Source organism: Archaeoglobus sulfaticallidus PM70-1, from assembly GCF_000385565.1.
Lineage (GTDB): Archaea > Halobacteriota > Archaeoglobi > Archaeoglobales > Archaeoglobaceae > Archaeoglobus_A > Archaeoglobus_A sulfaticallidus.
The window spans coordinates 1,810,058-1,922,471 of record NC_021169.1 but is presented as its reverse complement, the minus strand read 5'-3'; the positions used below and the strand labels follow the sequence as shown (position 1 = coordinate 1,922,471).

Below are 112,414 nucleotides of genomic sequence, written 5' to 3'. Positions count from 1 at the left end.
TCTCCATATCTCAAAGCCCTCAGTCTGAATCCACCGCAGACATCTTTAAAATTACACATCCCGCATTTTCCTCTCAAATATTTCTCTTTATTCCTGAGCTTTATCAGCAATTCATTGGGATTCAGCCAGATCTCGCTGAATTTCCTCTCCTTGACATTCCCACAGCTGTAATCCCACCAGAATTGGTTCGGATGGACGTATCCATACATGTCGATGTTGGCTATTCTTTCACCACTGCCATCTCCACCCCTGTATCTCAGGAACTCCAGAATTTTTTCTGCATAGTCAGGGTTCTCGTCCCTCATTTTCAGGTAGGCGAAAACACCATCTACAGGGTTATCCACTGTAAGTATTTCGGTTTTGAAACCTTCATCTACAAGCTCAACAGATTTTCTCATGAGATATTCTATTATCTTCCTTCTCTCCTCTTTGCTTATATCATCTTTAAAATCAGCCCTGCCAGAGGGTACGAGATGATATAAACAGAACCTGGGAATGTCGTTTTCCGCAAGCAAGTTTATTATCGGATCTATGTCGTTCTGGTTGTATCTTGTGACTGTAAACCTTATCCCTGTCATTATCCCTGCATCTCTCGCATTGATCAGTCCCTGCAATGCCCTCTCGAAGCTCCCCTCCACACCTCTGAACCTGTCGTTTACATCCTTCAAACCATCGAGGCTGACCCCGACATAGATAAAACAGGATTTCAGCATGTCTGCGATCTCTTCAGTTATGAGTGTGCCGTTTGTTGAGAGGGAGCAGTTGATTCCCTTGTCATTTGCATACTCCGCAAGTTCGAAAATATCTTTCCTAATCAATGGCTCTCCACCGCTGAAAAGCAGGACAGGAATTTTCATCTCAGCCAGATCATCGATAACAGCTTTTATCTCTTCTGTTGTAAGCTCCTTGCTGGAATGGCTGCTAGCATCGGCATAGCAGTGAACACATCTGAGGTTGCACTTCCTCGTTAAATTCAGAACAACTACTGGAGAGATTTTCTTCCTTAAATTCTTCAGCCTTTCCGGTATGAAGCTTTTATCACCGCAGTAGGTAATTCTTTCAGAAACCGTAGCCTTTCCGGTGAGCATCTTTGTTAGGCTGATCATGGTTTCACATCACTCAAATGTTCTCAGCGTTTCATATACAGTGTTCCTCTGAACTGGGATTCTGCCACACATCCTTATGAGGGTCAGGATTTCCTCGACATCCATGAACTCTCCTGATGTTGATCCAGCAGATTTCGATATATTCTCCTCGATGAGAGTGCCACCAACATCGTTGGCTCCGGTAAATAAAGCAGCCTGAACGAGCTTCTTCCCGAGTTTGACCCATGATGCCTGTATGTTCTGAATCTCAGGATGGAGGATTATCCTTGATATGGCTATCACAAGCAGATCATCGAATCCTGAGGAGCCTTTGGAAACTGCTCCAAGAGGATTGTTCTTGGACATGAACGGCAGAGGTATGAACTCCGTAATCCCTCCCGTTTCCTGCTGAATCTTCTTTATTATGAGAAGATGCCTGATTCTATCATCCCAGCTGTCTATATGTCCATACATCATCGTTGCTGTGGTTGGAATCCCGTTTCTGTGGGCTGCTTTGATTATCTCTATCCACTCTTTCGTTTTCAGCTTTTCCGGGCAAATCTCATTTCTGATCCCATCGTCGAGTATCTCCGCTGCAGTTCCTGGCATCGAATCCAGACCGGCTTTTTTCAACTCTCTGAGGACATCTTCATAATGCATGTTGCTGTTCCTGGATGCATGCAGAACTTCCATCGGAGAGAACGCATGGATGTGAATCTTCTCCGAAACATCTCTAACCGCCTGAAGTATTCCTATATAGAAATCAATGTCTGCGCCCTCCAGCAACCCACCCTGGATGCAAACCTCGGTGCAACCGTATTCCACAGCCTCCTCAACCTTTCTTTTTATATCTTCTCTGCTCAGCAAAAACCTCTTTCTGTTTCTGAAAGAGCAGAATTTACAGCGGTTTACGCAAAGATCTGTAAAGTTTATGTTTCTGTTGACTACGAATGAGACATTATCTCCGTTAACTTCTTTTCTTATCTCATCTGCAATTTTAAAAGTCTCGAATGGATCGGACAGCAGGGAAAGATACTGTGCGAGCATTCAACTCCCCCTATAACCATCTTTTCTGTAGCCCTCATCATCTGACATTCTGGATATGAGTTCCGAAACCTCTTCCCCACCCCACTCCATCTTTATATACCTCGGATATATCGGTAACCTCTCTCTTAGGACATACGCTCCATTTAAACATCTTTCGATTTCTTCGATCGATGGCCAAGGCTCTTCCGGGTTTATATAATCTATTGTTGTATCTGAAATCCCACCAAGATCTCCTGCTCCAGCTTTTATGAATGGGAGTATATCTCTCACAAGATTTGGAGGGATCTGGATTGTTATATCATCGGGCAAAATCTCCCGCGCCTCCTTGACAATTTTCAGCATCCTGTCTGCAGATGGGCTTTCCATTCTCTCCATTGGAGTGCCTTTTTTGGGCTTGAAGTTCTGGATTATGCACTCCTGAATGTGTTCATAGTTTTTATGCAATTCAGCAATAACCTCCAGAGAGTAAAGGTCATCGTAAAAGCTTTCTCCAATTCCAACGAGTATTCCTGTTGTAAATGGAATCTTAAGCTTTCCTGCATCCTTTATCGTTTTTATTCTTACCTCGGGCTTTTTACCCGGACTTTCAGAATGGCAATCGAGTTCAACAGCCTGTTCGAGCATGAGGCCCATTGACGCGTTGTATGGTTTTAGCCTCTTTAACTCTGAATAGCTGAGTATACCAGCATTCGTGTGAGGAAGTTTGGATTTCGATATTGCGAGTCTATTCATCTCCACAACATAGTCAACAAAATCACTAAAGCCCATAGACTTTAGCCTCTCCCGGACCCCCTTAACTTCATCCGCCTTTTCACCAAAAGTAAAAAGTGCTTCACTGGCATTTTTGGCTTTGTTCAGCAATTCCTTAACCTCCGAAATCCCCATCAGTTCCGGATTATCACTCCTGAAGCCACAGTAATGACATCTGTTTCTGCAGGCTGTGGTGAGGGGGATGAAAACATTCCATGAGAATGTGACGATCATATCACTCAACAACATCCTTTGCTTTAGTTAAGGTTTTTGTTTTATTGCTCTCTTACATTACATTATTAAATATTCGATTTCAATTCCCGACTCAACTTTTTTGAGCTGATTGCTTCTAACCGAATTTGGTTTCATGTCATCTCCGCATAAAGAGTCTGTAAAAGCTTTATAAATAGCGTTAAGTATGCTCACATATTATGCCTAAATCCTATATTACCAACTCCTCTCCTGTCAGCTCACAATAAGCCTTGAGCATTCCAATGTTTCCTGTTATCATCGTGTCTCCAGCTGGGTTTGCTGTTCTGTACTTGCATAGATGGGAATTCGGGCCTGTGCAAACTCTATCCTTAACATCGACCACCTCATCCACATACGCTCCATGTCCACCCTCGTTGAAAACATCTTCATTGCTTATCTCTCCCCTAACAAATCTCTCAATGAATCTGTTGATACCCTCTAAGCCTTTTTGCTTCATAGCAAATGTGTGATGCTCGAAGAGTGAGTATATCGTACCATCTTCATCCACAACTGCCCCAATCGTGTGCGAGTTACCGAAGTTAACTATCAAAGCAGGAAATTCTTTGCAGTCAACCATAGCTCCAATCACAGCGGAGAATACCGTATCGATAATGAATACCTCGAACTCCCTTCCTACTGACCTGCCATAATCCTCAATCGATTCAACAACGCTCCTCATCCTGTTGAAGTATTCAGGGACATCCCTGTAAAAGAAAGAGTAAATACTACCTTTTCTGGCTGTTCTCTCAAACACCATAAACCTGAATTTCCTGTTGCTCATGTCTGGCGAGAATCCGTGATCCTGAACGGAAAAGAAGATTTTATCCGGAATGCTGACACTCAGGTTTTTGAAAAAAGCCTCGAATTCTGGCATGAATGCATCTCTCATTTCTATTCTCTCAGCATCCTCCATCTCTGACTCAACGATCTCGACACCCATCTCTCTTACCTTCTGTAAGTCATCATTGAATGTCAATGCAGGCTTTGGGAAGGCAAATATTCTAAGTCCCCTCTCAATATGTTTCCTGGCATAACGGGTGCATGGTCCACCCCCCATCGTGTAGCCGGTAAGCATGATGTTCTTTCCGGATTCCGTGCATACCCTTATTCTTTCTGCAACAACCTTTGTTGGAGAAGGAAGGATCATCTTCAGACAGTTTCTTATGTTTTTGCTACTGTCATATAAAAGAACATCTTGAGTCCCGGTGCCGACATCAACCGTCAGAGCTTCCATATTGTTATGCTATATATCCGATTTAAACATTTTGCGATAGGTATTTCGAAAAATTCGAAATGATAAAAGTAATTAATTAAACAGTACTTGTTTTTGTTGGCATTTTATCCATTCATGTGGCTATTAAAATGAATTAGCTATAGTTTAAAACCCCAAATAGCTTTTATTTTAGAGGTGCAGGTGTTATTGGGCTAATATATGATTAATCGTGTAGATATTATTCGAAAAACTTATATAGTTTAGATAATTTAGATTTTGTTGGAAAGGGGGGGTTTGATTAGATGGCGTTATTGAGAACACCACCACCTCATGGTGGCAACTTAGTTGATAGAGTCGTTAGGAATCCGGATCGTGCTAAAAAGATGGCTGATGGCTGCGTTACCTACGATATAAAACCAACCATGCTCGATGGCGTGCCGATAAGGAATGTTTACAGAGAGATAATGTCGATCTGCTATGGATTCTTCAGCCCTGTTGAGGGTTCAATGGTCAGAAACGAGGTAGAGAGAGTTCTTGAAGAGAGAAGGTTGCTGAACGAATGGGTATTTCCATACCCGCTCGTGTTCGATATAAGTGAAGAGGACTACAAGAATCTCGGTGTTGGTGAGGGAGATAGGCTTTTGCTCAGATTGAAAGGCCAGCCCTTTGCAGTTCTTGACATCGATGAGATTTACAAGATCGATCCAGTTGATATAGCAACCAGAACTTTTGGAACTCCCGAAAGGAATCCCGAGGTTGTTAAGGTTCCATTCGACAAAAAGCATCCAGGCTACATGATCTACAGGTCCATGAACCCTGTGGTTCTCGCTGGAAAGTACACGATAGTAAACGAGCCAAAGTTCAGAGATCCATACAACAAGTTCTGGTTCCCACCAGCTAAATGCAGAGAGGAATTCAAGAAGAAGGGCTGGAGAACAGCTATAGCCCACCAGACGAGAAATGTTCCGCATGTTGGTCACGAGGCTCTGATGAAGAACGCTGCATACACTGGAGATGTCGAGCCGTGCAGGGGTATCCTCGTAAACGCCATTATCGGTGCCAAGAGAAGAGGAGACTACCCAGATGAGGCGATTCTTGAGGGTCACGCTGCCGTTAACAGGTTTGGTTACATCAAACCCGAGAGGCATATGGTCACATTCACGCTCTGGGACATGAGATACGGTAACCCGATCGAGTCACTGCTGCACGGTATAATCAGGCAGAACATGGGATGCACGCATCACATGTTTGGTAGAGACCACGCAGCAGTTGGTGAGTACTACGACATGTATGCAACCCAGATCCTATGGACGAAGGGTATTCCAAGCTTTGGATTTGAAGCTCCACCAAATGAAGTTGATTATGGATTGAAAATCATCCCGCAAAACATGGCAGAGTTCTGGTACTGCCCCAAGTGTGGAGAGATGGCGTACAGTGAGACCTGTGGACATGTCGATCAGAAGCAGAAACTCAGTGGAAGCTTCATAAGAGGAATGGTCGCAGAGGGTATCTTCCCACCGAACATAATCATGAGGCCTGAGGTTTACAAGGCAATTGTCAAATGGTGGAAGGTCTATGGATATCCATTCGTGAATCCGAAGTATCTCGCAGAGAAGGACAAGACGCTTGAAGTGGATGTACCTCCAATGGAGGTTAGCAAGGGGTGATGAAAATGGTACACTATATAGGCATTCTGCTCGATGACCAGAGGCTTGAGGCGATCAAAGGCACGGGACTCGAGAATAAACTTGCATATCTCTTTGGTGGCCAGGTTAAGCAGCTGATCATAGAGGTTCCAGAGGAGGTTTCTCAGAAAATCCTTGCAGAGTTTCCAAATGCAAGAATAGATTCGAGAAGTTTCCTTGAAGATCTTCCTGTGGCATTCAGGAGAGCCCTGTTCCAGGAAGTTGTTAACAAGAAGAGTCTCGGTGCTGATGTTGTAGAGGCAGTATTCGAGAAAATCGATGAGATCAAGGAACTCGCAGCCAAAGAGTCCGAGTACATACCACCACCGGACATTGACACATCAGATATTTAATAAATTTTTTAGAATTTTATATAACTAATTTATGACGCTCCTAAAATCGGGAAAGTTGGAGTTCGGAATTTGGAGTTGGAGGTGAAAAAATGCCAAGTTATGTAAACCCGGAAAAGTGTGATGGATGTAAGGCATTGGATAAGACAGCTTGCCAGTACATCTGCCCAAACGACCTTATGGTATTGGATAAGGAGAAGGAGAAAGCATACAACAGAGAGCCAGAGATGTGCTGGGAGTGCTACAACTGTGTGAAGATCTGCCCACAGGGTGCTATTGAGGTAAGATGTTATGCAGACTTTGCTCCACTGGGTGCGAGAGTTACACCCCTAAGGGGTAGTGATTCAATCATGTGGACAGTCCAGTTCAGAAACGGCACAGTAAAGAGGTTCAAATTCCCAATCAGGACAACCCCAGAGGGTTCAATCAAAGCCCACGATGGATTCCCAGAGGCAAAGCCAGAGGATCTCGACAGCGAGTTGCTGTTCTCAGAGCCGGATACACTTGAAGTAGAGTTCCCAGTATTTAAGAAGTAAATTTATTTGGAGGTGTAATCATGCCATACGAGGCTGAAATAAAGGAAGTTGAAGCAGATGTTTTGATTCTTGGCGGTGGAATGTCTGGATGTGGTGCCGCAGTTGAAGCATGCTACTGGGCAAAACCACTCGGCATGAAAGTTGTCCTTGTAGATAAGGCTGCTATCGATAGAAGCGGTGCAGTTGCAATGGGTCTCTCAGCCATCAACACCTACCTCGGAATGAGTGGTAGGGCAAGCTACGGGCAGTGGACGCCCGAGGACTTTGTGAAGTATGTCAGAACTGACCTGATGGGTATTGTTAGAGAGGATCTCGTTTACGATGTTGCAAGACATGTTGACTCAAGTGTCCACCTCTTCGAGAAGTGGGGGCTCCCAATCTGGAAGGATAAGGACGGCAAGTATGTAAGAGAGGGCCCATGGCAGGTAATGATAAACGGTGAGAGCTATAAGGTAATCGTTGCTGAGGCGGCAAAGAGCGTTCTCGACCCAGAGAACATCTATGAGAGAGTTATGATCACACACCTGCTCACAGATGATAACGATCCGAACAGAGTTTGCGGTGCAGTTGGTTTCAGCGTTAGAGAGGACAAGTTCTATGTGTTCAAGGCAAAGGCAGTCATCTGTGCGATGGGTGGAGCAGTCCACGTTTTCAGACCGAGATCAACCGGTGAGGGTCTCGGTAGAGCTTGGTATCCACCTTGGAACGCTGGATCTACCTATGCATTAATGGCACAGGTTGGTGCTGAGCTGACTTGCATGGATGTCAGATTCGTTCCAGCAAGATACAAGGATGGTTATGGTCCAGTCGGTGCTTGGTTCCTGCTCTTTAAGTGCAAGGCGACAAACGCATTTGGCGAGGAGTACATGGTCACAAGAAAGGCTGAAGTTGAGAAGTTCCAGCCATACGGCTCAATGAAGCCAATGCCAACCTGCCTGAGAAACCATGCAATGCTCCTCGACATGAGAGAGGGCAAAGGACCGATCTACATGAGGACACCAGAGGCTATCCAGGCACTTGCTGAGGAGATCCCGGACGAGAAGGAGAGGAAGAAGAAATTCAAGGAACTCGAGGCTGAGGCTTGGGAGGACTTCCTCGACATGACAATCACCCAGGCTCTGCTCTGGGCATCAATGAACATCGACCCAGCAGTTGAGCCATCTGAGATCATGCCATCCGAGCCATACTTCATAGGCTCACATGCTGGTGCAAGCGGTGCTTGGGTCTGCGGTCCATCCGATGCAATGCCGGATGAGTACAAGGATGCGTTCCCGGCACTGTACAACAGAATGACCACAGTCATGGGTCTCTTCACCTGCGGTGATGGTGCTGGAGCAAGCGGTCACAAGTTCTCAAGCGGTTCATTCACAGAGGGAAGAATCGCCGGAAAGGCAGCAGTCAAATTCGCAAGAGACCACAAGGACTACACACCAGCAGTTAGTGAAGAGAGAATCAAGAAACTCAAGGAAATCGTTTACAGACCACTGAACCTCTACGAGCAGTACAAGGATGCCACAACAAGACCAGAGATCAATCCGAACTACATCAGACCAAAGATGTTCATGTTCAGACTGCAGAAGATCATGGATGAGTATGTTGGTGGTATCTCAACCTACTATACCACCAGCGAGAAGATGATCGAGCAGGGCCTCAAGCTCCTGCAGTTCCTGAAGGAGGATAGTGAGAAGCTTGCTGCTGAGGACCTCCACGAGTTGCAGAGAGTCTGGGAGAACATCCACAGAATGTGGGTTGCTGAGGCGCATGCAAGAACAATCCTTGCAAGGAAGGAGACAAGATATCCAGGATACTACTACAGAGCAGACTATCCAGAGCTCGACGACGCCAACTGGAGAAAGTTCGTTAATGTCAGATACAACCCACAGACTGACGAGTGGGAAGTCATCGAGAGACCATACATCCAGATTGTACCAGAATAAGGCGGTAGAATGTGTGATCGGGGGTTGAGGGTTACTCCCAATTTTTTTAAAACCTTTAAACCCCCGAGAACGAGATTTTTTTATTTTTCTTCAGTTCTGAAATGGATTGTCTATAAAATGGATACTAGTATAGTTAATCTTGAAAAACAAGATAAAACTTTTAAAATTATCGGGCGTGATGGTAGAAAAGGGGGGTAAAAATTAAGGAGGCATAGTATGAGAGAGAATATTCCTTCTGGTCAGCTAAGTGGGAACATTTTGGTTATAGGAGGGGGCATCGCAGGACTGAGTGCAGCGCTCGAAGCCTCTGAAGCTGGATATGATGTATATGTTGTGGAGAGAAATCCATATCTTGGAGGTAGGGTAGCACAGCTTTACAAGTATTTCCCGAAGCTCTGTCCACCATACTGCGGACTTGAAATCCTTTTCAGGAGGATAAGAACAAATCCGAAGATAAAGTTCCTGACGATGAGTGAGGTTGTTGATGTCAGCGGTAGCCCGGGAAACTTCGATGTGACTGTTAGGATAAAGCCAAGGTATGTGGATATATCTAAATGCACGGCATGTGGAGAGTGTGCCAAGGTCTGTCCGGTAGAGAGAGACAATGATTTCAACTACGGCATGGATAAAACGAAAGCAATCTATCTGCCACACGATCTAGCATTTCCGATGAAGTATGTGATTGATGACAGTGTTTGTAAGAAGGATGAGTGTGCGAAGTGCGTTTCTGCATGCAAGTATGATGCAATAGATTTCAGCATGGAAGAAAAGACGATCAACATAAAGGCTGAATCGATCATCGTCGCGACTGGCTGGAAGCCATACGATGCTACAAAGCTGACGAACCTTGGCTTTGGAAAGTATCCGAATGTCATAACGAATGTTATGATGGAGAGGCTGGCATCATACAATGGGCCGACAAAGGGCAAGATTGTCAGACCGAGCGATGGAAAGGAGCCAAATACCATAGCGTTTGTGCAGTGTGCTGGATCGAGAGATGAGAACCATCTGCCATACTGCTCTGCAATTTGCTGCCTAGCTTCGATGAAGCAGGCTACTTACATCAGAGAGCAGTATCCTGATGCAAAGGTTTACATCTTCTACATAGATATAAGGGCCCCTGGAAGGTTCGAGGATTTCTATGCAACCGTAAGCGAGGACGAGAACATAGTCTTTGTCAAGGGAAAGGTTGCGAAGATTGAAGAAGGAGAGAACGGAAATCTGATCGTTGTTGCAGAGAACACGCTCACTGGAGAGAAAACGAGGACTGAGGTTGAGATGGTAGTTCTCGCCACAGGAATGCAGCCGGAACTCTCTGGAGTCAATCTACCGATAAAAGAGCTTAAGCTCGACAGCTACGGATTTGCTCTGTCTTCTCCGGGTATATATGTTGCCGGAGTTGCCAAGAAGCCAAGTGATGTGGCAACTGCTGTTGAGGAGTCAACTGCAGCAGCTCTGAAAGGTATTCAGATTGCTAAGAGGTGATTGTATGGCTGAAGAGTTTGAGAAGAATTATATGCTCTATATCTGCACCGGCTGTGATATTGGCAATTCAATAGATGTTGAGAAGCTTAAAGAGGTTGCAGATGAGGAGTTCAGCGTTCCTGCAAAAACCCATGAATATCTCTGCGGTAAGGAGGGTGTAGAGCTTATCAAGAAAGATATTGAAGAGGGAGTAAACACGATCATAATAGCAGCCTGTTCACCAAGAGTGAACTACGACACCTTCGACTTCCCGAATGTTATTGTTGAGAGGGTTAACCTGAGAGAGCATGTCGCATGGAGCCACAAGCCAAACGATCCGAAAACCCAGATGCTTGCTGAAGATTACATCAGAATGGGCATAGTTAAAGCCCAGAAGATGGAGTTTCCGGAGCCATACAAGGAGGAGATCACAAAGACCGTTCTTGTCATCGGTGGTGGTGTAACTGGCCTGACATCTGCAATAGAGGCTGCGAATGCTGGTTACGATGTGGTTCTCGTTGAGAAGGAGGCGGAGCTTGGAGGATGGGTCAAGAAGTTCGCAAAGATAACACCAAACGAGCCACCATTCAGAGAGCCAAGAGAGCCAGACATTGATGAGAAGATAAAGCAGGTCATGGAGAATGACAGGATAAAAGTCTATACCTCAGCATATGTAGAGAAGATCTCCGGTCAGCCGGGTCTGTTCGATGTCGTGATAAACCAGAACGGAAATCAGGAAGAGGTAAGGGTTGGCTCGATAGTTGTGGCTGTTGGCTGGGAGCCATACGATGCAACAAAGCTCGAGAACCTTGGATTCGGAAAGTATCCTGATGTGATAACGAATGTCATGCTTGAAGAGATGGTCAAGGAGAACGGGAAGATAATTGTTCCCTCAACAGGAGAGCCGGCAAAGAGGGTTGCGTTCATCCAGTGTGCCGGGCAGAGAGATCCGGAGCATCTGCCCTACTGCTCAAGCATCTGCTGTATGGTCTCGCTGAAACAGGCTCTCTATGTCAGGGAGCTCAACGATGGTCAGGCTTTCATATTCTACAAGGACATGAGAACCCCCGGAGAGTACGAGGACTTCTACAAGAGGGTTCAGGAGGACCCTGGAGTATTCCTGACAAAGGGTGAAATAAAGAGCATAACCAAAACCGACAACGGCATGCTTGTGGAGGTTGCCAATACCCTGCTCGGAGAGGACATTGAGGTAGAGGTTGATCTGGTCGTGCTCGCGACCGGTATGGTGTCAAGGCTCAAGAAAATCGCGGATATGCTTGAAGCCAAGGAAGAGGGCGAAGCTAAAGAAGGAGAGGCTGGAGAGACTGAAGAGGCAGAGGAGAAGCTTGCAGAGGCTATTGAAGAGGTGGGAGGAATCCTCAACCTCACATACAGAAAGGGTCCAGAACTTCCGGCATTGAAGTACGGCTTCCCGGACTCTAACTTCATATGCTTCCCGTATGAGACCCAGAGGACAGCTATCTATGCTGCCGGACCATTCAGACAGCCAATGGGTGTTGCTGAGAGTGAGGAGGATGCTACAGGTGCAGCATTGAAGGCTGTACAGGCTCTGGAGCTTATAAGCAGAGGAGCAGCAACATTCCCAAGAGTTGGAGATCTCAGCTATCCGGAGTTCTTCCTGCAGAGGTGTACGCAGTGTAAGAGGTGTACTGAGGAGTGTCCATTCGGTGCACTCGATGAGGACGAGAAGGGGACTCCAAAGCCGAATCCGAACAGATGCAGGAGATGTGGAGTCTGTATGGGAGCCTGCCCGGAGAGAATCATCTCGTTCAAGAACTACAATGTTGACATGATCGGTTCCATGGTGAAGAGCATCTATGTGCCAGAGGATGAGGATGAGGGCCTGAGGTTCCTAGCTTTCGTTTGTGAGAATGACGCATATCCGGCCTTTGACATGGCAGCACTCAACAGAATGGAGTGGCACCCCGATGTCAGGATAATCCCGGTGAGGTGCTTGGGTTCATTCAATGTTGTCTGGGTGGCAGATGCACTGTCCAGAGGTATCGATGGAGTTATCCTCATAGGATGCAAGTATGGAGACGACTACCAGTGCCACTTCATTAAGGGCAGTGAGCTGGCCAACAGGAGAATGGAGAATGTTCAGGAGACACTGCAGAGATTGGCTCTCGAAGCAGAGAGAGTACAGGTTGTACAGCTTCCGATATCTGAGTACGACAAGATCCCGCAGATAATACAGGAGTTCGTTGAGAGAATTGAGGATGAATTTGGCCCGAACCCGTATAAAGGGTTCTAATTTACCAATTTTTTACGAGGGGTGGTGGCATGAAACTAAATCCTGATATTAACTTTGTTAAGGATTTAATGAAGATGGGAGGATCATCTCTCAAGAAGTGCTTCCAGTGTGCTACATGTTCTGTGGTCTGCCCTCTTTCTCCCGATGATAATCCATATCCCAGAAAGGAGATGATCTGGGCGCAGTGGGGGCTCAAGGATAAGCTGCTGAAGGATCCAGATATATGGCTTTGCCATCAGTGCAATGACTGCTCGATAAACTGCCCGAGAGGGGCAAAACCTGGAGAGGCTCTGAATGCGATAAGGAACTACATATTCTATGAGTACTCAACTCCCAAGTTCATGGGCAAGTTGTTTACATCACCCGTTTACCTGCCGATACTGATCGCAATTCCAATAATTCTGCTGTATGCTTTCCTGCAGATTCCGGGGGTTCTGCTCCAGCCAGAGGGCGAGGGTGTTGTGTATGGTAACTTCATAAATCACCTCGCCATAGAGGTAGCGGGAATGCTGCTGGGAGCCTATGTGATCGTGGTGGCTCTGATAAGTTTCTACAAGTATTGGAAAGCGATAGGTATGTCATCCGGCATGGTCTATGAGGTCGAGAGAGGTCTGGAAGGAAAAACCACGATGAAAGCTGGAGGGTTCTGGTATGAGTTCTGGAATGCTCTGAGGCTGATCCTCAAGCACTCGAGGTTTGCCGAGTGCTCTGAGAACAAGTACAGGTACTATGCCCACCTTGGAGCGTTTTATGGCTTCATCCTTCTTGGTATCTCCACGCTCGGTGCTGTGGCGTACATGTATCTTCTGGGTGTCAAGGAATTGGCCCTGCCAGTCTATGATCCCGTGAAGATAATCGGCAACATCGGTTTCCTGCTGATCTTCGGTGGAATGACCTGGATCGTTTATACGAGGTTAGCTAACTCTGACAGAGCTGGAAAGCCAAGCTATCAGGACTGGTTCTTCATAACCGACCTCTATCTGGTTATTATAACTGGAATACTCATGGAGATACTTAGATTTGCCAATGCTGCGGAGATAGCGTATCCGCTGTACATGGTGCACTTGGTACTGGTTTTTATGCTGCTCGCATATGCACCATACTCCAAGTTCGCACACCTGATGTATAGAGGCCTTGCTTACATGCATGCAAGAAAAACTGGGAGGCTTGTAGAAAAGTAATTTTTTATTTTTAAATTTTTGTTGGTTTTAATAGTTGAAAAAAGATCGAATATTAAAGCTTATCTCTTTTTTGCATGCATAACTCATTGGTTCAGCTCCATCCAGCTTCAACAATCGAAAAATGGTTATAGCATCGCCACAGATTTAATGTTGTGAAGAAAAGCCTTGAGATTGAACTCGAGAAAGTTTCCGGGTTTGAGAAACCCAAGATCCATCTGGAACAGTATGTTACTCCCCCCTCTCTGGCATCGTTTATAGCCATCAATGCCAGACTAATGGGGGATCTGGTGGATGTGCTCGATCTTGGCTGCGGTACTGGAATGATCTCCATTGCCTGCTCTCTGCTATCAGCGAGGGTAGTTGGTGTAGATATAGATATGTCCGCCCTGAAAATAGCAAAAAAGAATGCTGAGAAGTTTGGAGTTGACATTGATCTGATTCGAGCAGATATCAAAAGTCTGTGGCTGAAAAAAAGGGATTTTACCACGATAATGAACCCACCTTTCGGGATACAGAGAAGGCATGCAGACAGGTATTTCATTTTGAAGGCTTTTGAGCTATCGGAAGTTATATACTCAATACACTCGGCTGGAAGTGAGAGATTCATAAGGAAAGTTTCGGAAGAAAAGGGATTCAAGATAACACACCTGTGGAGATTCGAAATACCACTCAAAAGGACTTATGAGTTTCATGTGAAGGAATACAAACAGATCGCTGTTGAAGTGTACAGATTGGTTAAGATCTGAGTCGTGCAGCATGATGACCCTACTTACGAAAAGCAGAGTTGATCCAGTATAAACCAAAAATCGATAAATTTTTAAAATTTTTTAACCATTAATCGCTATGAAAAGGGAATTCAGGAACCTGGTTTATGAAGAGAAGGACAGAATAGGCATCATAACACTCAACAGGCCTGAAAAAAGGAATGCACTTTCATATGATCTGCTGGATGAACTTGAAAGCCTCGTGAACGATCTAGCTGCTGAAAGAAAAGTTAAGGTTGTTATTATAAAAGGAGCTGGGAAGATATTTTCTTCCGGACACGATCTTAATGAAATCCTGAATCATCCCATCGAAGTAGAGAAGCTATTCAGGAAGTGCTTCAGCGTTATGCTGGCCATAAGAAACGCTCCTCAGACATACATAGCACAGGTTCATGGGATGGCCGCTGCGGCTGGCTGTCAACTTGTCTCTGCATGCGATCTCGCTGTGGCTGAAGAAAATGCACTGTTCTCTCTCCCAGGAGTCAAGATAGGTCTGTTCTGCAGCACTCCTGTTGTGTTTGTGAGCAGAGCTGTTGGAAGGAAGAGGGCTTATGAAATGGCGATTACCGGAGAGTTCATAACCGCAAAGCAGGCTTATGAGTGGGGTCTGCTCAACAAAATCGTTCCGGTAGAAGAGCTGGAGAGTGCCACAATGGAGTTGGCCAGAAAGCTGTCTGGCTACAGCTTCACAGCCCTTGAATCTGGAAAGAGAATGTTCTACAGGCAGATACAGATGGAGGACTTCCTTGCCTTAGAATACGCGACAGAGGTCATATCTCTTCAGAGCTCCTCTGAGGATGCCGTGGAGGGGATAAAGGCCTTCCTTGAGAAGAGGGAGCCGAGATGGAAGTACTGAATGATGAGTTAATTTAGAAAAGTTTTTTATATACCCTCTTACAACATTAAACAAACATGGGAAAGCTTGAAAATCTTTACTGCACGAGATGTGGCTCAGAATTCGATCTGGTTGTTCGTAGGACAACGAGCTATTCGGGAACCCTTCACATACCCAACCTCTTTTGCCCGTTTTGTGGCGGTAGGAGGCTGACTAAAAAACAGGGAATGTTTTTTGAGAAGCTTTAGGGTTGGGAGGTTGGTTATGGCGAAATTCGAGGAGATTGCAGAAATAATAAAAAAGGAAGGTTCGATACCCTTCAGCAGGTACATGGAGCTATCGATGAGCAGGGAGTTTGCCTTTGAGCTGAAATTCTCATCCGAGTTCATGGACTACCTCGCGAAAACGATTGCCAACTGCCTGAACGAGATGGTGGAGATCTGTGGTGGTAGCATATACGATTTTGGGATGACGAGTTCGAGACTGCTTAAAAGACTCACAAAGCTTGTAAACGCAGAATACTATCTGGTTGAGAGTGCTTTTAACAAACCGGATAAAATCCCGCCAGGGGTCAGGGTGTGCAAGTTCGATGAAGTGGAGTCATGTGAGGGTGTAATCCTTATCAGCCGGATTTTGAGTGCGCTGCCATCACACATCCTGCTATCTAACAAGCAGGTTTTTGTTGATTTCAAGAACGGAAGGTTTGAGGAGAAAATAGAAGACATAGATAAATCCCTCTTTGACGAATTTTCGGATGTTCTGGAAAAGATAGATCCCTCTAAGAAGGTTTATCTCAGCATTGAGGCTTTAAAGCTCATTCAGCAGCTGTGTAAAAAACTCTCAACAGGATTTATGGTTATAACGGACTACATGAGCGAGGAGCTCTGTGATGCAATCACATGCTATGATGAGACAGTCCACACTCACGATCCATATGCCTCCCCAGGAAAGATGAGGATGAGGATTCCGCTTAACATACCTATTGTTGCCAATGTTGCTAGAAAAATGGGTCTGGAAGTGTTTGGCCTGACGAACTACATGCACATAATGAAGAGCACGCTTGGTCTTGTAGAAGAGTTCAGCGATGAGATAAAGAAGCTCACATCAGTCTACAAGGATCCAAAGCTTGGGTCTGTGAAGGTTATGATATTAAAGAAGAACATCGATGTCAAGGAGCTTAACTGTTTGAAGTGGATTCCAAACTTTGGATACTGGAAAAAGTATAACTACCCCCATCCAGAAGAGCTTGAAGTTCTACCTGAGGGTTGATTTTCTCTTTTTATCTTCCCGTTGCTTGCAAGACATGCTCACGGGCACTTCACTTTCAATCCATTCCTCATGCATTTTCCAGCCTCCAATCGATTTTATTCTACAACTCCCCTGCAAAGCTTTTCTTTTTGTGTGACTCTCGTCAGTCACCCCGAGGAAACCTCGTAACCTCTCAGTCGTCCGGAGAACGAGCCCGAGTTGTGAAAGGTTGAAATCTTCCGAAAATCAGTTTCATATTGCAAACTCCTTCAACGCCCCTAAAACCGTTTCTCTGTCGAATCTCCTTACGATAGACCTGGTTCTGCCCTTACCCCTCTTTAAGTATGATAAGTCTATCAGCCTCAGGTTCTCGAGCTTTGAGATAATATTGTAGAACTTCGTGTATCCAATTTTGTGATCTTTGCGGACCTTTTTGTACATTTCACCAGTAGAAATGTCGTCTTGCTGATATATCTGCTTTAAAATCTCCCTCTCTTCCTGGTTGAGCATTGAGATGCACTTCTTCAGCAAAACAACTTTGCTCTTGCTAAAGGCTTTTTCAACATCCTCTATGGATATCTTCCTTGAGCCTCTTTCTTCTGCGGATATTCCCGCCATTTTCAGGAGATACAAACCAACCCTCAGATCTCCGGTCTCGTATGTCAGCTCTGCAACCCTCTCTATGACCGCGTCGCTGATGACATTTCTGTAAAAGCCCACAAGACATCTGTTTTTCAAGATCTCGAATATTTCTTCCAAGCCGTATGGTGGGAAAAGAATTTCATCAGGGTGAAATATCGAGCCAACTCTCTCATCGAGCCTCGCATTTAGCTTTAAATCAGTTCCTATCGCTATAACTCCTGTTTTTACCCCATCAACCTCTTCATACGCCTTGAGTATCGCATACAGCACATCGTTTATCTGGGTATCATTCAGAAGGAGGTTTATATCGTCAAGCGCAACCACAAGCACCTTGTCGATCTCAAGGACTTTGTTCAAAATCGACGCATACAGCTTGGCAAAAGGGATGCCATATGATGGTGGCTTGTATCCGTAGAGAGCTTCGAATATCTTGCCGAATACTGCCTGCTTGGAGCCAAGAAGCTGACAGTTAGCATAAACGGGGATAACATCGAAATCCTCAAGTTCTCTGAAAATCAGTTTTATGGCAGAAGTTTTTCCAGTTCCGGGAGGGCCTAAGCAGAGCATGTTTACTGGCTGAGTTTTTCGGATAGCTGGCTTAAGATTCGCTGAAATCCTCCTGAGCTGTGAGTCTCTGAAGTATAGCTTCTCCGGAATGTAATCTGGATCGAAAACTTCAGGGTTCTTGAAAAGGGTTTCATCCCATGCAAGAAACCTCATCTTACTTCAACCCTTTCGCATGGGACAGAATGTGTGCTAAAGACTCTCTGATTATCCTCAAACCCAGCTCGACAGCATTTCTCGATCCAGGCAGGCAGAATACTGCTTTGGAGTTCACGATTCCCGCTGTGGCTCTTGAGAGAATTGCTGACGTGCCAACCTCTTTGTAGCTCAGATATCTGAAGATTTCTCCAAAACCATCTATCTTCTTTTCAAGCAGAGGCTCTATCGCTTCAATCGTTACATCCTTCGGGTTCAGGCCCGTTCCACCATTAACTATAACGGCATCACATTCTTTGAGCATCTCGGAGACGGTATTCTTTATCGCCTCAACATCATCTGCAACCAGTGCGTAATCCGTTGCTAGATCTTTGAACGCCTCAAATATCTCCCTGCCGGAACCATCGTCTTCTGGTATTTTGTCTATCCCTCTCAAATTCCCGTACTTCTCGAATCTGGATGTTGAGACTGTCACTATTCCAACCCTGAAGTCCAGTCTGGTTTCATGTTTATGCATATGCAACACCCCCATCCATGCAACACCTAAAACCATCTGCTCAGGTTCATCTGACTGGTTTTCAGCCCGGCAGTGAGTTTTTCCACTGCCTTTTCAACCCTATCCCTGCTGAAATCATGCTCCTCACACAAAAACTCAACTATTTTCTCAGCATCTGGCTTTGAGAATTTTATCTCATAGTCATCCGTCACGGGAGGGTTGAGATAGAATTCTCTGATCTCCTCTAAGTTCTCTATGCTCTTACCAATGGCTTTTAATACCTTATCTCCATCACCATACTTCTTTATTAGGTTGTAAGCTTTTTTTGGCCCCACACCCTTTATACCATCGTTGTAGTCTGTTCCAACGAGGATAGCTATGTCCACAAGCTGTTCTCTGGTTATCTCAAGCCTCCTCAGATTTTTGCTCAGGTTTATGATCTCTGGCTTTATATCTACATAGACATACTTTCCGGGAAGCTTCCTCTTGCCCGTGATGGTTAGATTCCTCGCAAGCTTTGGACTTCCAAACAGCAAGGAATCATAGTCCTGACTTCCTGTAAAGTCGCTATCTCCTTTCAGCGTTATGTATGCAGCCTGTGCCTCCCCTTCGGAGGGAGCATCGATACATGGAATACCCATCATGCCCAACAAAAGTTTTGAGGTTTCTACAATGTACTCGTCAACCCTTGCTGTAGCCTGAGCATACTTTTTCAGATCCTTCTCTCCCATCTCCCTTGCAATCTCAAGCTTCTCCTCCATTTCCATCTTTCTTTTCTTTCTCTCCTCGATCTCTTTCCTCTTGAACTCTGGTGGTTGTCCATCGAAGACATATATTGGTTTTAAGCCTACCTCAACCATGTTCGCAGTTCTGTAAAGGAGGCCTGAGAGGTGAGAGGTTATCCTTCCCTGAGAATCCTTCAAAGGTGTGCCGTCTGGCTGCCTTATGATCGAGAGAAACTGATAAATTGTGTTGAAAGCATCAATCGATATCTTATATCCTGAAAAATAGTCAAGCTCAACTTTCTCTTTTTCAAAGAGCTCTCCTATATCTGAACCCATGAATTGGGTTTGCTTTTTAAAAATAAATTTTTTCTGGTTTAGTGGCTTTTCAACTTTTTTCAGCTTCTTTTGGCTTTTTCAGCGATAAATTCTTCTTTCAATTCCTTCAAGCCTATCATCAATAACCTCAAGGTACTTCTGGAGAATCTCTTCGAAACTGTCCTCGAGGTTTCCTGTATTTACTGCTATGGCCCTCTTGGTGTTCTCGAACTCCTCCATGATCTTTTTCATCCTGAGTTCCATGCTTATGAACAGCGCTCCGAGAGATAGTGTCAACAGGAATGCAAAGAAGATCACCGAAGCATCTACCCTGTCGTATAACGAAAGCCATTTGTATGTCAGCATCACAGCGGAGAACACCATAACGGCTGAAATCGCAACATCCCTATTCTCCATCACCACCACCAACTTTTGATAATCTCAAATAATATATAATTTTTTCATTAGTTTTGCTAACCTGGCTCACTTTGACTCGGTTTGACTAAGTGAAGCATTTAGGATGATAAATGGAGACAATTGGGTGTATTAGAAAAAGTTTAAAACTCACGAACAAATCAGGGACATGGAAGTTGAATGTCAGCTACTTACATGGGATCACATTTACAGGGTTTGCTTTACGATCGCAAAAGATGTGAGAAAATCGGGGTTCAAACCGGATGCGATAGTTGCTGTAGGTAGAGGAGGATGGATTCCTGCGAGAATAATCAGCGATTTCCTGAATATCCGGGAGCTTTACAGCGTCAAAGCTGAGTACTGGGATGTTGCAGAATCCAGAGACGATGCAGTCATAACCCAGCCGATAAATGTTGACATGTCCGGAAAAAAGGTTCTGCTGGTGGATGATGTTGCCGACACTGGAAAAACACTCAATGTTGTTGTCTCACATCTGAGAAAAGCTGGAGCAAGGGAGATCAAGACCGCTGTTCTGCAGTACAAGAAGACTTCGGAGTTCATTCCAGACTTTTCCGGAGAGATTTTCAGCAGATGGGTGTGGATAGTGTATCCATGGGGTCTGACCGAGACGGCTATAGGCTTTTTGAAGAAAATTGACAACTACAAGGAGAAATCCACGGATGAGCTAATCGATGAAATTAAAAGGAGATTCAACCTTACATTGAGTAAGGAGATTATCGAGCTTGCAAAAGAGCTTATAGGGTGAGGAGTGTTGTCAGAGTATATCCTCGAAATGAGGAACATAACGAAGGTATTCCCAGGAGTTGTGGCGAACGACAGGGTTAACCTCAAGGTGAGGAAAGGGGAAATCCACGGATTGCTGGGAGAGAACGGTGCTGGAAAAACAACGCTGATGAGTATTCTCTATGGACTTTACAAACCAGATAGCGGTGAGATAATCTTTGACGGTAAGAAAAGGGTCTTTAACTCTCCAAAAGATGCAATAGAAGCTGGAATCGGAATGGTTCATCAGCACTTCAAGCTCGTCAACAAGATGACCGCTCTGGACAACATAATCCTTGGGTACAAAACTCCCAACGACCCGCTCGTGGATTACGGATGGGCTAGAGAGAGAATAAAGGAGATAATGGAGAAATCGAAGATAGATGTTGACCTTGATGAGATCGTTGTCAACATGAGTGTCGGAGAGGAACAGAGGGTTGAGATACTAAAATCCCTCATGAGAGATGTCAAGCTTTTGATCCTCGATGAACCAACCTCTGTGTTAACTCCCTCAGAGACTGAAAAGCTGTTTGTTGCCCTGAAGAGCATGAAAGAAAAGGGACTAACTGTTCTTTTTATAACCCACAAGCTAAGAGAGGCTCTTGAGCTAACCGACAGGATTACGGTGCTGAGAAAAGGAAGAAATGTGGGGACCATTGTCACATCAGAAACGAACGAGAAAGAGTTGGCCAAGATGATGGTCGGAAGAGAGATCAAAATGGAGTTCAGAAAGAGCGTCAGGAACTATGGCAGAGATGTTCTCGTGCTTAAAGATGTTTATGCTAGGGATGACAGGGGTCTGATGGCACTGAAAGGCATTAACCTCTCCGTTAGAGAGGGTGAGATCCTTGGAATCGCCGGAGTTTCGGGTAACGGGCAGAGGGAGCTTGAAGAGATCATCGTTGGGGTTAGGGACATAGAGAGAGGAGCGATATACTTCGATGGAAAGAGGATAGATTCTGCTGGCGTTTATGAAAGAATTCAGTTGGGGATCTCCTGCATTCCGGAGGATAGAATAAACTCGGGACTGGCATTATCTTTAACCATAGCCGACAACCTCGTTTTGAGAGATTACAGGAAGTTCTGCAGGAAGGGTATTATTGATTTCAGCAACATCGAAGCTCATGCTGAAAGGCTTGTTAAGGAGTACGACATCAAAACACCCTCGGTACACGCTCTGGCAAGTACGCTGTCTGGAGGGAACATGCAGAGGCTCATAATCGCGAGGGAGTTCTCCAGAAACCCGAGGCTTTTGATCGCATCTCAGCCAACGAGAGGTCTCGACATAGCTGGAATAGAGTATGTCAGAAAGAAGCTGATACAGTTCTCTGAAGAGGGTAAGGCTGTAATCCTGATTTCTGAAGATCTGGATGAGATAGTGGAGATGAGCGACAGAATTGCTGTTATCTACGAGGGGCAGATAAGAGGGATTTTCGAGGAGCCGGATATGGAGAAAATCGGGATTTTGATGTCTGGAGGGGAAATCAATGAGGATTGAGAGAAGGCTTGAAACTCCAAAGAGAATCTACCTGTACATAACTGCTGGATCGATTCTTGCATCGCTGTTCTTCGTTGGAGTTCTGCTTGCGATAATCGGTGTGAATCCTGTAGATGCTTATTCAACGATGATGTACAGGGCATTTGCAACCAAGTTTGGTGTTACCGAGCTTTTCGTGAAGACAGCACCAATCATACTCACAGGGCTTGCAGTGTCCATACCTCTGAGGGCTGGTTTGTGGAACATCGGTGCTGAGGGTCAGCTTTACATGGGGGCTTTTGCTGCAAGCGTGATAGCCCTATATCTGCCAATCCACACTTCTGCTGTCGTTATACCCCTGATGATTATCTTTGCAGCGTTTTTCGGGATGGTTTGGGCGTCAATTCCAGCCTTTTTAAAGGCCAAATTCGATTTGAACGAGATAATTTCAACGCTACTGCTGAACTATGTTGCCATATACTGGGTGGAATATCTTGTTTACGGGCCAATGAAGGGGAAGTATGTTTATAACTTCCCGTATTCAGATTTGTTTGGCGATTACGCAATACTTCCAAGATTTTTCGGAACGAGGTTTCATCTCGGCGTTATAATAGCATTTGTTGTGGCCATACTGATTTACTTACTGATGATGAAGACATCTTATGGCTTCTCTGTCAGAATATTTGGCTCAAATCCGAGATCTGCAGAGTACGCTGGTATCAAAAGGAGCTGGGTGGTAGTCTCCACAATGCTCCTCGCCGGAATGATTGCGGGACTTGCTGGAATGATCGAGGTTAGCGGACTGCACATGAGGTTGAGGGCTAATGTATCTCCGGGCTACGGATATACTGGGATTCCAGTAGCTTTGCTTGCAAGAGGCAATCCCCTTTTTGTGATCCTGTCAGCCTTCCTGTTCGGATGGCTGTATGTTGGTGGTTCTGCAATGCAGACGACCTTTGGTATTCCTGTGGCAATAGTTGATGTTTTTCAGGCTCTGGTTGTTCTGTTCATAATTGGCGGTGATTTCTTCACGAGATACAAGATAAAACTTGGAGGTAGATCATGATCGAGGTGGAATTCTTGGCATCGCTCATAGCAGCCTCGATGAGGGCTGGAACACCGTTGCTATTCGCAACTCTCGGAGAGATAATTACCGAAAGGAGCGGTGTGCTGAACTTGGGCCTTGAGGGGATAATGATCATGGGTGCGATGACTGGCTTTTATGTCAGCCTTGTGACCGGAAATCCATGGCTGGGCATTCTGATCGGTGGTCTGGCAGGGCTTCTGCTTGCCATAATACATGCTTTCTTCACCGTCACACTTAAAGTTGATCAGGCTGTGACGGGACTCATGCTGGTTCTCCTTGGTCTTGGCCTAACAGGCTTCCTCGGAAAGGACTTTGTCGGTACAGTGGCTGAATATATAACCCCGATGGAGATACCTTACCTCTCTGATATTCCGTATCTGGGAACTGCTCTCTTCAGCCACGATCCATTCGTGTATCTCGGCATTGCATTGGTTCCAGTGATATGGTTCATCATGAACAAAACGAGGTATGGCATGGAGCTTTTTGCCGTAGGTGAGAACCCGGAGGCTGCAGACACGATGGGAATTCCTGTTGACAGAGTGAGGTTTATTGCTGTGCTGATAGGCGGATTCTTGGTTGGGGTTGCTGGAGCATACCTGAGTCTCGCATACGCGAAGGTTTGGACTGAGGGATTGACTGCTGGAAGAGGCTGGATTTGTCTGGCTTTAGTGATATTCAGCGGATGGACACCACATAGGGCTATATTCGGAGCCTACCTCTTTGGAGGGCTTGATGTACTATCTTTCAAGCTTCAGGCTCTCGGGCTTGGAGTTTCATATCACTTCATGAGGATGGTGCCCTATGTTTTCACGATACTCGTTCTGCTGGTAGGGGTTATAAGGGAGAAAGAAAAGTTCGGTGCACCCTCTGCATTGGGCAAGCCATACATAAGGGAGCAGAAGTACTGATTTTTAATGATTTTTTAAACCCCCTTATTTCCATTGGAAGTGGAAAAATTTAATAGTGGTGGGTAGAGCTTAGTCTGACAGTCCAATCTGCTCGAATAAAGGTGGTGAAATGAGCGAAATCACAGAAATGCTGATACGAAGGGGATTTCTCTGGCAGTCATTTGAAATATATGGAGGTATGGCTGGTTTCTTTGATTACGGGCCTCTCGGGAACAACACGAGAAGGGCTATAGAGAACCTCTGGAGGAAGTATTTCGTCGTCAATGAGAGGGCGGTTGAGATAGATACACCAACGATAGGCATAGAAGAGGTATTCATCGCATCAGGACATGCGGAGTCGTTTACGGATGTGGCCATTGAGTGTGAGAACTGTGGGAAGATATTCAGGGCTGATCACTACATAAAGGAGAAGCTCGGAATAGAGGCTGATGAGACGATTGAGTCTGTTATGGAGATCCTTTCAGAATATGATCTCAAATGTGAATGTGGTGGAGATTTCAAGTCTCCTGAAAACTTCAATCTGATGTTCTCAACAACAATCGGTCCGGGAAGGGGCAAGAAGGGATATCTCCGCCCAGAGACCGCTCAGGGGATGTTTATAAACTTCAAGAGGCTGGCAGACTATTTCAGAAACAAACTCCCATTCGGTGTATGCCAGATTGGAAGAGCTTACAGGAATGAGATCAGTCCCAGACAGGGTGTGATCAGGCTTAGAGAGTTCAATCAGGCTGAGCTGGAGTATTTTGTTCATCCCAAGGAGAAGAAACATCCTGATTTTGATAAATACAGGAATTTCACGGTAACCCTTGTCGATAAATTCGATCAGGAGCATAACATAACCCTTGGCGAGGCTGTTGAGAGGGGGATAATAGCCCATGAACTCCTCGCCTACTTCATCGGCAAGACTGCCGATTTTCTCCTGAAAGCTGGGATAGATGAGAAGAGAATGAGGTTCAGGCAGCACAAGGATGACGAAAAAGCCCATTATGCAGTGGACTGCTGGGATGCAGAGGCATATACATCCTATGGCTGGATCGAGATAGTCGGTATAGCTGACAGAGGAGATTACGACCTCTCAAGGCACAGAAGGTACAGCAAGGAAGATCTCAGCGTTTTCGTATACTACGACGAGCCTGTGAAGGTTAAGGTCAGAAGGCTCATTCCGAATATGAAAAAGCTCGGCCCGGTTTTCAGGGAGAAGACGAAGAAGATTGCAGAGATGATCGAGAAATACGAGGGTGAGGTTGGTGACAGCATCGTACTGAATGTTGATGGTGAGGAAATGCGCATCGACAGCTCGTTCTTCGATTTCGAGGAGAAGGAAGAGTTAATCCATGGAGAGAGAGTGGTGCCAAATGTTATCGAACCGTCGTTTGGACTCGACAGGATAACCTATGCCATACTGGAGCATGCGTTCGATACGGATGTCGTTGATGGGGAGACAAGGAGAGTACTGAGACTGAAGAGGTGGATAGCTCCTGTCCAGGTTGCAGTTCTTCCCCTCCTCTCAAGGGAGCCTTTCACCAGCAAGGCTGAAGAGCTGACTGCAAAGTTGAAGGAGGCAGGGATTTTCACGGAGAAGGATGACTCTGGAAGCATCGGCAGGAGATACAGGAGGTATGACGAGATAGGTACACCTTTCTGCGTTACGATAGATCATCAAACCTTCGAGGACTCGACTATAACGATAAGGGACAGGGATACGACAAAGCAGATTAGAGTTGAAGTGGAGAAGCTTGTTGATGTGTTGAAGGAGCTTTTGAGTAGCGAGAGAGACATCTCGGAGTTTGGAGAGATTTTTAAGGAGTAATTTTAAGTACTTTTAATCATAATTTTATAAAATAAAATAGTAATTCAGTTGGTTAAGACAGTTAACCGTAAAAAATCTCAAACGGGCTCAAAAATTTTTAAGTTATTTTAGATTTATTCAGATTTAGATCTATTCAGACAAGATCCAGCACTAATTATCGGGCTCAAAGCTGGTTATGTTGGAAAAAATCAAAATTTAACAAGTAATAAGTGCTCCGGCCGGGATTTGAACCCGGGTCGCCGGCTCGAAAGGCCGGAATGATTGGCCGGGCTACACCACCGGAGCCTGTCATTGCATCTGACCGACTGGATTTAAAAATCTTGTGCAACCCTTGTGTAGTTTCTGCAACTGACAACACAACATTTTTTTAAATCCGAGATAGGGCTATTTCCATGCTCAGAGTTGCAACATTCAATGTGAACTCCATTCGATCGAGATTGCATATCGTTATCCCATGGATCAGGGAGCACAAACCCGACATTCTATGCCTGCAGGAAACAAAGGTAGCTGACAAGAACTTTCCCGAATCCGAGTTTCACAGAATCGGCTATCATGTTGTTTTTAGTGGCTCCAAGGGTAGAAATGGTGTGGCAATAGTCAGCAAAAAAGAGCCAGAGGAGTTCGACTCCGGGCTTGATGGTAATGACAGGGACAGGCTTTTGAGGGCTGTTATCGATGGAATAACAGTGATCAATATATATGCACCTCAGGGGCAGAGCTTGGATAGTCCAATGTTCAGGTACAAGCTCGACTGGTATAAAAGGTTTAAGAACTACCTTGAAAATCTCAATTTGAGCAATCACATCCTGATATGTGGAGATTTCAATGTCGCTCCAGAGGAGATAGATGTTCACAATCCAAAAAGGTTGAAGAATCATGTTTGCTTCCATGAAGATGTGAGAAAAGCCTTTAAAGAAATCCTGTCCCTCGGCTTTGTAGATATCTTCAGAAAACATCATCCGGATGACAGGCAGTACACTTTTTTCGACTACAGGGTGAGGAATGCTGTTGAAAAGGGACTAGGGTGGAGGGTTGATCACATCCTCGCAACAGAGTCCCTGGCTGAGAGGTCAGTGGATTGCTATATCGACATGAATTCGAGACTCAGGGAGAAACCATCCGATCACACAGTGCTTGTTGCGGACTTTGAGGTTTAGCATGCCATATGCGATATATTTATTAACTCACCCAGAATACAACTCTAATCAAGCTCATGAGGTGTTAGTTCATGAAGTCATGCTACGCATACATCAGAGAAGCGTGGAAAAATCCGAAAGGGAGTTATGTCGCTGAACTCATGTGGGTCAGGCTGCAGAAGTGGAGAAGGGATCCTGCGGTAGTGAGAGTTGAAAGACCAACCAGACTGGATAGAGCCAGAACGCTCGGATACAAGGCCAAGAGGGGAATAATCGTAGTCAGAGTTAGAGTGAGAAGGGGAGGAAGACATATAACGAGATTCAGAAAGGGCAGAAAAACCAAGAACATGCTCGTTAACAAGAGAACACCGAAGAAGAGTCTGCAGAGGATAGCGGAGGAGAGGGCAGCAAGAAAGTACAGAAACATGGAGGTTCTGAACTCCTACTGGGTTGGAGAGGATGGAAAGTACAAGTGGTTTGAGGTCATCCTTGTCGATAGGGACTCTCCAGATATAAAGGCTGACAAAGACCTTTCGTGGATATGCAGGCAGAAAGGAAGAGCATTTAGAGGGTTGACTTCTGCAGGAAAGAAGGGAAGAGGATTGAGAAACAGAGGAAGAGGGGCTGAAAAGGTAAGACCAAGCCTTAGGGCCAACTTCAGATCTTAATTTTTTGTTTTTTATGAGCAATGGTAGAATTGAGAGGATAGGTTTTTACGCTACTGTTCATTCAACCGAGGATCATGAAAAGGTAGCCTATGCAATATCCAATCTAATCCCTTTTGAGTTCGAGATTCAGGCATCTGATGCCGAAGGACACTTCGGAAACCCGATGATGTTTCTGGAAGTGGAGATTAAGAACAAAAGGAAGATAAAAGAGCTGTGGAACTACATAATGGACAGACTCGGAGATCAGAAAGAGTATCTCCTTGATGAGCTGGATCTCAGAATAGATGACGATGGAACACTGTACATGAGGTTTGATAAACAGGCAGCTTTTCTCGATGAGGTTAAGTTGATCCCGAGGGGTGATGGAATCATAATGAAAACAAAGCTGACAACCTTCCCTCTCAAGAGGGATAAGGTCATCGATTTTGCGAAAGAGTTGATAATCCATGGACTTTAAGATGGACTTTAAGAGCATAAAACCAGATTTGCTGAGATTTAAACCAAAAAGAGAGGAACTTGAGCTGATGGGATTTGACTCATGCCTGTTTCTTACAAAAGAGTTTGATGAAGATAGTGCTCTGGATTTTGCTTTTCCAGCCTATTTTATTGAGTGTGATGACACCAACTCTTTAAAAAAGGAGTTAAGAAAGGCCAGCAAGAGCTGGATAGTTGCAGTTAAGAGCAATAATGTTTCGGTTATAAGGGAAGCTATTTCGAGGAAGAAAGTTGATCTGATCGTTGATTCCTTTCACGTAATGGACTACATCTCGCTGAAGCTATGTGCTGAGAAGAATGTGGCGGTTGAGATACCGATGTACAGGTTTATCCACAGCAGAGGATACAGAAGGGCTAGGCTGATCGAGAGCATGATTAATGTCATTAAAATTGCAAAAAAACACTCGACAAACCTTGTTCTGAGTTCTGGAGCCGGTGAGTTTTGTGAGATGAGACATATTAAGCAGTTAAAAACTTTTTTTACCTATTTTGGAGCCGACTTTTCCAGAAGTCTGGAAAATTTGAGAGCGGTAATCAGAAGATACTACGACAGCGAGTATTTACTCGATGGTCTGGAGATCGTTAGTTGCTAACTCGAAATACTGTTAATGGGAAATCCGTTAAAGTTTATGCAAAATTTCAGGCGAGAAGGTGTATCAGTATCCCGGCAGCGGTGGCAGAGCCGATAACTCCGGCAACATTTGGCCCCATCGCATGCATGAGCAGGTGATTCTCCTTATCTTCTTCCAAGGCAAGTTTCTGAACGACTCTTGCCGACATTGGAACGGCTGAAACTCCAGCAGCACCTATCATCGGATTGACTTTTTCCTTTACAAACAGGTTCATTAGCTTGGCGAGAAGCACACCACCTGCTGTGGCTGTGGCAAATGCAAAAACACCAAGCAGCAAGATTAGAATGGTCTTTACTGTAAGAAAGCTCTCCGCCTTCATGGTGCTTCCAACCGTGAGTCCAAGAATTATTGTCATGATGTTCAGAAGTTCCTCACTCGCACCTTTTGCCAGCCTCTCAGTAACACCACTCTCCCTAAAGATGTTTCCTGCCATCAGCATGCCTATCAGCGGAAGGGCTGCAGGAACCAAAAGGCCTGTAATTATCATCGTCGCAATAGGGAAGATTATTTTCTCTGTCCTTGAAACTTTCCTCAAAGTCTTCATCCTGATTCTTCTTTCCTCTTTGGTCGTCAAGGCTTTGATTATCGGAGGCTGGATCAGTGGGACGAGAGACATGTAGCTGTAAGCCGCGATGGCCGTTGCTGCGAGCATGTGGGGTGCGAGGATGGTGGTAGTATAGATAGTTGTTGGTCCATCAGCCCCACCTATTATGCCGATGGATGCTGATTCCTGTGGTGTGAAATTGAGCAGCATCGCCATTATGAACGCACAGAAAATACCTATCTGAGCTGCAGCACCCAATAGAAATGTTTTGGGATTTGCTATCAACGGTCCGAAGTCGGTTAAGGCACCTATCCCGAGGAAGATCAGAAGAGGAACGATTTCCGTGCTTATAAGGTACTTCAAAAAGATTCCCAGTATTCCTCCATAACCCTCGATGTCCGCTATCCCGCCTTTCGGTATGTTGGCCAGTATGGCGCCAATACCGATCGGTACGAGGAGTAAAGGTTCCATCTCTTTCTTTATCCCAAGATAAATTAAGGCCAGGCCTATTAAGATCAAAACTGCATTTCCGGGAGTAAGTTCAGAGATCGCTGTGATGGAGAAAAAATCCATCAAGGCTCACCTACTCTATGACAACAAGCACATCTCCTGTATCGACTCTATCCCCGCTCTTGACTCTGATTTCCTTAACTATGCCATCAAACGGGCTCGTGATCTCGTTTTCCATCTTCATGGCTTCCAGTATCAGCACCGTATTTCCGGCGTTAACCTTATCGCCTTCTTTCACCAGAATTTTCATAACCGTCCCCGGTAGCATAGACTTGATCTCTCTTCTTCCAACATCTTTCTTTACTTCAACACTTCTCGCTTTTTCCTCTCTAACAACTATAGCTTCCGAATCCTTGAACTCAATTATATCATCCCTTATTGAGACAACAGCAGTTTTGTCGTTTATCTGAACCTTGTAAACATTATCATCAAGCTTTTCAACAAAAACATCGAACTCCTCATCATCTATGGCGATCTTAAAACCCTTCATAGCATCACCTGCTCAACTCTCGCGGTTTTCTTCCACTCTGATGGAGCCATAACATCAACAACCATCTCACGCCCACCCTCTTCCAGATGATATATTGCAGCTATGATGGCAAATTTCTCCTTTTCAGAGAACTTCTCTTGAGCTTTTTGATTTTCCTCAACTTTTTCTGTCTTTTCGAAGTTAAAAAAACCCATCAGCCATATGAATAGAGCCAGTAGCCCAAGTACTATAAAAACTCCGCTTATCCCCTCAGCTGAAATAGCCAACGCCTGAGTTAAGGACATTTGATTGTGAATGAACAAACATGTAATAAAATTTTTCTGTTTCGATTTTTGATTTGGTAGTGGATTGACCGAAGAAGAAATAAAATTAAAAGTGTGTTAGCCCTTTTTACTCCTGATCTCCTTCAGAATCTCCATCGCCCTGTCCATCCTGATCTTCCTTTCCCTAACCAGAACCTCAACAACCTTGTCTATCTCATCACCCTTTGCTCCAGCGGAGATGGCTATGTTCCTCGCATGGAGCGACATGTGTCCCCTCTGTATGCCCTCAGTTGCCAGAGCCCTCAAAGCAGCAAAGTTCTGGGCTAACCCAACTGCAGCAATTATTCTCGAAAGCTCGTCGGCACTCTTAACACCCAGTATCTTGAGGTTTATTTTGGCGAGAGGGTTGACAGAGGTTGAACCGCCTATAACTCCAACAGCCACAGGTACCTCAATAGTTCCAACAAGATCACCTTTGCTGTTCACCTCATAGGTTGTAAGGGGTTTGTATCCGTTCAACGAAGCATAGGCATGTGCTCCAGCCTCTATCGCTCTGAAGTCATTTCCCGTAGCGAGAACGACTGCAGAGATCCCGTTCATAATTCCCTTGTTGTGGGTCGCACACCTGAATGGATCTGCCAGGGCAAAGGCGTAGGCGTTCATGATGCCCTCCACAACCTCCTCTCCACCGATAGCATCCTTGTCAAAAATTGCATAGGCTCTAGCCAGTCTGTAAACTGCCAGATTTGATATGATTCTCAGATACACTCTCCCGCCAGTAATCTTCTCGATGAGGGGTGCAACAGCCTCAGCCATCGTGTTTACGGCATTCGCACCCATTGCATCCCTGACATCGACTATGAGGTGGATAATCAGCATCTTTCCTTTCATGGTGTCTATGACCCTTGCCTCGATGTCCTTGCAACCTCCTCCGAGGGATACAAGCATAGGATCCTGCTCGTTGGCTTTCTCTATTATTTCATCCTTGTGTGCCAGAACCTGAAGCCTCGCATAGTTAGGATTTGGGAGATTCGTGACTTGAACCTGCCCTATCATCAGCGGGCCGGTTGAAGATGTCCAGAATCCTCCCTTGACTCTCGCCATTTTCGCTGCATTGCTCGCTGCGGCAACAACACTAGGCTCTTCAATGACCATGGGGATGAGGTAATCCTTACCATCGATTAGAAAGTTTGTTGCAATACCTATTGGGAGTTCAAAGGTTCCGATAACATTCTCTATCATTCTGTCTGCAATATCTATCGATAAGCTTCCGGTTTTTTTCAGCAGTTCAGCTTCTTCATCGCTCAAACCGGAAAATTCTACAACTTTCTTCAACCGCTTCTCAATGGGTAATTTGTAAAAACCCTCAATTCTTGAAGATTTCTCGGATGCCATAATTCGAGATTCGAGATGTTTAATTTAAAGGTTTTTCTTGATTATGTTTCGGCCTCCTTTGGTTGAGCTAAAGGCAGTTAAAAATCGTTGGAGTTGATCAGTGCAAGCATGCATTGATGCAACAGTTGCCCTACCTGTCATCTCCCATGGGCTAATGGGTATTAGAAGAAAAACATCCCGTTTTTACCTGGGGTGAGAGGCTGAAGATAGACTGCAGGGTGGTTTAATGACGAGGAAACTTAGTTTCTTACGCTCCCGCCGGGATTCGAACCCGGGTCTGAGGTTCCGGAGACCTCGAGGATGTCCACCTACCCCACGGGAGCCAAGGCTACATAAAACTTCCTAGCTTAAAAGTATTTTTGTAATGGTATCCACGGAGATTAATCTCTTTTAATCTTTTTGACCTCTTCTCTAAGCAGGATTAAATCTCTTCTGATTTCAGCGTTTATCTTGAACACGACATCGGCAATAAATCCGAAGATGATAACCTGTATGCCTGCGATTATAAGTAAGGTCGTCAGTATGGCGAGCAGGCTGTGAGTTATCCTGTGAAACCATTCATAGACGACATAAATTCCGGTTATGAACCCCAAAAAAAGCATAATTAACCCAAAAGGGTACATGTGCCTGCCGGGACTGTATCTCGGGAGAAGATTGTATATTGTGGAAACTATCCTCCACCCATCTTTCAGCGGATTGAGCTTCGTTTTACCACCTCTCTTTCTGTACTCTATTGGTACCTCCACCATTCTGAAGCCCTTGGATATTGTTTCAACTGTCAGTTCGGTTTCAACCTCAAATCCTCTTTTCTGAAGCTCAACACTTTTGTATAACTCCTTTCTCAAAGCTCTATATCCAGAAAGGATATCGTACAGTTCAACTCCGTAAAAAAGTCTGAAAATAAAGTTTATGATCTTGTTTCCGAACAGATTCAGCCTGGTAAAAGCTCCTTTCTCATAGTTTTTTAGCCTATTGCCAACAACATGGTCGGCGACATCCTTAAAAATAGGATCTAAAAGTTTCTTTGCATCTTTTGCCGGATATGTGCCATCGCCATCAACAAGAATTATCACATCGCTATCCACCAGCTTGAAAGCCTCAGCTACAGCCTGTCCCTTTCCCTTTCCAGACTGCACCTCAACTTTTGCTCCCTTCTTTCTGGCGATCTCCCTTGTTCTGTCCGTGCTGTTGCCATCAATTACAAATATATTGTTAAAACCCTCTTTTTTGAACTCATCGATGGTATGTCCTATTGCCTCCTCCTCGTTGAGGGTTGGGATTATTACGCACACCCTGTCAAGATCCATCGGCTATACCTCAGATCCTCGTAACCTTCAGCATGCTCAGTACAGGAGCACCACCAATATCCTCAAGCCCCCTCTTATCGATAACAACACAGGCACATAACAGCTTGCCCTCTTTTTTGCTCACATACTCCGCAACCTCTCTGAGCGTGCTTCCCGTGGTGATGATATCATCAATTGCTATGCAGTTCTTTCTATCAACTTTAGCATAGTTCTCGCTCAGTGTTCCCGCAATCTCTCTCTCTTCATTTTCCCATTTCAGCTTTCTTGGATAGTATAAGGCCAGATCCGCGTTAAGCTCTTCGGCAATCATCGTTGCTATAGGTATTCCGCTGGTTGCGATACCTATCACGACCTCAATTTCATCCTCAATCACATCGAGAACCATATCTACAAGTGATTTCGCAATATTTCTCATTCTATATGGAGATTTTACGAAAGTTCTCCACTCGATATAGACATCTGATGGGGGGGAAATATCCTCAGTGGCTTTTGTGAGAAGCCAGAGTGCAGTCTCTCTTGAAACATTAAGCTCATCTGCTATCTCGCCTGTGGTTAGGCCTTTTTCCTTCAATCTCCTGGCCTTCTCAATCAGGCTTTCGATTCTCGTCATTCTCTTAACCTCCAAGTGATTTTTGTTGTCGAATATATTAAATCTTTATCTCGCATAGGCTGAATAAAAAATTGCTCAATCTAAAATTCGTATGCCTCCTCTTCCTCAAAGGTATACTTAATCGTCCTGAATCGGGATTTCAGTTCGATTACTCTCTCCCTCAGCTTTGCATCACTCTCATCTTTCATGAGCTTCAGGTAGAAGATATCGGCTATCTCTTCCATTTCATTTTCTTTCATACCAAGTCTGGTTAGCTCCTGAACCCCCAGCCTTATACCAGATGGGTTTGATGTTTTTTCCATGCTATCCCATGGGAGCAGGTTTTTGTTGAGCACTATGTTTATTCTCTCAAGCTCTCTCGCAACTTTTTCCCCACCACCAATCTTGCTCACATCAACAGCCACCTGATGTGATTCTGTAAATCCTCTGTTAGCTCCTACAACGTCAAATCCATAATTGTAGAGGGATTCCGCGAGCTTCTTTGCATTTCTCACAACATCTCTTGCATACTCTTTTCCGAACTCAAGCATCTCGATTACGGCAACAACATATCCTGCTAGTGTGTTCAGATGGTGGTTGCTCACAACACCCGGAAATACAGCCTTATCTACCTTATCTGCCAGTTCTTTTCTGGACAGGATTATCGCCCTCTGGGGGCCAAAGAATGTTTTATGGGTTGATCCCGTAACGATATCTGCACCCTCTCTCAGTGGATCCTGAAACTTCTTTCCCGCAATAAGACCAAGAACGTGGCTCGCATCGAACATAACCTTAGCAGAAATCTCACTCGCCAGTTCAGATATTTCCTTTACTGGCTGAGGGAAGAGAATAAGGCTTGAACCGAGAACAAAAAGCCTTGGTTTTTTCTCCATAGCAAGTTTTCTGGTTTCATCAACATCTATCTCCATCTCCTCGTTGTTGAACGGATAGTGGATAACATCAAGCCCTCTTATCCCAGCAGCAGAAATCGTATCATGGGATATGTGTCCACCACAGGGAACAGATAGCGACATTATCAGGTCTCCTGGATTTGTTAAAGCAAAAAATCCGGCTATGTTGGCTGTTACACCACTAATAGGCTGAACATTCGCATGTTCTGCATCGAACAACTTTTTTGTTAACTTTATTGCCATCTCCTCTATTTCATCGATATACGCACATCCCTGATAGAACCTCTCATTAACCTTTCCTTCTGCATATCTATGCCCCAAATCCGATGTATAGTACCTCCTGACAAAACTGCTCGTCAGGTTCTCACTTGCTATCATTGGCAATGAATTTCTGAAAAACTCGTGATGCTTCCTAACAATATCCTCAACTCTGCTCAAGAGCTTTTCAGATTCGAATTGTGAACCCATATTCATAGGGTATGATAGAGTTATTTAAGTATTTGGAATGATTAACAGGTTAGATGTATCGCGAGAATCGCATTCTTTCCCTCTGAAAGAGCTTTTTTAAATATTTCCACAGCAACTCTAGATTTTGCCACCTCTACTTCCGATCCCTTTTGTTTTATCAGGTTTATGACCTCTTCATCTATTTTCACAACCCCATGATAGCCTGTACCAAAAATCACAATATCCGAGTTTCTGTTAAGAATGTCATCTATATCTTCTTTCTGAACTCGGTGTCCTTCCTTTCTCCACCACCTCTTGTTGATTATACCTTCTCTGCCAAGAATTAAATCAGAGGTGTACAGCTTTTTGTCTATGTAGAGTTTGCCAAAATCGTATGCGAGCTCCATGAAAGTTTTTAGTTTGCTGAGCATATAAAATTGATTTTCCGATTTTGGTAGATCTAACTGGAAAAAAGTTAGAGTTAGGTTTTGATTGAGTTACACTAGAAGATCTTTTAGCTAACAACTTGGGATAGGTTCAGGATTCAATTTTTGATTTCAATCAAAAATTTAACAGATCGGACGATTGTAAATTTTTCCGCTAAATCCCCGAATTATATGGAACTGGCTGAAGTTGTTTCCAAAAACCCTGTACAACGCTCAATTGGCTATCTCTGAGTTTAAACTTACGCAAACTATATATAGTAATTCATACCCACTCATCTTGGTGATCCCCATGGCGAGTGAGATAAGGGAGATCGCCCAGAGGTTCGAGAGGGTTGGTGCTCATTCTCACATCAGAGGTCTGGGTCTTGATGATAATTTAAGGGCGAAGGATGTTGCAGAGGGTCTGGTTGGGCAGAAGAAGGCGAGAGAGGCTGCTGGAGTTATAGTCAGATTGATCAAGTCTGGCAAAATGGCTGGAAGGGGCATACTGATGGCAGGCCCACCGGGAACCGGAAAGACAGCCATTGCAGTTGCAATAAGCAAGGAACTCGGCAAGGACATCCCGTTTGTGCAGACAAGCGCATCGGAGTTCTACAGTGCTGAGATGAAAAAAACTGAAGCGTTAATTCAGTCGATGAGGAAGGCTATCGGTGTCAGGATAAGGGAGACGAGGACAGTTTTGGAGGGAGAGGTTACGGGCTTGGACTACAACATGGTTCCCAACCCGTACAACCCAACCCAGAAGATCCCGGAGTCTGCGACACTCACTCTGAGTACTAAAGATGAGACCAGAACATTCAGCGTTAGTGGCAGAATGGCCCTGCAGTTTCTGCAGTATGGTATTCAGGTTGGAGACGTTATAATGATAGACAAGGAGACCGGCAGAATCTCGATAATCGGCAGGAGTGAGAAGGCGAGCAAGAAATATGATCTTGGTGGAAGCGATGTGGTTGAGGTTCCGTCAGGGAAGGTGGAGAAAGAAAGGGAGTTCACCTATGTTGTTACCCTGCACGACCTAGATGAAGCGAATGCTAGAAGGACTTCGATATTCAGCCTGTTCACATCTCAGTCGAGAGAGATCGACAGCGAGGTCAGGGAGGCTGTGGATGAGCAGGTTAAGAAGTGGGTCGAGGAAGGAAGGGCTGAGCTGGTTCCGGGAGTGCTGTTTATAGATGAGACGCATCTGATGGACATAGAGCTTTTTGCATTCATGAACAGGGCCATGGAGTCTGAGATGGCGCCCATCATAATTCTGGCTTCGAACAGAGGGTTCTCCAAGATAAGAGGAACCGACCTTGTCGCTCCCCATGGTATCCCGCTTGATCTCCTTGACAGATTGCTGATCATAACCACCGAGCCATACAAGAGGGATGAGATCAAGACAATTCTCGAGATCAGGGCTGCAGAGTCTGGAATAATGCTCAGCGATGATGCCCTCGAGAAGCTGACGGATATTGGTGCTGAGAACAGCATGAGGTATGCTGTACAGCTACTGGCTCCCGCCCATGAGTTCGCGAAGCTGAGAGAAGCTAAGAAGGTTGAGGTTGAGGATGTAGAAAGAGCAGCAGAAATATTCGCGGATGTCACCCAGAGTTCAGCATATCTCAAGAAGTGGGAAGAGAGGCTGATCTCTGCCTGAGCTGTTTAACTCACAAAATTTTTTAAACCACCTGCCAACTCTTAAAGATGCAGCAGATCTCAAAGCTCAAGCTCTATCTAATGCTGAAGCTTGCTGGTTTCAGAGTTAGAAAGCTTTTCACACCTTACGGCGAGATTTTTATAGCAAAGAGAGCTGGAAATTCGATATGTGTGGCTACAGGCAATACAATTCCTCTTGCAGAAATAAAAATTGAGTTCCGTCCGCAGAAAAGGAATATTATTCTGACAAACTCTGAAGGTATGAGCAAATACGAGACGATGAATCTTGAGGAATTCATATCTTTTCTCACTGGTTTTAAAGAAAACATTGATGAGAGATGTAAAGAAATTGTGGATTTTGATGTTGTTGACGAGTTCATAGGTTCATACAGAGATCAGACCAAGGCCGTAGCTATCCTAAACTCCGCATTGCTGATGTACATCTACGGTGAATTCCCAGAAGTTTATGTACACACGAAAGAATTCCGGCAGAGGTTAGAGATAAAGCCGGACATTGCAATGCTTGAAGAGTTGAAGAACTTAGGCATGGCCTATTCCCATCCAAAAGAGCGAAATGTTCCGGCAAGAATGAATTATCTTACCGAAGACGGAAGAGATCTGGCAAGGGAGTTTCTTTACCGAAAGATTGATGTGAATAGAGATGAACTCAACAGAATAGTTGATAAAATCGGAAGGAAAGAGGTTTTTCTGATATGCTGCGGAACGATCGGAAAGAGCGGTATGAGTTTGGAGGTCAGGCAGCCGGATTCAGATCTCTCGGTCAAATATGGCGACAGATATTCTTTGATTCCCATGTTGCACATAAGAAGATTCGACTTCGAGAAGCTGAAGGAGATCTATACGAAATTCCAGCTTTTCTCAAGGTTTATGGCAGATTTTGTTATATATGATGAATCAGTCAGGCTGTTCAGTGAACTTGAAAAAATCGGACTTGCTTCAAAGGTAAGAAAGTTCTCGAAGCTGGGTGTTGAGATCGGAGAGTTCTACAAGGCACCGCTCGAACTCTGCGAGTATCTGATGGACATCTGCTATTTCGATGTGCCAGAAAACGTGATCGACTCATTTATGAACGCTTTTGCATCTCTGTGTTTGCAGAAAAGTGATCTTGCTGGAGAGAGAAGGCTGAGAGAGCTGTTTATGGCCATGGATGAAGATTTTGATAGGGTATCTATGGTGGAGAACCCGAGCATCGAGATTTCAGAGCTTGTGAGCAGGATTTTGGGATGAACTGGCTAAAGGAATTAAGGGTTAAAAAGTTAAATGAACAGCTTCACTTTAACTTCCTTGAAATCCCTGTAGTACTCGACTATCTCGTCTCCCTCAACGAATGGGATACCTCTCTCTTCAGCATATTCAATTGCTTTCTCCTTTGACAGCGCCTTTCCAGTTTCTGCATCGAGCATCTCGCATATCGCAACAGCCGGAGATATGCCAGCCATCTCTGCAAGAGCCACACTGAGTTCGGTCTGTCCAACCCTGTCGTATGTTAGATTCACAGCAGCTCTGAGTAGAGCAACATGTCCGGGGGATCTGAACTCGCTGGCGAAGTCGAACTCACCGTTGGTCATTACCATATCAACAACCTCTCCAACCCTTCTGATCGTTAGCGCCCTGTCTATATCGGTAATCCCTGTAAAGGTATCCCTGTGGTTTACCCAGACGGCAAATGACGATCTGGAATCGTACTTTATATCATTTCTGCTGAGTGATAAGAGATATGGCATCTTTTCCCCAGCAGCAGCCAGTACGTCATGCATGAAAGGAATCTGAAGCTTATCCGCAGCGATAGGATGGATCGCGACACATATCAACCCTCCACCATCGATTCTCATCATCGCAACATCCTGATGGCTTACATTGACGGCAGGGATTGCTATATCCGTCTCACCCTCTCTATGGTCGAAATCATAGATCAGTACTGGCTCTCCTCTCCTAAAAGCTTTTAAAGCTTCATCAATCATAGAAACACCTCCACTTCTACAAAATCGCCGTCTTTCAGGCCAAGTTTATCTCTCAACTTCACAGGAGCTATAACCTCCAGTATATCCTTCGGATAATGGGTTCTTTGCGGGAGAACTATAGCTCCTTCATAATCCCCAATTTTACATTTAAATGCCTTAACTTCTCCAAAAGTTCTATCCTCTGTTTTGAAGCCATGAATTATTATTCCATCCTCTTCATCTATTCGTCTTCGCAGATAAGCCTGTTCTTTCGGAAGTTTAAGGTTGAGCGTTCCAGGATATGGATCAAAACCGAGTTTCTCTCTGAACTGCTTCCTATATCCGTCCAAGGAAACATAGTATCTTCCTTCGCCTATACCGCTCATGACCTTTCCACGAATAAAAATCTCCTCGACACTCTCAAAAATCTTCTTGTAGTCCAGATATTCCTTATAAAGCAGCTTCTCACCATTTTCCGTGATGACTATGTATTGTCCATCCTTATCAATTGTTCTCAGTATGTATCCGTTTTCTTCAAGCTCCTTCAGCTTCCTTGCAGCCGTTTGAAAACTCTGACCTATTTTGTCTGCAAGCTCTTTTGAGCTTATCTTTACAACCCTTTTGTGGGCATCCATCAGTGCGAGCAGTTTGAGGATCTCGATCATCTTAAGATTGAGATATTTCTCACAAACCATATAAATTTTTTGGAAGCTTCTCAAAAATGTTAAGGATTAATCATTTTCAAGACTAAAGCTACAATCCATCCACAGTCACCATCTGTCAAATTCTGCTGGTGGTTATTCTCGATAACTTTAATACAAAAACTATATGGTCATTACCAAATCACATCTCAGCCAACCTCAACACCTTCTTATCCCTGGAACTCCCAGCATAACAGCCACTTCCTCTGTTTTTTCTTTTTCATATTCTCCTCAGATAGTCTATTATTATACCACTCAACAAACTCCTCGACAGGACCAAGCAAGTGGAGCCTCTACTCTTCCAAAAGCATGACTGAGATCTGGTTGAATAAAGGCTTTATATTTTTATAAGACAATATATTAATAAAAAATATTAATATATTTTTATTCAGAAACTTCTTCTCCGGTTCTTATTTTCACGGATTTTTCCACAGGCAAAACGAATATCCTTCCATCTCCGTATTTGCCGGTTCTGGCTGAACTCGTGATGATATCTATGATCCTGTCAACATCCTTGTCTTCGGCAACGATCTCAATTTTCGTCTTCTGCAGGAAGTCAACATCAACTTCCCTACCCCTGAACTGAAGCTTTATCCCCTTCTGCTCTCCCCTTCCCTTGACTTCTGTGACAGTCATAGCAACATATCCACTCTCTTCCAGAGCTTTCTTTACACATTCAAGCTTTTCAGGTCTTATTATCGCCTCAATCTTCTTCATACTCTCACATCCTCATGTTGTTCAGGATGTTCAGGCATATGCAACCTCTTCGTGCTGCGACACATCCAGCCCGACATACTCTTCCTCGTTGCTGACTCTCAGTCCAAATACTGCATCAACTATCTTCGCAAGCACATAGGACACCACGAAAGCATAGATGACGGTGGCAATTACAGCAATGATCTGGGCTTTCAGCAATGATACACTGCCATTGATCAATCCAGCGAACTCGTTTATCGAAGTTGTGGCGAAGATCCCAACGGCTAAGCTGCCCCACAATCCACCTATGCCGTGTATTGCCCAGGCATCCAGGCTCTCATCTATCTGTTTCTTTATCCTGAAGTCCATTGCCAGATAGCAGATTATACCGGAAACGAGACCGATTATAATTGCTCCTTTGACATCAACGAATCCTGCAGCAGGAGTTATCGCAGCCAGTCCGGCAATCGCCCCACTGACGATCCCGAGGCTTCCGGGCTTGCCCTTGATCCATCCGATGATCATCCACACAGCTCCAGCTACCGCAGCAGATGTGTTTGTGACGACTATCGCATTTGCAGCAAGGCCATTTGCAGCTAAAGCACTCCCTCCATTGAACCCGAACCATCCAAACCAGAGCAGGGCTGCGCCAAGCAAAGTCATAGGAATGTTGTGCGGCTCTATGTTGTACTCACCGAAGCCTCCTCTTTTACCAACAACAAACGCTAAAGCGAGAGCAGCAAATCCAGAGCTGATGTGGACAACCATCCCTCCAGCAAAGTCCAGTGCTCCAAGCTTAGCTAACCAGCCGTTACCCCAGAGCCAGTGTGCGAACGGTGCATAAACGAGAGTTATCCACAGGATACCGAAAATTATGAAGGATGAAAGCTTTACTCTCTCTGCAACAGCAGATGTCAAAATTGCAAGGGTTATAACCGCAAACATCATCTGATAGATAACAAAAACCAAATGGGGTATCGTCATTCCATCCAGTGGATCAAATCCAACCTTTTCCAAGAACGCGTAGCTGAGATCTCCAGTAAACCCTGCAACATCGCTGCCAAATGCCAGTGAGTATGCATAGGCAACCCAGATTATGCTGACAACCACTAAGCAAACGAAGCTCAATGCGATCATGTTTACTGCATTCTTCTTTCTGACCATTCCAGCATAAAACAACCCCACTCCGGGAGTCATCAGCATGACCAATGCCGTTGATACCAGTATCCAGGCAGTATCTCCGCTATCCATGTCGCTCAGAAATTCCGAGTTGTTTTAAAATATTTTTAACAAAAACTCATAAAGATTCACAAATCTTCATAAATCACTATTTGATTCTAAAGTTTTTTGAAAATATAAATGATTAGGATTTGATCTCCCCCGTTCGTATTCTTATGGATCTCTCTACTGGTAAAACGAATATCTTTCCATCTCCGTACTTTCCTGTCCTCGCATTTTGTATTATCGTGTTTATGATCTCTTCGACATCTTCATCATCAGCCACGATCTCGATTTTGATCTTTGGGAGCATATCCACGTCCATGATCCTTCCTCTGAACTGAAGCTTTATCCCCTTCTGCTCTCCCCTTCCCTTGACTTCTGTGATAGTCATAGCAACATATCCACTCTCTTCCAGAGCTTTCTTTACACATTCAAGCTTTTCAGGTCTTATTATCGCCTCAATCTTCTTCATACTCTCACCTTAAGTGTATGCTACCTCACCATGCTGCGACACATCCAGCCCGACATACTCTTCCTCGTTGCTGACCCTAAGCCCGATAGTCATATCAACGAACTTCGCGATTATCAGCGTGAGAACGAAGGCATACAGTGCAGCTGATACAGCTCCAATAATCTGTGCAACGAGCTGTCCTACATTGCCCAGCAATAATCCGGTAGCTCCAACGCTTGCGAAGATTCCTGTAGCTATTGCTCCCCAGAATCCACCGACACCATGTATTGCCCATGCATCTAGGCTCTCATCGATTCCCTTGCTTATTCTGAAAAGCATGGCATAGTAGCATATCACTCCAGCAACAACACCGATTATAATTGCTGACAGGGGGTCAACGAATCCTGCAGCAGGAGTTATCGCAACCAGTCCGGCGATCGCCCCACTGACGATCCCAAGACTTCCGGGCTTGCCCTTGATCCAGCTTACGATGAGCCATGAAATAGCACCGGCTGAAGCTGCGGTATTTGTCACTATGAAAGCATTTGCAGCAAGATCGTTTGCAGCTAAAGCGCTTCCCGCGTTAAATCCGAACCATCCAAACCAGAGCAGGGCTGCGCCAAGCAAGGTCATCGGAATGTTGTGCGGTTCCATGCTGTACTCTCCAAATCCTCTCCTCTTGCCAACAACAAACGCTAAAGCGAGAGCTGAAAAACCAGAGCTTATATGGACAACGGTTCCTCCAGCAAAGTCCAGTGCGCCAAGTTTAGCTAACCAGCCGTTGCCCCATACCCAGTGTGCAAGTGGATCGTAAACTATGGAAGTCCATAGAACGGCGAAGAGAATGAAAGCTGAAAACTTTACTCTCTCTGCCATTGCCGAGGTTATTATTGCGAGTGTTATGGCTGCAAAGACAAGCTGAAATGCTACAAATGCGTAATCAATCATTTTGAGATCTTTAAGCCCGATGTGCTCTAATCCTCCAAGTAAACCGCTGATGTCCCTGCCAAAGGCCATTGTATACCCAAGCAATACCCACTGAATGCTCACCACTGCAAAGGTTATGAAGCTCATTGATATCATTGAGAGGACATTCTTCTTTCCGACCATTCCTCCGTAGAATAACCCCAATCCCGGGGTCATTAGCATAACCAATGCCGTTGAGGTCAGTAACCAAGCAACATCTCCTGGGTTCATGAGTTCATAAAGCATGACCATGTTTTAAAAAATTTTTAAGCTAAGCTCTTAATAGTTCTTAAATTCTCACAAAATATATGATTAAAATGAAGAATTTTTAGAATTTTTTAATGATTTTGAGTTGGGGAACAATACCCTCACTTTTTACGAGGTTGCATTGAGTTACAAGTGCAACTCAACATGAAAATTTTTAAAATCTTAGCCTAATATTTTAAAAAATTCACACTGCCATCATAAGTTTTTTAAACAAATTCTTTGATCAAAACCAGTATGCGAAATCCAATCAGGATTACTGTTGCACTTGATGAGGAAAGCTACAGGATACTCGAAAAGCTGAAAAGGGAATCTGGGCTATCGCAGAGCGAGATAATGAGAAATGCCCTGAAATTCTACGATCAGTATAAAGACCTTCAAAAATACAAGCTTGAGAGGATAAAGACCTATGCGGAAATGCTTGCGGAAGGTGAACATGTAATCCTCGACATAAATCACTGGATAGCCTTTCTGAGGTTCATAGAATCTCATCCTGAAAAGGAAAAATTCTGGGAGATACACAAAAAGATTGCGAACATGCATGCTGAGGAGTTCAGTGGGATGAGGGTTGATGATATCTTGGAAAGACTTGAGGCATGCAATTTCTTCAGGATCAATGAGAGAAGAGGAGAGTACACTCTCGTTTTGAACAACGAAGCTACAGGAAAATTTGTCAGAATATTCCTTGAAGAGGTACTACCTGCTTTTGGTCTTGAGGTGGATGTAAAGGAAGATTTCATGAAGATAAGGCTGAGAACAAGCAATTCGGATTAAGAGTTGTCTTGAGATTTAGTCGATTTGTATTTGGCGTAAAAGGATGTATATGTTAAGAATGTGAAAAAGCAGAAATAATCAGAAGATGATATAAGATGAGCATGATGGATTTAAGGAAATACATTGAAGAAGGAAAATCAAGCTCCGCATATCTGAAAGAGGCTTTAAATCAGCCGGTCAGGTGGTACCCCTACACAAAAGAAGTTTTTAAGATGGCTGAAAAAGAAGATAAACCCATTCTCATAGATATTGGAGCTTCTTGGTGTCACTGGTGCCATGTTATGGATGAGGAATCCTATAGCGATCCAGAAATTGCGAGATTCTTGAATGAGAACTTCATATGTGTGAAAGTTGACAGGGATGAGATGCCGAACATAGACAGAAAGTATCAGGAGGCCATCTCTGCATTAACCGGAGAGGGCGGGTGGCCTCTTACGGTGTTTGCTCTTCCCAATGGGGAGGCTTTTTACGGCGGAACATATTTCCCGAAAGAGGAGAAATTCGGGAAGCCAGCATTCATGAAGGTTTTAAAGGCTGTTCTGGATTCATTTAAAAAAGAGAGGGAGAAAACAGAAGCCATCGCTGAGGAGATCAAAAAGAACCTTGAAAATAAGTTTGTTATGGGCGAGCCAAATCCAGAAATGCTGAAAAAGGCTCTTGATTCGATTCTGGCTATCGCGGATCCAGTTTATGGTGGATTTGGATTCGGTCAGAAGTTTCCGATGCCAACAGCGGTCAGGTTCCTGCTCAACATGAGGGATAGATTCAACGATTCGCTGAAGTTTGCGGATCAAACCCTTGAGGAGATGTTCGCGGGAGGAATTCACGACCACATTTTCGGTGGTTTTTTCAGATACACCGTTGACAGGGAGTGGACGATACCCCATTTCGAGAAGATAGTCTATGAGAATGGAGAGCTTTTAATAACATACTCAATAGCCTACAGATGTTTTGGCAGGAAGATATTCAGGTTAGCCTCAGAGGGCATTGTGGACTTCCTTGAGAAATTCTTAAAGGCAGATCTCGGGTTTTACACCTCAGTAGATGCGGATTTTCGTGGGGAAGAAGGTGGTTTTTACACCTACAGCTTTGAAGAGCTTAAGGATGTTTTGGATGATCTAGAATTGAAAGCTTTCAAATTCTTTTACAATGTAAGCGAGGCTGGAAACTTCAGGGGCAAAAACCATCTGCGGATTGATGCCTCGGTGGATACCGTCGCTGAGGAGATGGGAATCAGCGTTCAGGATCTGGAAGAAATCCTGAGTAGCGGTAGGGAAAAGCTCAGGAGGTACAGATACAGACTCAAAGATGAGTTGAAAATCGATAAAAGCGTGTACACATCCTACACATCAATCGTGAACTCTGGCTTGATATATTTCGGTTTGATATTTGAAAACGATACCGAATACGCAATAAAAAATGCTGAGAAACTCCTGTCAGACAGGTTTCATGACATTCTCATGAGAAGAGATGGAATGGAAGGGTTGCTGGAGGATTATGCCTTTACGATCTCAATGCTTGTGGATTGCTATACTGCCACACTCAGCGAGAAATACTTGGATTATGCAAAAGAGCTTGCTGAGATCGGCATCAAGGAGTTTTACAGGAATAACGGCTTCTATGACGGAGACGATCCAGCAAGCATAAACGATCTCTCTCATCGCTCTGCAGTAAGCCAGATGATCCAGAATCTGATAACTCTTGGCATCTATTTTATGGAAACGAGGTACAGCGAAATTGCAGAGAGGGTTTTGAAGAGCTATGCTGGTCTCGGGCACGGTTTATTCGATGCCGGGTATCTTTTATCATTGCAGTCATATTTCAGGCCAATGGTTGTCGAGAGCGATTTAAGTGAACTTAGAAGGCTGAGAAAGTACATAAACCACAATGTAATCCTGAAAGAAGGAAAAAATTCGATCTGTCTTGGTGATAGATGTATGATCTGTGATGAGACAGAACTTGAGAAATTCCTGAGGGAAGCTCTGAATGTGTCGTCTAAGTTTCGAGGTCTGTAGTATCCGTTCCTGAGTCCCAGAGCTAAACCGGAGCTAAACAGGATCTAAATACCCAGCAGTTTTCTTACTTCTTCCTCCACTTTCCGCTTTGATTCAAAGCCTATGAGTTCTTTTATCTCGGATGTATCAACCTCAAAGTTTGGAGCATGTGTCTCCTTTTTCCTTGGATTTTCAACCAGATCGATCCCCACATCGCTGTATTTCTGGACGAGATTGGCTATGTCCAGAACTGACAAACACTCTCCTCCAGCGAGGGTTACGATGTTGAACCCCTCTGGCATGTTCTCGATGGCCAGTAAATATGCATCAATGACATCAAGGACATGTATGAAGTCTCTGGTCTGCGTTCCGGGTTTGTGTACTGTGAGGTTCTCATTTCTCTTTGCCTTGTTGGCGAATATGTTGATCACGGTATTTTTCGATATCCTATTGCCATCAACCTCATACTCTCCATACAGATTCGTTTTCATGAAGATCAGGGCATTAAAGCTGTTCTTCGAAAACGCCCTTATATTTTCCTCATTCACCCACTTCGTAAATCCATACATGTTCAGCGGGTTTCTCGGATGTCTGGGTGTTATCGGGATCTCTACCGGGTTGCCAACAACAGCCATCGATGATGGGAATATCATATCGATGCCATACTTTCTGCAAATCCAGCATATATTCTCGGTTCCGATGATGTTTACGTCATATGCCCTTTCAGGCATCTCATCGCATTCGGCAACCCCTGATATCGCAGCAAGGTGCACTATCACATCACAATCCCTAAGCAAGGACTCCATTTCCGCTCTATCCCGGATATCTGCCCAGATAATCTTTTTTCCACCTATGCTTCCAATCTGAGCCTTGTAGAAGTTGTCGAGCATGACAACCTCATGCTTTTCCATCAGCTTGCTGCAGAGTCCAGCACCTACATAACCTCCAGCTCCGGTAACGCCTATACGCATTAAAACGACCTCCTGAAGTTTTTCAAAATCTTGAGTTTATCGGCAAGCCCCTTTACACCCTCAGCAAGGGTATATTCTGCCTCAAATCCAGCCTGTATGGACTTTTCGAAACTCACATGATAGCTGAATTCAGGCTTCTTTCCCGTGAACAGAATATCTATGGATGGATTCACCTCTCTCTTCACGATTTCAGCAACATCCCTTATCATGTAGTTTTCTCTGCCTATGTTGTATATCTCTCCGCTCTTTCCGTTCTCAATGAAGAACAGGAAAGCTTTTGCCACATCCCTCACATGCACGAATGGCCTCCAGTTGCTACCATCCCCGAAAACCGTAAGCGGGTAGCCTGTAACCGCTCGTAGAGTGAAATAGTTCACAACGAGATTGAACCTGACTCCTGGGCTGTAGCCGTAAACTGAAGCCAGTCTCAGGATTTTAACATCTAGGCCGTATTTCTCGTGGTATTCAATGCATGCTCTTTCAGCTTTAAGCTTCGATTCAGCATAGCTGTTGAGGGGTTTTGGCTCTGAACTTTCATCCATGTTCATGCCAACGCCATAAACATTGCATGTGGAGGCGAATATCATACTGGCATCGCTCTTTCTTGCAAGCTCAAGGACATTTACTGTTCCCCGATAATTAGTGTCATTTACATCTCCAGCCTCATCGACCATTCCCGGGGCTGTGGGAAGTTTGGCTGCGAGGTGTATAACGGCATCTACATCCCTGAAAGCCTCTTTCATTTCCTCAGGCTTTCTCACATCCCCCCAGATGAATTCAGCCTTTCCATTAACGAAAAGCATGTTCAGAGGACTCGATCCAGAGAAATTGTCAAGTACTCTGAACTCCTCATTTCTATCTGCTAGAAGCTCCGAGATTTCAATCCCGATGTATCCATTACCGCCTGTGATCAGTATCATTTTCGATCAAGCAAGGCTTTCGGCAAAAATCTGTCTTTGTATGCTTCAATAATCTTCTTTCTTGGCTCTATGGCTGTGAAGATATCTTTTATGGCATCTTTCAGATCCTGGGGTTTACCAACGAGCTTTCTGAAGTTATCGTTCTCCATGATCATCTCGTGATCCTCTTTCTCAACCCTCGGATTCGGTACATGCTTTATCTCCACTTCAAGCCCTATTTCCTCCATTGCAGCTTCTCTGATTATTTCAGCCAGCTCCACTATTTTCACGGCACCAACGGTCTGGTTGTAGACTTTGTATCCCTCTCCTCCTTTTATGGCAAGCTCAACGAAAGATTTAACGCAGTCTTCAAGTGTCACGAAGGGTTTCCCTTGCAGACCCTTGCCGTAAACGGTTATTGGATACCCAATCATGGCCTGTGCACAGAATCTGTGGGTGACGACTCCAAAGTAGAAATCGAAGTCAAAGCGGGTCGATAATTCTCCTTTAGCCTCCTCGGTAGTGGCTCCAGTGACAATTCCCACTCTAACATCCGAGATGTTCAGTCCCCACTGTTTGTTGGCCAGCCACATGTGGTTGATGTCGTTGCACTTGCTCATGTGGTAGAAGCTGCCTGCCATGTGAGGGTGTGGAACAACATCTCTGCCACCCTTGTACTCAACCTCGTAGAATCCTTCCGGTATTGGATATTCTGGAGATCCATAAACACCTGTTGTTGTGGCTGAAATGAAATGAGTGTTGAGCATGCCGTTCTCTTTCAGACCCCATAGCAGATTCAATGTGGAAACATTGTTGTTGTACATCGTATATACAGCCTTCTCCCAGCTAATTTGCGAGTATGGTGCTGAGGGCTGGGCGGCTAAATGTATGATCGTGTCGGGCTGATACACTCTCAGCATGGTATTGACGAATTCCTGGGAGGTTAGATCACCGTTTATGAATGAAACCTTTCCATATTCTTCTTCAACAATCTCTTTCCTCTTTTCTGGAGAGAGTATCGGTATGAGTGATCTTGATCCAACTTCCTCAACCCATCTCCTTCTTGCAAAGTTGTCAACTCCAATTATCCTTTCATCAGGCATGGTCTCGGCAAGCCTTAGCAGAACACACCATCCGACATAACCATCAGCTCCTGTTACCAGTACTGTCACAATAGCACCCCCATTTTGTTACCCCTCTAAGTGGTAACAAAATATTTAAAATTTTTTGTTCCAGAGTTGTAATAATGGAGGTAGCCAGCATTCTCGAAAAGCTCGGACTGAGCAGTTATCAGGCAAAAGCTCTGATCTCATTGCTTAAGTGTGGGGAGGCCAAGGCATCGGAGATCAGTGAACTCAGCGGTGTTCCGAGGGCAAAGATATATGAGGTTCTCGATCAGCTTGCCGATCTCGGACTGGTAGATAAAATACCCAGCAGACCCGTGAAATTCAGGGTGAGGGAGCCGAAAGAAATCCTTGAAAGGCTGAAAAGCAACATTATGATTGAATACGAGAGCAGGATAGATTTTTTTGACAGAGTTAAGGAAGAATTGATCAGGAGTTTTGCATCACTATACTCTCCTGCAAGCTTTAGAACTAAAGAGTTGATAAGGGTAGTTAGCGTTGGAGAGGCGAGTGAGAGGGAAACAAGATTGATGTACAGGGAGGCTGAGAAGGAGATCAATATAGTCTCCAGATGCTTTGAATACTATCCTAAAGTAAGAAAAGAGCTTGTGGATGCATTCAATCGTGGGGTGAAAATCAAAATACTCCTTCTCGGCAGGAAGTTCATCGATGAGAGGGGAATGAAGGTTCAAAACGAGGTACTGAAGATGATAAAGTCAGACATGGGTGCTGAAGTTAAGCTCAGCAGAACTCCTCTTCCGCTCAGAGGTAGCATAGTTGATCCAAGTTATGAGTACAAAACTGGCAAAGCAATATTCGTCGTTGAGGATCCAGAAACTCCTCTATATCTGAGGGATTCTGCAGTAACAGATAATCCGAGCCTCGTTGCCGGGATGAAGAAGTACTTCGATCTCATATGGATGTATGAGGCGGGAGATGTAGAATAGATTCACAGCTTTTCAACATAGAAATTAACATAAAAAATATATTCTCAAAAAGAATCCACATATCCGTGAGAGTTTCTGAACTTGAGGAATACATATCACCCTTTTCAGTGAAGATTCTGGAAGATAGAGGTATAAGGGAGCTATTTCCACCTCAGAAAGAGGTTATAGAGCTTGGCTTATTCTCCAGAAAGAATTTCGTAATTTCAATACCAACAGCCAGCGGAAAAACTCTGATCGCTGAACTGGCAATGGTGAGAGAGATAATGGAGGGAGGAAAATGCCTGTACATAGTTCCTCTGAGAGCATTGGCTTCTGAAAAATTTGAGGAGTTTAGCATCTGGGAGAAAATTGGTATAAAAACGGGCTACTCTGTTGGTGATTACGAATCAAAAGATGAATGGCTGGGAGAGTGCGATATTATAATAACCACCAGCGAGAAAGCGGACTCCTTTCTGAGAAACTCTGCAAGCTGGATAAAGAAGATTTCCTGCATTGTTGTTGATGAGATACACCTGATAGACTCATTCAAGAGGGGCCCCGTTCTGGAGATTCTGATTGCCAAGATGAGAAAAATTAACCCAGATATAAGGATCATCGGACTTTCTGCTACAATACCTAACTCCGAAGAAATTGCCGGATGGCTGGATGCTGAGCTTTATACCTCTGAATGGAGACCTACAGAGCTTTATGAGGGAGTATATCTCAGAAACAGGCTTGAATTGTTTCATAACGGAGAGTGCCGTGTAAAGAGAATTGATGGTGGGCTGGATGCGTTGATTGCTGAATGCCTGGAAGATGGAGGGCAGGTACTGGTTTTCGACTCTACAAGAAGGAACGCCGAATCAACCGCTGTTAAGATCTCGAAGATAACAAAGAAGTTCGTGGGGGATGAGGTGGATGAGATCGCAAATGCTGTTCTTGAGGAGAACGATGGGGATATGAGCAAAAAACTCTCAGAATGCATAAAAAAGGGTTCAGCATTCCATCATGCTGGTCTGCTGAACTCGCAGAGGAAAACTGTGGAAGATGCCTTCAAAAGTAATCTGATAAAGGTTCTTGTAGCAACCCCTACGCTCTCTGCAGGAGTAAACCTTCCGGCGAGGAGGGTTATAATAAAGAGCTATCACCGATTTGAGCCGAATCTGGGTAATGTGCCGATAAAGGTTCTCGAATACAAGCAGATGGCTGGAAGAGCGGGAAGGCCGGGACTTGATCCGGTGGGAGAGGCGATAGTAATTGTTAGATCGTCAAAAGAGAAGGAGAAAGTTATCCAGAGGTTCATTCATGGAACTCCAGAAGACATCGAATCGAAGCTTAAAGTGGAAAAGCATCTGAGATTTCACATACTGTCAATAATCTCGGAGGGATTCGCCAAGGACTTCAGGTCTCTCTCGGATTTTTTCTCGCTGACATTCTTTTTCTACCAGAACGGTATAGCTCCTGATTACGAGATAAAGCGGGTTCTCAACCAGCTTGAGAACTGGGGTTTTATAACTCAGGAGAACTTGGGCTTTGTTAATCTGGCTGGTGAAACTGGAGGTGGAGGTCTGGCTCCAACAGAACTCGGAAAGCTGGTTTCAAAGCTTTACATAGATCCCCTCACCGGGTTCATATTTTATGATACCTTGGAAAAATTTGATGATCTCTCAGAGGTTGCAATCCTTCATACCCTTTGCAGAACGCCTGATATGGAAACCCTGTATATAAGAAAGTACGACGACTGGGTTGAGGAACTTGCAGATAAGTTCAGAAATGAGCTAACTTACTTCCCGTCAGAACTCTCAACGGAATATGACTGGTTTCTGTCTGAGTTCAAAACGGCAATGTGTCTTTACGAATGGATATCGGAGGTGGATGAGGATCTGGTCTGTTCGAGGTACAACATCTCTCCGGGAGATCTAAGGAGGATCACAGAGACGGCTGAGTGGCTGATATACTCTTTCAGGAGGATAGCGAACTTTCTGGATCATCCTGTACAGAGCGAGCTTGTGAAGCTTGAATCGAGGATAAAGTACGGGATAAAAGACGAACTTATAGATCTCATCGAGGTAAAGGGGATTGGCAGAGCAAGAGCGAGAAAGCTGTACAATTATGGAATAAGGAGCAAAGAGGATTTGCTTGAAAACAGGGCGAAAGTCTCGGAACTCATTGGCAAGAAGTGGGCTGAAAGAATCATAGGAGAAATCACAGGAGAAAAGGATTTTAGCTGACAGGCAAAAATTTGGTTGTGAACCTGCTTATCCTTGGTCATGCCGGGAGCGGGAAGAGCACGCTCGTAAAGAATTTCAGCGAGTTTTTGAGGGGTAGCTACTCTGTAAAAACGGTTAACCTCGATCCAGCCTCCACACCTTGCTACACTGCGAGCATAGATTCGAGGAAGTTTGTGAGGACTGAAGACATTATGAAAAGGTTCAACCTTGGAATAAATGGAGCTTTGATGAAGTCCATGGAGATGCTCAAAGATTATATCGATCATCTGATCGTAAAAGACGACATTGTCCTCTACGATACCCCTGGACAGCTTGAACTCTTCTTGTTCACGGATTTTGGCGAAGTCTTTTCGGAGAGACTGGGAAAAGATACAACAGCCATATTTCTTATAGATTCAGGCTTGTGCAGAAGTCCAGAAAAGTATCTCTCAGCAATATTCCAGTCTGCTGTGATTTCTTTGAGGACTGGGGTCGAAACCATAACCATTTTCAATAAGGCAGATATCTCAAGCCCGCCGAAGTTTGAAGAGGTGGTTGAATACATTGAGCAGGAGGAGGGCGTTCTGCCGGAGTTGTTGAAGGGCATACTGCCATTCAGAGAACTAACATCGCTCAGATTCAGAGAGATGGTGATATCTGCCAGAAACGGAACTGGATTTGATGAGCTTATCGGAATGATAAATGAGATACACTGCTCCTGTGGGGATCTGAGTTAGATTTAAGATTTAAGAAACCTTCCAAAGCTCAGATAAAGAGGAAAAATTATATTAAACATCAAAATCTTAGGCCTTACAATGAAGGTCATAATAATGGCTGGTGGTTATGCAACAAGACTGTGGCCCATAACAAAAACTAAGCCCAAACCCCTTCTACCTCTTGGAAAGAAAACGATAATAGATCTGATATACGAAAAAATCCGAAAATTCGGATATCCAATATATGTGTCCACCAACAAGAGGTTCGAGAACGACTTCAAAAAGTGGGCGAAAGATAAAGATGCCAGACTCATAATCGAGGAAACCCTCAAGGAAGAGGAGAAGCTTGGAGCTGTCAGAGCTTTGGGAGAGATAGCAAAGGATCTTGATGACGAGCTTTTTGTTATTGCTGGTGATAATCTCTTCTCGTTCAATTTAGAGGATATGCTGAAGTTCTACAAAACAAAAAAATCAGCCATCACTGCTTTGTATGATGTTGGAGATGTCGAGCTTGCTAAGAGGTATGGTGTGGCCGAGATAGACAACGACAGGATTGTGAGGTTCTATGAAAAACCCGAAAAGCCACCATCAACTCTCGTCGGGATAGGCATATACATTCTGAACAGGGAGGCAGTGGATTACCTGGTGGAATATACAGATTCAGGTGAAAAGAGAGACAACCTTGGAGATTTTCTGTCCTATCTGTGTCAGAAGACAGAGGTATATGGCTACCCATTCACAAACGGGAACTGGTATGATGTGGGAAATGCGGATTCGTACATCGAAGCCCTGAAATTCTACATAGAGTACGATATTGGCTACATCGAGGTTGACAGGATAGTCAAGATAATTCCACCGGTTGTTATAGAGGATGGTTGCGTGATAAGGGGGAGATCAATGATAGGACCATATGCCTACATAGGCAAAAACTGCTACATCGAAAACTCAGATGTCAGTGAGTCGGTTATATTTGATGATGTTGTGCTGAGGAAGGCCAAGCTGTGGAGGAGCATAATCGATGAGAAGTGCGAGATAAGGAATCTTGAGCTGAGTGGCTCGATAATAGGAGGACATGCGAAGATACAGCGGGGTGAATTGTAGAGTTGTAGTGATTTAAGCATACATCTTCATTTCTTTTGTTACTTCCTCATACACATCCAGCAGCTTTTTAAATGATTTCAGCCTTATGAAGTAGTACTTCTCAGGCGGCCTCATCTCGAAATCCACTATCCCAAGATCGTACAGGATTTTGAGGTGTCTTGATGCTGTGTACTCTGTCACTCCAAGCTTTTTGGCTATCTGATGTACACTCATCTTACCATTTCGTGAAATCTCACACAGAATCTGCCTTCTAATTTTGGCTCTCAATGCTCTTGCGAGCTTCTCATCTGGCATCCTAGAGCCACCTGAGGTTTTTTATCCTTGCATCAATCTTCCAGCTTTCAGATGTGTTTACATCTACCAAACCTATCTCGGACTCCAACCTCTTGTAGGCATTTATGGCGGATATCGCAATTGCTATTATTTTTTCGTTAATTTCTTCTTCTTTATTAAATATTTCGTCCAGCCTCTTCTTCAGGTTCACTATGCTGGGCATGGCCTCCTTAACCCTGCTCGGGATGTCCTTTTCATCGACGAATTTCGTGTGAATATTCCCGCTGACGAAATCGGGATCATCGAGAACAACCATATGGAACGGAATGTTCGTTTCAACTCCATCTATGATATACTCATACAGGGCCCTCTTCATTTTTGCTATGGCACCTTCTCTGGTTCTACCCCATGCCAGTAGCTTGGATATCATCGAGTCGTAGTATGGAGGGATCTCATAACCCTGATGCACTCCGCTATCAACCCTTATTCCTGTCCCTCCAGGAGATCTGTAGTGTGTAATAACACCGCTCCTCGGGAGGAAATTCACAGGATCCTCGGCATTTATCCTGCATTCGATCGCATGCCCTCTCAGGACAACCTCCTCCTGGTCGAAGCTTAGACCCATTCCACTCGCTATTCGTATCTGCTCCTTTACGATATCTATTCCCGTTACCATCTCCGTGACTGTATGCTCAACCTGAAGCCTCGTGTTCATTTCCAGGAAATACAACTCTCCGTCCTGATATAGAAACTCCATTGTTCCGGCATTTCTGTATCCTATGTACTTTGCTCCCTTCACAGCCAACCTTCCAAACTTCTCTCTCATTTCCTCATCGAAAACTGGAGAAGGAGCCTCTTCAATCAGCTTTTGATGCCTTCTCTGGATGCTGCACTCTCTCTCGCCCAAATGGACAACATTCTCATCATCTGCAAGGATCTGAAATTCGATGTGCCTCGGTTTTGGAAGATACTTCTCGATGTACACTGATGGATCCTTGAAGTAGGACTCTCCGAGCTTTTTGCTTCTCTTAAATGCCCTCTCAAGCTCCCCCTCGTTGTTGGCTATATTTATCCCGATGCCTCCTCCACCGCCGGATGCCTTAACGGCAACTGGATAACCAATTTTTTCAGCAAAAGCTTTAGCTTCCTCCAGAGTTTCAATAGCGTCACTTCCCGGAATTACTGGAACCCCGGCATTCCTCATCAGCTTTCTTGCATTAACCTTTGAGCCCATGGCTGAGATGACCTTGGATGGAGGCCCAATGAAGACTATGCCCTCCTCTTCACACCTCTTCGCAAACTCAGCGTTTTCAGACAAAAAACCATATCCCGGATGGATCGCTTCGCTATCGCTCTTTTTGGCAACATCAATTATCTTATCCATATTCAAATAGCTTTTTTTTGGATCTGAATCACCAATGTAATAACACTCATTAGCATAAACACGGTGAAAGGCTTTTCTATCTGCGTCAGAATAAACAGCAACAGTTTTAATACCCATTTCCTTACATGCTCTCATAACCCTAACAGCAACCTCTCCTCTGTTCGCCACAAGAATTTTTGAAAACATTGCACCATTGCACAATAACGCAATTTAAAAAAATTTCTGAGTTTTGTTGTTTGCCTGCATTAACAGTTTTTCTGGCCTGATGTTACTAAATAATCAATAATATGAATACAAAATAAAATAACGGAAAAGCTAAGCTCAAAAAAACAAAAAAACAAATTTGAGGGATTTATCCAAACAGTGCTCCAAGTCCCTCGATTGCCTCTTCTTCCTTCTTCTCCTCTTCCTCTTCTTCCTCTTCCTTCTTCTCCTCTTCTGCACCCTCTGCTGGAGCCGCTGCTGGAGCCGCTGCTGGAGCCGGAGCTACTGCAAAGCTTGCCTTTTCGATTGCCTCCTCTATGTTCACATCCTCGAGTGCAGAAACCAGAGCCTTCACCCTAGCCTCGTTAACCTCCACACCTGCAGCCTCGAGTATCGCTTTAATACCATCTTCGGTTATCTCCTTTCCAGCGGAGTGCAGAATTAAAGCAGCATACACATATTCCATATCCATTACCTCCTTTTTTTATCCAAATAAAGCACCAAGACCTTCAATCGCTTCTTCTTCCTTACTTTCTTCTTCCTCTTCTACCTCTTCTTCCTCTTCCTTCTTCTCCTCTTCCACACTCACGGTCTCAACTTTTTGAACCTCCACGGACTTAACCTTGGCCAGCAAGTCCTCATCCAGAGCCTCTTCTGGGAGCAGTGATGCAATTGCCATCATTTCTGAGTAAGCTTTTCCGAGAATCTCTGGAATTGCTTCCTTAACTGGCAGTCCAGCATTTACTGCAAGGTTCTTGGCATTCATGAATGCCTTTGCTATGAGTATCTCCGCAGTCTCTGGGATCACATATGCTGAGTTCACTGCAAGGTTCAGGGCTTTTGTATAGGCCTCGGTGAACTGGCCAGAGACGGCTTCGACATCTATTGCGAGATCCTCTGGTGTGAACACGATTCCCTTCTCCATCAGCACTCTCGTGTCAAGTCCCAGCTTTACGGGCTTGATCTCGAGCAGCGACAGAGCCTTTGCAACCTCTGGCTTGACAACTTCTCCAGCTCTGACAACGGTTACGGTATCTTTGATGACTATCTTACCCTTCTCGATCGCAGCTGGTAACCCACCCATCTGCAGATCTCCAAGCACGGGTCCGGGTGGGAATGAGGTTGGCCCCTTCTCAACAACAACATCAACGGGAGAAACCTGATTTGGTTTTAGAGGGGATGGTTCTTTTGTCTTTTCGAGTTCTTTAAACAGCTTGAAGGGGTTCATGTCCGAAGCTACAAAAGCCACCTGATCACCGAGGAATTCCTTAAGGCTCTCGAACTCTTCCGCTTCCTCGATGGCCTTCTCGATCAATGTGTTCTTGACAACCTTTATCTTTACCTTATCTCTTAGCTCTCTTCTGATCTTCTGCATCTGTCCCGCTGGAACACCCCTGAAGCTGACTATGCCGATGGTCTGGTAGTTCTTCATTAGCTCTTTAAGTTCCTCAACATCCTTGAGCTTCCACTGGGGTACAGCACCTCTAACTGCCGCCATTATATCACCCTCACCGCAGGACCCATCGTTGTTTTAACATATACTGACTTCACATTATTTACAGCATTTTCGTATTTGTTCTCAACCACTTTGAGTATTTCGAGGATGTTCTCTGAGATCTCATCGGGACTCATGTTCTTCGTGCCAACTGGAGCGTGGAATGTCATCTTATCTCTTGTTCTTATCTTGACGGACTTCTTGAGCCTATCTATGACTGGTTTTGGATCTGAAAGGGGCGGAATTGGCTGCGGTATCTTACCTCTTGGCCCAAGAATCGGTCCAAGCTTCTTACCGATTTCTGGCATTAACGGAGCTTCAGCTATAAAAAAGTCCATCTCGTTTGCAATTTTTCTAAGCTTTCTCTTGTCTTTAGCAAGCTCATCGATATCTTCAGCTGAAAACACGACATCCGCCCCAGCCTCTTTGGCTTTGAGCGCTGTATCACCCTTGGCAAAGACTCCAACCTTCCTGTCCTTTCCGGTGCCGTTGGGTAGTGTTACAAGAGCATCTATTCTGTTCTCTGGTTTTTTCATGTCCAGGTTCTTCAGGTTTACTGCAACTTCCACCGTTTCGAGGAAGTTTCTGTCCTTGGATTTCTTTATCGCCTCTTCTACGGCTTTCTTAACCACTTCTTTTTCCACAAGCATTTCCATCACCGTAGTGCTTTCGGCTTTACGCCTCCTACGGGTTTTAACCCAGTTATCCTCCAGTATTCAGATCGTATTCAAATTAAACGATGTATTAAGTCAAAAAAACTCATGGATATTTTAAATTAACGGTTATCGAATCCCTCACACAACCCAGTCTCTGAGTTCTATTTCCCAGCCTAAAACTTTCCATGATATGGCTCTCAACAATGTTACGAAACATATCATCGCCCACAATGGTGAGTAGAAGAAGTAGTATATCGGTAGTAGCCTGAATTCTATTCTGTAGTTGGTTGTGAGTGAGAGCAGTATCATCGCAAGAGCCCATACGGCGAATGAGGTTAGTGAGGCAACCAGATTTCTGAAGGATAGCATGCTGAAAATCGCGAGTAGCGTTAGAGATACTATATTTACTGGTAGGTGGTGTATTGGTGGCAGAATCAGGTACATGGCTTTGAGCAGGAGATAGTCTGGCAGGATTAAGTCGAGCAGAAAGCCGATAATTGCAGGATAGAAAAGAAACAGGACTGGCAGAATGTTAACTGGTTTCTTTATCAAATCCCAGAGGAACTCCATTACTATCTCCGCTCCTCCCAAAGCCCACCTCTCACGCTGTATGAGCCATTTCTTAAGGCTATTCGGAGCTTTGGTTAAAGCTCTCCCGTCCACGAAAAAGCTCTCTCCTGCAATACCAACTCTAACTCCAAGATCGGCATCCTCAACGATCCTTCTTCTGAATCTGAATTTTTCAATGACATCTTTCCTTATCAGGAATGCCGAGCCATTCAAACCCAGACAGGTTCCGAGCTTGGATGATAGCTTGGCGGTTAAGAACATGTTGAAATAATCTATGTTCACGAGCCTCTCCATTAGAGTGGAGGAGTTTATCTCCTTGCGAATTTCAACAACTGAATAGTGATCCAGTATCTCAGGATCAAAATCGACTATTCTTGTGTCTGAATCGAGGAACAGAATTTTATCTCCTTCTACCAGCTTTAACGCATCGTTCAAAGCCCTCCATTTTCCTCTCCTTTTATTGCTGAAGGTATGTTTGAGGTTGTACTTATCAACGATCTCTTTGATCTCGCTATCTGGCTCGTCAGCGGCTATTATTATCTCTGCGTTGTGGTTTAGCTTCTTTATGTTCTCTTCGATATACCCAGCGTTTTTGTACGCTGTTATGATCACACTTAACATTCGATGAGAAAATCAATTTTGAGATTAAATTTTTTTTCGTTATTATATAATAATAATTAATCATTTTGTTAAAATCCGTTGGAACCAACGTTTAAGTTTATATCTTGGCGGTTCTATTGGCGGTTCTATCGTTATTATATTATTACTTCTACATCCTATTCAAAGTTCGTATCTGAAATGGATATGTTTTCCCGAAATTATCTCTTAATTCAACAAATCTGTGTGAATCTCAGCGAGAAAGCAATAAACGGATAATAACGGTCAATATTGGAGAATGAGAAAGTAACAACTGGTTAAGGATATAGATAGGGTCGAGGATATAGATAGATAAGAAAAATATAATATATGAGTAGAATCATTTTCTGGTTATGGCAGATCTGGAACTGGTGGTGGTAGCAGTACTAATCTTAGTAGCAATCATATACTGTAGCAATTATGTCCCCTGCTTCAACTACTCATACAACCGGAAATTTCAACCCTGATAAATGAAGCCCCCGAGATCGTAAGTGTTAGCTTGCTACTTGAAGATGAACTAACCGATGCTAACAACCAGATGACACCTCAAACAGAATACACGATAAAGATCGAGGCTTTGGATAACAATGGTTACAGCGACATTGAGAATATCACCGTGTATATATACTATGATGCCGATGGCAGCGGTGACGATGAGCCAAGTAGTGACAATCCGCAGACTCAGGCAACTTATCGCTGGACGGGCAGCGTATGGACATTTGTTGGGCCAATTTGGAGCACATGGGGGATAGATGCGAGTGAAAGCAGAGGCCCCGTGGATACGACATATACCACCGGAACCTGGTATCTGCATTTCATACCGGGGAAGGTTGCGACAGAGTCAGACAGCACGGTAGCTAAGTGGATTATCAAGGTGGTGGTTGTAGACAACAGTTCTGCGAGCGACAGTTTGAAAGACATTGACAACGAAATGCTCTGGTATGGTGAAATCAGCATTCTGGATACATCGTTTAGTTTTGGCGCTGTAGCTCTTGGAAGCAGTGATAATCCGATAACGGAACCTGTTGATGGGAAAATAGATGTTGTGACAGTGTGTAATGTGGAACACAAGATTCAGGCAAAAACCGATGCACAGTGGAGCAGTGGTGGTTATACTGTTAATGTGAGCACCACCAGCGAAAACCCAGGACCCGGAGAAATTGCACTTGAGAATAATGCCAAGAACAACGAAAATACTGCATCTCTCGTAACGACGGCATTCACTACTGTTAAAGGTTTAGAGTCCCTCTCAGCAACAGATGAAAGCGGTTTGGCCAGCGGAATATATGTCTGGCTCAGCGTCGGTACAGAACTTCCAGCAAAAACTTACCAGGGGACATACTATGTTACGATAATGAACCTGTAGAGGGTGATAAAATGAGAACAATCATGTACCTGTTAATACTGCTCTGTTTGCTGATTTTTCCGTGTAGTGCTTTAAAGGTTGCGATTTCAGGGAGTTTTTACTCTCACCACTATGTCATAGCACAGGGTGAAAATATAAAAGGAGAAGATGTGTCTGTAGTGGTATTTAACAAAATGAACAGATCTGTGTATATCAATCTATCGTATGTGGCTCCTGAATTCATAAAAGTCAATTTTTCCACCACTGGATACTTCCTGAAACCCAATGAATACAGGAAAGTTTACATTGAGCTCAAAGCCGATGAAGATGCAATACCGGGTAATTATACTGTGAGGGTCGAGGCTATTGTATATGAAACAGAGGGTAATCTGCCAGTAAAAGTTGTGGTTTCAGCTGCACAGGAAGCGAATGTGACTGTGGTTGGTGAAAAAGCCTATGTTGAGATTTTTGCACTCGATCCCGTAGGCAATGTAGCCAATACTGCACTGATTAAGCTTTTCAAAGGGGACTATGAAATCGCATCTGCTTACAGGAAGCTTGAAAAGAAGGTCACTCCAGGCAATTATACCGCAATCGCATATTTATTTGATGAGAAGGTAGCAAGTAAGAGCTTTACCCTTAAACCCGATGAGCACAAGAGAATTGAATTCGCTATAGAGGCTGTCCGCTTCGAAGCATTTGATGTACTACCCGTGAAAGATGGCGACAGGATTGTACAGGATTGTGTATGTTCAATTACTGGCGGTGATTGAGAACCTATATAGGGAATTACCAAACGCAACAGTAGTCCTGCATGTAACAGGCACAACGGATGATAGCGTGGAAATTTACAAGTCATCAGTATTGCTTATGGGTAAAACCGAGACAAAATACAACTACATACCCAAAGAAGGATGGAAAGATGGAAACTACGAATTTCAGGCTGAAATACTGTCCAACGGCGTCGTTTATGCATATTCTCCAAAGAAGGAGCTGGTGGTATCAGTATCTGAGCCGGTAGGACTATCTCTTGTATTTATCGTGATTTTGGCATTCTTAGCACTGGTACTGATATTGCTGCTGGTATGGAGACGGAAAGGCAAAGGAGCTTAAAACTCTTAAACTGACTAAACTGATTCCATTCTAATTAGTTGGCTAATTTATTCGTCTTTTATCCTCTGATCTCTTTCAAGGATGCACTGCATATTTTGCACTGGTAAAAGGTGTTAATGTCTCTTAAAAAGTTAATCCTCGTAACTTTATTAAATTTTAAGGTGTAAGAGACCGCAATGAGCATCGGTTTCAGGCATCTAATTAGTCTGAGTACTACACCTCTAAAATTAAAAATCCTTGAAGGGCTGGAAAACCCCGCTGGTATTTCAAGCCTTGCGAGGTCTTTAGATGTGTCAAGAGATACTGTCAAACCCCACATACGAAACTTTGTTGAAGCTGGACTGGTCGAAAGGTGTGGCGAAGGTTACAGACTAACTGCTCTGGGCAGGATCATCTTGGAGAAAGCTGTTGAAGTCGAGAAGCTTCTCTCTATTGCCAAAGATACGGGAGAATTCTTCAGAACCCACGACACTTCTCCTATCCCAGAAGAACTGATGAAGGAAATTCACTACCTCTACGGAGGCTATTTGGTCCGGAGTAGCGACCCCTTTGAGCTATCTGAGGACTGGATAAGAATTCTTAAAGCATCGAACTGGATAAAAGGTGTTTCGCCTGTGTATCATCCGGAGTTTCCTGCTCTCTTTACGTATCTGGCAGAAGAAAGGGATATAAAGCTCGTTCTGACAGAAAACGTGTTTGAGAAGTGCGTATCTAAACACCCGGAACTCGTACAGAAGTTTATCGGGCTTGGGGAGATGCGCGTTTGTAGCGATGCGAAGGTAGCTTTTGTAGTGGCAGAAAAGGGATTTGCTATGGGTCTCTATGTGGGCGATGCGTACGATGCAAATCACATTTTCGTATGCACGAGTGATGAAGCAGTGCGGTGGGGGTTTAAGCTCTTTAACAACTTTTACAGCAGATCGAGGAAGGTCGTTAAGGATCACCTATGGGTGTGTGGAACTACCCATGGGGATATATGAAAAAGCAAATTTTATATATTTTCGACATAATCGCTTTACATGCGCGGTAAGTTGATGCTGGTACTGTTAGCTTTGCTTTCCACAGTTCTGCTGGCTGGCTGCACCCAGATGAGTGCCGAAGAAATGGCGAGGAATATTGAAGAGAAGTACAACGCCGTAAAGGACTTTAAGGGAATTCTTAGAGTTACAGCCGAAGGAAAAAGCGGAAAAATGGTAATGGAATACGAATACGTGTTCAAAAAACCAAACAAGGTGAGAATGCACAACAAAGAGATGGGTACGTTGATAGTTTCAAACGGCGAGAAAATGTGGATTTACGATGAGAAGAAAAACGAAGTTTTTGTAATGGATGTTGGGCAGTACAATCAGGTAAACCCGGACTACGGAGAACTCGTCAAGGACATGCTTAAACGTTATGACGTGAAGATTCTTGGCAGCGAGAAGGTATCGGGCAGAGATTGCTATGTTGTTCAGCTTACACCTAAAGATAACGAAAGCATTGAAGCGAAGATGTGGGTGGACAAGGAATACTGGTATCCGCTGAAAATCGAGCATAGCATAGGAGGTATAAAGTCGACAGTAGAGTACATCAACGTGGAATTCAACACTGGCGTAAGTGATGATGAGTTTCAGTTCACGCCACCGGAGGGAGCGAAAATAAAAACTGAAGAAGATCTTGGAATTAAGAAGTTCAACAGCGTTGAGGAAGCACAAAAGCACGTGGACTTCAGGATTCTCAAACCAGCATACACTGCCGGCTACGAGTTGAAGGAAGTTAGTCTGATGTTTAATTCCGTTAGCCTCATGTACGCTAAGAAAGACAAGATGCTGATGATAACCGAAGCCAAAGGGGAAGAATTACCTAAAATGCAGAATGCTGAGAATGTAAAGGTTGAAGATAGCGAAGGGTTATACGCCGAAATCTACGGCAGCAGCATGCTCATGTTCAAGAAGGGCGATGTGGTTGTAACGATGACTGGAATGATTAGCAAGGAAGAATTAATCAAGATTGCAGAGTCTATGGGATGAGCAGTGTAAGACTACCACATTTCCACTTTTTATCTGTTGTGGTGTGAGGTGAAATGAAGAGCAATAATGATGGTAATAAAGTTAAAGTCTGGACTTCGTAGAGAGCGTTAATCCGTATAAAATGAGGTAGGCTATCATGAAGAAAGCTGCAACAATATTAGGTTGTGTAGCTGGAATTTGCATTCAGGTAGGACTCCTATACGGTTACAACTACATATTCGTGTTGCTGAGTTATCCTGCACTCCTGACACTTGGTCAACTGTTCACCTATATCTTTCAGACTGGAGAAGCGATCGGTTTTCACATCCCATTGACGTACTTTCCTTTAATCCATTCTGCTTCAATACCTATCTTTTATGCGTTGATAGGCTTCGTTATCGGATATTTTCTTAAGTACAGAAAGAAATAGCAGTGAGCCGGATTCCAAAATTACTTGCCTTTGGTGCCGTATGCCTTTTATTTGGTGTGGGACATGGTTTGTTCGTATGCCAGCTTAGCTCTATTGTATTAAATATTCTTTCCTTTTGATTTGACAATTTCTTTAACTCATTTCCGTATCTTGTACTAGGTAGATAACAGAATTTCACATTTATGATACATTCTTCTCTCTGGATTTTTATATTAAGTATGTCGAGTCCCAATCACATATATCGTTTGTGCAGATCATTCCCTGAGATTACAACAGCTTTACCGAGTGAGTACAAGCTGAGAGTAAATATTAAAAGCGACCAAGTAAATGAACAATGATGAATTTAGAGTAATTAGAGTAATTGTAAAAGAGAAGAGTTATGCAGCCTTAATGGGTGGAGCAATAATAATTGTAGCATTAGTTGATTGATGGGCCATATTCAGAAAGTTTGGGAGGAGATAACAGCCAGAACACCTGATTAAAGACCCAAACCAAAATTGGTATGGGCCCGCGGGGGTTTGAACCCCGGACCTCTCGCTTATCAGGCGAGCGCTCTAACCAAGCTGAGCCACGGGCCCATATGCATCTAACCTACCTCACTGAATTGTGTTTATTAAGTTTGTGGTATATATAAAGGCTGGCATTGAAGCTTGTGTGTTTAGATGTGTTGAGGCATTAGCACGAGGGAGGTGTAACTTTTCGTTTACCAATATTGCTGAAAAATATTTTCATCCAATTCAGGCTTAATACCAATTCTAATTTGTTTAGACAGACCATTAACATATAATTCTAGTCCTATTTTGTCTAAAGACTAAGCCAGATCTCTATTTTGAGTTAGCAGTCAAGAGCATTACAATTGCACTCCTAATCTATGAAAAGTATCCCGTAAAAGTTAAATATTGTGAAAAATTTTTTCATGACATACTGTATCAGTGACACAGAATATCAAGTCATCAAGAACTGAATGGGAGGGTATATTGTGAGGAGTTTGGATAAAGAGGACATTGAAAATCTGGCTGTTGGTGCAGCAATTCTCGGAACTGGTGGTGGTGGAGATCCCTATCTTGGGAAGCTAACAGCAATACAGGCTCTGGATGAGGGATACGAGATAAACGTTGTGGATGTTAAGGAGGTTCCTGATGATGCTCTGGTAATTCCATCTGCCGGGATGGGATCACCCACGGTTATCGTGGAAAAAATTCCAAAGGGAACCGAGATAATAAACGCCTTCAAAACGCTCAGCGAGTACCTCGGGAGAGAGGTTTATGCAACCATGCCGATTGAGGCTGGAGGCCTGAACTCCACCTTCCCTCTGGCAGTGGGAGCGAAGATGGGGATACCGATAGTCGATGCCGATGGTATGGGGAGAGCATTTCCGGAGTTGCAGATGACAACCTTCCACATAAACGGCGTTACCGTAACACCAATGGCTTTGGCAGATGAGAGAGATAACACGGTGCTGCTAAAAACCTGCGATAACTACTGGGCGGAGTGGATTGCGAGGGATATAACGATAAGATTCGGTGGCACAGCATGGATCGCATTGTATCCAATGACTGGAAAGGAGTTAAAGAAGGCAGCAATACCCGGCACGATGGGATTGGCAGAGAAGTTGGGTGCGGCAGTTAGGGAAACTAAGGAAAGCAAAGGCAACCCGATAGATGCTGTTCTGGATGTATCCAATGGGTTTGAGCTGTTTAAAGGCAAAATAGTAGATGTTGTAAGGAGAACCACAGGTGGATTTGCCAGAGGGGAGATAAAGATTGAAGGCATAGATGAGTACAAGGGTCAGAACCTGCTGGTGCACTTCCAGAACGAGAACCTCGTTGCAATCAAGGATGGAGAGGTGATTGCAAGCGTTCCTGATCTGATAACCCTTCTCGATTTAGAGACAGCCATGCCCATAACAACTGAGGCTGTAAAATACGGCTACAGATGCTTTGTCATAGGCATACCATGCAGCGAGATGTGGAGGACTGAGAAGGGTCTTGAAGTGGCTGGACCCAAATACTTCGGCTATGATGTTGAATATAAACCCATTGAGGAGATTATGGGGGGAATGCAATGACATACCGCCTTGGTATTGATGTTGGTGGAACGAATACCGATGCAGTCATACTGGATAAAAACGATCAGCCCGTGGCCAAAATCAAGGTGGCAACCACTGAGGATGTAACAACGGGCATTCTAAACGCTTTAGATGGTGTTTTGAAGGACTCATCCGTTGATCCAAGTGAGATAAAATATGCAATGCTTGGAACAACCCACTGCACGAATGCCATCGTTGAAAGAAAAAATCTGGCGAGGGTTGGTATCATCCGTATAGGGAGGCCCGCCACGCTGTCGATAAAGCCCCTTATCTCCTGGCCCGAAGATCTGGTGGAGGCTATTGGTGGTTACACGCACATAGTTCACGGCGGACATGAGTACGATGGCAGAGAGCTGGCTCCACTGGATGAAGAGGAGGTTAAGAGGGCTGTAAAAGATTTAAAGGAAAAAGGTGTTGAGTCAGTAGCGATCTCGGCAGTTTTCTCTCCTGTAAACAATGAGCACGAGCTTAGAGTTGCCGAGATCGTGCGGGAAATAATGGGCGATGTACCCATATCTCTATCTCACGAAATCGGGAGTATAAGCCTGCTGGAGAGGGAGAATGCCGCGATTTTGAATGCTGCAGTCGTGAAGGTTGCCGAAATTGCTGTGAAGTCCTTTGAGAATGCACTGAAGAAGAAGGGAATAGATGCTCAGCTCTACATAACTCAGAACGATGGTACGCTGATGTCCGCAGAATACGCGCTGAAATATCCTGTGTTAACAATTGCATCGGGACCGGCAAACAGCCTTAGAGGTGGAACATTCCTTTCAGGGCTCAAAAATGCTGTAGTAGTAGATGTTGGGGGCACAACAACAGACATTGGGGTCCTGGTTAATGGATTTCCACGAGAGAGTTCTGTTGCAGTTGAGATCGGCGGTGTGAGAACGAACTTCAGGATGCCAGATCTGATCTCCATCGGACTTGGAGGAGGAAGCATCGTCGAGGAAGTAAACGGAGATGTTAAGGTAGGCCCCAGAAGTGTTGGATACAGGCTTGAAAAAGAGGCTCTGGTTTTTGGAGGAAATACTCTCACAACAACCGACATAGCTGTCAGTCTGGGGAGAATAAAGCTTGGAGATCCATCGAAGGTTGAGAATCTGGATAAAACGCTTGTTGAAAAAGCTGCTGGGAAAATAAAGACGATGGTTGAGGAGGCAATAGACAGGATGAAAACTAGTCCTGAGCCTGTTCCCGTTATACTTGTTGGTGGAGGGAGCATAATCATCCCGGATGAGCTGAGAGGAGCATCGGAGGTAATCAAGCCACCGCACTTCGAGGTTGCGAATGCCATTGGTGCGGCAATAGCTCAGGTTAGTGGTGAGATTGATAAGGTCTTCTCGCTGGAGGAGAGAAGCAGAGAGGATGTTTTGAAGGAAGCCAAGGAAATAGCTGTGAAGGAAGCAATCAAGGCTGGAGCAGATCCGAACACTGTTGAAATTGTTGACATAGATGAAGTTCCTTTAGCATATCTCCCTGGAAATGCGATCAGAATCAGGGTGAAGGCTGCAGGCTACCTGAAAATTTAATTTTTTTGGAGGTGTTATGTTTGGGAGAGGGTGGAGAAGTTGAGATGTTCAAGGACTATGAAAGAGAACCTGTGCCAATGGAACTTAGAAAGAACTGGCTTGAGATGGGTTTGGTCTGGATAGGTATTGGAATGTGTCTGGCAGCTTTGATGCTCGGTGGTGTTGTTGGTTTTGGTCTCGATTTGAAGTCAGCAGCTGCGGCGATTGTTTTGGGTAGTCTCGTTTTGACGATCGTGAATTCTTTGTGTTCAATAGTTGGAGCAGACACTGGGTTATCAACAGCGATGATTGGAAGGTTTGCCTTTGGAGATATTGGTGTTTATGTGACCGCTGCAGTGCTGGCAATGGGTTGTTATGGCTGGTTTGCCGTTCAGCTTGGCCTATTCGGAGAGACTGCTGCGAAGGGAATAGATTTGATAGCCGGAGTGCCGGTTAGCACACAACTGCTGATTGTGATTGGTGGAATTCTCATGCTTGCAACAGCTATCTATGGCTACAGAGGAATTGCAACGCTGAGTAAGGTTGCAGTTCCATTGATGGTAATCATACTCTTCGCATCGCTCATCCAGATACTGAACCAGCATCCATGGGGCCAGCTGATTGTTGAACCACCACCAGGAGATCCGTTGCCCTTCGGTGTAGCAGCATCGATAATAGCCGGATCGTTCATGGTTGGAGCGGTTATAGGGCCGGACATTACGAGATACGCAAAGGACAGGAAGCACGCTGTTGGAGCGGCGATACTGGGCTTTCTGATAGGCTTCAGCCTGATGGTGTACCTTGGATCCATCCTTGCACATGCTGTTGGTGAATGGGATGCTGTAAAGATAATGATTGGCCTCGGATGGGGATTGATTGCAATAGTCGTTTTGATCTTGGCACAGTGGACAACAAACGACAACAACCTGTATTCTGCAGCCCTCAATCTATCAGTTATATTCAGAACTTGGCCCAAGTGGAAACTAACGCTGGTTGCGGGAGTTCTTGGCATAATAATAGCCCTATCAGGGATTTACGGAAGGTTCATTCAGTGGCTGATGGTCCTGAGTGCAACAATACCACCAATTGGAGGAGTCTATGTGACAGACTACTTCCTATTCCACAGGGACATGTACAAATACGAGAACCTCGACAGGATACCAAAATGGAGGCCTTTAATGTTCGTTGCTTGGGCTGCCGGTTCCATAGTGGCTTTCTGCACAACTCCTCCACCAAACGGGTTTGGGTTATTTACACTAACAACGGTTCCGGCAGTTGATGCCTTCATTGTGGCAGTAGTTGTTCAGGCCGTTCTGACTGCAATATACAGGAACATCAGAGGAAAGTGGCCTGAGGTTATGCCAATGTAATTTTTTTATTTTGGGGGTGGAATTATGAGAATAAGGGTGATAGTTCCGATAATTGTCGATATATTTGATGAAGAGGTAAAAAAAGAATTCGGGAGTCATTCTTCAAGCGAGGTTGAGGAAATTGAGGTTGTCCATCTCGATAAAGGCACGGCATCGATAGAGTCTGAGTTTGATGAGGCTCTTGCTGCTCCGGACATTCTCAACAAGGTAATCGAAGCTGAGAAGAAAGGGTTCGATGGAGTAATAATTGATTGCTTTGGAGATCCAGCAGTTAAGGCTGCAAGAGAAGTTGTGGATATCCCGGTTGTTGGCGCGGCAGAACCATCCATGCTTTTAGCATGCTCCTTAGGACAGAGGTTCTCCGTTGTAACTGTACTAGAAAATGTTATTCCGATGATAGAGAACATTGCAAAGGTTCTAGGGGTTTATGAGAAGCTTGCATCCGTCAGAAGTGTGAACATTCCTGTTCTTGAGCTTCACGACAAAGATACGCTGAAGAATGCCCTGTTCGAAGAGATGCTGAAGGCGATTAAAGAGGACAAGGCTCATGTTCTGATTCTGGGGTGCACGGGAATGATGGGCGTTGCAGATGATCTGCATGAGATGTTAGCCAAGGAGGGATACGATGTACCGGTCATCGATCCAGCAGCCGCATCTATCAGATTTCTGGAGGTTCTGATCGGGCTGGGTTTGAAACAGAGCAGGTTGACCTACATGAAACCTCCTGAGAAGGAGAGAAAATTATGACCTCTTTTTTTGAGGTCATACTCAAAAGAAGGAGCATAAGGAAGTTCAGGGATCAAGAGGTGGAAGAGGATAAGATCAGGAAAATAGTTGAGGCAGGAATATGGGCACCATCTGCTGGCAATATGCAGCCCTGGGTGTTTGTGGTTGTCAGAAATAAAAAGAACATCGAGAAGATAAAAGCGATGTCACCAGGAATGTTCGATCTACCAGCGGTGATCATAGCTGTTTGCAGAGATATGGGGCTTGCAGGGAACTTTGAAGAGAACATATCTATTTTTGATGTTGCAATGGCAGCTCAGAACATGCTGTTAATGGCATGTGATCTTGGCCTGGGAGCATGCCCGGTCAGATCGTTCAATCAAAAAGCGGTTCAGGTACTGCTTGATCTTCCAGAACATATAGTCCCGGAACTGCTCGTTACTCTTGGATATCCGGATGAATCACCGAGTCCACCTGAGAGGAGAAAAGGTGTAGTGTTTCTCGAGAAGTATGGTGGAGATGGCTGGTTTTAAAGGTGGTTTTGATGAATGACGGTGAACTGAACAAGGAATTTTTTGAACTTTTATGTTATGTGCTGACCAGTGCAAGGGGATTGATGGATGAGCCCAAAATGTACGGCCCGTTCAGGCTGGTTGATACAGCCAGCAGAATTATTTCGATACTGGAAAAGCACGGAATTGCAGATGATTTTCTTGCAGAGGAGCGGAAAAAGATAGATGAAGGCAAGTACTCTGTTATGGAGAGTGAGGAGAAGTTCAAGGAATTTCTGGACAGGATAATCCAGGATTTTGCAGAAGAGCTTAAAAAGAGCTGAACAGTTGGGAGAGAGTATGAAGATAGAGCGAATAGATGTGAGAAGATACGATTTATCGTTAAAGGAACCGTTCAGGATAGCTTTAGGCACGATGACGAGTTCCAGTAACATTCTCGTAAAAATTTTCAGTGAGGAACATTTTGGGATTGGCGAAGGCTCGCCAACCCTCATGATCACCGGAGACAATCAGGAGGGGTGTTTATCATTTATAGAATCCATCTCTCCTTTGTTGATCGGTGAGGAGCTAAATCTGGAAGTTCTGTATGAGAAGATCAACTCTTTCAGAGGGATGCCTGCTGCAAAGGCAGCACTGGACATAGCTTTATACGATCTGATAGGAAAGCAACAATCCAAGCCTGTATACAAGCTCTTGGGTGGTTACAGAGAAAAAATAGAGACGGATATAACGATCGGAATAGATACTCCTGAAGAAGTCAGAAAAAAAGCTCTGGAGGCTATATCCAGAGGTTACAGGATACTGAAGATAAAGGTAGAGGGGGATGTGGAAAGAGACTTCAAAAGAATCGAAGCTATAAGTGATCTGGAAGTCAGGATAAGAATCGATGCAAATCAGGGCTTTACCCCAAAAACTGCTGTGCGGTTCATTAGAAGAGTAAGGGAGTTCGATGTGGAGTTCATCGAGCAACCAGTACCTTACTGGGATATAGATGGTCTGAGATATGTAAAGGAAAGGAGCGATATACCTATAATTGCCGATGAAAGTGTACATTCAGCTAGAGATGCTCTGAATGTTGTTAAATGTGATGCTGTTGATGGAATAAACATCAAATTGATGAAATGCGGTGGGATATCCGATGCTGTTAGGATAGTTCATATCGCTGAAAGTGCTGGAATACCATGCATGGTTGGCTGTATGCTGGAGTCAAGGATCTCCCTGACGGCTGCGGCCCATCTTGCTTTAGCTTTTAAGAATATAAAGTATGTTGACCTCGATTCGCACCTTTTCTTGAAAGAAGACCCTGTTGTGGGTGGAATGGAGATAGTGGAGGGTATGATGACCCTGCCAGAAAAACCGGGGTTGGGTATAGCTGAGCTGAATATGGGGGAAAAACATTAAAGCTAAGAATATTCATAGCCAGACTTAACAGGGGAAAAGATGCTGGACGAGATAGACAAGGATATTCTCCGACTCCTACAGGAAGATGGAAATATCTCTCTGAGCGAGATAGCCAACAGGCTGAGTGTTGGTGTAGCAACTGTTCACAGAAGAATTCAGAGAATGAAAATGGATGGGATAATCAAGAAAAAAATCGTTGTAGTGGATCCTGAAAAAATTGGCAAGAACATCCTTGCGTTTATTGAGATCAAAACGATGCCGAACTATGAGGATGAGATTCTGGATAAGCTATCTTCTTTTGATGAGATAACTGAGGTTTACTGGGTTACGGGTGACTTCGACCTTATTGTGAAGCTCGTTGTTGGGGATATAAAGGAGTTCACGAGGGTAATAAAGAAAATCAGGGAGATGAATGGTGTCATAGATACGAAAAGTGCCATAGTTGTCAAAACTAAAAAGGAAGAATATAAGATCAAAATTTAAGGTTGATAGAGATGATTCGTGTTGATGAAGACTTGGTTAGAAGAATAGCAAAGGGAGCGGAAGTACTGGGAAGTGGTGGTGGGGGGCAGGCATACGTATCTGAGCTTATGGCACTGCAGCTTCTCAAAGAAGGAAGAACAACTTATCTGATAGATCCAGAAGAGGTTCCGGATGATGCACTCATATTGTCTGTGGCGTTGATGGGTTCACCTTTAATTTTAAAGGAGAAGCTGCCAAACGGGAAGGAGGCAATAACTGTTTTAAGAATGCTTGAAAACTATTTTGGGGAGGAAACCTATGCGATAGTCCCAGTAGAGGGTGCCGGACTGAACTCACTAACTCCCATAGTTGCCGGACTGAACTCAGATATTCCGATAGTTGATGCCGATGGTATGGGGAGAGCATTTCCGGAGTTGCAGATGACAACCTTCCATCTGCATGGTATATCCATAACGCCAATGGCTATATCGGATGAAAAGGGCAATACGATCTTCGTGGATTCGATAGATTCTGTGTATGGTGAGTGGTTTGCCAGAGGGATAACGAGATTGATGGGAGGCTACTCGTGGATCTCGTTTTATGCAATGACAGGCAGGGAGCTAAAGAAGTCGGCAATAAGACACACGATCACAAAATCAGTCATGATTGGAGAGATTCTGATGTCCGATATGTCTAATGAGTCGAAGATAATGGAAATCTGCGAGATTACCGGGGGTTCACTGCTGGGTGAAGGGAAAGTTGCCGGGATCTCGAGGATGAGATTCAACAGGTTCTATGGGGGACAGGTGGAAGTTGTTGGGGATAAGAAAATAAGTCTGATTTTCCAGAATGAGTATCTGGTGGCTGAGAATGGGGTGGAAAGGGTAACCGTGCCGGATATAATAACCCTGATGGATGTGGATTCGCTGAGACCCATTACCACTGAAGAGATAAGGTGTGGGATGAATGTGTATGTTGTGACTATGCCGTCTGATGAGAAGTGGAAGACTGAGAAAGGTCTGCAGGTGGTTGGACCCGAGGTGTTTGGGCTAGAGGAGTGAGTTTTTGACATTGATGGAGTTGATTTCGAGAGGTTTGGGTACAAGATATAATCAGGCTTACAGGTAAACTCGTTCTGTCGCATGGATTACACATAGGGTGACTGGAAAATAAGAAGGTGTTTAACTGGGGAGAATGTTGGAGGATGAGGAGGAAATATATCCAATATGTCTGATTTTGTAGAACAATTAGTAAATCCCTTGTTTTTATATAAAATACACTGTAGTTAAAAAGTTTCTAATGGACTGGTGGGGATTTGAACCTCTCGCATGCCAATCTTCGCAAAATTGGAGTCATTCTGAGAGTCGTTTAAGGTAAAAAAGGATTTGGTGGAAGAATATATAAAATACAGGCATTCCAGAGCAAAATCAAAGAACTGGCTTAAGTGGACGGAAAACAAATCAGGGAATACCTGAAATTCAGCAAAAATATCATTAATGCTAAAAACCCTCGGGGAATTCCAGAACTGGTATAAATAAATCAAAATATGCCTATGAAACTCAATGTAAGTACCATACCAACCTTAGAAATTCCCTCACTGGGTTCCCATCCACCCAGTCCTTGAGAAGTGGCTGAGATATGCGGTAGAACTCAAAGATGTCGCACCTTCAGAACATCCTTTCCCATATGATCTCCTCAGAAAACCCTAAGACAAATTAAATGTTAAAGCAATCCACATAGGCAGGAAAATAACCCCTCTCGCTTTAGGAAGTTATTCGAGCAGATGTGTAATAATGTTCTAATGGTTCCGTCTAAGACTGAGGGACTACATCGTGGCACACAACACAGGAAGCCTGGATGTCCTTGTATGATAAAACTCCCGTTGAGATACCAGCAATACATGGTGAAGTGGAAGGAGGTTAATCTGGTTCCAGAAAAGGAAATCCTTGAAAAACCTCTAAAGGAGATTCAGTCATAAACACTCTCCCGTTTACCAACCTTCAGGATTTTTACAACTCGCTTCCCCTTTAGATATTCAAATATCACCCTGTAATCTCCAACTCTGAGCCTGTAAACATTCTGGTGACCTTTTAGCTTTTTAACATTAAGACGCACAAGAGGGAAAAAAGCAAGTTTGGATATTCTATTCCTCGATAAGCTTTCTTTCCATTTCAGGAATGCTTTTAAGTTCCTTAAATGCCTTTTTGGAAATCAAAATCTGATTTTCATAATTCATTCTCGACCGACTTCCAGTCTAAAAACTCGTTATCTTTTCTCTCTTTAACAGTCTGAATCTCCCAATCTTCAGGTTCCACTTCTTCAATCAGGTCAAGGTTGACATCAATCAAAGCTTGAAGGAACTTCTCAATTCTTTCAACTTTGGTGCTGAGTTCCTGGAGGGTTGCAGTCATAGTCGTATGTTGATAGAGCTAAGTATAAGTCTTTCTTTAATTTAGGGTTCGGTGGTTGTGGAGGATTTTGTATCTTTTTCTATCCCCTCGCTGGGGAACCCCTCTTTAACTCCTTCTATTTTTTGCCTGTTTTCAGAGTAAATATGATGGTAACAGCTGATGGAATGGGTAGTAGAGATTCACTCGCTTGAGGGTAGGTACCAATCCATTAAAAGAGTTTATAGTGCAGAAGAAACTCCTGAGATCGATATTTCACTTTTTGATGACACATTTTACCAAGCTGATTCACTTGATGAGCTGAGAGAGATAACCAAGGATGCGGTTGACTGTAATTTTGAAGAGGATGAAAAGCCGGACATACTAAGACTCCACATAGTCAGGCAAGAGGTACTCACTGTATGAAACTCCCACGTAACATTAGCGGAGAAGAGTTGGCGAAATTATTGAAAAGATTTGGTTATGTGTTACAAGACAAACCGGCAGTCACATTAGATTATTACCCATGTATCAGCATAATGATGATATAGCTGGCTAAATCCTTAGTCGTTATATTCATTTCACATCACACCTCCTGTCAAATACATGATTCCGATGTATGCAAGCGTAAGTGAGACTGGTATGGCGAGAATGAGTAAAATCCTCAAAAAAGCACTTCTGGTTTTTGTGTAAGGGTAACAGAACAGAGCGGGAACTGCAACTGCGATTGAATAGTGTAGTAAATCTCCGAGAACCATTGTATCTCGAGCTATTTCAAGTTTTATCGCTGGGTTTTTGGGCAGATGATGTCCAAAAGGAAGTTTGTAGAGTAAAGAAAAACTTTCAAAAACGAGAAGGATAATAAAAAATGTAGAAGCATTTCTTCTGACTGAATTTTCTTTGGTCAAAATTGCTGTGGCTATAAGGGAAGGGATTATGAGATATACGATTAAATAGTTCAGGTAGCTACCGACTCCTAAATAAGGGTTAGCTGGGTAAAAAAGATGTCCCGTCACCACTGGAGCTAAAAACAGACCAACAAAAAATAACACGATGGTTATTCTCCTGCTGAGAATGTAATCTGGCTTTTTTATTAACAAAAATACAACTAAAATTATCATAATGAAAAACGGAAAGAAATATGCGAAAAAATAAAGAGTTGGCATTTACCCACCCCGTAACGTATTTAACCAAACCCAAGTTCCATTTAGCCCCGAACCTGTCTGATTTTGTTGAGCGAAAGTTTCTAGAGTTCCTGTCTTATGTCAAGCACCCTTTAGCTAGGACTTTTTTATGGACCGGTGGGGATTTGAACCCCAGGCCTCTCGCATGCCAAGCGAGCGCTCTTCCAGTCTGAGCTACCGGCCCGCGATTCTACATTCTGTCGGTATGTTTATGAACTTTACGGTATGGGTGGTACTAGTCGTAGGTGTGTGCTTTTAACTCCAGATGTCTAAACCTGAATCATATGTTAACTCTGCAAATCATGTGACCCATCTTCTCTTTCTTGGCCTTTAGATAGTCAAGATTCTCCCTGCATGGCTCAACTTCTATTTCCATTCTCTTCACTTCAAAACCGTATTTTCTGAGTTCCTCGATTTTCAGCGGGTTGTTCGTCATCAGCAGTATCTTTTTGACGCCCAGATCCATTAAAATCTGAGCCGATATGCCATAGCTTCTCATGTCAGGAGGGAATCCAAGCTCCAGATTCGCCTCAACAGTATCTTTGCCCTCCTCCTGCAGTTTGTATGCCATCAGCTTGTTGATCAGTCCGATTCCCCTGCCTTCATGTCCTCTCATGTAGATTAAAACACCCTTGCCAGCGCTGTCGATTCGTTTAAGTGCATTCTCTAACTGGTCACCACAATCACATCTCAGAGAGTGAAAAACATCTCCGGTGAGACATTCTGAGTGGATTCTTACCATAACTTCTCCTTCAGTAACATTTCCCTTAACCAATGCAACAATCTCGCCTATGGGTGTTTTGTATCCGACTGCTTTGAATGTGCCATAGAATTTCGTTGGGAGCGTTGCGGTGACCACTCTCTCAACAAGCTTCTCATTTTTGAGTCTTGTGAATATCAGCTCCTGTATGCTGAATAATCGCAGACCATGCTCTTCGGCAAACTTTCTGGCGTATTTCTCATTTGCAAGCTTTCCGTCTGGGGTCATCAGATATGAAAAAACACTTGCCGGAATGTATCCATCCATTCTTGCGATATCTAGGCAGGCTTCAGCAAAAGCGGGTTTATCGAGGACACCCTCTTTCTTCGCAACCTCTATGAAGATTCTTCCGGGATAGATTATCTCTTCTCTGGATACTTTATTTTTAACGAGGTTCCTTATGAACTCAGCTTTTTCTTCTGCCGAGCTACCATTCGTTTTGAAATCGATAGGAATTGAATTCTCTCCAAAAAACTTGAATTTGTTTAAACCAAGCTGGGATATGGTCTCCCATGGGAGGGCAACCCTCAGCTCGTCACAATTCTTCATCATGAAAGCGATCTCTTTCGATGTAACTATTTCAGCGGGATGAGAAACAACAGCTTTGTTCTTGTCAACAACAACACAGGGTTTTGGTTGCATGGAAATACTGGAGCGTGAATGTATTTATAATTTTTGAGAAGTTTCTCAATAATGTTAATTAATTATAAATCGCTCTTCTCTTTCCTCTCTCTTTCCATCAGTTCGTTGTATTCTCCTTCATCCATCTTCAGAATGAAGCTCCCAATATACCCACAGTTCTTGCAGTGGTATTTTCCAGTATATCCTCCAGTATCTGGTTCGACATCTTTTGAGTTACATACTGGGCAGACCAGAAATTTTTTCATGATAGCTCTTGCCAGGCTTTTGATTTAAACCTTTCGAAAGGTTTATCGCTGCTATCTCTCAAAAAATTCTGATGAATTTCGTTGTTCAGGAGCATTTCGCAAAAAAGCACCACTACGATTTCAGACTTGAAATGAATGGTGTGGCAAAAAGCTGGGCGGTTCCTAAAGGAATGCCCCTGAAAAGAGGAGAGAGGAGGCTTGCGATTCAGGTAGAGGATCATGATGTAGATTACATGGATTTTGAAGGAGAGATTCCAGATGGATATGGGGCTGGAACAGTCAGGATATGGGATAGGGGGGAATATGATCTGCTAAAAAGGAGTGACAATGAGATAAAGGTTAGACTGAGGGGCAATAAGCTGAATGGGGTTTATGTACTGCTCAGATTTCCGAAAGCTGGAGAGAACTCATGGCTGATAATTCTAACCAGTTTAAAGTGATTGGCATACATTGTCAATAAGAATTTTTGGATCGGATACTAATCACATGCTTTTGCCATTTTTTAGCAATTTGAAATTTTTTCTGTGATGCGAGAATTACAAAAAATTAATACAGTTTTAAATTGAATATTTTAATTCGAAATTTTTAATCATAATCGAATAAATTTAAATTCTTTGAATTACAATATATGGACATGAATTGCGTTGTATGTGGGGGTAAGGTGGTGGATGGGAGATACATAGAATTCGGTATATGTGGGGAATGTGAAAGGGTTATCGATGACATTATAGCAGCATATTTTGAGAGGTTAACAAGGGACTTGGAGATAGATGGTGAAGCTCCGTACTATATCTATATGCTGAGCAGGAAGTTAAAATTCCTCGAGCAGACGATGTGGTGGCATGCATATGATGAGATGCTTCAGAAAGGAAAGAGTGATGATGAGTATTTTATGAGGCTAGAAAAGGCTATAAAATGGTTTGATTCGAATCCGGATATCGTTAAGAAAATTGGAGAGAAGTTTTTCGCCAAATGTAATTCCTGCGGAAAAGAACTTATACCTGGAAGTGTTGTGGTAGAGCAGGTTAATGGATCGTTTATTGTGAAATGCAATTCATGCGGGGATGTGATAGTAAGCTGTATCGTCTGCAAGAGGTTGAATGAGTAATTTTTTAATTTTTGAGCAAAAGCAAAACTGTTTTTATTAAAAACGCATGAGGCAGAAAGCTTGCAAAATTGAAAGAATCGACATCTTTCACAGAAGCTGGGCTTCTTTGGAGTTAAGATTTTTCACTTAACATTCACTTAACCATGTTTTCTGTAACTTGGATACACTCTATACTTTGGCTACTGCATGTTGAGTGCTGTAAAACTAGGGATAAAACTATATATCTTGTTGCCACATTTTTTTAAACAATCTGAGATTCTAAAGCTCATTGGGGGTGATTCTGTGGAAAATGTTCTGAAGAAGATTACGAATTACAAATGGGAGTTGCCAAAAACATACAAGAAGGGAATGAAGGTTCCGGCTTATTTCTACATCAACAGGGAGCTGATGGATATTCTGGAGAGGGATGCGGTTGAGCAGGCTGCGAATGTCGCAACGATGCCGGGCATTCAGTACGCATCACTTGTCATGCCTGATGTTCATGTTGGTTATGGCTTTCCTATCGGAGGTGTAGCGGGTTTTGATGCAGAGGAGGGTGTGGTGTCTCCAGGAGGAGTTGGATTTGACATAAACTGCGGTGTTAGAGTTTTGAGGAGCAATCTGACTGTTGATGAGGTTAGACCAAAGATAAAAGAGCTCATAGATGAGCTTTTCGTGGCAGTACCTTCTGGAGTTGGAAGCGAGGGCAGGCTGAGAGTTACTGATGATGAACTCGATGAGATTTTCGTTAAGGGGGCAGAATGGGCTGTCAGGAACGGCTTCGGCACTAAAGAAGATCTCAAGCACTGCGAGGAGAATGGGTGTCTCGAAGGCGGCAGGGGAGATGTTGTCAGTAAAAAAGCGAAGAATAGGGGAAAACCCCAGCTTGGAACTCTTGGCAGTGGCAACCATTTCCTAGAGGTGCAGTATGTGGAAAAGATCTACAATGAGGAGGCTGCTAAGGTCATGGGGCTTGAAGAGGGTATGGTCACGGTTATGATCCACTGTGGTAGCAGAGGGCTTGGCCACCAAGTTTGTACGGACTCCCTCGAGGTGCTTAATCGAGCAGTTAGAAAGTACCATATTTCCCTTCCAGACAAGCAGCTTGCTTGCGCTCCAATAAAGAGCAGGGAAGGAGAGGATTACTTTGCTGGGATGGCCGCGAGTGCCAACTACGCATGGGCTAACAGGCAGATAATAACCCACTGGACGAGGGAGACCTTTGAGAAAATATTTGGCTCGGATCTGGGCATGGATCTGATATACGATGTTGCCCACAACATAGCGAAGTTCGAGGAACACTATGTGAATGGAGAGAAGATGAAGCTTTGCATCCACAGAAAGGGAGCAACCAGAGCCTTTGGCAGAAACTCCAAGGAACTGCCAGAAGACTACACTAAGATAGGACAGCCAGTCCTGATACCCGGTAGCATGGGAACTGCCAGCTACATCCTGCTCGGAACTGAGAAGGCGATGAAGGAGACCTTTGGCTCGACATGCCATGGGAGTGGAAGGGTTATGAGCAGGGCAATGGCTAAAAGAAAGCTGAGAGGGAGCAGGGTTAAGGATGAGCTTGCCAGAAAAGGAATCTATGTTAGAGCAACTCATGGAGCGATTCTGGCAGAGGAAGCTCCACAGGCCTACAAGCTGAGCGATGTGGTTGTGGATGTCGTTCACAACGCCGGAATATCCCTGCTCGTTGCCAGACTGAGGCCCATCGGAGTGGCAAAGGGTTAGTGAATATTACAAACTATTAATCATTCATCAACCGAAATATTTAAATCTATTCTTTTAAATACCGATTAATCGGATTTTATTCCCCCTTTTTTTCATTTACTCCACTATCTAAAATTAAAATCAGGAAAATTCTTATACTCTACCTATATTTGGATCAAAAAATCGTGGGGGTGGTCAATTGTACAAAGATGAGTATGATAAAAAATTGATTTCTGCAGAGGAAGCTGCCGGTTTGGTAGAGGATGGTATGTGGATTGAGCTTGGAGGGGCTGTTAATACTGCACTGATAATCGATAAGTATCTGGCCAAGAGGAAGGATGAGTTTACTGAGGTGAAGGTTGGAACATTCATAGACATTTCGAGCTATGAAATGCTCAGAGTTGATCCTGACAGGGAGATCTTCAAGTGGACGAGCGGTTTTTTGCTCGCACCGGTCAGAGAGTGTAGCAGGAATCTTGGGGTTTGCGTTTTTAAGCCCAATCTATATCATGATGTTCCCAGAATTGCGAGAGAGGTGTTTAAGGACAAGATCGATATCGTGTTCCTTCCTGTAACTCCAATGGACAAAAATGGTTACTTCAACTTTGGTTTAACCTGTTCACACCTAAAAGCCCTTGCAGAATCTGCGAAGAAGGTTGTACTCATTGTGAAGGAAGATATGCCGTGGATTTATGGTGGATATGATGAGATAATCCACATCTCGGAGGCAGACTACATCGTTGAGGATAAGGAATTCCCGACACCCTTCCTGCCATTCACGATGCCGCCCAACGAGGAGGACAAGATGATCGCGGAGAACATATTCGAGGCCGGATTGCTTGAAGACGGCATGACCGTTCAGGTTGGTATAGGAGGCATGCCCGACTCTGTGGTCAAGATAATGAAGGAATCCGGAGTTAAGGACTTGGGCATACACACCGAGATGATGGGAGATGGGATCCTTGAACTGATAAATGAGGGAATAGTTACGAACAACAACAAGAAACTCGACAAGGGCAAGTCGGTCTTCACATTCACGATGGGGACCAAGAATTTGTATGAGTACCTAGACAGGAATCCGTCTGTGGCAACATACCCTGTCGATTACACGAACGATCCCTTCATAATTTCCCAGCAGCCCAAGATGTTCTCGATAAACGGTGCTGCCCAGATCGATCTGATGGGACAAGTGAACTCAGAGCAGATGGGGCTGAGGACTCCAACATGCAAGCTCTTCCAGGTTAGTGGCACTGGAGGACAGCTCGATTTTGTCATGGGATGCCTGTTCTCGAGAGACAGGAAGGGAAAGAGCATTCTCGGGCTGTACTCAACCTACAAGGGAGACTCGAGAATTTTGCCTGTGCTGGATAAGGGTGCTGCCGTTACAGTCCCAAGATCGATGACACAGTATGTTGTCACGGAATGGGGTGTCGCGTATCTGAGAGGTTACAGCGTTAAGGAGAGGGCTTTAGCTTTGATAAGGCTTGCACATCCCGATCACAGAGACTGGCTGGTTGAGGAGGCAAGGAAGGTGGGAATCTTCCCGCCGAACTACAACCCACCTGCCGGAAAGCCCGAGAATGTGCTCTTCGCGAGAGACTGATCTGCATGAGAGTTTGAGAACAGATAAATTTTTTTAAAACTTTGTAGATTAGCTTGGCTATGGAACTTGAAGAGATTCATGAAAAAACCATTGAGGCTGGAAAAATTCTCAAGACTGTTAAAGAGGAAGTAAAACCCCTTGTCAAGCCGGGAGTTAAGCTCCTTGAAGTTGCGGAATTTGTGGAGAACAGGATAAGAGAACTCGGTGGGGAACCGGCTTTTCCCTGCAACATTTCGATAAATAGTGATGCAGCTCATTTCACCCCAAAAAAGGGAGATACGAGGGAATTCAATGAAGGTGACATTGTTAAGCTTGATATCGGGGCACACATCGAGGGCATAATCGCTGATACTGCGATAACAATCGACCTTGGAGATAACGATGACCTTGTAAAAGCCTCTGAAAACGCGCTGAAAAGAGCGATTGAGGAAATCCATGCAGGAGTTGATACTGCTGTGATTGGCAGGGTGATAGAGAGTGAGATAAGGGAGTTCGGCTTCAGGCCAGTTGTGAACCTCACGGGCCATGGTCTGCTGCCCTATATAGCCCACGCCCCACCATCCATCCTGAACTATGGTACTGAGAGGGGAGTTAAGCTCGAAGAGGGAATGGTAATAGCGATAGAGCCGTTTGCAACCGATGGTGCCGGGAAGGTTGGGGAGAGAGGGGAGACGGAGATATTCTCGCTGAAGGCTATCAGGCCAGTAAGGATGAAGAAAGCTAAAGCCCTTCTGAAAGAGATAGAGAAGTACAAGACACTGCCCTTCGCAAAAAGGTGGCTGGAGAATGCCTCAGATATAGTCATAGGACAGCTTGTCAGGGCCGGAGTTCTGAGAGGGTATCCTGTGCTGACCGAGATCGCAAAAGGACTGGTGTCACAGGCTGAACATACGGTTATTGTCGAAGAAGATGGAGCGAGGATTGTAACCTGATTTCCTGATGGGTGAAGGCATGTACTTGGTGATATGCAGCAAAAGCGATATAGCCGGGATGAACATAAAGGATCATCTCCTCTCAATGCTTGATCTTGACAAAAAAGTGATTGATGACATCGAATTCCATATTGGGGATAGGATTTCAATTGCCGAAATCAGGGAGAGGCTGATCTACGCAGACCACATCGATGAAAAGCTGAAAAAGTATATTGACTTTAACGAGATAATCTTTGCCTCCAGACACAGAAGTGCGGATGGCAGGAAGATATTCACAGTTCATGTCTCCGGGAATATCGGAACGGCTGATTTTGGTGGTAAGCCCTATTCATTGGCTAAGCCAGCCCCGATAACGATAAAGAACTATGTGCTGGCTTTAAACGAAAGAATAGATCAGTTACCTGAGTTCAGCTTCACACTTGAGGTTACACATCACGGCCCATCTGAGATAAAAACTCCTTCCGCCTTCTACGAAATCGGTTCGGGCGAGGAGGAGTGGAAAAACGAGGATGCTGGCAGAATAGTTGCTGAGTCCATTGTCTCAGCAATAAACGATGAACGAAAGAGCTGGGATGTTGCGATAAGTGTTGGAGGCACGCATTATGCTCCAAGACAGACCGAGATAATCCTGAATACGACTTTCACATTTGGCCACAGCTTTGCGAAGTACACTTTCGATCACCTGAACAAGGAGTTCATAATCAAGGCTCTTGAGGTCACTGAAACGGACAAAATAGTTATTGATGAAAAATCCACGACATCGAAGATAAAGGGCATGCTCGTAGAAGTTTCTGAGGCTGTCGGGGCGGAAGTTCTCAAATCCAAAGAGGTTAAGAGGAAGTATAGCCTCAATTAGCATCTAATAAGAAAATTTTTTGAATTTTTATTACTTAGTATTACTTTGATTAAAAAATTGCTACTGGTTGAACAATATCGATTAACTTATAAATCAGTAAACCAAAACGCTTTGAGATAATTTGAGTTTAGTGATCAGTAGAACCGCAGGGAGGGGGACTGAAAAATTAGGTTCAAGATATGTTGGTTTAGTGGTTTGTTATTTGAATTCGGAGGAGGTAATATTTATAGATACCCTCGGAGGTGGAAATTGTGGCTTTTGAATTAAAGGAAGGAATATTTGTTCTGGATGAACTGAAAAATGTAAGCATAAAGATAGGAAAAGTCGTGGAGGAGGAAGAGGAGAAGGAATGGGCTCCAATGGGTCCAACACCGATGCCGGGGATTGCAACCCTCAGGGATTGGGACTTCCTATTGCTCAAAAGGTACAAGCCCTTCTATGCCCCGTATTGTGACATGTGCTGTCTCTGTACGATGGGTAAGTGTGATCTGACAGGCAACAAGAGGGGAGCCTGTGGAATTGATTTAGCCGCTCAAACAGGCAGAATTGTTACGATAGCCTGTGCGATGGGAACAGCATGCCACACAGGGCATGCAAGACACATGCTGCATGATATTGAGCACATGCTTGGCAAGAAGCTTGATGAGATTCCTGTAGATCTTGGCCCTGAAATTGCTGAAGTTGCACCTCTGACAGAGCTCATAACCGGAATTAAGCCGAAAACTCTCGCTGACCTTGAAAGAGCTTTGAGATATGCTGAAGAGCAAATCGTTCAGGTTATGGATTCTGTCCACACCGGACAGGAAGGAAGCTATCTCGATTATGAGTCCAAGGCTCTTCATCTGGGTATGATCGATGCCCTTGGTAAGGAGATTGCAGATATAGCTCAGATCTGTGCATTTGGATTCCCGAAGGGTGAGAGCAACCAGCCATACATCGAAGTTGGTATGGGTGTTTTGGACAGAAGTAAAGCTGTTGTTCTTGTCATAGGTCATCATGCACCTCCAGCCATTGACATCGCAGACTACATCGACGAGAACAATCTCGGAGATGAGGTGGATCTTGGTGGTATTTGCTGTACAGCTCACGATGTTACGAGATACTACCAGAAGGCCAAGATCGTTGGCTCTCTTGGCAGACAGCTTAAAGCGATTAGGGCTGGAATTGCAGATGTTATCGTGATTGATGAGCAGTGCATAAGGGCTGATATTCTCTACCACACGAAGAAACTTGGAATTCCGGTAATATGCACAAATGAGAAGGCGATGCATGCCCTGCCAGACATGACAAAGGCAGATCCAAAGGACATAATCAAGTATCTGCTCGATGGAAATCCGGGTGTTGTAATACTCGACCCGCTCAAGGTGGGTGAGGTAGCTGTAGAGGTTGCAAGGGCGAGAAGAAAGATGAGAGGAGATGGGATCTCTCCAGTGCTGTCTGATGAGGAGTTTGCCAACTATGTCAAGTCATGCACACAGTGTGGAAACTGTACAATCGCCTGCCCGCAGGGAATAAGGATTGGAGATGCAATGGAGGCTGCTGAGAATGGAGATAAGAGCAAGCTGGAGCATGAGTGGGACATCTGCATCGCATGTGGAAGATGTGAGCAGGTGTGTCCGAAGAACATTCCGATCATAGATGTGCTTAACTACGCTGCCTGGGACAGGCTGATCAATGAGAAGGGGAAGGTTAGGAGGAGTAGAGGCCCAGTCAGGGATTCCGAGATCAGGAATGTTGGTGCTCCAATCGTTCTGGGTACGATTCCTGGTATTATTGCAATAGTTGGATGCAGCAACTATCCGAATGGAACGAAGGATGCCTACACGATAATGGATGAGTTTGCATCAAGGAACTATATCGTGGTTACCACAGGTTGCATGGCGATGGACGCTGGGTTGTACAAGGATGAGGATGGTCTGACAGTGTATGAGAAATACAACGACGACTTTGACGGTGGCTGTGTAGCAAACCTCGGAAGCTGTGTTGCCAATGCCCACATCCACGGCGCTGCGATAAAGGTTGCGAGGATATTTGCCAAGAGGAACATAAGGGCGAACTTTGAAGAGATTGCAGACTACATCCTCAACAGGCTTGGGGCTTGCGGAGTTGCATGGGGTGCTTACAGCCAGAAGGCAGCATCAATTGCAACAGGTGTGAACAGACTTGGAATACCTGTGGTTGTTGGACCGCACGGCAGCAAGTACAGAAGGGCATTCCTCGGCAGGCCATACAACGACGAGGACTGGATGGTCTATGATGTCAGAACCGGAAAGCAGGTGAGAATAGAGCCCGCACCACAGGATCTGCTTGTAGCTGCTGAAACGGTTGAGGAGGCGATACCGCTCATCGCCAAGCTCTGCTTCAGGCCAAACGACACTGACAGAGGAAGGTCAATAAAGCTCACACACTACATCGATCTGAGCATGAAGTATCTCGGCAGGATGCCGGATGACTGGCACCTGTATGTAAGAACAGAGAGCGATCTGCCACTGGCGAAGAGGGAGGAGTTGCTGAAGATACTTGAGGAGGAGCACGGCTGGAAGATCGACTGGGACAAGAAGAAGATTGTGGAAGGTCCAGTAAGACCATACTACGCTGGCTTCAACCCGACGATCGTGGAAAGGCTGTTCAAAGAGGGATTCATGACGCTGTGAGGTGATGGAAATGGCAAAGGCGTTTGAACAGCCGTTTGATGCGGCAAACATCCCGGGGCCGAAGATGGCCACCCTCCTTGAGAAAGGAAAGCCAGTTGCGAACATGATAAAGAGGGCAAAGAGACCACTGCTGATCGTTGGGCCAGATATGACTGATGCCATGTTTGAAAGGGTGCTGAGGTTCGCTGAGAAGGGCATGACTATAGTTGCTACTGGCAGTGCGATAACGAGATTCGTTGAAGCTGGATACAAGGGCAACAATGTCAAATATGCTGTGCTGCATGAGCTCACACAGTTCCTACTCGATCCGGAGTGGAAAGGTCTCGACGGCAACGGCAACTATGATCTGGTACTAATGCTCGGAACGATATACTACCACGGCTCCCAGATGCTCGCAGCAATAAAGAACTTCGCACCCCATATAAGAGCTCTGGCAATCGATCGCTACTACCATCCAAATGCCGCGATGAGCTTTGGAAATCTGTGGAAGAAAGAAGAAGATTACCTGAAACTGCTTGATGAGATTTTAAATGAGCTTTAATTTATTTTAATCATTTTATCGGGGGTGTTGATCTTGGTGGAAAGAAAGAAAATCGAAATTCCAGAAGGTGTTAAGAAGATAGAGAGTGTTGGAGAGGAGGCTGAATTCCCGTTTGACATATCTCCCATGTATGAAGGAGAGAGGATAAGGAAGAAAGAGATGTATGTGGAACTTGGCGGAACCGAGCAGCCGGGCTTTGAACTGGTTATGGCTCTTCCAGCAGAGGAAGTTGAGGACATGAAGGTAACTGTAGTTGGCCCAGACCTGAACGAGATGGAAGAGGGGAAGGCTTACCCGTATGCGATGATATATTATGTAGCTGGCTCTCAGGTTGAAACCGATCTCGAGCCGGTCATAGAGAGGAGAAACCACGACTTCCAGAACTACCTTGAGGGCTACATGCATCTTAACCAGAGATATGACATATGGATCAGAATCGGCAAGGGTGCGATAAAGAAGGGACTGAACAGCTTTGTGCAGATCGCAAAGGCAACTATGATGCTCTTCAAGAACGAGCTCCCGTTCATCGAGAAGATTGAGGCTGTGTACATCACGGATGCTGAGCTCGTTGAGAAGCTGCTAAACGAGGTTGCGATGCCAATATTCGAGGAGAGAGATGCAAGAGTTGAGGCTTTGCATGACGAGGATGTTGATGAGTTCTATTCATGCACACTCTGCCAGAGCTTTGCTCCAACGAATGTCTGTGTTGTCAGCCCGGACAGACCATCTCTGTGTGGTGCAATAAGCTGGTTCGATGGCAGAGCAGCAGCAAGAGTCGATCCGGAGGGACCAAACAAAGCTATTCCGAAGGGTGACATCATAGATCCAATCGGCGGAGAGTACAGCGGTGTTAACGAGTTTGCGAAGGAAGAGAGCGGTGGAGAATACGAGAGGGTCAAGCTCCACAGCTTCTTCGACTATCCACACACATCCTGCGGTTGCTTCGAGGTTATTGGTTTTTACATGCCAGAAGTTGACGGTATTGGCTGGGTGCACAGAGGTTATCCCGAGCCTGCACCAAATGGTCTGCCGTTCTCAACAATGGCTGGTCAGACCGGTGGAGGAAAGCAGATCGCCGGTTTCCTTGGTATCGGTATAAGCTACTTCAGAAGCAAAAAGTTCATTCAGGCGGATGGTGGATGGTACAGAGTTGTGTGGATGCCAAAAGAACTTAAGGAGAGGGTTGCCAAGTACATACCGGATGACATAAGGGACAAGATCGCAACCGAGGAAGATGCAAAGACAATCGATGAACTCAAGGAGTTTCTGAAGAAAGTGGATCACCCGGTTGTTAAGGGTGTCGTGAGACCAGTTGATGGCAAGAAGATAACCGAGGGATGGGTAGAGGAGGCTGAAGAGGAGGTTGAGGAAGAGGTTGAAGAGGCTGAGGAGGTTGCAGAGCAGCCAGCAGTAGCAGCACAGCCACAGGTATTCGCTCCTCAGCCGGGTCAGCCACTCCAGCTTCCAGCACTGCCACAAATCCAGATCCCGGCCCAGCCATCTGCTGGAGGCGGAATTAAGCTCGTGATTAAGGATGCGAAGATCTATATCGACAAGATCGTGATCAGGAAGCCTGAGGAAAAGAAGGGAGGTAAGTAAAATTGGTCACAATCGCAGTGACTGGCAAGGGCGGAACGGGAAAGACAATAATCTCCGCCCTTCTCATCCATTTTTTATCCAAGAAATATGATCTCCTAGCTGTGGATGCTGATCCAGACTCCAATCTCCCGGATGCACTTGGTGTGACGCCAAGAAAAACGCTTGGCGAGATCAGAGAGGTGTTTCAGGTAAGCAGAGATGAAATGGGCACACTAAACAAGGAGCAGTGGCTGGAAGGCAAGATTTACAGCGAGGCGATAACCGAGACAGACGACTATGATCTGCTCGTCATGGGCCGACCCGAAGGAGAGGGCTGTTACTGTTTCGCGAACAGTCTGCTCAGGGGTGTGCTGAGGAAGCTGATGAAGCATTACGATGTCGTTGTTATAGACACGGAAGCTGGTCTGGAGCACTTCAGCAGGGGCACGATATCTGGTGCTGACTACATCTTGGTCGTTACAGATATGTCCAGAAAGGGCCTGTCAACTGCAAAAAGAATAAAGGAGTTATCTTCAGATCTGAAGCTGAACTTCAAGAAGATATATCTCGTTGGTAATAGAATAATGAATGAAGATGGAGCTGAAGTTATCAAAAAATTTGCGGATGAGGAGGGCCTGGAATTGCTAGAATTGCTTCCGTACAGCGAAGAAATCGTGAAGTTTGATATTGAAGGAAAGCCCGTTGTTATGCTGGATGATAATTCTGATTATTCATTAAGGGTGAAAAAAATAGCAGAAAAGTTAGTTGGTGATGGAAATGGGTAAGATGTCGTTGGAAGAATTTTTCCAGCTTCTCAAGAAGTATGATATCGATGTTCTCGAGGGAGTTACAATTGAGGGAGACCTCGAGATAGAGGTTGAGGAAACCGCTGCAGCAGATCAATCTTCTCTGGCATACCTTTACACGGTTGTTCAGGAGGTTCAGAAGTTCCTGTACTATGCCAATCTGGCCATGGGCCATCTGACGAATGTCTCAAGCCTCCTCGGCATGCCGAATCCCTTTGCACCACAGGTACAGGTACCGCAGGTACCGCAAGTGCCGCAGGCTGTACAGCCAGAGGCAGTTGTCGAGGAGAAGTTCAAGATTCCTGAAAAGCTTGTATCAGCGAAATTCGAACCGTACAAGGTCGAATATCCAGGCAAGATAAATGAGGTAGTTCTTGGAGCGACGAAAAAGGACGGTGGAACGAGAGATAAAGTTGTGGTGCTTGGTGGTGAGAAGAGCCTGCCGTTCTATTTGTTCGATGCGGATCAGCCGAACCTTCCGGCAATTGCGATAGATATCTTCGACAGAAAGCCAATGCTTGCGAAAGCTGTCAGGGAGCACTATGAAGATGTGCTTGAAGATCCGGCCGACTGGGCGAGAAAAGCGGTCAAGGAGTATGGAGCGGATCTGATAACGCTCCACCTGATAAGCACTGATCCGCTGCTGGAGGACACTCCGGCAAGTGAGGCTGTGAAGGTGCTGGAAGATGTTCTGCAGGCAGTTAAGTGTCCAATAATTGTAGGAGGAAGTGGTAACAAGGAGAAAGACCCAGAGGTGCTTGAGAAAGCTGCAGAAGTTGCTGAGGGCGAGAGGATAATGCTCGCATCAGCGACACTCGACATGGACTGGGAGAGAATTGCAAATGCAGCAAAGAATCACGGACATGTTGTACTCAGCTGGACTCAGATGGACATAAACAGTCAGAAAACGCTCAACAGGTACCTGCTGAAGAGGGCGGGTGTCAGCCCGAATGACATAGTGATGGATCCAACCACTGCGGCACTCGGATATGGTATTGACTATGCGTTCACGAACATGGAAAGGATAAGGATAAGTGGTTTGAAGGGCGATAGCGACCTGGCATTCCCGATTTCAAGCGGTACGACAAATGCGTGGGGTGCGAGAGAGGCATGGATGAAGGATTCACCGATAGAGGAGGACAGCGACTGGGGTCCGAGAGAGCTCAGAGGGCCAATCTGGGAGATCGTCACAGGTTTGACGCTCTCCCTCGCTGGAGTCGATCTGTTCATGATGATGCATCCTGGAGCGGTTGCGGTGCTCAAGGAAGTCATGTACACACTCGGCGGGAAGATCTCGGGCTCTGTTGCGGATCCCGGTGACTGGATAGTTATGGAGGGATGAAGATGAAAGTAAGAAGCCCTCTTGAGGTTTACAAGTTCCTCCCCCAGACCAACTGTGGTGAGTGTGGATTCGACACATGCATGAGCTTCGCAGCACACATCATCGACAGAAGCGTTAAGCCTGAAAACTGCCCTCCGCTGATAAGAGATGCCGAGAAGGATGCGAAGATTAAGAAGAAGCTTGAACAGCTCCAGGCACTAACCTCTCCGGAGATAGCAGAGGTTGTGATTGGTGTAGGGGATTCAGCGGTTAAGATTGGTGGGGAGGATGTCATTCACAGGCACGAGATGACATACTTCAACCCGACAGCGTTCTTCTATGATGTCTGGGACACGATGAGCGAGAAAGATTTGGAGGAGAAATGCAGAAAGGTCGTGGAGTTCAGGAAGTTTTATGTCGGTAAGTTTCTGACACTGGATGGAATTGCGGTAAGGTGCACATCCAACAATCCTGACACCTATAAGAGCGTTGTTGAGAAAGTTGCTAGCTATGGAAAGCCAATGGTGCTTGTGGCATTAAACCCAGACTGCATGAGGGCAGCACTTGAATCGGTTGCAGACAAAAGACCGCTAATCTATGCCGCAACGGAGTCCAACTGGAAGGAATTTCTGAAGCTTGCCCTAGAGTTCAATGTTCCTGTTGCGATAAGGGCAAAGGATCTTGACACGCTTAAGAGCCTTGCAGTAACGTTCAAGGAGGCAGGGGTGAAGGATATAGTTCTGGATCCCGTTACGGAACCACTGGGAGAGGGGCTGAAGGGGACATTCGAGAGAGTTGTCAACCTCAGGAGGACTGCGATACTCGGAGAGGACAAGGACATAGCATTTCCGATAATGGTCACACCAATCTCTGCTTGGCTCATAGAGGGTGATGAGGTCGAGAAGGCATACTGGGAGACTGTGCTTGGCAGCATGTTCATAGTCAAGTATGCAGACATCATGATCTTCAGGAGCCTCGAGCCATACTCGGTTATACCAACAGTCACACTCAGGTTCAACATCTACACAGACCCGAGAACACCCGTTCAGGTGGATCCGGGACTGAGGGAGATCAACAACCCAACCCCAGACTCTCCTGTGTTCATAACCACGAACTTCGCATTAACCTACTACACTGTTGAGAGCGATCTGACCAGTGCGGGCATAAGCTGCTACCTGCTCGTTCTGAACACCGAGGGTCTTGGAGTGGAGGTCAGTGTTGCTGGAGGTCAGTTTACAGCAGGCAAGGTTAAAGAGCTTATGGAGGAAACAAAGATAGCCGAGAAAGTTAATCACAAATATCTCGTCATTCCAGGACTTGCAGCAAGGCTGCAGGGTGCAATCGAGGACGAGACGGGCTGGACTGTTAAGGTAGGACCAATGGACTCCGGTAGGATAAAGGGTTGGCTCGAAACGAACTGGCCACCTAAATAATTTTTTCCTGTTTTTATTTAATGTGTTGAATGTTTTGAACCTACGGAAAATTTTATTGGTCGGCAGTGCAGACTGTATGTAGACAGTATTGTAATGGTTATCTTGCAAGCCGGGGTGGCAGAGAGGCACTGCGGTGGACTCGAGTCCGTGGTTGAAGATACCACGGAAGGGAGATCCACTGCCCGAAAGGGCACCTGGGTTCAAGTCCCAGCCCCGGCGTGCTTCCTTTTGGTTTAACGCTCTTATTGCCTGATATGTCTATAGAATCCAACATATCTGGAATTTGAATTATGTAAGGGTTTCGAGTAGTGCGGTTGTTCACTTCTTCATCATAGTGGTATAGCATGTATGTCTACTCTATATTTTACATTCAATCCTCTTTTTACTGGTCTACTGGTCTTATTACTGGTGCTGGTATGAAGTTACCTGCAGTATCTGGAGAGGATATGATCAAGCCCTGCACAGAGTTAGTTTCAGACTCGTGAGGCAGAAAGGAAGCCATATAGGTGGAAAAGAAGACTGAAGAAGGTCAATCGAGGTCACAGTTTTGAACCCAACGCAAAAGTGGGACACTGAGCTTTTTTGGGACATACACCGATTTACAAGAAACCATTAATAAAATTTCGTCTATGCTACCTTCTAATATCAACCCTCGGGTTATGGAGTAGCAGCTGAGAGCCACGATAACAATGGATATCGAGTTTACGGTCTGATTCTGATAGCAGTGATAATTTTCTTTCCCAAAGGGGCTGATGGGTTTGCAGGAAAGGCTGAGGAGTAAAGATTTGATATCATAGGTTAACGGAATCCCACACCAGAACCATGCAGTTCCCCTTCACAACAACCTCATTTCTCTCATTAATGAACTTCACCTCCACCCTGAGCCTGTTCCCGGGAAGTCTATCAACAACCACCGCTTTTCCCCTTACAGTATCTCCCACATACACAGGCCTGATGTACTGAAACTCCACACTCAAAAGAACAACTATCCCCGGAAGCATCTCCATCAGAGCTGATGCGAGGCTGGTTGTAAGCAGGCCGTGCACAACTCTTCCTCCAAACTTAGTCCTTTTAGCAATCTCTTCGCTGTGATGTATGACATTCCAGTCGCCGCTGATAAGGGAGAAAAGGAAGACATCGGCATAGGTAAGCCTTTTCTCAAATGTAACTTCAAGCCCTGGTGAAAGCGTTTTCTCTGTTTTCTGGCCAATTTTGAACTCTGCTATTTTTGAGTATAGATTTTTGATGATTTCAAGGATTAATTTTTCGTGCTTTTCTGGATCTATTTGCGATAGTACATCTGGTAATTTTTTGGAGATATGGTCATTTTTCATGTCTCTTCTAACAATTTTTTTGGTTTAAAATTAGTATTGTTTACGGTAATACGATGCTGTCAGGATAACTACCTCCAATAGTTGTAGAACGCTATAGAACTCCCCAGCCAGCTCTAAACAGGATGAATGAACTTCCGAAGTAATTTAAAAAATTTAAAGTATTATTTAACATCTGGCTTTTTATCTTGCCAAGGACTCACATCCTGAAACGCCTTGGAAACTCTAAGCACACCAGCATCGTCGAACCTTCTGCCAACAACCTGCATTCCTACTGGCAATCCATCCTTTGTAAAACCTGCAGGCATAGATGCGGCAGGCTGACCGGTGAAGTTGAAGGGGTACGTGAAGGCCATCCATCCGAGTGGTGTAACCGCTTCACCAGCAATCTCAGACACGCCAACATTCCCGAGCTGGAAAGGTGGAACGGCAGTGGTTGGGGTTATCAGGAAGTCGTAGTTGCTGAATATCTGCCTCAGACCCTTCCACAACTCTTCCTTCCTTGCTTCCACACCTACGTACTCTCTGTAGGTTAACGAGCCCACGAGTTCCATGAACGGGAGAAGAAGCGGATAGGCGATTTGCTTCCATTCTTCAAACTTATCCCCCATGAACGTGGCAACCTCCAGCACGATCTTTGTTACCAGCTCTGATTCAAGGCGTGGAACACTGACTTCAACCTCCTCCACCTCTGCTCCGGCTTTTTCAAGCTTGAAGGCAGCATTTCTAACAATTTCCTCAACCTCTGGGTCTACAGTTGCATAGCCCAAATTGGGGGAGAAAGCAATCCTTACACCCTCTATGCCCTCATCAATAACATTGCTGTAGCTCACATTCTCGTCAGGAAGGGAGTATTTGTCCCTGTCATCTCTCCCGGCTATAATGTCCATGAGAAGGGCAGTATCCTCAACACACCTTGTAAGAACACCTTCGGAGTTCAGACCCACGAATATTGGAAGGGATGGATAGCACGGCACCCTTCCAAAGCTTGGTTTTAGACCATATAGCCCGCAAAAGGCTGAAGGAATCCTTATGCTACCTCCTCCATCATTTCCGGTTGCAACAGGAATCATACCTGTTGCCACAGCAGCAGCACTACCGCCACTGGAACCTCCAGGAGTTCTGCTCATATCCCACGGGTTCTTTGTCTCTCCAAAAAGTGTGTTGTCTGTTATCGGTAGAAGAGCCAATTCCGGTATGTTTGTTTTCCCGATTACTATTGCTCCAGCCCTTTTCAGCCTTTCCACGATCACTGCATCCCCTTCTGGCACATAATTCTCGTAAAGCTTCGAGCCGTAAGTTGTCCTGATTCCTTTTGTGTCCACATTGTCTTTAACGGCAACGGGCAGCCCATATAGTGGCTTGTCATCTTTACTCGCCTTCTCAAGCTCTTTTGCTTCCCTGACTGCATTCTCGTTAATAGTGACAAATGCATTTATATCCTGGTTCAGTTCTTTTATCCTCTCCAGAAAAGCTTCGACAACCTCGACAGGCTTTAATTCCTCACTCTTAATTCTCTCAAGGAGTTCTACAGCGCTCAACCACCAGAGTTGCATAAAATCAGAGGAAATATCATAATATTTAAAGATTATGATAATCATTTATCCATGTAATTGTCCAGATAATTTGTAAACAACTCAAACCACTCAGAGATTTGCAATCTATTCACTTATAAGCTTCGCTTTCTGAATCATGCTTGGGAAGCTCCTAAAGGGCTTTTGATTCTCGGAAACTCTAGGGGGTTGTGATGACTGTTTTAGGATACTAAATTCGAGGGTGTACAGAGACATCATAACCTCCCTGCACACCACATTGGATGGCGTTAGATTTCACCACGAATATCTATCTACAAGTTCTCCATTTGAATTGTAGAGATAGCGGTATCGTGGTCATTGCTCCAGACTGGTTTGCCTGAGTTCAAGAAGAGGTCGGTTGAGTCGTCAGATTCACTGTCAGTACGTTTATGGCGGAAGAGTCTTTAAAAGAAATTAAGGTTGCAATTGAGCTATACATCGAAACTGCTAAGATTTTGATCGCTTCTCTTACAACCTCGCTCCTGCTCTTGTATTTCCCGCTTTTCACTTTGCTTTCGATAATAATTACAGAATCTTTGTTGGCTCATTAGGTCTCGGCAACTTAATCACCAGAACTCTCAAAACCCCATTACTTTCGTTATACCAGCAATGTGGTATCTTTGCTGGGCTTTCTATGGCAACATCCTTCTCAACCAGCCTTTTTTCATCGCCAATCTCCACTATTCCGCTACCTTCAAGCACATAGAAAACAACATCCACTGGAGTGACATGTCTCTTAAGTCTCTCTCCCGGTTTTAGGGTTAGATGAATAATCTGTGCCTTTTCATCGTCATAGACAAGTTTAGCTTCGACATTGTGTGGGTTCTCCTTTGCCTCAATCTCTTTAATCTTAATTATTTTCATTTTCGGTCACCTATTTGCCTATCATCACCAGTTATCCACCCATCGCGGCACAGAACCCGCTCAAGATAACCACTGAGATCCCGATTATAGCATTCACGAATACAAGCATCATTGAGGCCTTCTCCTTTGATTTGATGCTCTGAGAGATCTGAGCATGAGGCATCTGACCTTGTATGCCTTGTGCAGCTTTTGGAGGTTTATTTTCTCCAACCCCTTTTATACCCTCTTTAGTCCCCCTTTCAGCTCTTTCAGCCTGCATCATTTTCTTTTTCTGCATTTTCTGCATCTGCATAATCTCTCTGTTCAGACTTCTCATGATCAGTCTTCTGACTATGACGATTCCAATCATCAATATTACCAGAATGTGCTTTATCGACAGGAGAGAAGAATATGTGTTCTCAAAGCTGAAGAACCCCTCAAAAGACTGAGAATGCCAAGCTTCTAGAATTCCTGTTACAATCAGGATCGGTATACTCACCATAACAAGCATTGAAAGCCTTTTTTGTACATCCATTAGCAGAGGTTTCAGCTCATTGCCTTGACCCATTTTTGCCTTAAACGCTGGAAATACAACGAAGGATAGCTGTATCAGACCACCGATCCAGATCGCTGTAGCGAGATCGTGAGTTCCTTTCACCAGACCATAAACAATTGGATTTGCCATATCATTAGATTGGTTACAATTCGGTAAATTCCTTCTCCCGAAGTTTTTCGGTGCTAAAGTGATTTTTGAAAGGATTTTGATATGAATCTATAAGCTATTGAGCCATTCAGCAAAATTCGGAAAAGATTAAGTAATTAACGCTGAACTAATCTCAATGGACAAGGCAAAGATTGTTGCTCTCGCAATAGTTGTTATCGGTATAGTTGTAGTAATGCTCACATCAAACAGCGAGGATAAGATCAGATGGAAGAGCTATGATGAAGCTTTGGAACTCTCCAAGAAAAATAACAAGTATGTATTCATATACTTCTACTCAGAAACATGCCCTTACTGCAAGCTTGCAGAAAAAGTCCTTAACGATGAAGAGGTTGCAAAGGAGATCGAGAACAGGTTTATACCCGTGAAAACAGATGAGTTGATGAGGTATTCGCATTTCTTTAAAGACCAGCAGAGAATAGGAACACCTTCTTTTCTGATTCTCGACAGTAACGGGAATGCAATCGATCTGAGGGTTGGATATATGGATAAAGAGACTTTTCTGAAATTTATCTCACAATATGGTTAAAGTTTCAGATTCTTATTTTTTATTTCAATAATCTATATTATTGTGCTATCAGGTAGGGTTTAAATATCGGAAATACCAAAATTTGAAACATGAAAGGATGGATAAGAGACCCTGGACTCACGATGAGAATGTTCCTCACAATGTTCCTGCTCGCGATAATATACCTAGCTTTCCTGACAGTGCTCTACATATATGGCGTGGGATACACAGGACTGATACTCTTTGCAGGAGTATTCCTATTTGCCCAGTACTACTTCTCCGATAAACTTGTCCTCTATTCAAGTGGTGCGAGAATCGTATCCGAACATGAAGCTCCCGAGCTTTACTCAATGGTCAGGGAGCTTTCGATGAATGCAAACCTGCCAATGCCTAAGGTTGCGATAGTTGACACACCTGTTCCAAACGCATTTGCTACGGGAAGAAATCCCAAAAATGCGGTGGTTGCCGTTACAACTGGACTGCTGAGAACCCTGAATTATGAAGAGATCAAGGCTGTTATTGGACATGAGCTGAGCCACATAAAGAACAGGGATGTTGCAGTCATGACGATAGCGAGCTTCCTCTCAACGGTTGCATGGTTCGTGATGAGGTGGGCAATGTTTGCGGGGATGTTTGGTGGCAGGAGGGAGAATGGAAGTGCGAACGCGATAATATTTGGAGTCTCGGTCTTGGTGTGGTTCATCAGCTTCCTGCTAATTAGAGCGCTGAGCAGATACAGAGAGTACTCTGCCGATCTCGGCAGTGCATACTTTACGAGAAACCCAAGAGCTCTGATTTCTGCACTGAAAAAGATCTCAGGCAAAATGGAGCTTGTCAGGGATGAATACAAGAAGGAAGTTGAGGGTCTGAATGCATTTTATATAATCCCTGCTCTGTCTTCTGAGTCAATCCTTTCGCTCTTCTCCACACATCCACCCGTAGAGAAGAGAATAGAGAGGCTCGAGAAGATCTCAAGAGAGCTTGGCCTCTACTGATTTTTTCTACTTTTGAGGTGTTTTGATGAAAAGAAAGATCAAAAGAGAATTCCTCAATTCTGTTGATCTCCCTCTGTTCGTTGAGCTTGGCGAGGGGCCAAGAAAGTACATATGGGATATCATCGATGAGTTAAACCTCTCAAGCGTTTACATCATAGCTGGAAGGACATCCTACGAAGTTGCTGGAAGAAAGATTGCTGAAAGGATAAACGAGTTCATAACGGGCACGCACTTTGTGAAAGAGGGCGGAATGGATGAGGTTAAAAAGCTCACGGTCGATCTGGTGTATCACGACATCGACTGCGTTATGGGTATTGGTGGTGGAAAGGTTCTGGATGTAGCGAAGGTGTTCTCATCTGAGTTGAATGTTCCGTTTATAAGCGTTCCGACGGTTGCATCCCATGATGGCATAGCATCACCGATTGCGAGCTTCAAGGAAGATGGGAAGCCAGTTTCTGTAACTGCAAAACCACCAACAGCGGTTATAGCTGACCTCATCATTTTAAAGCACAGTCCAATAAGGTTGTTGAAAAGCGGGTATGGCGATCTGATCTCAAACACGGTTGCCGTTAAGGACTGGCATCTCTCAAAAGAGGTTACTGGAGAAGATTACAACGAGATTTCCGCAAGCATGGCTGCTCTTCCGGCAAAGCTGATGCTCGATTCCGCTGAAAAGCTCGACTTCAGGAATTTAGCTCACTTAGAGATGCTCGTTAGGGGTCTAATTCTGAGCGGGGTAGCGATCTCGATTGCTGGAAGCAGCAGACCGGCAAGCGGTTCAGAACACAGGTTCAGCCACGCTCTCGACTATCTGGGCTACAGCAACGCAACCCATGGAGAGAAGGTTGCTCTGGGCTCGATCATAATGGAATACCTGCATGAAAAGCACTACGGAAATGGAGACTGGGAGAGAATCCGCTTCTCTCTCGAGCGGATACAGGCACCAACCACGGCAAAGGAGGTTGGCTTAACAAAGGAGCAGATTCTTGAAGCTCTCATGCTAGCCAAAAAAATTAGGAGGAAGAGGTATTCGATACTTGAAGATGTGAATCCAGACAAGGAGGATTTTGAGGTAGTCCTCACAAAAACTGGAATAGTTTAGCTCTTCTCTGAATGTTTTATTTCTATCTCCACCACATCCCCAACCTTCAGATCCATTTCGTTGTATTCTGTGTAGTCTATCGTTATTATGGCATCGTACTCCATAACTTCTTCCATCGCTTTCAGATATGCTGTGCTGACCTGCTTTCCTAGCTCTATGATCTTCATCGGATCGGAGAGGATGTTTTCTGGCATAACGGTTGCGGATTTAACCTCCTTTTTCATCCAGACTCTCACGAAATCGTCATCTTTAAGCTCGATTTTGACTATCCTGAACTTCATAACCTAACATCTCCGTGAGTGTAAAAAACCTATCGACCACAAATGTTTTTTCTTGAGGTGAGTAATATGTTTGATGTTCAGCAGTCCTGAGGCATGGAGGGAGTTCTTCGAGACATATTATCAGAAAGAGCTGAACACTCTTGCAGACAAAATCCTGACGGATGGCAGGAAAGAGAAGTCGATTTATGTTAATTTCCTCAAGGATCTGTTCATATTCTATGAGGGCAGGATTGCCGAGGAACTTCTGGAATATCCTGATACGGTTCTGGAGCATGCATCCAAAGGCCTTGAGCTCTCGTACAACATACACGATGTCAGGCTGGAGAACTGCAAGGCTAGGATAGTAAACCTCCCTCAGACGAGGAGAATCCTCATCAGGGATTTGAGGAGCGAGCATGTTTCCAAGTTTGTTGCTGTTGAGGGAATTGTGAGGAAGGTTACCGAAGTCAGACCCAAAATCGTGAAGGCATCATTTATATGCCTTTCATGTGGGAATGAAGTTTTTGTTGTTCAAGATGATAATCAACTCAAGCAGCCTTATGAATGCAAAACCTGCAACACGAGGGGAAGGTTCGTTTTCAATCCTGATAATTCCATCAAGGTTGATAGTCAGAGGATAAAGATTCAGGAATATCCCGAAAATCTGAGGGGTGGAGAGCAGCCTCAAACGATTGATGTTTTTCTTGAGGGAGATTTAACCGGGAAAATCAATCCCGGAGACAGAGTTGTCATAAACGGGATAGTTAGGGCCAGAACAAGAGGTTACGGAAGCAGAAAAACACCCTACATGGACATATTCATTGAGGGAAATTCAATTGAGGTACTCCAGCAGGAATACGAGGAGTTTGAGATAACTCAGGAGGATATCGAGAAGATTATGGAACTCAGCGAGGACCCTGATCTGTATAAAAAGATAACCGATTCTGTAGCTCCTGTAATTTACGGCTATGACAAGATAAAGCTCGCAATAGCTCTACAGCTTTTTGGAGGGGTACCCAAGAAGCTCCCAGACGGCACTGAAATCAGAGGGGATATTCACATACTCCTCGTTGGAGATCCGGGTGTTGCCAAGAGTCAGATGCTGAGGTATGTTCACAGAATAGCTCCCAGAAGTGTTTACACTACTGGGAAGGGAACGACTTCTGCTGGATTGACAGCGACGGCTACCAGAGATGAGGTGGATGGGAGATGGACGCTTGAAGCCGGAGCGCTGGTTCTTGCAGATAAAGGTATAGCCCTTGTGGATGAGATCGACAAGATGAGGGCCGAGGACAGATCAGCACTGCATGAGGCGATGGAGCAGCAGACGATAAGTGTGGCAAAGGCTGGAATAAATGCGATGCTGAGATCGAGATGTGCCTTGCTTGGTGCAGCGAATCCGAAGTACGGCAGATTCGACCTCTACTCTCCTCTGGTTGAGCAGATCGATCTGTCTCCAACCCTTCTCTCCAGATTCGATCTGATATTCATAATGACGGATCAGCCGAATCCTGATCATGATAGGAGGCTTGCAGAGCACATCCTGAAAACCCACCAGATCGGTGAGAAGCTCGAGATGATGAAGCACCTATCAATTGAAGCTGCTGAATACAGGAATGAATACAAAAACATAGAGCCAAAGATAGATCCCCAGCTGCTCAGAAAGTACATAGCCTATGCCAAAAGGACTGTTTTCCCAGTGCTGACGAAAGATGCGATGGACAGGATAATCGAGTACTATGTGAACCTGAGAAATTCATCGAAGGAATCATCTGTTACCATAACCGCAAGGCAGCTTGAGGCACTCATAAGGCTGGCTGAAGCTTCAGCAAGGCTAAGACTGTCAGATGAGGTTACGGTTGAGGATGTGAACAGGGTTATTGATGTAGTTGAAGCAAGCCTGAAGCAGATAGCCACAAATCCCGAGACTGGAGAGATAGACATAGATTACGGGCTGACGGGAACGTCCAAAACTCAGAGAGACAGGATTCTGACGATCAAAAAGATCGTCGAGGAGCTTGAGAAACTCGACGATTACAGGAAGGGTGTGCCTGAGGATGAGATCATAAAGAGGGCTGTTGAAAAAGGAATAGATGAAATGAGGGCAAAGGATGTACTGCATAAGCTGAGGGAGAAGGGAGAACTTTACTCTCCAAGGCCCAACTTGTACAGAATCGTTCATTATACTTAGTTCGGTTAAAACCTTCAAGCACCTCAAAAAGTATTTCTATCATTCTGTCCTCCCGCCATTCATGGAGAAAGTCAGGGGCGTATCATTTGACGAAGTCAGTCTATCGAAGATACTCGATGAGATGTACTATTCAGCCTTTAATGCGAGGAGACTAGCTATTGCAGCAAAAATTTTCAGGAAGATGGTTGAGGAGGATTACTTCGTTTTCTTAACGCTGTCAGGAGCTATGATCCCGGCTGGGATGAGAAATGTCATATCTGGGATGATGAAAAATGGATTCATCAACTGTTTGGTGACAACTGGAGCGAACATCGTTCACGAGCTTGTTGAGGCTCTTGGCATAGGCCATGAGATCGGGAGGGAAGATGTTGATGATGTCGAGCTTGCGAGCAAAAACATAAACAGAATTTACGATGTTTTTGTTGTACAAAATGCGTTTGAAGAGGTTGAGAACTTCATATCCCCGATAATATCTGATTTGGAGGGAGCCTATTCAACTCCTGAGTTTTTGAGAGTTGTTGGAGAAAAAATTGAGGACAGGAACTCATTTCTGAGGGTTGCTTACGAGAAGGGTATTCCCGTATTCAGCCCCACCCTGCATGATTCTATAGTTGGCCTTCATCTGAGCATATACAGAAAAAAGGGCTTTTACATCGACTTCATGAAGGACATAAACCAAATCCTCGACCTCTGTTTCCAGAAGAGAAAGATCGGTGTTGTCATTGTGGGTGGTGGAGTGCCGAAAAACTTCACACTTCAGGCGATGCTGCTTGCAGATGGTTTCGATTCGGCAATTCAGATAACCACGGATTCTCCACAGTGGGGTGGACTGAGTGGAGCAACGCTCAGCGAAGCTAAAAGCTGGTGCAAGCTCAAAGAAAATGCTGAGGAGGTTACGGTTTACTGCGATGCGACAATAGCCCTCCCGCTACTGTATGCCTATCTCCTGGAGCATGAGTAATTTTATGAATGAGTAATTTTATTAACCACCTGTATTAGGAGGTTTGTGGGCAGTAGCAAGCTTGGTGGAGACCACACAACGATAATCGGCGGGAGAAGGGGAAGGAAGATAGTAGCGAAAATATCTACTTCTGAGAAGGTAAAGAGGATCGTTCCGGGTATAATCAAGGTTGGGATGTCTTCTGGAGGAGGATTCAGAGCGAAGTTTTTGAGGCCAGATGAGAGGGGAAATCTGAGGCTTTTGCTCAGGGAAGGCTCAACGGTTCAGGAAATTTTCATCGTAACAACAGCCAAGAATTTCAAGGAGGGAAGTGATATTATCAAAGAGCTTGAGAGGATAATAGGAGACTTTAAATGAAAATAGAACACCTTTTAATGCTGATAACTGCTGTACTGGCTGTCTCGTCAGCCTCGATATTCGTGGTTCTTGCTAACGCTCCCGGAATGGTTGTAGCTTTCTGGAGGCTCGTTATATCCATCCCGCTGTTCATAATCCTGAACAGATCTTTCAGGCTGCCAGAGAACAGGATGGAGGTTATCATACCGGCTGTATCGGGATTCGCATTGGGCATTCACTTCTCTTCTTGGATGGAGTCGCTTTTTTACGCATCGGTTGCCGTTAGCACCACTATCGTATGTACACATTCTCTATTTTCTGGAATCTTTTCGTCCATGTTTGGAGAGATGCCAAGAATGAATCAGATTACTGGTGTGATTGTTGCTTTAGCTGGAGTTTACCTTCTGAGCGGTGCTGATCCTTCTTCGAGCATTGAGGGAATAATTCTAGCTTTGATAGGTGCGGTATTCGGCGGGCTGTATTTCGCTACTGGACGGTATGCGAGAGATAAGGTGGATTTTGGAACATACATCGTTTTCACATATCTATTTGCGGCAATAGTGGCTCTTTTTATTGCTGTACTTAGTGGATCTCCGCTCACAGGATACAGCCTCAATACATGGATGTTCTTTGCACTGCTGGCTGTGATACCGATGCTCTTAGGGCATACATTGCTGAACTATCTGCTGAGGCACATGGAGGTTTTGCCGGTAACATCAAGCGTTATCGGAGAGGCTATGGGATCTGCGATACTCGCCTACATAGTCCTCAATCAGACCCTTCAGGTAATGGCCTGGGTTTACATTCTGCTCATACTTGCCGGAATTGCAATAGCTCTGAAGGATTGATTGTGTGCGGAGCTTATCGGTGAAAATTAAAGCACTCCCATCTCACTCAACCTTTCCGGCAGATAGACATCAGTAACATAATCCAGCCCATACTTCGCGAGAGCCTGCTGCTCTGACTTTTTCATCAACTCAAGCTGTAGCTTCACCTCGCTCTTCCAGAACTCTGTGTCGAACCTCGGATCTGACAGAATTGAATTGAGGGCTTTGATATCCTCCTCGTTTAGCTTATCAGATGGAAGGTTGTACTTCACGATATCGCTTGGCCTTATTCCCACAAATTGGGCAGAGGGTGTTGCGAGGTATTCTGACAGGTGGGCTGACTTTATCGATCCATAGGCAACGCTCGCAAAAATTCTGTAGCTCCACGGATCGCCATCCGTGAAAACAACAACCGGTAAATTAAGCTCCGTGTTCAACCTTTTCAACAACCTTCTCGTGCTTCTTGCCGGCTGGCCTTTCAGGTGGACTATTATCGCATCAAACTTCTCATCAAATCCATTCTCTATCAGTCTGTCCCTCATACCTCCGGTCTCTATCGCTATGACGAACTTTGCATCATGTTCCAGAAACTCTATCTTGTCCACATTAACTGGGATCTGATACCCACCTTCACCAACATCATCCTGACAGTGTATCTCCCTGTAACCTCTCCTCGTCTCCTCTCTGATCTTTATTGGGCCGACAACTGTTGCACCATCTTCTTCAGGCCTTATATGGAAGTGCTCTCGCTGGAATGAGGTTATTATCTCTAGATCTTCTATCAGCCTGTCGCTCTCCGGCTGCTCGTTGAACTTTGCAATATCCCAGTTTTCCGAGATATAGTAAAGCTCTCTGAGTGTTGAGGACTTGTTGGTTTTTAGCTGCTCTTTCAGGAATCCAATAACATAAGCCATCTTCAATAGCTGAAACGCTCCCTTTACAGATTTCGCACTCCTGACACTCTTCCTGCTTCCATAAACCCAAACTCCGCTGTCTTCGCTGAACTCGATGTTGTGCTTGGTTCTCGTGGCAATCTGGATCTCGGGTATCTTTCCATTTTTCATCTGCTCATAAATCGATTCGGGAATTTTGAGAAGACTTCTCAAACACTCACGTTCAATTTCGTTCAAAACGATCACCTGCCGGTGTTTTATTCATCAGAAACTCATAACCTCCCCACCGCTGAGTATCTCCTGATCTAATCCCTCAACATATGGTTTCCTGTTGATTATCCTGCCGTTTAGCGAATAGCTCAGTGTTATGCTCTCTCCTGGGTTAAGGCTTACATCCCATAGAATAGTTTTCGTATCCCCGGCAGTCGATATTTTTCCATCATCACATTCAATCTTTCCAGAACAGATCTCGATCACCTTAAACGCTTTCTTGGCAGAAGAGTAGTTGAAAATGCCTATCTCCACATTTCCATCCTTTATCGTTCTCTCAATGTATACATTACCCATAATCTTCGCAACAACCCTGTTAACATCTATTTCATCTCTCTCTAGGACTTCACAGACCTTTTTCGCGAGCAGAGGCAAGATCTTATTCAGAACAACCTCCTTACTCTTCTTCTTTTTCAGTTTCTCCTTTCTCTCGATATGCTCTTTGAGCTTTCTGCCAGCTTCTTGCAGGGCAAGTCTGATCTCATCGTAGATTTCCGGAATGCTGGCAATCGCCTCCTTTGACTCTGAGGTGTACGGAATGTTGGTTGATGCCACATGGATCAGTATAACCGCTGGAGCAATCGGAAGCTCGTTTCTTGATTGAGTAAGCCCATAGTTCTTCCAGTTTATGCTCTCTACGGCCTTTGTGAGGGCACATCCTCCCTGAGCATAGACTAGTGGTATCTTGTTAGCAAACCTGAGCAGCTTAACTTTGTCATCTCCTCTAAGCTCCCCACCATATCCTATTCCAACCTCAACAAGAAATGGATTTCCCGAGTAAACCTTGGGCTTTCTTGTTATAGCATGGGCCCATTCAACACCATATCTTGATATCAGGCTGTTCATTATATTCTTCTCTCCTATTGGAGACAAGCAGTCAGTGGGTGGCGGGAGGAACTCTGTATCGGAGAATGCAGAGTACAGCCTGGCTATCTCCTCCCTTGTCAGCTCTCTTGGATCCCGATTTGGATCTAAACCCGCTTTCGCAATAACCTCTTCAGCCTTCTTATCGCCCACCCTCACAAACTCGGTTTTCATGAAATTCTTGAGCGTGCTGGCTTTTGTTGTCCTGAGCATCCACATCAGCTTCCCAAACTCTATTCCGTGAGGGTGGGGGAGGATCTCTTTTGGAGGTTTAGGGATCTCATCTATAAGCCTGTTAAACTCGAAAATCTCTCCGTCTGGATCGACAAAGGTTATCTTTGCATGGGGGTTTACAACTGAAGTTTCGGATAGATATTCTAAAACGCTTTGCTTTCTTTCCTTGACATATGCTCCTTCTAATTCAAGTTCGATCCTGGTCCCTCTTGGGTAGTACCATTCAATCTCCTCCTCTGCTACGATTTCCGGCTGGTTTTTCTTTGTATCGATGAACAGCTTGAGCCTTATTGCCTTGCTTTTCGGATTTGTTTTTGAGGTTATCACTGCTGGCTTTCCGGTTGTTAGCTGTGCGTACAGCACAGCACCCGATATCCCTATACCCTGCTGTCCTCTGCTCTGCCTTATCGAGTGAAACCTCGATCCGTAAAGGAGCTTTCCGAAGATCTTTGGTATCTGCTCCTTGACAATTCCCGGGCCATTATCTTCAATAACAACCCTGTAAATGCTTTTCTCAACTTTGCTGATCTTGACGAGAATATCCGGAAGTATCCCTGCATCCTCGCACGCATCAAGGCTGTTATCGACAGCCTCCTTGACGCATGTTATCAGGCTCTTTGCCGGATTGGAATACCCAAGTATATGCTTGTTTTTCTCGAAGAACTCAGCTATGCTGATTTCCTTCTGCCTTTTGGCAAACTCCTCAGCATTCATGGTTATATTTCTGCACCAACAACTGTTTGTGTCTTTGTAACACCTTCGATAGCCCTTATGTTGTCAACTGTATTGTTTAGTATCGAGAGGCTTTCAGCCTCTATTATAACAACAAAATCGAACTCACCGAAGACATGGTATATATCTCTGACATTCTTCATCTCCTTTATTTCGTTGTAAACGGTCTTCTCCTTCCCGGGCAGAACATTTACCATTGTAACGCCAATTACCATGTTTCTAGTTTAACTGCAAAGAATTATAATTTTTCGTTGGGTTGATGAAGTAATATCGCATGTTTATTAATTAGCAACCAGTATCAAAAACTATCAGATTTTTATTTGATAAGGATGAAATGGGCTAACTTTTTTAACAATAATATTTACCATGCGAAAAGCTTATAAGTATAAGGCTATTATTTTCATCAGGTGATTCAGATGAAAATTGAGAAAGTATCGAAGGAAAGCGGAGTCTGCAAGTGCAACGCATCTTGCTAAAATCTTTTTTATTTTTAATTTTGGAGGGATTTGTGTGGCAGAAGTAACAAAGAGAGAGATGATTGATGGTGTGTGTAAAGTCTGTGATTTTTATAAGGAAAACGATGAACAGCTTGAATGCGGGGCATTCAAGATCATAAAGATCTTAGTTGAAGAAGGGAAGTTGAGAATGGAGGATATATACTTTGCAAGGGAAAGGCTTGGTTCTCAGAGATAGGATACTGCTCAGGAATTTTGAGAAGCCCGTTGTTTACAACGCAAAAACCGATGAGCTATATGAACTCGACGAAGAGGCATTCGAGTTTCTCAGACAGTGCGATGGTGGGAAAGAGGCCAAAGATTCTGAGTTTGTGAGATACTGCATTGAGAATGGAATTCTGGAATTTAGTGATGAGAAAAGGCCGGTTCATGTACCAAGCAAGTCCTTAAGGCCTTCTCTTCGCCACATGCTTGTACATGTTACGCTCAGATGCAATCTCAACTGCAGACACTGCTATCTTCCAAAGAAGCAAACGAACATGGATTACAGAACATTCAACACGCTCATCGAAGAGTTCTCCGAAGCTGGCGGGATAAAGCTCATGCTGTCAGGGGGTGAGCCTCTTCTCCATCCAGAGATTTACTCTTTCCTTGATGTACTGGAAAGCTACGATTTCAGGAAAGTTCTGATAACCAACGGCACACTTATTGATGAGAAGAATGCTGGCAAGATTGAGGTCGATGAGGTTCAGATAAGCATCGATGGGATCAAATCTCACGATTTTATCAGGGGAAAGGGAACATTCGAGAAGGCCATGAGGGCTTTAAAACTCCTCATAGATTATGGCGTTGATGTAAGCGTTGCTACAATGGTTCACAGGTATAATATTGACGAGTTCGACGAGATGGAAAAGCTGTTCAAAGGAACAATTAAATCGTGGATGGTGGACTATCCATCTCTTGAGGGAAACCTCAGGTTCAATGAAGATATTCTTGTTGAGGTTGATATGGCAGTTAAGATCATGTCCAGATATGGATTTGGAGATTTTTCCCATAGAGTTGCCGGATACACCTGCGGGGCTCACATGTGTGCATCGGATCCAGAAGGAAATATCTCCCGCTGTGGTTTCTTTGAATCAGTCGGAAATATAAGAGATGGTCTTGCAAATTGCTGGAGAAAGCTCACAGATAAGTGCCTCTGGAGTATAGATGAGATAGAGGTTTGCAGGGATTGTGGTCATAGGATGGAATGTTCAGGAGGGTGCAGGTTCAGGGCAAAAACTCTTTTTGGGGGGATAAAGAAGCCGGACAGAATTATGTGTGGGTTGTATGGCCGAGTATAACTCAGCTTTCTGAAGGATTTAAACTCAAAAAATGATTTTTGTCCCTTCTAAATTACCGGACATAACTTTTGGGCTGAAAATTCAGAAAATGAATCCTGCTTGCTGGCTGTAAATTGGTGCAATTGTAAAATCTGAACGATCAGCAAAATATAAATCCAATACCCATGCAGACATAAAAAATGATTGGTACGATCATAAACTCGGTAACCATAGTAGTTGCGAGCTTATTTGGAATGTTCATCGGATCAAGGCTGAATCCCAAACTCAAAGAATCCCTGATGAGAGTTTTGGGATTAGTTGTAGTGGTTATCGGTCTCAAAATGGCTCTTTTAACCGATGAGGTGGTTATACTTGTAGGGAGCATACTGCTCGGAACTGCCATAGGAGAGGTTATTGGAATAGAAAGCAAACTTGAGAGCTTTGGAAGATCTGTCGAAAGGAGGTTTGAGGGTTCGAAGTTTGCCGAAGGTTTTGTTTCTACAACACTGCTTTATTGTGTTGGCTCGATGGCAGTTGTTGGCTCAATTCAGGAAGGCCTTACAGGAGACTATTCTTTGCTGCTAACAAAATCACTCCTCGACGGTTTTGCATCCATTGCCTTAGCCTCCACCCTCGGCATAGGTGTCATGTTCTCCTCGATTTCCGTACTGGTATATCAGGGATCCCTCACGCTGCTCGCAGGACATATCTCTGCTTTGATGACTGAGAAAATCATTGCCGAGATCACGGCCACAGGCGGTGTTTTGATCGTTGCTATTGGCTTAAGACTAATGGAACTGATAGATCTAAAACCCGGAAACATGCTGCCATCTCTCCTTATAAACCCGATAATTCTGTTTCTGATTTAGTAATGGTTACAATCACACACTCAACTTAAGTTGGTCGATATCAAAATAGTTAAATTGGCCCTTTTCAAAGATTATTCGCAGACTTCAATACTGAATCGTGTGGTAGTCGGTAAGAGGCCATCAGAACCACAACGCATACAACCAAAACCAAAATATACTTTTCATTTAAAAATGAACAAACATGTATCCATACCCAATAGAGGTGCTTTCAGATACCTATGTCAGCAAGCTTGGCGGTTTTTCCGAGATCTTGAGCAAGAGGGAGCTTGGTATAAATGCCGAGGCTGTGCTGAGAAACACATCCATTATACTCGGCGAGACAAAAGCGAGGCTGAAGTTTATGGACTCGAGAAATCCGCCATTTTTCCTGAGAAAGGAGTTCAGTATTGTTGGTATTACAGAAGCCGAGAGCCCGAATGGAGAGGTTGTTCTATCAGACAGGCTCGAGGAGGAGTTTAGAGATTATCTGATGGAGGATGTCGTAATCAACACGATTGAGAGCTTCAGGTTGAGAGATGATTACTCCGCAATAATGAAGAGGATAAAGGAATATCTGCAATTTAATGAAGATTGAAACTGAGAAAAAAATAAACCAGAAAAATGAAGCCTCGAATAAGGGACCCAAATGAGAAGGAGCTAAAGACGATTAGAAAGGCACTGGGTGCTTTCGGAAAAAAGGATTTTCTTGCTGATAAGAGAATACTCATTGCTGAGTACAAGAACAAAAAAGAGGTTTATTTTCTATCTCCTGAACTTCACGATTTTTTGAAAGAGGGTCTCAGGAATGGCAACCTCAAAAGCATCGTTTGTGCGGGAATAAAGCTTGGAGAGGTTGGGAAGAGATTCAGGCTAACACTAGAGGGAGCTTACTATCTGTCCAGCAAGAAAAAAAGGGTTTATGTAAACGAAAGAGGTGAGATGCTCTTCTTGTATGGTAGAGACATTTTTTCGGAGTCTGTTGTTAAGGTTAGCGAGAGCATAAAGGAAAACGACATAGTTTTTGTCTGTAACAAGCATGGAGATGTTCTGGGTATAGGAAAAAGCAGATATGATGGCAGGATAATGCGGAGCGTTGAAAAAGACAGGGTGGTTGTGGAGAACTTGGTCGATAGGGGAGAATACCTCAGAAAGGAAAAATTGTATAATGCTTATTAACCAGTCTCAAGCGTCATCAGATCCCTGACACTCCTGTTGAAGGCGACCTCTCCAATGGACTTTATGTTCTTCATTATTTCCTTTAGGGTTTCCAGACTCATCCTGTAGTTTATCTCCTGATTCTCTGATATCAGCCTCACTATTTCCACGATGAGCTTTTCGGTCTCTTTGATCACCTTCTCAGAGGTTGTGAGGTCTGATTCACTGTAAGCTTTGAGAACTTCAGAAAAGATCGTTTTGACATCTGTCAGCAGCTTGATCAAAACCTCTTCTTTATCCTCTATGTTCTTAACATAATCAGAAAACTCTCTGAGTGAGTCTGCTATCTCTTCGATTAGTTTGGTAACAGTCCTTGCACCGAGAATCATCCGCAGTTCATTCCATTTCACGGTGATGGAAAGCTCTTTGACCTTCCTGTGCTGTTCCCTCAATGCCAGAAAGTAAAGCCTGTCCAAATCCGATTCGAAGTACTTTATCTCGTTAAGCGTTGTCGCATCCTTCACCTTCAATCCATCTATGATACCATCTATCATCGCATCGATTATCTGGTACATCCTCTTAAGCACCCCGCTGAAATCGAAATCTGGAGTGTTCATGCATCTGAGAACTATCTTTCCATCCTTGGCGTGGATGATCTCCATTCCGATCATCGTCCTCACAACATCGCTGATTTTAGTCAGAATCCTGGGATTGATGTTTTTATCCTCGATGACTATTTCATCCAGCCCCTGAATGTATACTGCATAAATGAACCTTCTCAGGAAGTCCGTATCGTACTGCTTTAACCCCTTTATCTGTCCCTTGACAACCTTGCTCGACTCCGATATTTTCTTTGGTAGGATGATGATGCACTCGTCCTCCACGTTGAGAACTAACTCGTCTCCCTGTTCGAGGTCGTTACTCCTTATCCAGTTTTTTGGTAGGCTCACCATATAGCTGGAGCCGCCTATGAACTGTAGTCTCCTTACATTCATATCTGTTTGTATGGGTATAGTGGTATTTTAAGCTTTTTTACTAACGGAGTTTAACATATAGTGTGATAAAATATGTGCGGCAAAACTACAATGAACCACAAACTTCGTATTCAATTTCTCAAAATTATCTGCCAGCTATACTCCCTCATAAAGCCTTATCGCCAGAATGTGTGGCAGTCCAGCCCTGTGAACCTCAAGATAAACCTCATCTATGTTATAGGCAACCCTGTCAAGCTTAAAACTATCTCTCTCAGTATCATATATCGCATAACAGGCTCTGCTATCACCATCTCTTGGCTGTCCAACGCTCCCGGGATTTACCACGCGAAAATTCCTGTGTTCCTTCATGAACTGTATGTGGGTGTGTCCAACGACAACAGATTTCCCCTCAACCTCGAGTATCTTCTCTATTAAAGGAAATGTTGGAAAGACATGAAGCTTTATCGCATCCAGGCTATCCGCTGGAATTCCATGATAGACATTGAATCTCCCAGTCTCAAGCTTTAATGGCAGGTTTTCAAGCCAGGAGAGATTTTTCTCCTCGATATTTTTTCGTATATAGCCTGCAGAAATTTTTCCGTAGGTATCTAGCTCAGAAAAATCTCCGGTTATGATTGAGTAATCATGATTGCCAAGAACGCTGTA

115 protein-coding genes, 5 tRNA genes and 1 pseudogene (2 of these 121 cut by a window edge) are annotated in these 112,414 nt (G+C 44.4%); 70 read left to right on the top strand and 51 right to left on the bottom strand.

From position 1 onward, the window contains the following. From ASULF_RS10325 to ASULF_RS10310, 4 genes are all read right to left on the bottom strand, one after another. Positions 1-1,106, bottom strand: the 5' portion of a protein-coding gene (locus ASULF_RS10325; RefSeq protein ID WP_015591672.1) for a radical SAM protein. Its footprint begins 64 nt before the window's first position; 1,106 of the gene's 1,170 nt are visible here — the first part of the coding sequence; it begins with the start codon at positions 1,104-1,106; its stop codon lies beyond the left edge, outside the window. Between the two features lie 9 nt (positions 1,107-1,115). After that, entirely contained in the window at positions 1,116-2,132 is a 1,017-nt protein-coding gene (gene cofH, locus ASULF_RS10320; RefSeq protein WP_015591671.1) for a 5-amino-6-(D-ribitylamino)uracil--L-tyrosine 4-hydroxyphenyl transferase CofH, read from the bottom strand. Then, positions 2,133-3,116: a 7,8-didemethyl-8-hydroxy-5-deazariboflavin synthase subunit CofG gene (gene cofG, locus ASULF_RS10315; protein WP_144060545.1), complete on the bottom strand. Its 984-nt coding sequence runs from the start codon at positions 3,114-3,116 to the stop codon at positions 2,133-2,135. A 208-nt stretch (positions 3,117-3,324) separates the two neighbouring features. Then, positions 3,325-4,368: a DUF1786 domain-containing protein gene (locus ASULF_RS10310; protein WP_015591669.1), complete on the bottom strand. Its 1,044-nt coding sequence runs from the start codon at positions 4,366-4,368 to the stop codon at positions 3,325-3,327. Positions 4,369-4,649: 281 nt separating this feature from the next. On the opposite strand from ASULF_RS10310, the gene sat reads away from it, so the two are divergent. The 11 genes from sat (at position 4,650) to ASULF_RS10255 (ending at position 16,643) form a co-directional block, all read left to right on the top strand. Further along, the gene (gene sat / locus ASULF_RS10305; protein ID WP_015591668.1) at positions 4,650-6,014 is read left to right on the top strand and encodes a sulfate adenylyltransferase; all 1,365 of its coding nucleotides are present in this window, start codon (positions 4,650-4,652) and stop codon (positions 6,012-6,014) included. A 5-nt stretch (positions 6,015-6,019) separates the two neighbouring features. Continuing rightward, positions 6,020-6,385: a DUF6955 family protein gene (locus ASULF_RS10300; protein WP_015591667.1), complete on the top strand. Its 366-nt coding sequence runs from the start codon at positions 6,020-6,022 to the stop codon at positions 6,383-6,385. A gap of 89 nt (positions 6,386-6,474) precedes the next feature. Next, positions 6,475-6,918, top strand: coding sequence for an adenylyl-sulfate reductase subunit beta (gene aprB, locus ASULF_RS10295; RefSeq protein WP_015591666.1), 444 nt, complete (start codon positions 6,475-6,477; stop codon positions 6,916-6,918). A 20-nt stretch (positions 6,919-6,938) separates the two neighbouring features. Then, complete coding sequence (gene aprA / locus ASULF_RS10290) at positions 6,939-8,855, top strand: adenylyl-sulfate reductase subunit alpha (RefSeq protein ID WP_015591665.1); 1,917 nt, start codon at positions 6,939-6,941, stop codon at positions 8,853-8,855. Between the two features lie 216 nt (positions 8,856-9,071). Continuing rightward, entirely contained in the window at positions 9,072-10,340 is a 1,269-nt protein-coding gene (locus tag ASULF_RS10280) for a CoB--CoM heterodisulfide reductase iron-sulfur subunit A family protein (RefSeq protein WP_015591664.1), read from the top strand. Between the two features lie 4 nt (positions 10,341-10,344). Beyond that, the gene (locus ASULF_RS10275) at positions 10,345-12,594 is read left to right on the top strand and encodes an FAD-dependent oxidoreductase (protein WP_015591663.1); all 2,250 of its coding nucleotides are present in this window, start codon (positions 10,345-10,347) and stop codon (positions 12,592-12,594) included. 29 nt (positions 12,595-12,623) lie between these two features. After that, complete coding sequence (gene qmoC / locus ASULF_RS10270; RefSeq protein ID WP_015591662.1) at positions 12,624-13,775, top strand: quinone-interacting membrane-bound oxidoreductase complex subunit QmoC; 1,152 nt, start codon at positions 12,624-12,626, stop codon at positions 13,773-13,775. 152 nt (positions 13,776-13,927) lie between these two features. Next, positions 13,928-14,521 (top strand): METTL5 family protein, encoded by a 594-nt coding sequence (locus tag ASULF_RS10265; protein ID WP_015591661.1) that lies wholly within the window; start codon positions 13,928-13,930, stop codon positions 14,519-14,521. A 97-nt stretch (positions 14,522-14,618) separates the two neighbouring features. Then, a complete protein-coding gene (locus ASULF_RS10260) occupies positions 14,619-15,395 on the top strand; it encodes an enoyl-CoA hydratase-related protein (protein WP_015591660.1) in 777 nt (258 codons plus the stop codon). A 56-nt stretch (positions 15,396-15,451) separates the two neighbouring features. After that, on the top strand, positions 15,452-15,622 hold the full coding sequence (locus ASULF_RS12075; protein WP_169336407.1) for a hypothetical protein: 171 nt from the start codon (positions 15,452-15,454) through the stop codon (positions 15,620-15,622). 16 nt (positions 15,623-15,638) lie between these two features. Further along, positions 15,639-16,643 (top strand): SAM-dependent methyltransferase, encoded by a 1,005-nt coding sequence (locus ASULF_RS10255; protein ID WP_015591659.1) that lies wholly within the window; start codon positions 15,639-15,641, stop codon positions 16,641-16,643. A gap of 231 nt (positions 16,644-16,874) precedes the next feature. Here ASULF_RS10255 and ASULF_RS10250 read toward each other — a convergent pair whose 3' ends face one another. The 4 genes from ASULF_RS10250 to ASULF_RS10235 form a co-directional block, all read right to left on the bottom strand. Beyond that, positions 16,875-17,984: an ORC1-type DNA replication protein gene (locus ASULF_RS10250; RefSeq protein WP_015591658.1), complete on the bottom strand. Its 1,110-nt coding sequence runs from the start codon at positions 17,982-17,984 to the stop codon at positions 16,875-16,877. Position 17,985: 1 nt separating this feature from the next. After that, positions 17,986-18,501, bottom strand: a complete 516-nt coding sequence (locus ASULF_RS10245) for a MogA/MoaB family molybdenum cofactor biosynthesis protein (RefSeq protein WP_015591657.1) — start codon at positions 18,499-18,501, stop codon at positions 17,986-17,988. A gap of 26 nt (positions 18,502-18,527) precedes the next feature. Further along, positions 18,528-19,541 (bottom strand): flap endonuclease-1, encoded by a 1,014-nt coding sequence (gene fen, locus ASULF_RS10240; RefSeq protein WP_015591656.1) that lies wholly within the window; start codon positions 19,539-19,541, stop codon positions 18,528-18,530. Between the two features lie 78 nt (positions 19,542-19,619). Beyond that, a complete protein-coding gene (locus tag ASULF_RS10235; RefSeq protein ID WP_015591655.1) occupies positions 19,620-19,937 on the bottom strand; it encodes a hypothetical protein in 318 nt (105 codons plus the stop codon). Positions 19,938-20,103: 166 nt separating this feature from the next. Between ASULF_RS10235 and ASULF_RS10230 the strand changes: the two genes are divergently transcribed. The 5 genes from ASULF_RS10230 (at position 20,104) to glyS (ending at position 25,999) form a co-directional block, all read left to right on the top strand. Continuing rightward, a complete protein-coding gene (locus tag ASULF_RS10230) occupies positions 20,104-20,700 on the top strand; it encodes a phosphoribosyltransferase (RefSeq protein ID WP_015591654.1) in 597 nt (198 codons plus the stop codon). A gap of 3 nt (positions 20,701-20,703) precedes the next feature. Continuing rightward, complete coding sequence (locus tag ASULF_RS10225; protein WP_236609685.1) at positions 20,704-22,215, top strand: ABC transporter ATP-binding protein; 1,512 nt, start codon at positions 20,704-20,706, stop codon at positions 22,213-22,215. Further along, positions 22,205-23,260: an ABC transporter permease gene (locus tag ASULF_RS10220; protein WP_015591652.1), complete on the top strand. Its 1,056-nt coding sequence runs from the start codon at positions 22,205-22,207 to the stop codon at positions 23,258-23,260. Before ASULF_RS10225 ends, ASULF_RS10220 begins: the two co-directional genes overlap by 11 nt. Further along, positions 23,257-24,189: an ABC transporter permease gene (locus ASULF_RS10215; protein ID WP_015591651.1), complete on the top strand. Its 933-nt coding sequence runs from the start codon at positions 23,257-23,259 to the stop codon at positions 24,187-24,189. The genes ASULF_RS10220 and ASULF_RS10215 overlap by 4 nt, the downstream gene beginning before the upstream one ends. A 109-nt stretch (positions 24,190-24,298) precedes the next feature. Further along, complete coding sequence (gene glyS / locus ASULF_RS10210) at positions 24,299-25,999, top strand: glycine--tRNA ligase (RefSeq protein ID WP_015591650.1); 1,701 nt, start codon at positions 24,299-24,301, stop codon at positions 25,997-25,999. 210 nt (positions 26,000-26,209) lie between these two features. On the opposite strand, the gene ASULF_RS10205 is transcribed toward glyS, so the two are convergent. Next, positions 26,210-26,284, bottom strand: a tRNA-Glu gene (locus tag ASULF_RS10205). A 107-nt stretch (positions 26,285-26,391) separates the two neighbouring features. Between ASULF_RS10205 and xth the strand changes: the two genes are divergently transcribed. The 4 genes from xth (at position 26,392) to ASULF_RS10185 (ending at position 28,891) form a co-directional block, all read left to right on the top strand. After that, positions 26,392-27,156, top strand: a complete 765-nt coding sequence (xth, locus tag ASULF_RS10200; RefSeq protein WP_015591649.1) for an exodeoxyribonuclease III — start codon at positions 26,392-26,394, stop codon at positions 27,154-27,156. A 71-nt stretch (positions 27,157-27,227) separates the two neighbouring features. Then, positions 27,228-27,803: a 50S ribosomal protein L15e gene (locus ASULF_RS10195; protein WP_015591648.1), complete on the top strand. Its 576-nt coding sequence runs from the start codon at positions 27,228-27,230 to the stop codon at positions 27,801-27,803. Between the two features lie 13 nt (positions 27,804-27,816). Continuing rightward, positions 27,817-28,260: an RNA-binding domain-containing protein gene (locus ASULF_RS10190; protein ID WP_015591647.1), complete on the top strand. Its 444-nt coding sequence runs from the start codon at positions 27,817-27,819 to the stop codon at positions 28,258-28,260. Then, positions 28,250-28,891, top strand: a complete 642-nt coding sequence (locus tag ASULF_RS10185; protein ID WP_015591646.1) for an RNase P subunit p30 family protein — start codon at positions 28,250-28,252, stop codon at positions 28,889-28,891. Before ASULF_RS10190 ends, ASULF_RS10185 begins: the two co-directional genes overlap by 11 nt. A gap of 46 nt (positions 28,892-28,937) precedes the next feature. Here the strand turns inward: ASULF_RS10185 and ASULF_RS10180 are convergent, their stop codons facing one another. The 9 genes from ASULF_RS10180 to ASULF_RS10140 form a co-directional block, all read right to left on the bottom strand. Continuing rightward, the gene (locus ASULF_RS10180) at positions 28,938-30,047 is read right to left on the bottom strand and encodes a sodium ion-translocating decarboxylase subunit beta (protein WP_015591645.1); all 1,110 of its coding nucleotides are present in this window, start codon (positions 30,045-30,047) and stop codon (positions 28,938-28,940) included. A 10-nt stretch (positions 30,048-30,057) separates the two neighbouring features. Then, positions 30,058-30,474 (bottom strand): biotin/lipoyl-containing protein, encoded by a 417-nt coding sequence (locus tag ASULF_RS10175; protein ID WP_015591644.1) that lies wholly within the window; start codon positions 30,472-30,474, stop codon positions 30,058-30,060. Further along, on the bottom strand, positions 30,471-30,758 hold the full coding sequence (locus tag ASULF_RS10170; RefSeq protein WP_015591643.1) for an OadG family protein: 288 nt from the start codon (positions 30,756-30,758) through the stop codon (positions 30,471-30,473). Before ASULF_RS10170 ends, ASULF_RS10175 begins: the two co-directional genes overlap by 4 nt. A 96-nt stretch (positions 30,759-30,854) precedes the next feature. Beyond that, positions 30,855-32,132 carry a hydroxymethylglutaryl-CoA reductase, degradative gene (locus ASULF_RS10165; RefSeq protein ID WP_015591642.1) on the bottom strand — a complete coding sequence of 426 codons (1,278 nt, stop codon included), beginning with the start codon at positions 32,130-32,132 and terminating at the stop codon, positions 30,855-30,857. Between the two features lie 250 nt (positions 32,133-32,382). Beyond that, a tRNA-Arg gene (locus ASULF_RS10160) sits at positions 32,383-32,455 on the bottom strand. Positions 32,456-32,512: 57 nt separating this feature from the next. After that, entirely contained in the window at positions 32,513-33,439 is a 927-nt protein-coding gene (gene aglJ, locus ASULF_RS10155) for an S-layer glycoprotein N-glycosyltransferase AglJ (RefSeq protein WP_015591641.1), read from the bottom strand. A 10-nt stretch (positions 33,440-33,449) separates the two neighbouring features. Beyond that, entirely contained in the window at positions 33,450-34,049 is a 600-nt protein-coding gene (locus tag ASULF_RS10150) for an orotate phosphoribosyltransferase-like protein (RefSeq protein ID WP_015591640.1), read from the bottom strand. An 80-nt stretch (positions 34,050-34,129) separates the two neighbouring features. Further along, on the bottom strand, positions 34,130-35,407 hold the full coding sequence (gene glyA, locus ASULF_RS10145; RefSeq protein WP_015591639.1) for a serine hydroxymethyltransferase: 1,278 nt from the start codon (positions 35,405-35,407) through the stop codon (positions 34,130-34,132). 41 nt (positions 35,408-35,448) lie between these two features. Then, positions 35,449-35,793: an Mth938-like domain-containing protein gene (locus tag ASULF_RS10140; RefSeq protein ID WP_015591638.1), complete on the bottom strand. Its 345-nt coding sequence runs from the start codon at positions 35,791-35,793 to the stop codon at positions 35,449-35,451. A 328-nt stretch (positions 35,794-36,121) separates the two neighbouring features. Between ASULF_RS10140 and ASULF_RS10135 the strand changes: the two genes are divergently transcribed. Next, positions 36,122-37,471 carry a RuvB-like helicase gene (locus ASULF_RS10135; protein WP_015591637.1) on the top strand — a complete coding sequence of 450 codons (1,350 nt, stop codon included), beginning with the start codon at positions 36,122-36,124 and terminating at the stop codon, positions 37,469-37,471. Positions 37,472-37,518: 47 nt separating this feature from the next. Continuing rightward, a complete protein-coding gene (locus tag ASULF_RS10130; protein ID WP_015591636.1) occupies positions 37,519-38,718 on the top strand; it encodes a hypothetical protein in 1,200 nt (399 codons plus the stop codon). A gap of 29 nt (positions 38,719-38,747) precedes the next feature. On the opposite strand, the gene ribB is transcribed toward ASULF_RS10130, so the two are convergent. The 6 genes from ribB to ASULF_RS10100 all read right to left on the bottom strand — a co-directional run bounded on the left by ribB (position 38,748) and on the right by ASULF_RS10100 (position 43,697). Further along, on the bottom strand, positions 38,748-39,452 hold the full coding sequence (gene ribB / locus ASULF_RS10125) for a 3,4-dihydroxy-2-butanone-4-phosphate synthase (protein ID WP_015591635.1): 705 nt from the start codon (positions 39,450-39,452) through the stop codon (positions 38,748-38,750). Beyond that, entirely contained in the window at positions 39,449-40,096 is a 648-nt protein-coding gene (locus ASULF_RS10120) for a winged helix-turn-helix domain-containing protein/riboflavin kinase (RefSeq protein WP_048098400.1), read from the bottom strand. The genes ribB and ASULF_RS10120 overlap by 4 nt, the downstream gene beginning before the upstream one ends. A 420-nt stretch (positions 40,097-40,516) precedes the next feature. Further along, on the bottom strand, positions 40,517-40,849 hold the full coding sequence (locus tag ASULF_RS10115) for a P-II family nitrogen regulator (protein ID WP_015591633.1): 333 nt from the start codon (positions 40,847-40,849) through the stop codon (positions 40,517-40,519). Positions 40,850-40,879: 30 nt separating this feature from the next. After that, positions 40,880-42,079 carry an ammonium transporter gene (locus ASULF_RS10110; protein ID WP_015591632.1) on the bottom strand — a complete coding sequence of 400 codons (1,200 nt, stop codon included), beginning with the start codon at positions 42,077-42,079 and terminating at the stop codon, positions 40,880-40,882. 112 nt (positions 42,080-42,191) lie between these two features. After that, the gene (locus ASULF_RS10105) at positions 42,192-42,521 is read right to left on the bottom strand and encodes a P-II family nitrogen regulator (RefSeq protein ID WP_015591631.1); all 330 of its coding nucleotides are present in this window, start codon (positions 42,519-42,521) and stop codon (positions 42,192-42,194) included. Between the two features lie 9 nt (positions 42,522-42,530). After that, the gene (locus tag ASULF_RS10100) at positions 42,531-43,697 is read right to left on the bottom strand and encodes an ammonium transporter (protein ID WP_144060544.1); all 1,167 of its coding nucleotides are present in this window, start codon (positions 43,695-43,697) and stop codon (positions 42,531-42,533) included. 270 nt (positions 43,698-43,967) lie between these two features. On the opposite strand from ASULF_RS10100, the gene ASULF_RS10095 reads away from it, so the two are divergent. Both ASULF_RS10095 and ASULF_RS10090 read left to right on the top strand, forming a co-directional pair. Beyond that, on the top strand, positions 43,968-44,504 hold the full coding sequence (locus ASULF_RS10095) for a ribbon-helix-helix protein, CopG family (protein ID WP_015591629.1): 537 nt from the start codon (positions 43,968-43,970) through the stop codon (positions 44,502-44,504). 101 nt (positions 44,505-44,605) lie between these two features. Continuing rightward, positions 44,606-46,519: a thioredoxin domain-containing protein gene (locus ASULF_RS10090; protein WP_015591628.1), complete on the top strand. Its 1,914-nt coding sequence runs from the start codon at positions 44,606-44,608 to the stop codon at positions 46,517-46,519. Between the two features lie 44 nt (positions 46,520-46,563). Here ASULF_RS10090 and ASULF_RS10085 read toward each other — a convergent pair whose 3' ends face one another. The 3 genes from ASULF_RS10085 to ASULF_RS10075 are packed head-to-tail and all read right to left on the bottom strand — an operon-like array spanning position 46,564 to position 49,540. After that, complete coding sequence (locus ASULF_RS10085) at positions 46,564-47,469, bottom strand: NAD-dependent epimerase/dehydratase family protein (protein WP_015591627.1); 906 nt, start codon at positions 47,467-47,469, stop codon at positions 46,564-46,566. Then, positions 47,469-48,389: an NAD-dependent epimerase/dehydratase family protein gene (locus tag ASULF_RS10080; protein ID WP_015591626.1), complete on the bottom strand. Its 921-nt coding sequence runs from the start codon at positions 48,387-48,389 to the stop codon at positions 47,469-47,471. Before ASULF_RS10080 ends, ASULF_RS10085 begins: the two co-directional genes overlap by 1 nt. Beyond that, positions 48,386-49,540 carry an NAD-dependent epimerase/dehydratase family protein gene (locus ASULF_RS10075; RefSeq protein WP_015591625.1) on the bottom strand — a complete coding sequence of 385 codons (1,155 nt, stop codon included), beginning with the start codon at positions 49,538-49,540 and terminating at the stop codon, positions 48,386-48,388. Before ASULF_RS10075 ends, ASULF_RS10080 begins: the two co-directional genes overlap by 4 nt. 74 nt (positions 49,541-49,614) lie before the next feature. Between ASULF_RS10075 and ASULF_RS10070 the strand changes: the two genes are divergently transcribed. The 4 genes from ASULF_RS10070 to ASULF_RS10055 all read left to right on the top strand — a co-directional run bounded on the left by ASULF_RS10070 (position 49,615) and on the right by ASULF_RS10055 (position 54,445). Then, complete coding sequence (locus tag ASULF_RS10070; RefSeq protein WP_015591624.1) at positions 49,615-50,439, top strand: TrmB family transcriptional regulator; 825 nt, start codon at positions 49,615-49,617, stop codon at positions 50,437-50,439. Positions 50,440-50,504: 65 nt separating this feature from the next. Then, positions 50,505-52,649 (top strand): DEAD/DEAH box helicase, encoded by a 2,145-nt coding sequence (locus ASULF_RS10065; RefSeq protein ID WP_015591623.1) that lies wholly within the window; start codon positions 50,505-50,507, stop codon positions 52,647-52,649. 17 nt (positions 52,650-52,666) lie between these two features. After that, complete coding sequence (locus ASULF_RS10060) at positions 52,667-53,365, top strand: ATP/GTP-binding protein (protein ID WP_015591622.1); 699 nt, start codon at positions 52,667-52,669, stop codon at positions 53,363-53,365. 78 nt (positions 53,366-53,443) lie between these two features. Then, complete coding sequence (locus ASULF_RS10055) at positions 53,444-54,445, top strand: sugar phosphate nucleotidyltransferase (protein ID WP_048098225.1); 1,002 nt, start codon at positions 53,444-53,446, stop codon at positions 54,443-54,445. A 12-nt stretch (positions 54,446-54,457) separates the two neighbouring features. Here ASULF_RS10055 and ASULF_RS10050 read toward each other — a convergent pair whose 3' ends face one another. The 6 genes from ASULF_RS10050 to ASULF_RS10025 all read right to left on the bottom strand — a co-directional run bounded on the left by ASULF_RS10050 (position 54,458) and on the right by ASULF_RS10025 (position 59,648). Next, positions 54,458-54,739 (bottom strand): winged helix-turn-helix domain-containing protein, encoded by a 282-nt coding sequence (locus tag ASULF_RS10050; protein ID WP_015591620.1) that lies wholly within the window; start codon positions 54,737-54,739, stop codon positions 54,458-54,460. 1 nt (position 54,740) lies between these two features. Then, on the bottom strand, positions 54,741-56,288 hold the full coding sequence (locus ASULF_RS10045; protein WP_015591619.1) for an acetyl-CoA carboxylase biotin carboxylase subunit: 1,548 nt from the start codon (positions 56,286-56,288) through the stop codon (positions 54,741-54,743). A gap of 166 nt (positions 56,289-56,454) precedes the next feature. After that, positions 56,455-56,772, bottom strand: coding sequence for a 50S ribosomal protein P1 (gene rpl12p / locus ASULF_RS10040; RefSeq protein ID WP_015591618.1), 318 nt, complete (start codon positions 56,770-56,772; stop codon positions 56,455-56,457). 18 nt (positions 56,773-56,790) lie between these two features. Further along, positions 56,791-57,804 carry a 50S ribosomal protein L10 gene (locus ASULF_RS10035; protein WP_015591617.1) on the bottom strand — a complete coding sequence of 338 codons (1,014 nt, stop codon included), beginning with the start codon at positions 57,802-57,804 and terminating at the stop codon, positions 56,791-56,793. Then, the gene (locus tag ASULF_RS10030) at positions 57,804-58,451 is read right to left on the bottom strand and encodes a 50S ribosomal protein L1 (protein ID WP_015591616.1); all 648 of its coding nucleotides are present in this window, start codon (positions 58,449-58,451) and stop codon (positions 57,804-57,806) included. The genes ASULF_RS10035 and ASULF_RS10030 overlap by 1 nt, the downstream gene beginning before the upstream one ends. A gap of 144 nt (positions 58,452-58,595) precedes the next feature. Next, complete coding sequence (locus ASULF_RS10025) at positions 58,596-59,648, bottom strand: glycosyltransferase (RefSeq protein WP_015591615.1); 1,053 nt, start codon at positions 59,646-59,648, stop codon at positions 58,596-58,598. A 514-nt stretch (positions 59,649-60,162) separates the two neighbouring features. Here ASULF_RS10025 and ASULF_RS10020 point away from each other — a divergent pair. The 6 genes from ASULF_RS10020 to ASULF_RS09995 all read left to right on the top strand — a co-directional run bounded on the left by ASULF_RS10020 (position 60,163) and on the right by ASULF_RS09995 (position 64,539). Next, positions 60,163-61,029, top strand: a complete 867-nt coding sequence (locus tag ASULF_RS10020; protein ID WP_015591614.1) for a hypothetical protein — start codon at positions 60,163-60,165, stop codon at positions 61,027-61,029. An 11-nt stretch (positions 61,030-61,040) separates the two neighbouring features. After that, complete coding sequence (locus ASULF_RS10015; RefSeq protein ID WP_048098223.1) at positions 61,041-61,781, top strand: COG1470 family protein; 741 nt, start codon at positions 61,041-61,043, stop codon at positions 61,779-61,781. After that, positions 61,729-62,121, top strand: coding sequence for a hypothetical protein (locus ASULF_RS11790; protein WP_144060543.1), 393 nt, complete (start codon positions 61,729-61,731; stop codon positions 62,119-62,121). The genes ASULF_RS10015 and ASULF_RS11790 overlap by 53 nt, the downstream gene beginning before the upstream one ends. 176 nt (positions 62,122-62,297) lie before the next feature. Continuing rightward, positions 62,298-63,101: a helix-turn-helix transcriptional regulator gene (locus tag ASULF_RS10005; RefSeq protein ID WP_015591613.1), complete on the top strand. Its 804-nt coding sequence runs from the start codon at positions 62,298-62,300 to the stop codon at positions 63,099-63,101. Between the two features lie 39 nt (positions 63,102-63,140). Continuing rightward, complete coding sequence (locus ASULF_RS10000) at positions 63,141-64,130, top strand: outer membrane lipoprotein-sorting protein (protein WP_015591612.1); 990 nt, start codon at positions 63,141-63,143, stop codon at positions 64,128-64,130. A gap of 136 nt (positions 64,131-64,266) precedes the next feature. Beyond that, the gene (locus ASULF_RS09995; RefSeq protein ID WP_015591611.1) at positions 64,267-64,539 is read left to right on the top strand and encodes a hypothetical protein; all 273 of its coding nucleotides are present in this window, start codon (positions 64,267-64,269) and stop codon (positions 64,537-64,539) included. A 503-nt stretch (positions 64,540-65,042) separates the two neighbouring features. Here the strand turns inward: ASULF_RS09995 and ASULF_RS09990 are convergent. Further along, positions 65,043-65,117 (bottom strand) — tRNA-Ile (locus ASULF_RS09990). Positions 65,118-65,518: 401 nt separating this feature from the next. Between ASULF_RS09990 and ASULF_RS09985 the strand changes: the two genes are divergently transcribed. Genes ASULF_RS09985 through ASULF_RS09945 form a run of 9 tightly spaced genes read left to right on the top strand, consistent with a single transcriptional unit; the run spans position 65,519 to position 73,668 of the window. Next, positions 65,519-66,607 carry a DUF917 domain-containing protein gene (locus ASULF_RS09985; protein WP_015591609.1) on the top strand — a complete coding sequence of 363 codons (1,089 nt, stop codon included), beginning with the start codon at positions 65,519-65,521 and terminating at the stop codon, positions 66,605-66,607. Beyond that, a complete protein-coding gene (locus ASULF_RS09980; RefSeq protein WP_015591608.1) occupies positions 66,604-68,157 on the top strand; it encodes a hydantoinase/oxoprolinase N-terminal domain-containing protein in 1,554 nt (517 codons plus the stop codon). Before ASULF_RS09985 ends, ASULF_RS09980 begins: the two co-directional genes overlap by 4 nt. A 20-nt stretch (positions 68,158-68,177) precedes the next feature. Beyond that, a complete protein-coding gene (locus tag ASULF_RS09975; RefSeq protein WP_015591607.1) occupies positions 68,178-69,506 on the top strand; it encodes a cytosine permease in 1,329 nt (442 codons plus the stop codon). A gap of 24 nt (positions 69,507-69,530) precedes the next feature. Further along, positions 69,531-70,253, top strand: a complete 723-nt coding sequence (locus tag ASULF_RS09970) for an aspartate/glutamate racemase family protein (RefSeq protein ID WP_015591606.1) — start codon at positions 69,531-69,533, stop codon at positions 70,251-70,253. Beyond that, entirely contained in the window at positions 70,250-70,765 is a 516-nt protein-coding gene (locus tag ASULF_RS09965; RefSeq protein WP_015591605.1) for a nitroreductase family protein, read from the top strand. Before ASULF_RS09970 ends, ASULF_RS09965 begins: the two co-directional genes overlap by 4 nt. Before the next feature lie 11 nt (positions 70,766-70,776). Then, entirely contained in the window at positions 70,777-71,067 is a 291-nt protein-coding gene (locus ASULF_RS09960) for a DUF6092 family protein (protein ID WP_015591604.1), read from the top strand. Between the two features lie 4 nt (positions 71,068-71,071). Then, a complete protein-coding gene (locus ASULF_RS09955) occupies positions 71,072-72,145 on the top strand; it encodes a dipeptide epimerase (RefSeq protein WP_144060542.1) in 1,074 nt (357 codons plus the stop codon). A gap of 39 nt (positions 72,146-72,184) precedes the next feature. Continuing rightward, on the top strand, positions 72,185-72,628 hold the full coding sequence (locus ASULF_RS09950) for an Lrp/AsnC family transcriptional regulator (protein WP_015591602.1): 444 nt from the start codon (positions 72,185-72,187) through the stop codon (positions 72,626-72,628). Positions 72,629-72,639: 11 nt separating this feature from the next. Beyond that, positions 72,640-73,668 (top strand): DUF917 domain-containing protein, encoded by a 1,029-nt coding sequence (locus ASULF_RS09945; protein WP_015591601.1) that lies wholly within the window; start codon positions 72,640-72,642, stop codon positions 73,666-73,668. Positions 73,669-74,575: 907 nt separating this feature from the next. Here the strand turns inward: ASULF_RS09945 and ASULF_RS12460 are convergent. After that, positions 74,576-74,749: a type II toxin-antitoxin system RelE family toxin gene (locus ASULF_RS12460; protein ID WP_394295719.1), complete on the bottom strand. Its 174-nt coding sequence runs from the start codon at positions 74,747-74,749 to the stop codon at positions 74,576-74,578. A gap of 83 nt (positions 74,750-74,832) precedes the next feature. Further along, positions 74,833-75,018 (bottom strand): hypothetical protein, encoded by a 186-nt coding sequence (locus ASULF_RS09935; RefSeq protein ID WP_015591600.1) that lies wholly within the window; start codon positions 75,016-75,018, stop codon positions 74,833-74,835. 159 nt (positions 75,019-75,177) lie between these two features. On the opposite strand from ASULF_RS09935, the gene ASULF_RS09930 reads away from it, so the two are divergent. Together ASULF_RS09930 and ASULF_RS12455 are read left to right on the top strand one after the other, a co-directional pair. Continuing rightward, positions 75,178-75,420, top strand: coding sequence for a hypothetical protein (locus tag ASULF_RS09930; RefSeq protein WP_015591599.1), 243 nt, complete (start codon positions 75,178-75,180; stop codon positions 75,418-75,420). Then, positions 75,417-75,514 (top strand): annotated as a pseudogene (locus tag ASULF_RS12455) (type II toxin-antitoxin system HicA family toxin); the annotation flags it as partial. The gene ASULF_RS09930 and the pseudogene ASULF_RS12455, both read left to right, overlap by 4 nt. A 61-nt stretch (positions 75,515-75,575) precedes the next feature. On the opposite strand, the gene ASULF_RS09925 reads toward ASULF_RS12455, so the two are convergent. From ASULF_RS09925 to ASULF_RS09910, 4 genes are all read right to left on the bottom strand, one after another. Next, positions 75,576-76,160: a hypothetical protein gene (locus ASULF_RS09925; RefSeq protein WP_015591598.1), complete on the bottom strand. Its 585-nt coding sequence runs from the start codon at positions 76,158-76,160 to the stop codon at positions 75,576-75,578. Between the two features lie 128 nt (positions 76,161-76,288). Beyond that, positions 76,289-76,362, bottom strand: a tRNA-Ala gene (locus ASULF_RS09920). 96 nt (positions 76,363-76,458) lie between these two features. Beyond that, positions 76,459-77,580, bottom strand: a complete 1,122-nt coding sequence (gene ribA / locus ASULF_RS09915; protein ID WP_015591597.1) for a GTP cyclohydrolase II — start codon at positions 77,578-77,580, stop codon at positions 76,459-76,461. Positions 77,581-77,642: 62 nt separating this feature from the next. Beyond that, positions 77,643-77,825 carry a hypothetical protein gene (locus ASULF_RS09910; protein ID WP_015591596.1) on the bottom strand — a complete coding sequence of 61 codons (183 nt, stop codon included), beginning with the start codon at positions 77,823-77,825 and terminating at the stop codon, positions 77,643-77,645. 71 nt (positions 77,826-77,896) lie between these two features. Here ASULF_RS09910 and ASULF_RS09905 point away from each other — a divergent pair, with 71 nt between their 5' ends. From ASULF_RS09905 to ASULF_RS09845, 13 genes are all read left to right on the top strand, one after another. Beyond that, complete coding sequence (locus tag ASULF_RS09905; protein WP_015591595.1) at positions 77,897-78,265, top strand: DNA polymerase ligase N-terminal domain-containing protein; 369 nt, start codon at positions 77,897-77,899, stop codon at positions 78,263-78,265. A 194-nt stretch (positions 78,266-78,459) separates the two neighbouring features. Further along, positions 78,460-78,933, top strand: a complete 474-nt coding sequence (locus tag ASULF_RS09900; protein ID WP_144060541.1) for a hypothetical protein — start codon at positions 78,460-78,462, stop codon at positions 78,931-78,933. 282 nt (positions 78,934-79,215) lie between these two features. Beyond that, positions 79,216-80,649 (top strand): RtcB family protein, encoded by a 1,434-nt coding sequence (locus ASULF_RS09895; protein WP_015591593.1) that lies wholly within the window; start codon positions 79,216-79,218, stop codon positions 80,647-80,649. Between the two features lie 178 nt (positions 80,650-80,827). Beyond that, complete coding sequence (locus ASULF_RS09890) at positions 80,828-82,231, top strand: acetyl-CoA hydrolase/transferase family protein (protein WP_015591592.1); 1,404 nt, start codon at positions 80,828-80,830, stop codon at positions 82,229-82,231. A gap of 59 nt (positions 82,232-82,290) precedes the next feature. Next, a complete protein-coding gene (map, locus tag ASULF_RS09885) occupies positions 82,291-83,163 on the top strand; it encodes a type II methionyl aminopeptidase (RefSeq protein WP_015591591.1) in 873 nt (290 codons plus the stop codon). A 19-nt stretch (positions 83,164-83,182) separates the two neighbouring features. Next, positions 83,183-84,019 (top strand): D-aminoacyl-tRNA deacylase, encoded by an 837-nt coding sequence (locus ASULF_RS09880; RefSeq protein ID WP_015591590.1) that lies wholly within the window; start codon positions 83,183-83,185, stop codon positions 84,017-84,019. Positions 84,020-84,270: 251 nt separating this feature from the next. Continuing rightward, positions 84,271-86,673 carry a CO dehydrogenase/acetyl-CoA synthase complex subunit alpha gene (cdhA, locus tag ASULF_RS09875; RefSeq protein WP_015591589.1) on the top strand — a complete coding sequence of 801 codons (2,403 nt, stop codon included), beginning with the start codon at positions 84,271-84,273 and terminating at the stop codon, positions 86,671-86,673. A 10-nt stretch (positions 86,674-86,683) separates the two neighbouring features. After that, positions 86,684-87,214, top strand: a complete 531-nt coding sequence (cdhB, locus tag ASULF_RS09870) for a CO dehydrogenase/acetyl-CoA synthase complex subunit epsilon (RefSeq protein ID WP_015591588.1) — start codon at positions 86,684-86,686, stop codon at positions 87,212-87,214. A gap of 33 nt (positions 87,215-87,247) precedes the next feature. Beyond that, the gene (gene cdhC / locus ASULF_RS09865; protein WP_048098398.1) at positions 87,248-88,813 is read left to right on the top strand and encodes a CO dehydrogenase/CO-methylating acetyl-CoA synthase complex subunit beta; all 1,566 of its coding nucleotides are present in this window, start codon (positions 87,248-87,250) and stop codon (positions 88,811-88,813) included. A 2-nt stretch (positions 88,814-88,815) separates the two neighbouring features. Beyond that, positions 88,816-89,577 carry an ATP-binding protein gene (locus ASULF_RS09860; protein ID WP_015591586.1) on the top strand — a complete coding sequence of 254 codons (762 nt, stop codon included), beginning with the start codon at positions 88,816-88,818 and terminating at the stop codon, positions 89,575-89,577. Further along, positions 89,570-90,940, top strand: coding sequence for a CO dehydrogenase/acetyl-CoA synthase subunit delta (cdhD, locus tag ASULF_RS09855; protein WP_015591585.1), 1,371 nt, complete (start codon positions 89,570-89,572; stop codon positions 90,938-90,940). The genes ASULF_RS09860 and cdhD overlap by 8 nt, the downstream gene beginning before the upstream one ends. Before the next feature lie 2 nt (positions 90,941-90,942). Then, positions 90,943-92,352, top strand: a complete 1,410-nt coding sequence (gene acsC, locus ASULF_RS09850) for an acetyl-CoA decarbonylase/synthase complex subunit gamma (protein ID WP_015591584.1) — start codon at positions 90,943-90,945, stop codon at positions 92,350-92,352. A gap of 108 nt (positions 92,353-92,460) precedes the next feature. Then, a tRNA-Ser gene (locus tag ASULF_RS09845) sits at positions 92,461-92,571 on the top strand. A 572-nt stretch (positions 92,572-93,143) separates the two neighbouring features. On the opposite strand, the gene ASULF_RS09840 is transcribed toward ASULF_RS09845, so the two are convergent. The 5 genes from ASULF_RS09840 to ASULF_RS09825 all read right to left on the bottom strand — a co-directional run bounded on the left by ASULF_RS09840 (position 93,144) and on the right by ASULF_RS09825 (position 96,785). Beyond that, positions 93,144-93,686, bottom strand: a complete 543-nt coding sequence (locus ASULF_RS09840; RefSeq protein ID WP_015591583.1) for a MaoC family dehydratase — start codon at positions 93,684-93,686, stop codon at positions 93,144-93,146. 161 nt (positions 93,687-93,847) lie between these two features. Further along, the gene (locus ASULF_RS09835; protein ID WP_015591582.1) at positions 93,848-95,239 is read right to left on the bottom strand and encodes an amidase; all 1,392 of its coding nucleotides are present in this window, start codon (positions 95,237-95,239) and stop codon (positions 93,848-93,850) included. Between the two features lie 361 nt (positions 95,240-95,600). Next, complete coding sequence (locus tag ASULF_RS12450; protein WP_169336406.1) at positions 95,601-95,765, bottom strand: hypothetical protein; 165 nt, start codon at positions 95,763-95,765, stop codon at positions 95,601-95,603. Positions 95,766-95,782: 17 nt separating this feature from the next. Continuing rightward, positions 95,783-96,121, bottom strand: coding sequence for a cupin domain-containing protein (locus tag ASULF_RS09830; protein ID WP_015591581.1), 339 nt, complete (start codon positions 96,119-96,121; stop codon positions 95,783-95,785). 31 nt (positions 96,122-96,152) lie between these two features. Beyond that, positions 96,153-96,785, bottom strand: coding sequence for a CopD family protein (locus ASULF_RS09825; protein ID WP_015591580.1), 633 nt, complete (start codon positions 96,783-96,785; stop codon positions 96,153-96,155). A gap of 154 nt (positions 96,786-96,939) precedes the next feature. On the opposite strand from ASULF_RS09825, the gene ASULF_RS11440 reads away from it, so the two are divergent. The 3 genes from ASULF_RS11440 (at position 96,940) to ASULF_RS09810 (ending at position 99,426) form a co-directional block, all read left to right on the top strand. Then, positions 96,940-97,350, top strand: a complete 411-nt coding sequence (locus ASULF_RS11440) for a thioredoxin family protein (protein WP_015591579.1) — start codon at positions 96,940-96,942, stop codon at positions 97,348-97,350. 89 nt (positions 97,351-97,439) lie between these two features. Next, positions 97,440-98,324: a zinc metalloprotease HtpX gene (gene htpX / locus ASULF_RS09815; RefSeq protein ID WP_015591578.1), complete on the top strand. Its 885-nt coding sequence runs from the start codon at positions 97,440-97,442 to the stop codon at positions 98,322-98,324. A 25-nt stretch (positions 98,325-98,349) separates the two neighbouring features. Further along, the gene (locus ASULF_RS09810) at positions 98,350-99,426 is read left to right on the top strand and encodes a sn-glycerol-1-phosphate dehydrogenase (RefSeq protein ID WP_015591577.1); all 1,077 of its coding nucleotides are present in this window, start codon (positions 98,350-98,352) and stop codon (positions 99,424-99,426) included. Here the strand turns inward: ASULF_RS09810 and ASULF_RS09805 are convergent. Beyond that, on the bottom strand, positions 99,423-99,707 hold the full coding sequence (locus tag ASULF_RS09805) for a hypothetical protein (RefSeq protein WP_015591576.1): 285 nt from the start codon (positions 99,705-99,707) through the stop codon (positions 99,423-99,425). The genes ASULF_RS09810 and ASULF_RS09805 overlap by 4 nt on opposite strands. A 73-nt stretch (positions 99,708-99,780) precedes the next feature. Here ASULF_RS09805 and ASULF_RS09800 point away from each other — a divergent pair, with 73 nt between their 5' ends. From ASULF_RS09800 to ASULF_RS09785, 4 genes are all read left to right on the top strand, one after another. Next, positions 99,781-101,877, top strand: coding sequence for a minichromosome maintenance protein MCM (locus ASULF_RS09800; RefSeq protein WP_048098218.1), 2,097 nt, complete (start codon positions 99,781-99,783; stop codon positions 101,875-101,877). 61 nt (positions 101,878-101,938) lie between these two features. Then, on the top strand, positions 101,939-102,838 hold the full coding sequence (locus tag ASULF_RS09795; RefSeq protein WP_015591574.1) for a deoxyhypusine synthase: 900 nt from the start codon (positions 101,939-101,941) through the stop codon (positions 102,836-102,838). A gap of 45 nt (positions 102,839-102,883) precedes the next feature. Continuing rightward, positions 102,884-103,195 (top strand): DUF2103 domain-containing protein, encoded by a 312-nt coding sequence (locus tag ASULF_RS09790; RefSeq protein WP_015591573.1) that lies wholly within the window; start codon positions 102,884-102,886, stop codon positions 103,193-103,195. Beyond that, entirely contained in the window at positions 103,192-104,022 is an 831-nt protein-coding gene (locus tag ASULF_RS09785; protein WP_015591572.1) for a DMT family transporter, read from the top strand. The genes ASULF_RS09790 and ASULF_RS09785 overlap by 4 nt, the downstream gene beginning before the upstream one ends. A 26-nt stretch (positions 104,023-104,048) precedes the next feature. Here the strand turns inward: ASULF_RS09785 and ASULF_RS09780 are convergent, their stop codons facing one another. Genes ASULF_RS09780 through ASULF_RS09770 form a run of 3 tightly spaced genes read right to left on the bottom strand, consistent with a single transcriptional unit; the run spans position 104,049 to position 107,209 of the window. Beyond that, on the bottom strand, positions 104,049-105,131 hold the full coding sequence (locus tag ASULF_RS09780) for a DNA topoisomerase IV subunit A (RefSeq protein WP_015591571.1): 1,083 nt from the start codon (positions 105,129-105,131) through the stop codon (positions 104,049-104,051). Positions 105,132-105,158: 27 nt separating this feature from the next. Then, positions 105,159-106,976, bottom strand: coding sequence for a DNA topoisomerase VI subunit B (locus ASULF_RS09775; RefSeq protein WP_015591570.1), 1,818 nt, complete (start codon positions 106,974-106,976; stop codon positions 105,159-105,161). A 2-nt stretch (positions 106,977-106,978) separates the two neighbouring features. After that, on the bottom strand, positions 106,979-107,209 hold the full coding sequence (locus ASULF_RS09770; RefSeq protein ID WP_015591569.1) for an Lrp/AsnC ligand binding domain-containing protein: 231 nt from the start codon (positions 107,207-107,209) through the stop codon (positions 106,979-106,981). A gap of 295 nt (positions 107,210-107,504) precedes the next feature. On the opposite strand from ASULF_RS09770, the gene ASULF_RS09765 reads away from it, so the two are divergent. From ASULF_RS09765 to ASULF_RS09745, 5 genes are all read left to right on the top strand, one after another. Beyond that, positions 107,505-107,687, top strand: coding sequence for a hypothetical protein (locus tag ASULF_RS09765; protein ID WP_015591568.1), 183 nt, complete (start codon positions 107,505-107,507; stop codon positions 107,685-107,687). Continuing rightward, complete coding sequence (locus tag ASULF_RS09760) at positions 107,671-108,792, top strand: radical SAM/SPASM domain-containing protein (protein WP_048098215.1); 1,122 nt, start codon at positions 107,671-107,673, stop codon at positions 108,790-108,792. Before ASULF_RS09765 ends, ASULF_RS09760 begins: the two co-directional genes overlap by 17 nt. Before the next feature lie 179 nt (positions 108,793-108,971). Beyond that, on the top strand, positions 108,972-109,640 hold the full coding sequence (locus ASULF_RS09755; RefSeq protein WP_015591566.1) for a DUF554 domain-containing protein: 669 nt from the start codon (positions 108,972-108,974) through the stop codon (positions 109,638-109,640). Between the two features lie 181 nt (positions 109,641-109,821). Continuing rightward, a complete protein-coding gene (locus tag ASULF_RS09750; protein WP_015591565.1) occupies positions 109,822-110,214 on the top strand; it encodes a hypothetical protein in 393 nt (130 codons plus the stop codon). Positions 110,215-110,240: 26 nt separating this feature from the next. After that, entirely contained in the window at positions 110,241-110,795 is a 555-nt protein-coding gene (locus ASULF_RS09745) for a PUA domain-containing protein (RefSeq protein ID WP_015591564.1), read from the top strand. Here ASULF_RS09745 and ASULF_RS09740 read toward each other — a convergent pair. Together ASULF_RS09740 and ASULF_RS09735 are read right to left on the bottom strand one after the other, a co-directional pair. Beyond that, on the bottom strand, positions 110,792-111,769 hold the full coding sequence (locus tag ASULF_RS09740; RefSeq protein ID WP_015591563.1) for a phosphate signaling complex PhoU family protein: 978 nt from the start codon (positions 111,767-111,769) through the stop codon (positions 110,792-110,794). The genes ASULF_RS09745 and ASULF_RS09740 overlap by 4 nt on opposite strands. 135 nt (positions 111,770-111,904) lie before the next feature. Beyond that, a protein-coding gene (locus tag ASULF_RS09735) for a metallophosphoesterase family protein (RefSeq protein ID WP_015591562.1) crosses the window boundary here: on the bottom strand, positions 111,905-112,414 show its 3' portion. It continues 162 nt past the right edge of the window; the window shows 510 of its 672 coding nt (coding positions 163-672); its start codon lies beyond the right edge, outside the window; it ends in the stop codon at positions 111,905-111,907.

What these genes read in the sequence shown, in the direction of transcription:
- ASULF_RS09930 (WP_015591599.1), top strand. Translation starts at nt 75,178, where the DNA reads ATGGAATGGGTAGTAGAGATTCACTCGCTTGAGGGTAGGTACCAATCC.
- ASULF_RS09755 (WP_015591566.1), top strand. Translation starts at nt 108,972, where the DNA reads ATGATTGGTACGATCATAAACTCGGTAACCATAGTAGTTGCGAGCTTA.
- ASULF_RS10170 (WP_015591643.1), bottom strand. Translation starts at nt 30,758, where the DNA reads ATGTCCTTAACTCAGGCGTTGGCTATTTCAGCTGAGGGGATAAGCGGA.
- ASULF_RS09830 (WP_015591581.1), bottom strand. Translation starts at nt 96,121, where the DNA reads ATGAAAATAATTAAGATTAAAGAGATTGAGGCAAAGGAGAACCCACAC.
- ASULF_RS09800 (WP_048098218.1), top strand. Translation starts at nt 99,781, where the DNA reads ATGTTCAGCAGTCCTGAGGCATGGAGGGAGTTCTTCGAGACATATTAT.
- ASULF_RS09810 (WP_015591577.1), top strand. Translation starts at nt 98,350, where the DNA reads ATGAAAAGAAAGATCAAAAGAGAATTCCTCAATTCTGTTGATCTCCCT.
- ASULF_RS10085 (WP_015591627.1), bottom strand. Translation starts at nt 47,469, where the DNA reads ATGCGTATAGGCGTTACCGGAGCTGGAGGTTATGTAGGTGCTGGACTC.
- sat (WP_015591668.1), top strand. Translation starts at nt 4,650, where the DNA reads ATGGCGTTATTGAGAACACCACCACCTCATGGTGGCAACTTAGTTGAT.
- ASULF_RS10090 (WP_015591628.1), top strand. Translation starts at nt 44,606, where the DNA reads ATGATGGATTTAAGGAAATACATTGAAGAAGGAAAATCAAGCTCCGCA.
- ASULF_RS10000 (WP_015591612.1), top strand. Translation starts at nt 63,141, where the DNA reads ATGCGCGGTAAGTTGATGCTGGTACTGTTAGCTTTGCTTTCCACAGTT.
- xth (WP_015591649.1), top strand. Translation starts at nt 26,392, where the DNA reads ATGCTCAGAGTTGCAACATTCAATGTGAACTCCATTCGATCGAGATTG.
- cofH (WP_015591671.1), bottom strand. Translation starts at nt 2,132, where the DNA reads ATGCTCGCACAGTATCTTTCCCTGCTGTCCGATCCATTCGAGACTTTT.
- cdhB (WP_015591588.1), top strand. Translation starts at nt 86,684, where the DNA reads ATGGCAAAGGCGTTTGAACAGCCGTTTGATGCGGCAAACATCCCGGGG.
- ASULF_RS10180 (WP_015591645.1), bottom strand. Translation starts at nt 30,047, where the DNA reads ATGGATTTTTTCTCCATCACAGCGATCTCTGAACTTACTCCCGGAAAT.
- ASULF_RS09995 (WP_015591611.1), top strand. Translation starts at nt 64,267, where the DNA reads ATGAAGAAAGCTGCAACAATATTAGGTTGTGTAGCTGGAATTTGCATT.
- ASULF_RS10165 (WP_015591642.1), bottom strand. Translation starts at nt 32,132, where the DNA reads ATGGCATCCGAGAAATCTTCAAGAATTGAGGGTTTTTACAAATTACCC.
- ASULF_RS10050 (WP_015591620.1), bottom strand. Translation starts at nt 54,739, where the DNA reads ATGCCAGATGAGAAGCTCGCAAGAGCATTGAGAGCCAAAATTAGAAGG.
- acsC (WP_015591584.1), top strand. Translation starts at nt 90,943, where the DNA reads ATGAAAGTAAGAAGCCCTCTTGAGGTTTACAAGTTCCTCCCCCAGACC.
- rpl12p (WP_015591618.1), bottom strand. Translation starts at nt 56,772, where the DNA reads ATGGAATATGTGTATGCTGCTTTAATTCTGCACTCCGCTGGAAAGGAG.
- ASULF_RS10055 (WP_048098225.1), top strand. Translation starts at nt 53,444, where the DNA reads ATGAAGGTCATAATAATGGCTGGTGGTTATGCAACAAGACTGTGGCCC.
- ASULF_RS09905 (WP_015591595.1), top strand. Translation starts at nt 77,897, where the DNA reads ATGAATTTCGTTGTTCAGGAGCATTTCGCAAAAAAGCACCACTACGAT.
- qmoC (WP_015591662.1), top strand. Translation starts at nt 12,624, where the DNA reads ATGAAACTAAATCCTGATATTAACTTTGTTAAGGATTTAATGAAGATG.
- ASULF_RS09910 (WP_015591596.1), bottom strand. Translation starts at nt 77,825, where the DNA reads ATGAAAAAATTTCTGGTCTGCCCAGTATGTAACTCAAAAGATGTCGAA.
- ASULF_RS09980 (WP_015591608.1), top strand. Translation starts at nt 66,604, where the DNA reads ATGACATACCGCCTTGGTATTGATGTTGGTGGAACGAATACCGATGCA.
- ribA (WP_015591597.1), bottom strand. Translation starts at nt 77,580, where the DNA reads ATGCAACCAAAACCCTGTGTTGTTGTTGACAAGAACAAAGCTGTTGTT.
- ASULF_RS10150 (WP_015591640.1), bottom strand. Translation starts at nt 34,049, where the DNA reads ATGACGAGAATCGAAAGCCTGATTGAGAAGGCCAGGAGATTGAAGGAA.
- ASULF_RS10300 (WP_015591667.1), top strand. Translation starts at nt 6,020, where the DNA reads ATGGTACACTATATAGGCATTCTGCTCGATGACCAGAGGCTTGAGGCG.
- ASULF_RS10235 (WP_015591655.1), bottom strand. Translation starts at nt 19,937, where the DNA reads ATGGAGAATAGGGATGTTGCGATTTCAGCCGTTATGGTGTTCTCCGCT.
- ASULF_RS12075 (WP_169336407.1), top strand. Translation starts at nt 15,452, where the DNA reads ATGGGAAAGCTTGAAAATCTTTACTGCACGAGATGTGGCTCAGAATTC.
- ASULF_RS10230 (WP_015591654.1), top strand. Translation starts at nt 20,104, where the DNA reads ATGGAAGTTGAATGTCAGCTACTTACATGGGATCACATTTACAGGGTT.
- cdhD (WP_015591585.1), top strand. Translation starts at nt 89,570, where the DNA reads ATGGGTAAGATGTCGTTGGAAGAATTTTTCCAGCTTCTCAAGAAGTAT.
- htpX (WP_015591578.1), top strand. Translation starts at nt 97,440, where the DNA reads ATGAAAGGATGGATAAGAGACCCTGGACTCACGATGAGAATGTTCCTC.
- ASULF_RS09805 (WP_015591576.1), bottom strand. Translation starts at nt 99,707, where the DNA reads ATGAAGTTCAGGATAGTCAAAATCGAGCTTAAAGATGACGATTTCGTG.
- ASULF_RS09835 (WP_015591582.1), bottom strand. Translation starts at nt 95,239, where the DNA reads ATGCAACTCTGGTGGTTGAGCGCTGTAGAACTCCTTGAGAGAATTAAG.
- ASULF_RS09880 (WP_015591590.1), top strand. Translation starts at nt 83,183, where the DNA reads ATGTACTTGGTGATATGCAGCAAAAGCGATATAGCCGGGATGAACATA.
- ASULF_RS09740 (WP_015591563.1), bottom strand. Translation starts at nt 111,769, where the DNA reads ATGAATGTAAGGAGACTACAGTTCATAGGCGGCTCCAGCTATATGGTG.
- map (WP_015591591.1), top strand. Translation starts at nt 82,291, where the DNA reads ATGGAACTTGAAGAGATTCATGAAAAAACCATTGAGGCTGGAAAAATT.
- ASULF_RS09960 (WP_015591604.1), top strand. Translation starts at nt 70,777, where the DNA reads ATGAATGACGGTGAACTGAACAAGGAATTTTTTGAACTTTTATGTTAT.
- ASULF_RS10025 (WP_015591615.1), bottom strand. Translation starts at nt 59,648, where the DNA reads ATGTTAAGTGTGATCATAACAGCGTACAAAAACGCTGGGTATATCGAA.
- aprA (WP_015591665.1), top strand. Translation starts at nt 6,939, where the DNA reads ATGCCATACGAGGCTGAAATAAAGGAAGTTGAAGCAGATGTTTTGATT.
- ASULF_RS09775 (WP_015591570.1), bottom strand. Translation starts at nt 106,976, where the DNA reads ATGAATGCTGAGGAGTTTGCCAAAAGGCAGAAGGAAATCAGCATAGCT.
- ASULF_RS10030 (WP_015591616.1), bottom strand. Translation starts at nt 58,451, where the DNA reads ATGCTTGTGGAAAAAGAAGTGGTTAAGAAAGCCGTAGAAGAGGCGATA.
- glyA (WP_015591639.1), bottom strand. Translation starts at nt 35,407, where the DNA reads ATGGGTTCACAATTCGAATCTGAAAAGCTCTTGAGCAGAGTTGAGGAT.
- ASULF_RS10255 (WP_015591659.1), top strand. Translation starts at nt 15,639, where the DNA reads ATGGCGAAATTCGAGGAGATTGCAGAAATAATAAAAAAGGAAGGTTCG.
- ASULF_RS09745 (WP_015591564.1), top strand. Translation starts at nt 110,241, where the DNA reads ATGAAGCCTCGAATAAGGGACCCAAATGAGAAGGAGCTAAAGACGATT.
- ASULF_RS10245 (WP_015591657.1), bottom strand. Translation starts at nt 18,501, where the DNA reads ATGCATAAACATGAAACCAGACTGGACTTCAGGGTTGGAATAGTGACA.
- ASULF_RS10080 (WP_015591626.1), bottom strand. Translation starts at nt 48,389, where the DNA reads ATGATACTGATCACAGGCGGTAATGGATACATCGGGATTGAAATCTCG.
- ASULF_RS09950 (WP_015591602.1), top strand. Translation starts at nt 72,185, where the DNA reads ATGCTGGACGAGATAGACAAGGATATTCTCCGACTCCTACAGGAAGAT.
- fen (WP_015591656.1), bottom strand. Translation starts at nt 19,541, where the DNA reads ATGGGTTCAGATATAGGAGAGCTCTTTGAAAAAGAGAAAGTTGAGCTT.
- ASULF_RS09795 (WP_015591574.1), top strand. Translation starts at nt 101,939, where the DNA reads ATGGAGAAAGTCAGGGGCGTATCATTTGACGAAGTCAGTCTATCGAAG.
- ASULF_RS10120 (WP_048098400.1), bottom strand. Translation starts at nt 40,096, where the DNA reads ATGATCGAGATCCTCAAACTGCTCGCACTGATGGATGCCCACAAAAGG.
- ASULF_RS10175 (WP_015591644.1), bottom strand. Translation starts at nt 30,474, where the DNA reads ATGAAGGGTTTTAAGATCGCCATAGATGATGAGGAGTTCGATGTTTTT.
- ASULF_RS10195 (WP_015591648.1), top strand. Translation starts at nt 27,228, where the DNA reads ATGAAGTCATGCTACGCATACATCAGAGAAGCGTGGAAAAATCCGAAA.
- ASULF_RS10100 (WP_144060544.1), bottom strand. Translation starts at nt 43,697, where the DNA reads ATGAACCCAGGAGATGTTGCTTGGTTACTGACCTCAACGGCATTGGTT.
- ASULF_RS10035 (WP_015591617.1), bottom strand. Translation starts at nt 57,804, where the DNA reads ATGGCGGCAGTTAGAGGTGCTGTACCCCAGTGGAAGCTCAAGGATGTT.
- ASULF_RS10135 (WP_015591637.1), top strand. Translation starts at nt 36,122, where the DNA reads ATGGCGAGTGAGATAAGGGAGATCGCCCAGAGGTTCGAGAGGGTTGGT.
- ASULF_RS10190 (WP_015591647.1), top strand. Translation starts at nt 27,817, where the DNA reads ATGAGCAATGGTAGAATTGAGAGGATAGGTTTTTACGCTACTGTTCAT.
- ASULF_RS10185 (WP_015591646.1), top strand. Translation starts at nt 28,250, where the DNA reads ATGGACTTTAAGATGGACTTTAAGAGCATAAAACCAGATTTGCTGAGA.
- ASULF_RS10275 (WP_015591663.1), top strand. Translation starts at nt 10,345, where the DNA reads ATGGCTGAAGAGTTTGAGAAGAATTATATGCTCTATATCTGCACCGGC.
- ASULF_RS09825 (WP_015591580.1), bottom strand. Translation starts at nt 96,785, where the DNA reads ATGGCAAATCCAATTGTTTATGGTCTGGTGAAAGGAACTCACGATCTC.
- ASULF_RS10015 (WP_048098223.1), top strand. Translation starts at nt 61,041, where the DNA reads ATGAGAACAATCATGTACCTGTTAATACTGCTCTGTTTGCTGATTTTT.
- ASULF_RS10310 (WP_015591669.1), bottom strand. Translation starts at nt 4,368, where the DNA reads ATGGAAGCTCTGACGGTTGATGTCGGCACCGGGACTCAAGATGTTCTT.
- cofG (WP_144060545.1), bottom strand. Translation starts at nt 3,116, where the DNA reads ATGATCGTCACATTCTCATGGAATGTTTTCATCCCCCTCACCACAGCC.
- ASULF_RS10110 (WP_015591632.1), bottom strand. Translation starts at nt 42,079, where the DNA reads ATGGATAGCGGAGATACTGCCTGGATACTGGTATCAACGGCATTGGTC.
- ASULF_RS09770 (WP_015591569.1), bottom strand. Translation starts at nt 107,209, where the DNA reads ATGGTAATTGGCGTTACAATGGTAAATGTTCTGCCCGGGAAGGAGAAG.
- ASULF_RS09840 (WP_015591583.1), bottom strand. Translation starts at nt 93,686, where the DNA reads ATGAAAAATGACCATATCTCCAAAAAATTACCAGATGTACTATCGCAA.
- ASULF_RS10215 (WP_015591651.1), top strand. Translation starts at nt 23,257, where the DNA reads ATGATCGAGGTGGAATTCTTGGCATCGCTCATAGCAGCCTCGATGAGG.
- ASULF_RS10105 (WP_015591631.1), bottom strand. Translation starts at nt 42,521, where the DNA reads ATGAAGAAGATTGAGGCGATAATAAGACCTGAAAAGCTTGAATGTGTA.
- ASULF_RS10070 (WP_015591624.1), top strand. Translation starts at nt 49,615, where the DNA reads ATGGAGGTAGCCAGCATTCTCGAAAAGCTCGGACTGAGCAGTTATCAG.
- ASULF_RS10005 (WP_015591613.1), top strand. Translation starts at nt 62,298, where the DNA reads ATGAGCATCGGTTTCAGGCATCTAATTAGTCTGAGTACTACACCTCTA.
- ASULF_RS09750 (WP_015591565.1), top strand. Translation starts at nt 109,822, where the DNA reads ATGTATCCATACCCAATAGAGGTGCTTTCAGATACCTATGTCAGCAAG.
- ASULF_RS09965 (WP_015591605.1), top strand. Translation starts at nt 70,250, where the DNA reads ATGACCTCTTTTTTTGAGGTCATACTCAAAAGAAGGAGCATAAGGAAG.
- ASULF_RS09935 (WP_015591600.1), bottom strand. Translation starts at nt 75,018, where the DNA reads ATGACTGCAACCCTCCAGGAACTCAGCACCAAAGTTGAAAGAATTGAG.
- ASULF_RS10095 (WP_015591629.1), top strand. Translation starts at nt 43,968, where the DNA reads ATGCGAAATCCAATCAGGATTACTGTTGCACTTGATGAGGAAAGCTAC.
- ASULF_RS11440 (WP_015591579.1), top strand. Translation starts at nt 96,940, where the DNA reads ATGGACAAGGCAAAGATTGTTGCTCTCGCAATAGTTGTTATCGGTATA.
- aprB (WP_015591666.1), top strand. Translation starts at nt 6,475, where the DNA reads ATGCCAAGTTATGTAAACCCGGAAAAGTGTGATGGATGTAAGGCATTG.
- ASULF_RS10140 (WP_015591638.1), bottom strand. Translation starts at nt 35,793, where the DNA reads ATGGAGCTCGCATACGATTTTGGCAAACTCTACATAGACAAAAAGCTG.
- ASULF_RS09785 (WP_015591572.1), top strand. Translation starts at nt 103,192, where the DNA reads ATGAAAATAGAACACCTTTTAATGCTGATAACTGCTGTACTGGCTGTC.
- ASULF_RS09970 (WP_015591606.1), top strand. Translation starts at nt 69,531, where the DNA reads ATGAGAATAAGGGTGATAGTTCCGATAATTGTCGATATATTTGATGAA.
- ASULF_RS09945 (WP_015591601.1), top strand. Translation starts at nt 72,640, where the DNA reads ATGATTCGTGTTGATGAAGACTTGGTTAGAAGAATAGCAAAGGGAGCG.
- ASULF_RS10115 (WP_015591633.1), bottom strand. Translation starts at nt 40,849, where the DNA reads ATGAAGAAGATTGAGGCGATAATAAGACCTGAAAAGCTTGAATGTGTA.
- glyS (WP_015591650.1), top strand. Translation starts at nt 24,299, where the DNA reads ATGAGCGAAATCACAGAAATGCTGATACGAAGGGGATTTCTCTGGCAG.
- ASULF_RS09925 (WP_015591598.1), bottom strand. Translation starts at nt 76,160, where the DNA reads ATGCCAACTCTTTATTTTTTCGCATATTTCTTTCCGTTTTTCATTATG.
- aglJ (WP_015591641.1), bottom strand. Translation starts at nt 33,439, where the DNA reads ATGGATCTTGACAGGGTGTGCGTAATAATCCCAACCCTCAACGAGGAG.
- ASULF_RS09900 (WP_144060541.1), top strand. Translation starts at nt 78,460, where the DNA reads ATGAATTGCGTTGTATGTGGGGGTAAGGTGGTGGATGGGAGATACATA.
- ASULF_RS10130 (WP_015591636.1), top strand. Translation starts at nt 37,519, where the DNA reads ATGCAGCAGATCTCAAAGCTCAAGCTCTATCTAATGCTGAAGCTTGCT.
- ribB (WP_015591635.1), bottom strand. Translation starts at nt 39,452, where the DNA reads ATGATTGATGAAGCTTTAAAAGCTTTTAGGAGAGGAGAGCCAGTACTG.
- ASULF_RS10250 (WP_015591658.1), bottom strand. Translation starts at nt 17,984, where the DNA reads ATGAGGTTTCTTGCATGGGATGAAACCCTTTTCAAGAACCCTGAAGTT.
- ASULF_RS10260 (WP_015591660.1), top strand. Translation starts at nt 14,619, where the DNA reads ATGAAAAGGGAATTCAGGAACCTGGTTTATGAAGAGAAGGACAGAATA.
- ASULF_RS10280 (WP_015591664.1), top strand. Translation starts at nt 9,072, where the DNA reads ATGAGAGAGAATATTCCTTCTGGTCAGCTAAGTGGGAACATTTTGGTT.
- ASULF_RS11790 (WP_144060543.1), top strand. Translation starts at nt 61,729, where the DNA reads ATGGCGACAGGATTGTACAGGATTGTGTATGTTCAATTACTGGCGGTG.
- ASULF_RS10045 (WP_015591619.1), bottom strand. Translation starts at nt 56,288, where the DNA reads ATGTTTTCAAAAATTCTTGTGGCGAACAGAGGAGAGGTTGCTGTTAGG.
- ASULF_RS10220 (WP_015591652.1), top strand. Translation starts at nt 22,205, where the DNA reads ATGAGGATTGAGAGAAGGCTTGAAACTCCAAAGAGAATCTACCTGTAC.